The sequence below is a fragment of the Serratia sp. NGAS9 genome, assembly GCF_009905295.1.
Lineage (GTDB): Bacteria > Pseudomonadota > Gammaproteobacteria > Enterobacterales > Enterobacteriaceae > Serratia > Serratia bockelmannii.
Genome location: NZ_CP047605.1, coordinates 400,765 through 514,324, shown reverse-complemented (window position 1 = coordinate 514,324; position 113,560 = coordinate 400,765). Strand labels below are relative to the sequence as shown.

Sequence of the window (113,560 nt, the reverse complement as noted above, 5' to 3'; positions counted from 1 at the left end):
AACGCTACGGCTGCACCGGCTGGAGCTACCGGGAGGTGCTGCCCTACTTCAAACGCGCCGAGGCCAACGAAAGCCTGTCCGACGACTACCACGGCGCCGACGGGCTGCTGCCGGTCAGCGAGAACCGCTACCGCCACCCGCTGAGCATGGCGTTTATCCGCGCCGGCCAGGAGTTGAACCTGCCCTATCGCAACGACTTCAACGGCGACAGCCAGCACGGCGTCGGTTTCTACCAAACCACCACCCGCAACGGCGAGCGCGCCAGCACCGCCCGCACCTACCTGAAGGCAGTGCGCGACGAACGGCGGCTGGTGGTGAAACTGAACGCCCTGGCGCACCGGCTGACCTTCGAGGGCAACGTCGCCACCGGCGTGGTTTACAGCCAGAACGGCGGCGCGGAAGTGACCGCACTCGCCACCAAAGAGGTGATCGTCAGCGCCGGCGCGGTCGGTTCGCCGAAGCTGCTGATGCTGTCCGGCATCGGCCCGCGCGACCACCTGCAGCAGCTGGGCATCGAGGTGCGGGCGGATCTGCCGGTGGGCAAAAACTTCCACGACCATCTGCACATGTCGATCAACGTCAGCACCCGCGAGCCGATCAGCCTGTTCGGCGCCGATCGCGGCCTGCAGGCGCTGAGCCACGGCGCGCAGTGGCTGGCGTTTCGCAGCGGGGTGCTCTCATCCAACGTGCTGGAAGGCGCCGCCTTCACCGACAGCCAGGGCGACGGCCGGCCGGACGTGCAGATCCACTTCCTGCCGCTGCTGGACAGCTGGGACGACGTGCCCGGCGAGCCGCTGCCGAACATTCACGGCTTCACGCTCAAGGTCGGCTACCTGCAGCCGAAGGCGCGCGGCGAAGTGCAGCTGCGCAGCAGCAACCCGCGCGATCCGGTCAAGCTGCACGCCAACTACCTCGGCCACCCGGACGATCTGGCCGGCAGCGTGCGCGCGGTGAAGTTCGGCCTGGATTTCCTGCAAACCGCGGCGCTGAAGCCGCTGATCAAAGACCTGCTGATGCCGCAGCCGGAGTGGACACGCGACGAAGCTCAGCTGGAAGCCTTCGTGCGCAACTTCTGCAAGACGGTGTATCACCCGGTGGGCAGTTGCCGCATGGGGCCGTCGCCACAGGACGCGGTGACCGATCCGCAGCTGCGGGTGCACGGTTTTGAACGGCTGCGGGTGATCGACTGCTCGGTGATGCCGCAGCTCACCAGCGGCAACACCAATGCGCCAACCATCATGCTGGCGGAAAAGGCGGTGGATCTGTTGCTGGGCGCGCCGCAGTAAGGGCGCGCTTCAACGTCAGGCGGCGGCGGGCACGCCGCTGTGGAAACGCAGCTCGCTGTCCGGCGACAGGATCAGCTCGGCTTCGAGGCGGCCGAAATGCGCCACCCGTTCGCTGATGTCGCCGCCGGCGATCTGCTCGGCCAATGTCAGGTAGTCCTGATAATGCCGCGCTTCGGATCGCAGCAGCGAGACGTAAAAGCGGTTCAGCTCATCGTCCAGGTGTGGCGCCAGTTTGGCGAAGCGTTCGCAGGATCGCGCTTCGATGTAGGCGCCGCAGATCAGTTTGTCGATCAGCGTCGCCGGATCGTGGGTGCGGATCTCGCGTATCATGCCCTTGGCGTAGCGGCTGGCGGTGATCTTGCGATACGGGATCCCGCGCGCCTGCATGATCTCCAGCACCTGCGAGAAGTGATGCAACTCTTCCTTGATCAACAGCACCATGCGATCCGCCAGATCCTGGCCGTAGGCCGAGCCGTTTTTCGGCAGGATCTTGCGGGTGAACTGGCCCTGGCGGAACAGCGTGTCCGGCGCGCCCTGCGCCTCGTGCAGAAACGCCTCGTAGGGCCGCAGCAGCGCCAACAGCGCGTCGCCGCTCTCTTTGTCCGCCACGTAGCGGCGGATCAGCCACATGCCGGTCTGTGCGGCTTTCAGCTCGCACACCAGGTGGTCGGTCAGCAACAGCTGCAGGTTTTCCGGACGGCGCGCGGCGTCGATCCAGGCGTCGGGAGTTTCACAGTGCAGGAAGCTTAAAATCGGGGCTAACAGGGATTGGTATGTCATCGGCTTCATTGCCCTATGTATTTCAAGTCGCAGCTAGGCGGCCAGCTCACTCATCCCCAGGAGCTTACTCAGGTAAGTGACTGGGGTGAGAGAGTGCAGCCAACAACGCTGCAGCTTGAAAGACGACGGGGATATCAGGGGCCGGCGAGAACCGGCCCATGTGAATAAGCGAGGTTAATTAGTGGCGTTTGCCGTCGTCGTCTTCGTCGATGTAGTCGCCGTCTTCGTCATCCTCACCGTCTTCACCGTTCGGATCTTCGAAGTAGGTGCCCCAGCCGTCGTAGTTGACGCCGCAGCGTTCCGCCAGCGCCACCAGCTGTTCTACCTGGGCGTCGATCAGCTCGGCGTTCAGGCCGACTTCGCTGATCACGTCGCAGCACATCACCATCGAACCGTCTTCCACTTCCAGCTCTTCGGCGTCGGTCACTTCGTAGCCCAGCTTGAAGGCTTCAACGGCGGCCTGCTCCAGAACCTCAAATTTCTCGGCGGACAGATGGTGCTCGATGGTGTAGAGCGCGTCCGGATCGCTGCCGTCTTCCAGCAGTTCTTCGATGATCAGGCGGGTCTCTTCACGTTGTTCTTCCAGCAATTCGCGGTTTGCCATGCCTATATCCTCAAGTCAAATGGCCTTCATTCCTTCTATTTTCACACACCGCCGACATTGCTTCCACGATAAACGTGAAAGATTTCCTCGCTGGGGTTGAAATTGAATATTCATACATATAAAGTGAATTTTAATTCAATTACACAATCAGGGAATCGGACTATGAGCACCGGCAATGCGTTCTACCAACGTCACTTTCTGAGGTTAATGGATTTCACCCCCGCCGAGCTGCAGGCGCTGCTGCGGCTTTCGGCCGATCTGAAACAGGCCAAGAAGCAGGGGCAGGAACAGCGCCGGCTGCAGGGCAAAAACATTGCGCTCATCTTCGAAAAAGACTCGACCCGCACGCGATGCTCTTTCGAAGTTGCCGCATTCGATCAGGGTGCGCAGGTGACCTATCTCGGCCCAAGCGGCAGCCAGATCGGCCATAAAGAGTCGATGAAAGACACCGCCCGGGTGCTGGGCCGCCTGTACGACGGTATTCAATACCGCGGCTACGGCCAGGCGCTGGTGGAAACCCTGGCGGAACACGCCGGCGTGCCGGTGTGGAACGGCCTGACCGACGAGTTCCACCCCACTCAGCTGCTGGCGGATCTGCTCACCGTGCAGGAACACCTGCCGGGCAAGGCGCTGAGCGAGGTGAAGCTGGCGTACGTCGGCGACGCGCGCAACAACATGGGCAACACGCTGCTGGAAGCCGCCGCGCTGGCGGGCATGGATCTGCGGCTGGTGGCGCCGAAGGCCTGCTGGCCGCAGCCGGAGCTGGTGGCCGAATGCCAGGCGCTGGCGCAGCAAACCGGCGCGAAACTCACCCTGACCGAAGACATTGCCGAAGGGGTGCAAGACGCCGATTTCCTCTACACTGACGTCTGGGTGTCGATGGGCGAACCGAAAGAAACCTGGCAAGAGCGTATCGCGCTGCTGCGGCCGTATCAGGTCAACATGGCGATGCTGAAGCTGACCGGCAACCCGAACGTGAAGTTCCTGCACTGCCTGCCGGCGTTCCACGACGACCAAACCACGCTCGGCAAGCAGATGGCGCAGCAGTACGATCTGCACGGCGGCATGGAAGTGACCGACGAGGTGTTCGAATCGGCGCACAGCGTGGTGTTCGATCAGGCGGAAAACCGGCTGCACACCATCAAGGCGGTGCTGGTCGCCACGCTGAGCGAAACCCTCTGATTGTTCCCCCTCCGCCCTGGCACCCCCGGCCAGGGCGGCTAATATATTCCTGGAATATCAAATAGCGGATTGGCCTTTGCCCGCCGCCGGCAAAGGTTCTACCGTGACAGGCCGACGGCGCCCGCGCCGTAAAAACCAACGATAACAAACCGTTCTCAGCGCCGCCTTGCGGCGCCTTCAGGGGATACACACCGATGAAAGCCAAACTCTTGCCGCTGTTCCTGCTCGCCGCCCTGCCCACCGCCACGTTAGCCGCCACGCCGCCGAATACGCTGGTGGTGGTGCAATCGCTGGATGACATCGTCAGCCTCGATCCGGCGGAAGCCAACGAACTCTCCAGCATCCAGACAGTGCCCAGCCTGTATCAGCGTCTGGTGCAGGCGGATCGCGACGATCCGGCTAAGGTGGCGCCGGTGCTGGCGGAAAGCTGGCAGGGCGATGCGGCGGCTAAAACGCTGACGGTGAAACTGCGGCCGCAGGCGGCGTTTGCCTCCGGCAATCCGCTGACCGCTGACGACGTGATCTTCTCTTACAGCCGCGCGGTGAAAATGAACAAGTCGCCGGCGTTCATCCTCAACGTGCTCGGCTGGCAACCGGACAACATCGACGCGCAGCTGAAGAAGATCGACGACCATACCGTGCAGCTGCGCTGGACGGCGGACGTCAGCCCGGCGGTGGCGCTGAATATCCTCTCGACGCCGATCGCCTCGATCGTCGACAGCAAGGCGGCGCTGGCCAACGTCAAAGACGGCGACTTCGGCAACGCCTGGCTGAAAATGCACTCCGCCGGCAGCGGCCCGTTCAAGATGCGCGTCTATCAGCCGCATCAGGCGATCGTGCTGGACGCCAACCCCACCTCGCCGGGCGACAAGCCGCAGCTGAAAAACATCATCATTAAAAACGTACCGGATCCGGCCACCCGCCGCCTGCTGATCCAGCAGGGCGACGCTGATATCGCCCGCGAACTCGGCGCCGATCAGACCGACACGCTGAAGAACCAGCCGGGCGTCAAGGTGCTGGAGATCCCGTCCGCCGAGCAAAACTACCTGGTGTTCAACACCGGCAACGGCGCCAATCCGCTGCTGAACAACCCGGCCTTCTGGGAAGCGGCGCGCTATCTGGTGGATTATCAGGGCATCACGAAGGATCTGCTGAAGGGCCAATACTTCGTGCACCAGAGCTTCCTGCCGGTCGGGCTGCCGGGCGCGCTGGAGACCAACCCATTCAGCTACGATCCGGCTAAAGCGAAAGCCATCCTGGCCAAGGCGGGCATCACCCACGCCGCCTTTACGCTGGACGTAGAGAACAAACCGCCGTTCATCACCATCGCGCAGGCGCTGCAGGGCAGCTTCGCCGCCGCCGGTGTGAAGATCGAACTGCTGCCGGCCGCGGGCAGCCAGGTTTACTCACGCGTGCGCGCCAGGCAGCATCAGGCGGCGATCCGGCTGTGGATCCCGGATTACTTCGACGCCCACTCCAACGCCAGCGCCTTCGCCTACAACGACGGCAAAAGCAGCACGGTGGCCGGGCTGAACGGCTGGCAGATCCCGCAGTTGAATAAGCAGACGCTGGCGGCGCTGGCCGAAGCCGATCCAGCCAAGCGCCGCGCGCTGTACACCGCCATGCAGCAGGAGCTGCAGCGCAGTTCGCCGTACGTGTTTATCGATCAGGCTAAAACCGAAGTGGTGCTGCGCGACAACGTCAAAGGCTATCAACAAGGGTTGAACGCCGACATGGTCTACTACGATCGCGTCAGCAAATAGCCGGCGAGCGGCCATCGCCGGCCAATCGATTGCGGGGCGGCAAAAAACGGCGTTTTAACGCTTGCAGTGGCGAAAAGCGCGAGTATAATGCGCCACAATTTGCCAGGAGAAAGCATGAAAAACGACGTTTGTTTTGTTAGCCGCAATCGACAAAACCGACTGCCTATCGGCGGCCAGCTGCCGTTGTTTCTCCTGTTGCTAAACCGATCGTTTCAAGCCCCTCATTGAGGGGCTTTTTTTTGCCTTAAAAAGTCCCGCGCCACGGGCACGCGTCGAGGAGGAGTGAAAAATGGCCAACCCGCTGTATCACAAACACATCATCTCTATTAACGATCTCAGCCGCGAGGATCTGGAGCTGGTGCTGCGCACCGCCGCCGGTCTGAAAGCCAACCCGCAGCCGGAACTGTTGAAACACAAGGTGATCGCCAGCTGCTTCTTTGAAGCCTCGACCCGTACCCGCCTGTCGTTCGAAACCTCGATGCACCGCCTCGGCGCCTCGGTGGTCGGTTTCGCCGACGGCAGCAACACCTCGCTTGGCAAAAAAGGCGAAACCCTGGCCGACACCATCTCGGTGATCAGCACCTATGTGGACGCCATCGTGATGCGCCATCCGCAGGAAGGCGCAGCGCGCATGGCCTCGGAATTCTCCGGCAACGTGCCGGTGCTCAACGCCGGCGACGGCGCCAACCAACACCCGACCCAGACCCTGCTGGATCTGTTCACCATCCAGGAAACCCAGGGGCGCCTGAGCAACCTCAGCATCGCCATGGTCGGCGACCTGAAATACGGCCGCACCGTGCACTCGCTCACCCAGGCGCTGGCCAAATTCGAAGGCAACCGCTTCTACTTCATCGCCCCGGACGCGCTGGCGATGCCGGCCTACATCCTGAAAATGCTGGAAGAGAAAGGCATCGAGTACAGCCTGCACAGCAGCATTGAAGAAGTGGTGCCGGAGCTGGATATTCTCTACATGACCCGGGTGCAGAAAGAGCGCCTCGATCCTTCCGAGTACGCCAACGTGAAGGCGCAGTTCGTGCTGCGCGCCGCGGATCTGGCCGGCGCGCGCGCCAACCTCAAGGTGCTGCACCCGCTGCCGCGCATCGACGAGATCGCCACCGACGTGGATAAAACGCCGCACGCTTACTACTTCCAGCAGGCGGGCAACGGCATCTTCGCCCGTCAGGCGCTGCTGGCGCTGGTGCTCAACGCAGATTTGGCTCTTTAAGGGGGAACCGCCATGACTCACGACAACAAACTGCAGGTCGAAGCGATCAAATGCGGCACGGTGATCGACCACATTCCGGCGCAGATCGGTTTCAAGCTGCTGACGCTGTTCAAGCTGACCGCCACCGACCAGCGCATCACCATCGGCCTGAACCTGCCCTCCAACGAGCTGGGCCGCAAGGATCTGATCAAGATCGAGAACACCTTCCTGACCGAGCAGCAGGCTAACCAGCTGGCGATGTACGCGCCGAAGGCCACGGTAAACCGCATCGACAACTATGAAGTGGTACGCAAGCTGACCCTCAGCCTGCCGGACCACATCGACGGCGTGCTGACCTGCCCGAACGGCAACTGCATCAGCCGCAGCGAGCCGGTGGCGTCGAGCTTCAGCGTCAAATCGCGCGGCGGCGAAGTGCACCTGAAATGCCGCTACTGCGAAAAAGAGTTCGAGCATCAGGTGGTACTGCAGGCAGACTAAGCCCGGCATGGGCGCCGGGAGATGGCGCTGTCATTCTCCCGGTGACGCCCTATAATGGGTCCTCTGAAAATTACTCTACCCACGTTGCTACCCACCGAATTTTACGCTGCGGCCGACCGCGCGGCGGCGTGAAAGACAACGGGTCTATCAGGAGAAAACATGTCACGTAATATCAGCACTGAACTCGCCCCGGCAGCCATTGGTCCTTACGTGCAGGGCGTTGATCTGGGCAGCATGATCATCACTTCCGGCCAGATCCCGGTCGATCCGAAAACCGGCGCCGTCGCCGACGACGTCGCCGCACAGGCGCGCCAGTCGCTGGAAAACGTTAAAGCGATCGTCGAAGCCGCCGGCCTGATCGTTGCCGACATCGTGAAAACCACCGTATTCGTGAAAGACCTGAACGACTTCGCCACCGTCAACGCCGCGTACGAAGCCTTCTTCACCGAGCACAGCGCGCCGTTCCCGGCCCGCTCTTGCGTAGAAGTGGCGCGTCTGCCGAAAGACGTGAAGATCGAAATCGAAGCCATCGCCGTGCGTCGTTAATCGACACGCATGCGAATCACGGCCAGTGCAGACTGGCCGTTTTTATTGATAATCATTTTATTAACCCAATTAATTTATAGCGATAGCGTAATATCGTTCACATTTACAATTCCCTAATAAAAATACGCCTATAATTATTTTTCACCCGGCCGGGTCATTGCTGTTTCATTTCGTTCACTTCGTGAATAATGACAGGAGATAACCATGGCACCTAGCGTATTGGATTATTTTATCCAACAAGTTTCCCGTTATCCGGAAAAAACCGCCGTCGTCGGCGATAATAAACACCTGACCTACCGTCAATTGGATGAAGCCAGCAGCGCACTGTGCGCGCTGTTGCTACGGCGGGGCGTGGCGCCCGACAGCTATGTGCCGCTCGTCACGCTGCGCACGCCGGAAATGCTGATCGGTATGTTGGCGATCGTCAAAGCCGGCGCAGGCTATATTCCCATCGACGCCCGTTACCCGGAAAAAAGAATACAGGATATCGTCACGCAAAGCGGTTCCCCTTTAATACTCGCCAGCAACGCGACGATAGCGCTTTCGGAAAATAACTTCAGCGAGGATATTATTTATATTGATAATATATCAACTTCTTCGCAGGAGAATATAACGTTCATTTCTCCGTCCCCCGATGCCATCGTTTATCTCATTTTCACTTCAGGCACCACCGGCAAACCGAAAGGTGTGCTGATAGAACATCAGTCACTGCTGAATTTAATTCTCTGGCATAACAAGCAATTCGCCATGGATGCCGAAAGTCGTTCTACGCTGATCGCCGGCTTGAGTTTCGACGTCGCGCAATGGGAGATCTGGTCGCCTCTGACCAGCGGCGGCACATTGTATCTGCCCCCGGAAGACGCTCGCCTGCAGCCGGAAGTCCTGCTGGCCTACTTTGCCGAACAGGGCATTACCCACGCCAGCCTGCCCGCCGTACTGGTTGCCGAAGTGGTCGGCGCGCCGCAACCGGCCAATCTGGCGCTGCGGTATCTGTTCAGCTCAGGGGAGAAACTTCATCCGGTCGATCTGCGCGGCATCGATTATTCATTGATCGATTACTACGGCCCGACGGAAGCCACCATATTCGCCACCTGCAACCGGGTGGCTTGCGCCACGCAAAACCCGCCCGCCAGCATTGGGCAGCCCATCGGCGATACCGAAATCTTCATCCTCGATGACCGACTGCAGCCCGTGATCGGCGATCGCCCCGGCGAGCTGTATATCAGCGGCCGCTGTCTGGCCCGCGGCTACCTGAACAATCCGGCGTTGACCGCCGAGCGCTTCATCACCCCGCCCCACTTCGCCGGATTGCGCCTGTACCGCAGCGGCGATCGGGCTCGTTGGCTGGCGGATGGCCGCATTCAATATCTGGGCCGTATCGACGATCAGGTCAAAATCCGCGGCAATCGCATTGAACTGGGCGAAATCGAAAACGCCATGCTGCAGGTTGCGGGCGTCCGTAAAGCGGTGGCCGCCGTGGCAATGGCTGACGATCCGCTGGGCAAGAAAATCGTGGCGTTTCTGATCGCGGAGAGTGACAGCGAAAACGTGACCGCACGCGTCCGACAGAAACTGAAAGAAACGCTGCCCACCGCATTTCTGCCCGCCGATTATCGTTTACTGGAACACATGCCGCTGAACAACAACGGCAAGATCGACAAAGCGGCTCTGTTGGCGCATTACCAACCGGTCAGCGTCAGTGTCGGCGTTGCGCAGCCGCTGACCGCCGACCAGCGCGTCGTCGCCGATCTCTGGCGCTCGCTGCTGAAAGTGGAACAGCCCGCAGCCGACGATGATTTTTTCTCGCTGGGCGGCCATTCGCTGTTGGCGGCCAAACTGATGGCGGCGCTGGCCGAGGCATTTGCCGTCGAGACTTCGGTGCACGACATCTATGAATATCCCACTCTGGGCGCCCTGGCGCAGGCACTGGCACTGGCACAACGCAGAGACCGGCAACCGACACAGCGGCAAGGCGAAGCGCGTGCCTTGCAGGATGATGTTTATTTGCCGTCGGATCTCGTCATCGATCCGACGTTCGATCCGCGGCAAATCAGCGCGCCGCGCGCCATTTTGCTGACCGGCGCCACCGGCTTCGTCGGCGCGCATCTGTTGGCCGATCTGCTGCGCACCACCGACGCCGAGCTGTACTGTCTGGTGCGCGACGGCGCCAAACTGCCGCCGAGACAGCGGCTGGAGGCGGTGCTGCAGCGCTACCGGATCGCGCTGAACGCCAGCCAGCACGCGCGCATTCATATCGTGCCTGGCAACGTAGCGGAACACGACTTTTCGCTGACGCCGGCGGCCTACAGGGCGTTAAGCCGAGATATCGATCTGATTTACCATTCGGCCAGCGCGGTGAATTTTATCCAGCCTTACGCCTACATGAAGCGCGACAACGTGCAGGGCCTGCGGGAAATCATTCGCTTCGCGGCGCATAGCCGCACCAAGCCGCTGATGCTGCTGTCGACCATCTCCGTATACAGCTGGGGGCATCTGCACACCGGCAAGCGGGTGATGCGGGAAAGCGACGATATCGACCAAAACCTGCCGGCGGTCAGCCGCGATATCGGCTACGTGCGCAGCAAATGGGTGATGGAGAAAATCGCCGATTTAGCGGCGGCGCAAGGCCTGCCGCTGATGACCTTCCGCCTGGGCTACGCCACCTGCCACAGCCGTACCGGCGTCAACGCCGATTATCAATGGTGGGGACGGCTGGTGAAAACCTGCATCAGCAGCGGCACGGTGCCGGATTTACGGGATATGCGCGAAGGGTTGACCACGGTGGATTACATGACCCGGGCCATCGCCCACGTCTCTCGCAATCCGCAGGCGCTGGGGCAGAAATTCAACCTGATCCATCAAGGTGACAATAATCTGACGCTGCGTGAGTTTTTCAGCCTGCTGGAGCGCGAGTTCGGTTATCGTTTTCGTCCCTTGCCCTTCGCACAGTGGCGGGCCCAATGGGAAAACGACAGCGACGCGCCGCTGTACCCGCTGCTCAGCCTGTTCAAGGATCCTATGGTGGACGAGCTATCGACGGTGGAGCTCTATCAAGACACCTATCGGTGGGACTGCAGCAACCTGCAACGCTTCCTGCAGGGCAGCGGTATCGATGAGCCGCGCTTCACCCGCCAGCTGCTGCTGAACTACCTGCAGCACGCCATCGGGTATGCGCCGCTGTCGCTACAGGCGTAATGAAACCGGGGCTCAACTGGCCGAGCCCCGTCACCCTCACTCCGTTTTAAGCCCCCGCAGCAGCGCCTCCAGCGGGTACACCGCGGCAATCACCACTTCGTCGCGCGTCTGCGCCGCCGCATCCAGCCGGCGCTGCGCTTGTTCGGCCTCGGCCCGGCTCAGCGGTTTGTCCTGCTGATGGCGATCCAGCAGCGTTAACCCCAATACGGCCAGGGCATCGACGTCCTGCGCCACCGGCGCCAGCTCCCGCAGCGTGCGGTTGCCCGCGATCGCCGTTTGCAGCGCCGCGCCGTTCGCCTGCCAGCGCTGCAGCCGTTCGCGCAGCGCCTGTGCCGCCGCCTTATCGCGCTTATCCTTCAGCAAAGCCGCAACCTGGGCATGCATGTCACGCACCGCGCCGCTCTCCGGCGGCAGCGCATCGGCAAAGCGGTTCAGCGGTTCGAACTGATGATAGATGCCGGCCTGGAACTTCAGGTGCTGGCGGGTGTAATACTGCGCCGGTTCCACCGCCTCGGCCAGGATCTGTAGCGGCGCGATCTGCACGCTGTTGCTCAGCCGGGTGAATTCGCGCGCCGTTTCCGCATGCTGCTGCAGGCCGACCGACACCACCGACCAGGCGTCGATCGCCGCCAGCCGCCGGTACATGTTGCTTTCGTCGGTAACGTCCTGCGCCGACCACAGCCGCTCCGCCACCGCGAAGGCGCGCGGCCACAGCTTGAGATCGATCAGCGGCGCGCGCACGTTTTCCGCCCACAGCGCCGCTTCACCGCCGAGAATATTGGCCTGCCCTTTCTCGTCCGGCACCACCGGCATCTTGCCCGTCGGCGCCGCCGCCAGCTTGTCGCCGCTGGTGGGGTAACGCACGTTGCCGACCAACGTATAGCCGCTGAGCTTGTCCTGTTGCAGCGTGACCACCGGCCGCGTATCGCCCATCCAGGTATCGACGCGGAACGTCACCTGCTGCGGCGTGCGCCAGACGATGTCGTGCACCGCGCGGCGCGACTTGCCGTTGAAATCGATAAAGCCGCGCCAGCCCTGCTTGCCCTCGATCAGCGTGAAGCTGCCCTCCACCGCGCTACCCTTCAGACGCGGCATGCTGAAACGCCAGCTTTGCGCCTGCTCGCCGGGTTGCACCGCCGTCTCAACCCCCAGCGGCTGCGGCAGAATTTCATTGCGGTAGTGATAGGCAGTGCTTTGCGGCTGATCGAGGTAGAAACCGGTGGAGAGGATGCCCTGATAGCCGTCCTGCGCACTGGCGCCCAGCGAGTCTTGCCCCTGCCAGGACTGAATGACGATCGAGCGCGGCAGCGACGGATGGTAGATCTCGTCCCAACCGACCATCTGCCGCTGGTGCTTCTCGAGGATCTTTTCCAGCTTCTGGTTGAAGTAGGCCTGCAGCGCATGGGTATCCGCCAGCCCGTTCTGCTGCATAAACGCCTGAATCGACGGCGACGCCCGCCACTGGCTGGCGTCCACTTCGTCGCCGCCGATGTGCAGATAAGGATCGGGGAAGATCGCCGCCAGCTCGCCGACGATCGTATCGACAAACTGATACACCTCGTCGCGGGTCGGATCGAGCGTCGGCTTATGCACGCCCCACTCGCGCTCCATGCGATACGGCCCCGGCGCGCTCATCAGGTCGGGATAGGCCACCGCGATGCTGGAGGCGTGCCCCGGCATGTCGATCTCCGGCACCACGCGAATGCCGCGCGCCGTGGCGTAAGCCACCACCTGCCGCATCTGCTCACGGGTGTAGAACTGGCCGTCGCTGGCCTGCTGCTGCAATTTGGGGTAATGCTCGGAGGCGAAGCGCCAGCCCTGATCGTCGGTCAGGTGCCAGTGGAATACGTTGAGCTTGGCCGCCGCCATGCCATCAAGCTGGCGCAGAATGTCCGGCAGCGGCAGGAAATGGCGCGCCGAATCCAGCAGCACGCCGCGCCACGGAAAACGCGGCACGTCGCGAATATCCACCAATGGCAGGAAAGTGTTTTGCCCGTCGGTCTGCAGCAGCTGCAGCAGGGTCTCCATGCCGCGCAGCGCGCCAAAGCGAGTGTTGGCGGTCAGCGTGGCGCCCTGCGGCGTGACCGCCAGCCGGTAGCTCTCATCGCTGCCCGGCAGCGGCTGCGCCGCCACCCGGTCCTTGATCACCACTTTGATCGCCGCGCCGTTTGCTTCTTCCCTCAGCGCCAGCGTCCAGCCGGTCTGCAACTCGATGCGCTGGCGCCAGCGCGGCAGCGCGTCGCCCAAATCATCACCCTGCAGCGTCAGAGACAATCGGCGATCCAGCACCAGCTTGCCCGCCGGTTGCGTCACTTCCACCTGCTGCGGCCAGGGCATCAGCGGCAAATCACCCGCCGGCTGCGCCAGCGCGCCGCAAGAAAACCATAACGATGAAGCCAGTAGCGCATAACGGAAAGGTCTGTGCATCGGAAATTCCTCAGAGGAAAAAAACAAAATATCCCCAATGAATTTCAAACCACCGCTAGGCGGCAAGCGCCCGCATCCCCAGGCGCTTAGGTCTGCTAAGTCACTGGGGGGCGGGCGTACAGCCAACAACGCGGTGGCTTGAAAGGCGCAGGGGAAAACAGCCAACGCTGTAGATAAAGACTCAGCACAGAACAGATGTCCAACCGTTGCGGTGAAAAAGCGGACGGGATCACAGTTGCCCCCTCCCGGCCGGAGGGGGCGAACGGGTTATTGCCAGCCGTAGCGGCGCACGAACCAGCCTTTCACGCACTGGGTCAGCACCATGTAACCGGCGAGGATCAGCACCAGCCACGGGAAGTAACCGAGCGGCAGCGCCTGCAGCTGCAGGAAGCCGGCCAGCGGCGAGAACACCAGGCCGATGCCGGTGGCGATCACCGCCAGCGTCATGATGCACAGCGGCCAGGACGGGCGGCTCTGGATAAACGGAATTTTGCGCGTGCGGATCATGTGCACGATCAGCGTTTGCGACAGCAGCCCTTCCACGAACCAGCCGGACTGGAACAGCGTCTGCATTTCCGGCGTGTTGGCCTTGAATACCCACCACATCAGGCTGAAGGTCAGCACGTCGAAGATCGAACTGATCGGCCCAAAGAACACCATAAACCGCCCCAGATCGGCGGAGTTCCAGCGCTGCGGCTGGGTGATCTGATCGTCGTCGACGTTATCGAACGGGATGGCGATCTGCGAGATGTCATACATCAGGTTCTGAATCAACAGATGCAGCGGCAGCATCGGCAGGAACGGCAGGAAGGCGCTGGCGATCAGCACGCTGAACACGTTGCCGAAGTTGGAGCTGGCGGTCATCTTGATGTATTTCAGCATGTTGGCGAAGGTGCGGCGCCCTTCGATCACCCCCTGCTCCAGCACCATCAGGCTTTTTTCCAGCAGGATGATGTCCGCCGCTTCCTTGGCGATATCCACCGCCGAATCAACGGAGATGCCGATATCTGCCGCGCGCAGCGCCGGCGCGTCGTTGATACCGTCGCCCATAAAGCCCACCACGTGCCCCTGGCGGCGCAGCAGTTTGACGATGCGCTCCTTGTGCAGCGGCGTCAGCTTGGCGAACACCGTGGTGCGCGCCGCCGCCTGCGCCAGCTGCTCGTCGTCCATCTGCTCGATCTCGCTGCCGCGCAGCAGATGATCGGCCTCAAGCCCGACGTCACGGCACACTTTGGCGGCCACCAGTTCGTTGTCGCCGGTGAGGATCTTCACCGTGACGCCGTTCTGTTTCAGCGCCGCCAGCGCCGGCGCGGTGCTTTCCTTCGGCGGATCGAGGAAGGCGACGTAGCCTTCGAGGATCAGATCCGACTCGTCCGCCACGCCGTATTCATGGGTTTGCGCCGGCAGGATCTTGTTGGCCACCGCCACCACCCGCAGCCCCTGCTGGTTGAGATCGTCGGTGATGCGGCGGATCCTCGCCAGCAGCGCCTCGCTCAGCGGGATCACCTCGTCTTCGTGGCGCACGTGGCTGCAAATCGCCAGCATCTCTTCCAGCGCGCCCTTGCACACCAGCTCGTGATACTCGTTGTCTTTGGCCACCACCACCGACATGCGGCGGCGCACGAAATCGAACGGGATCTCATCCACCTTGCGGTAGTTTTGCAGCGCCTCCGGCTGCTGATTTTGCTCCGCGCAGCTCAGCACCGCCACGTCGAGCAGGTTTTTCAGCCCGGTCTGGTAGAAGCTGTTCAACCAGGCGTAGCGCAGCACCCGCTCGCTGCTGGCACCGAACACATCGGTGTGGCGCTCCAGTACGATCTTGTCCTGGGTCAGGGTGCCGGTCTTGTCGGTGCACAGAATATCCATGGCGCCGAAGTTCTGGATGGCGTCCAGCCGTTTGACGATCACCTTCTGACGCGACAGCTTCACCGCCCCTTTGGCCAGCGTCGAGGTGACGATCATCGGCAACATCTCCGGCGTCAGCCCGACCGCCACCGACAGCGCGAACAGCGCCGCCTCCCACCAGTCGCCCTTGGTGTAACCGTTGATCAGCAGCACGATCGGCGTCATCACCAGCATAAAGCGGATCAGCAGCCAGCTGACCTTGCTGATGCCGCTCTGGAAGGCGTTCGGCTGCTCATCCTGGCTGGTGACGCGCTGCGCCAGCTGGCCGAAATAGGTGCCGCCGCCGGTGCCGATCACCATCGCCAGCGCGGTGCCGCTGACCACGTTGGTGCCCATGAAGCACAGGTTCTGGCAGTCGAGCGGATCGGCCGCCAACGCCTGCGGCGCCGCGGATTTCTCCACCGGCAGCGATTCGCCGGTCAGCGCCGCCTGGCTGATGAACAGATCCTTGGCCGACAGCACGCGCAGATCCGCCGGGATCATGTCGCCGGCCGCCAGCTTGATGATGTCGCCCGGCACCAGCTGCGCGATCGGCAGCTCCACGTGCTCACTCTTGCCGGTGAGCGCATCGCTGCGGATCACCGTGGCGGTGTTGCTCACCATCGCCTTCAGCGCGTCGGCCGCCCGGTTGGATCGCGCCTCCTGGATGAAGTTCAGCAGCGTGGAGATCAGCACCATCAGCGCGATCACCAAGGCGCCGGTGAGATCCTCGGTGGCGTAAGAGATCATGCCGAGCGCGGTCAGCAGCAGGTTGAACGGGTTGCGGTAGCAGTGCCAGAGGTGTTGCCACCAGGCCTCTTTCTGCTGATCGTCGATGACGTTCTCGCCGCAGCGCTGGCGCACCTGCTCCGCCTCATGGGCGGTAATGCCTTCCGGGTGGCTGTGGAAACGCTCAAAGAGCTGCATCGTTTCTGCGGCGGCGCATGCCAGCCGCTGCTGCGCCAGGCCGGCCGGCATGTCGCGCGCAGCGCCGCCGACGCTGTCCAGCAGGCTGTCGCGGCGCACCAAACGGCGCGGGAGGCCGCGGGCGAACAGGCCCAGCAGCTGACGGGGGAGTTTTTTCAGTTTCATGGTTCGCACCTCGTCGCCCGGTGCCTCACGGCAGCGGGTAAACGGGGATCGTCATCGGCCGGGCGGATGGCGGGTGCGCCCAAAAGCCTCTGCCAACGCAGATCCTTATTCTTTTTTTCAGCAGCAGGAGCGAACGACGAAGCGCGCGCTACCGGTTACCGTGATGTACTTCACCGGTAAAACAGCAGCGCCAGGCGGAGAGGTTTTACCGGAGAACCGAGTGAGTGTCTAAAGCAGTCGGGTCGGGGTCCATATGGGGGATCACCTCCGGTAAAGAGAAAAACAGAGCGGCAGGAGCGGCCGTTCAGCGCAGTGCAACAATCCCGTTTTGCATCAAGATCCCCGTGGGAAAATGAGCTATGCTGACGGGCATTGTTTTACAGGCCGTTATGTTACGCCTGTCCACCTCAACGAAAAGTAAACCATGCAAAACCGGCTGACCATCAAGGACATCGCACGCCTGAGCGGCGTAGGTAAATCCACCGTCTCACGCGTGTTGAACAATGAAGGCAGCGTGAGCCCGCAAACCCGTGAACGGGTGGAAGCGGTGATCCGTCAGCAAGGGTTTACCCCCTCCAAGTCGGCACGCGCCATGCGCGGCCAGAGCGACAAAGTGGTGGGCATCATCGTTTCCCGTCTCGATTCGCCGTCGGAAAACCAGGCGGTGCGCACCATGCTGCCGCTGCTGTATCAGCAAGGCTTCGATCCGATCGTGATGGAGAGCCAGTTCGAAACCCGCCTGGTGCAGGAGCATCTGCACGTACTGCATCAGCGCAACGTCGACGGCGTGATCCTGTTCGGCTTCACCGGCCTGACCGCGGCGATGCTCAAGCCGTGGCAGGAAAAAATGGTGGTGATGGTGCGCGAATACGACGGCTTCTCGTCCGTCTGCTACGACGATGCCGGCGCGGTGAACCTGTTGATGGATCGCCTGTATCAACAAGGGCATCGGCATATCGGCTATCTGGGGGTGCAGCTCAGCGACGCCACCACCGGCCAGCGCCGCTATCAGGCCTATCTCAACGCCTGTGAACGCCTCACGCTCACGCCGCGCGCCACGCTGGGCGAGCTGAGTTACCAGAGCGGTTTCCAGCACGCCGCCGAAGTGATCGATGCGCACACCAGCGCACTGATTTGCGCCTCCGACAGCATCGCCCTGGGGGCGATCAAATACCTGCAGCAGCAGCCGGCGCGCGCCATCCAGGTATGCGCCATCGGCAACACCCCGCTGCTCAGCTTCCTGTTCCCCGACACCCTGTCGGTGGAGTTCGGCTACGGCAGCGCCGGCCTGCTGGCCGCGCAGCAGTTGCTGGCGCAGCTCAGCGGCGAGCAGGGGATCCGCCGCCTGGTGGTGCCCAGCAAACTTTCCTGACGACCTGATGAGAAGTTGACCATTTTTTGTCATTTTGTGATCCTCGCCCCAAACCGGGAACGTTCCCATTTCATTCAAAAAGCCGAGTGGCTAAGCTTTGATCATTACTCAGTCAACACCTCTGCAGGTATCCCATAATGAGCAAAGTAAAACAGCAGGATATTGATCGCCTGATTGTTTTGGTCGGCGGCCGCGAGAACATCGCCACCGTCAGCCATTGCATTACCCGGCTGCGTTTCGTCCTCAACGATCCCAACAAGGCGAAACCGAAAGAGATCGAAGCGCTGCCGATGGTCAAGGGTTGCTTCACCAACGCCGGGCAGTTCCAGGTGGTGATCGGCACCGACGTCGGCGACTACTATCAGGCGCTGATCGCCAGCACCGGCGTCAACGAGGCCGACAAGGAGCAGGCCAAGGTGGCCGCGCGCCAGAACATGACCTGGACTGAGCGCACCATCTCCCACTTCGCCGAGATCTTCTTCCCACTGCTGCCGGCGCTGATCAGCGGCGGTCTGATCCTCGGCTTCCGCAACGTGATCGGCGACATCCCGATGTCCGACGGCCAAACGCTGGCGCAGATGCACCCGGCGTGGAAAACCGTTTACGACTTCCTGTGGCTGCTCGGTGAAGCGATCTTCATGTTCCTGCCGGTGGCCATCTGCTGGTCGACGGTGAAAAAGATGGGCGGCACGCCGGTGCTCGGCATCGTGCTGGGCGTCACCCTGGTGTCGCCGCAGCTGATGAACTCCTACCTGCTCGGCCAGCAAACGCCGGAAGTGTGGAACTTCGGCTGGTTCGTGATCCAGAAAGTGGGCTATCAGGCGCAGGTGATCCCGTCGATCCTGGCGGGCATGGCGCTGGGCTGGATCGAAACCCGGCTGAAAAAGATCGTTCCCGACTATCTCTATCTGGTGGTGGTGCCGGTGGTCTCGCTGCTGCTGGCGGTGTTCCTGGCACACGCGCTGATCGGGCCGTTCGGCCGCATGATCGGCGACGGCGTCGCCTGGGCGGTGAAATCGGTGATGACCGGCAGCTTCGCGCCGGTGGGCGCCGCGCTGTTCGGCTTCCTGTATGCGCCGCTGGTGATCACCGGCGTGCACCAGACCACGCTGGCTATCGACATGCAGATGATCCAGAGCATGGGTGGCACCCCGGTGTGGCCGCTGATTGCGCTGTCCAACATCGCGCAGGCCTCGGCGGTGCTCGGCATCATCATCATCAGCCGCAAGGCCAACGAGCGTGAAATCTCGGTGCCGGCGGCGATCTCCGCCTACCTCGGCGTGACCGAACCGGCGATGTACGGCATCAACCTCAAATACCGCTTCCCAATGCTGTGCGCGATGATCGGCTCCGCGATCGCCGGCCTTATCTGCGGGCTGGACGGCGTGATGGCCAACGGCATCGGCGTCGGCGGCCTGCCGGGCATTCTGTCTATCAAGCCGCAGTTCTGGCTGATTTACTCGCTGGCGATTCTGGTGGCGATCGTCATCCCGCTGGTGCTGACCATCATGGTCTACAAACGCAAGGCCGCCCGCGGCGAGCTGCCGGTTTGATTGACGCAAGATGAATGTAGGGGCCTGCTCACGCGGGCCCGTTGTCACGATTCAAAGGTATTGAACTATGAGCAACCCAACCCCCTGGTGGCAGAACGGCGTCATCTACCAAATTTATCCGAAGAGTTTTCAGGACAGCACCGGCAACGGCTACGGCGATTTGGCCGGGGTGACCCGGCGGCTGGACTATCTGCAGGAACTGGGCGTCGACGCCATCTGGCTGACGCCGGTCTACGTATCGCCGCAGGTGGACAACGGCTATGACGTGGCGGACTACTGCGCCATCGATCCGGCTTACGGCACGATGGCCGACTTCGAGCAGTTGATCGCCGCCGCCCACCAGCGCGGTATCCGCATCGTGATGGACATGGTGTTCAACCACACCTCGACCGAGCACCCGTGGTTCAAAGCCGCGCAGGATCGCCACAGCCCGTATCGTCAGTTCTACGTCTGGCGCGACGGCGACGGTGAAACGCCGCCGAACAACTGGCGCTCCAAGTTCGGCGGCAACGCCTGGCAGTGGCACGCCGACAGCGGCCAGTACTACCTGCACCTGTTCGCCGCCGAGCAGGCGGATCTCAACTGGGAACACCCGCCGGTGCGCGAAGAGCTGAAGAAAGTGTGTCAGTTCTGGGCGGACAAAGGCGTCGACGGCCTGCGCCTCGACGTGATCAACCTGGTGTCCAAACAGCAGGACTTCCCGTCCGACAGCCAGGGCGACGGCCGCCGCTTCTACACCGACGGCCCGCGCATCCACGAGTTCCTGCAGGAGATGAGCCGCGACGTGTTTCAGCCGCGCGGCCTGATGACGGTGGGCGAGATGTCCTCCACCACGCTTGAGCATTGCCAGCGCTACGCGGCGCAGAGCGGCGAAGAGCTGTCGATGACCTTCAACTTCCACCACCTGAAGGTGGACTACGCCGGCGGTGAAAAATGGACGCGGGCGGCGCCGGATTACGTGGAACTGAAGCAGATCTTCCGCCACTGGCAGCAAGGGATGCATAACCGCGCCTGGAACGCGCTGTTCTGGTGCAACCACGATCAGCCGCGCATCGTGTCGCGCTTCGGCGATGAAGGCGCACTGCGGGTGCCGGCCGCCAAAATGCTGGCGATGGTGCTGCACGGCATGCAGGGCACGCCTTATATCTATCAGGGCGAAGAACTCGGCATGACCAACCCCGGCTTCCGCGCCATCGAGCAGTATCGCGACGTGGAAAGCCTGAACATGTACGCCGAACTGCGCGCCCAGGGCCGCAGCGACGCCGAGCTGCTGGCGATCCTGGCCGACAAATCGCGCGACAACGGCCGCACGCCGATGCAGTGGAGCGCCGCACCGCACGCCGGTTTCACCACCGGCACGCCATGGATCGGCTGCGCCGAGAACTACCCGCAGATCAACGCCGACGCGGCGCTGGCCGATCTCGACTCGGTGTTTTACGCCTATCGCCAGCTGATCACCCTGCGCAAGCAGTATCCGCTGCTGACCCACGGCGACTATCAGGATCTGGCGCCGGAACACCCGGCGCTGTGGTGCTATCAGCGCAGCTGGAACGGCCAGCGCCTGCTGGTCGCGGCCAACCTGAGCCGCGAACCGCTGGCCTGGGCGGCGGCAGGCGTGGAAGCCTCCGCGCAATGGCGCCCGCTAATGAGCAACTACGCCGATTCGGCGGACCAGCCGCAGGCGCTGACGCTGCGGCCGTTCGAAGCGGTGTGGTGGCTGCTCGAAGACTAACCCCGCAGGGCGCGGCGAGCGCTGCGCCCTACCATTTCCCCAGCAGCGCCACCACCCCGGCGGCCTCTTGCGCCAGGCGTTCATCGCTCATGTCGAATACGCCCTGCACCAAATGCGGCGGCAGGTAATCCATGCCGGTCAGGTTGGCCATGGCGTGGAACGGCAGCAGCAGATCCTGCACCGGATAACGGTTGTACCCTTCCGCCGTATAAGCCTGCGCGTTACCGCCGGTGCTCACCACCAGCTGCAACGGCTTGCCGTGCAGTTTAGTGCCCTCGCTGCCGTAGGCGAAACCGTAGGTTAATACCGCATCCTGCCATTCGCTGAGGATCGCCGGCGAGCTGTACCAGTAAAACGGGAACAGCATCACTACCGCATCGTGGCTCTGCAGCAACTCCTGTTCACGCGCCACGTCGATGCGGTAATCCGGGTACGCGCGGATCAGCTCATGTACGGTCACGTTAGGCAGCGTGCGTACGGCCTCGATCAGCGCTTTGTTGATGCGCGACTCGTCGGGGGTGCGGTGGGCGGTTAACACTAAAATGCGTGGCATAACGATTCCTCGGTCATAAGAAGATGAGGGCATTTTTCCATTTCCGCCGCTTCGGGTGTAGGCTGTTAGAGGTCACTTCAATTTCAACCGAAAGTATCAACCACTATGTCGCTGCCCTTTGACGTGCATCGCCTGTTGCCGGCCTTCCTCGCCGCCGCGCAGGCGCAAAATTTCTCCGCCGCCGCCCGCCAGCTGGGCGTGACGCCGGCGGCGGTCAGCAAAAACATCCGCGCGCTGGAAGAGAAGCTGGCGCTGCGGCTGTTTCAGCGCAACACCCACAACGTGTTGCTGACCGACGAGGGCAAAGCGCTGCTGGCGCAGGTAGCGCCGCTGTGGCAGGCATTGGCGGCGACGCTGGAAAGCGCCGGCGGCGAACGGCAGGCGCCGGCCGGGGTGGTGCGCGTCACGATGATCCCCGGCTTCGGCCGCCAGATGCTGATGCCGTTGATCCCGCAATTTTTGGCGCGCTATCCGCAGATCGATCTCGATCTGTCGCTGGACGCCCGGGTGGTGAATCTGGTGGGCGAAGGTTTCGACGTCGGCATCGGCAGCCGGGTCGATCCCGACAGCCGGCTGGTGGCCCGCCCGCTCTACCCGATGCACATGGTGCTGGCGGCGTCGCCCGACTATCTGGCGCGGTGCGGTGAACCGCAAACGCCGCACGATCTGCTGCGGCACGACTGCCTGCTGCACCGCAACCCGGCCAACGGCCGCCACGTCAAATGGCAGCTGCGCCATCAGGGCGAAACGCTGGCGCTGGATCTGAACGGCCGGCTGGTGGCCAGCCGTCCGGAGATGCTGCTGGATGCGGCGCTGGCCGGGCTGGGCATCGTCAACCTGGCGCGCTGGTACCTCGATAGGCACTTCGAACAGGGCACGCTGCGGCCGGTGCTGGCGGAATGCTGGCCGCGCCCGGTGCAGCTGTGGCTCTATTACGCCTCGGCGGATCTGCCGCCGCGGGTGCGCGTCTGGGTCGATTTTCTGCTGGAACATTTTCGCGATCGACCAACCGGCGATTGACGTCTGTTCAGCTTGCACACGCTCTTCCGTTTTCCTTGTTCTACATCAAAAGAATCGCGCCAATATCTATATATAGTGAATTAAGAATTGCGAACACCTATATATAGTAGTTATCCACAAAATCATCCACACGCCGCCACAGCCCTTGCGCGCTGCGGCTTTGCCCTGTGGATAAGCGAAATTTGACGGTTGCTCGCCATGCCAGGCGGGTATGAACGCTCCCTCGGGGAACAAGGAGTACAACGTGAAACCAGTAGTGATTAAGCGGGACGGTTGCCAGGTACCTTTTGACGAAGCGCGCATCGCGCAGGCCATCGAGCGCGCCGCGCTGGCGGTGGGCGTGGTCGATGCCGACTACTGCGCTACCGTCGCCCGCGTGGTCGCTCAGCGCATGGAGCTGCAGCCGCGCGTCGATATCCACGAGATCCAGCAGGCGGTGGAAAACCAGCTGATGGCCGGCGAATACAAGCAGCTGGCGCGCGCCTATATCGAATACCGCCACGATCGCGACGTGGCGCGCGAGCTGCGCGGCCGCCTGAACCAGGAGATTCGCGGCCTGGTCGAGCAGAGTAACCGCGCGCTGCTGAACGAAAACGCCAACAAGGACAGCAAGGTGATCCCCACCCAGCGCGACCTGCTGGCGGGCATCGTCGCCAAACACTACGCCAAGCAGCACATCCTGCCGCGCGACGTGGTGCTGGCCCATGAACGCGGCGAAATTCACTACCACGATCTCGACTACTCGCCGTTCTTCCCGATGTTCAACTGCATGCTGATCGATCTGAAAGGCATGCTGACCAACGGCTTCAAGATGGGCAACGCCGAAATCGAGCCGCCGAAGTCGATCTCCACCGCCACCGCCGTGACCGCGCAGATCATCGCCCAGGTCGCCAGCCATATTTATGGCGGCACCACCATCAACCGCATCGATGAAATCCTGGCGCCGTTCGTCGACGAGAGCTTCCGCAAACACCTGCAGGTGGCGGAAGAATGGCAGATCCCGGACGCCAAAGGCTATGCCATGGCGCGCACCGAGAAAGAGTGTTACGACGCCTTCCAGTCGCTGGAGTACGAGGTCAACACCCTGCACACCGCCAACGGCCAGACGCCGTTCGTCACCTTCGGCTTCGGCCTCGGCACCAGCTGGGAGTCGCGCCTGATCCAGCGCTCGATCCTGAAAAACCGCATCGCCGGGCTGGGCAAAAACCGCAAGACCGCCGTGTTCCCCAAACTGGTGTTCGCCATCCGCGACGGCCTCAACCACCAGTACGGCGATCCGAACTACGACATCAAGCAGCTGGCGCTGGAGTGCGCCAGCAAGCGCATGTACCCGGACATTCTCAACTACGATCAGGTGGTGAAGGTCACCGGCTCGTTCAAAACGCCGATGGGCTGCCGCAGCTTCCTCGGCACCTACGAGCAGGACGGCGAGCTGGTGCACGACGGCCGCAACAACATCGGCGTCATCAGCCTCAACCTGCCGCGCATCGCGCTGGAGGCGATGGGCGATGAGTCGCGCTTCTGGGCGCTGTTGGATCAGCGCCTGCAGCTGGCGAAAAAGGCGCTGATGACGCGCATCGCCCGGCTGGAAGGCATCAAGGCGCGGGTGGCACCAATCTTGTACATGGAAGGCGCCTGCGGCGTGCGGCTCAAGGCCGACGACAACATCGCGGATATCTTCAAGAATGGCCGCGCCTCGATTTCGCTGGGCTACATCGGCCTGCACGAGACCATCAACGCGCTGTTCGGCGGCAAAAACCACGTGTATGACGACGAGGCGCTGCGCGCCAAAGCGGTGGCGATCGTCACGCGGCTGCGCGCCGCCGTCGACGCCTGGAAAGACGAGACCGGCTACGGCTTCAGCCTCTACAGCACGCCGAGCGAGAACCTGTGTGATCGCTTCTGCCGACTGGACACCGCCGATTTCGGCGTAGTGCCGGGCGTCACCGACAAGGGCTATTACACCAACAGCTTCCACCTCGACGTGGAGAAGAAGGTCAATCCGTACGACAAGCTGGACTTCGAAGCGCCCTACCCGCCGTTGGCCAGCGGCGGCTTCATCTGCTACGGCGAATACCCGAACCTGCAGCACAACCTGAAGGCGCTGGAAGACGTGTGGGACTACAGCTACACCCGGGTGCCTTACTACGGCACCAACACGCCGATCGACGAGTGCTACGAATGCGGCTTCACCGGTGAATTCTCCTGCACCAGCAAAGGCTTCACCTGCCCGAAATGCGGCAATCACGACTCGGCCAAGGTCTCGGTCACCCGCCGGGTGTGCGGCTATCTCGGCAGCCCCGATGCCCGGCCGTTCAACGCCGGCAAGCAGGAAGAGGTGAAACGCCGGGTGAAACACCTCGGCAACGGGCAGCTCGGCTGAGAAACGCCGTGCAACCTAGGCAGAAGCCTGTTCATCAGGCGTGATTGTCACAGCCAGTTTGCCTTCGGCCAGCGCGCACCAACCGCAGCGTACACGCAGTACGTGAGGATTGGCAGCACTGCCCGGAGGCAAAATGGCCAGTAAAATAGCCTGATGGGCAGGCCTCACATGAATTATCACCAGTACTACCCGATCGACGTGGTCAACGGCCCCGGCACCCGCTGCACGCTGTTTGTCTCCGGCTGCGTGCACCAGTGCCCCGGCTGCTACAACAAAAGCACCTGGCGGCTCAACTCCGGCCAGCCGTTTACCCCGGCGTTGGAAGACCGCATCATCACCGATCTGAACGATACGCGCGTGCCGCGCCAGGGGCTGTCGCTCTCCGGCGGCGATCCGCTGCACCCGGCCAACGTGCCGAGCATCTTGCAGTTGGTGAAACGGGTGCGCGCCGAATCCCCCGGTAAGGATATCTGGCTGTGGACCGGCTACCGGCTGGCGGAGCTGGACGCACAGCAAATGCAGGTGGTGGACAGGATCAACGTGCTGATCGACGGCAAGTTCGTGCAGGATTTGAAAGACCCAGCGCTGATTTGGCGCGGCAGTAGCAACCAGGTGGTGCATAGGTTGCGATGAGCCAACAACACACGTTTCAATAGGTATTCATCCAAACTCGACCTGACGCATCGGCAGCATAGAGTTAATCTGACAGGCGGCTCTGTGCCAAAAGCGGATGTTAGGGGTGCAAACCTTGCTCTAATGATGCCGTAGATACTACAGAGGGTATGATTGACTGAGAGAGCGACTGATTTTTCAAACTTGTAAAATCAGTGATTTCAGCCTCATTGTGGTAATGGCATAATCAGGCTGGCGAAAGTGAGGGTGAGAATGGATAAAACATCTAAAAATCAGATAGTAGACAGCGACATTGCACGTTTATTGCTTAAACATAGGAAGGCACGCAACTGGACGGTAGCAGAGCTTGCCCAACGGTCGGGCGTCAGTCAGGCCATGATCAGCAAGGTTGAACGAGGGGCCTCCAGTCCCAGCGCCACGATCCTCGGCCGTTTAGCCAACGCGATGAATATCACGCTATCAAAACTTTTCGCAGAGCTTGAGCAACACCAGAACTCACTGGTGCTCTTTGCTCATCAGCAGCAGCATTGGACAGATGAAAAGTCGGGCATTACCCGCTGGTCTCTGTCCCCAGCGGGCGCATGTCCCGAACTTATCAAAGTTGAAATTCCTGCTCTTGGTCAACTTACGATACCCGCTTCCGCCAGTGAGCATCTTTCCGGCCAAACGCTGTGGGTGTTGAGTGGCAGCCTTGATTTTCGGGTCAATAATCAAACCCATCATTTACGCGCCGGTGACTGTTTTGCCCTGACCTTTGCCAGCGAGTACCAAATGAGCAATCCCGACAGTGAGCAGGGTTGTGCATACGTCGTTGCTTTTAGCCAAAAAAATCAATAAGGCGCCACTGCCACGACGGCTACACTCCCGCCGATCGGCTTAGGTGCAATAGGGGATAGGCCCTTCCTTGATTATCCAACTCGGAACGCCCTGAAACTTCAAAGCCCATATGTTGATAAAACCCGACGGCCTGTTGGTTTTGTTCATTCACATCGACGCTTAAATCAGGATGAAGCGCCAGCGCATGTGATATCAACTGCTTGCCGACGCCACGTCCGCGAGCTGCTGCATCGACAAAAAGCGCCTCCAGATGACCATCGTGTAAAAACATAAATCCCAGCGGATGGTCTTCCCGATCGGCGGCAACCCACACGGGGGTTTCAGAAAAAAAACCGACAACCTCTTTTTCGATCTCTTGTCGATCGTGCGCAGTGAGAAAGTCGTGCGTAGCATCTACAGAATTTTTCCAGATTTGTATAATTTCTGACGCTTCAGATGGACGTGACATTCTGATTTTTAACATTCTTCTACCTTACCGTGGTCATTACTGGGTGTATTTACACACAAAATTAGTCCACGCCAATTTACTATAGTGAATTTAAATTCACAATAGTGAACTCGATGTCATGTCATGATATCCGACAGGAGAAGCGTTAACTCCCTGACTCCATTGATCTGCTTTACCGGTTGTTAAACGTGGCCATTGCCATCTCCTCCTTGAGACAGCATCGAACCACTCATCAGCAACGGTAAGTTACACCAACCCCATCCCCACCACGCCGGTCAGTACGCCGCACAGCGCCACCAGCGCCGCCGTCAGGCACAGCGCCCGGGCGGAGAAGGCCTTGTTGAGCATCAGCAGCGAAGGCAGGCTGACCGCCGGCAGGGTCATCAGCAGCGCCAGCGCCGGGCCGGCACCCATGCCCGCCAGCATCATGGTCTGCACGATCGGGATCTCCGCCGCGGTGGGGATAACGAACAGGCAGCCGACGATCGCCAGGCCGATGATCCACAGCAGGCTATTGTCGACGGCGCCGTCGGCGTGCGGGAACAGCCAGACCCGCGCCGCGCCCAACGCCAGCACCGCCAGTACGTAGATCGGGATGGTCGACCAAAACAGCGCCCACAGCGCTTTGCCCCAGCGGGCGAGAAACGGCCGTTCGTCGCTCTGCGCCGTCATCACCGGCGGCTGCGGCGCGGCGGGCTGCGGGTCCTGGGCGGTTACGCGCTGCACCAGCCAGGCGATGCCCAGCACCATCACCACGCCCGCCACCAGACGGATGGCGGCGAATGGCCAACCGAGCACAAATCCCATAAACACCAGCGTCGCCGGATTCAATACCGGGTTGGCGAGCCAAAAGGCCAGCGCGGCGCCGCTGGATACCGACTGGCGGCGCATGCCGGCGGCAACCGGCGCGGCGCAGCAGGTGCACATCATGCCCGGCAGTGCGAGCAGCGCCCCCAGCACGGTGCCGGAAAAACGCCGGTGGCCGAGCGTACGCGCCAGCCAGTCGCGCGGGATCAGCACCTGCACCAGCGAACCTAACAACACCCCGAGCAGCGCCGCCTTCCACACCGCGGTGAAGTAGACCAGCGCGTACTGCCAGGCCGCCAGCCAGGGGCTCGCGGCGCCGTCGGCCAGGATCGATTTGCCGATCGAGTGGCTGTCCGCCGCCACGAAGGCCTTGCCATAGTAAGGCTGCCATTTGACGTAGTAGAGGCCGACGGCCACCACCAGCAGAAACAGGATCGGTTTCCACAGCGGCCAGGCGCGTGGGACGTGTTCAGGGGCATTCAGAGATTGCGGCATGGTAGCGGCCAGAGTCAGTCAACAGAGGCGCCAGCATAGCGCGCCGTCGCCGCCCGTGCACGCCCGGGCTGTCCTAAATAGTTCATCTGTTCGCCACCGACGCGTAACGCGATTGTCATCTGCACCCGGCACCATGATGCCAACTTGAAAACCACAGGGTAGACGCACGATGAAACGCACCGCTTCCGCCTTCATCGCACAGCCATCGGTATGACGAGGTTTTTATTATGATGGAGTTATCTAGACATCCGACCACTTACCCCACGCGCTATCAGCAGATCGCCGCGCAGCTGGAACAGGAGCTGCGCACGCAATACCGCTGCGGCGACTACCTGCCTTCGGAACAGCAGCTGGCCGAGCGTTATCAGGTCAATCGCCACACCCTGCGCCGCGCGGTGGATCAGCTGGTGGAGCGCGGCTGGCTGCAGCGCCGCCACGGCGTCGGCATTCTGGTGCTGATGCGGCCTTACGACTACCCGCTGCACGCCAATACCCGCTTCAGCCAGAACCTGTTCGAGCAGGGCAGCCATCCCACCAGTGAGCGCTTACTCGCTGTATTGCGCCCGTGCAATGGGCATGTCGCCAGCGCGCTCTCGCGTGAAGAAGGCGAAATGGTGATCCACCTGCGCACCCTGCGCCGGGTCAACGGCGTGCCGATGAGCGTGATCGACCACTATCTGCCCGATCTGGAGTGGTGGCCGGCGCTGCAGCAGTTCCACAGCGGTTCGCTGCACCAGTTTATCGAACAGCACCTCCAGCAGCCGCTGACCCGCCGCCAGACGCGCATCAGCGCGCGCCGCGCGCAGGCCAAAGAGAGCCGGCTGCTAGAGATCGCCACCCACGCGCCGCTGCTGTGCGTGCGCACCCTTAACGTCCGCAGCGGCGGCGAAGACGTGGCGGAATACTCCGTCAGCCTGGCCCGCGCCGACATGATTGAACTGACGATGGAGCACTGAATGCACGCCTTAGAGTCGAGACAACGCTGGATGTCGGTGCTGGCGCACAGCCGGCCCGAGCAGCTGCGCAGCCACTGGCAGGCGCTGAACCTCAGCCCGGGTTACCGCAGCATCCGCGCGCCGGAGATCGGCCTGGCCCAGCTGCAGGGGCGCATGGGCGCCACCGGCCGCCGCTTCGTGTTGGGGGACATGACGGTCACCCGCGCGGTGGTGCAGCTGGACAACGGCGGCTACGGCTACAGCTATATCGCCGGGCGCGACAAGGCGCACGCCGAGCTGTGCGCGCTGGCCGATGCGCTGCTGCAACAGCCGGAACACGGCGAACGCCTGCAACAACAGCTGATCGCGCCGCTGGCCGCGCTGCAGCACGAGCAGCGCCAGCTGCGCGCCCGGGCGATCGCCGCCAGCCGGGTGGACTTCTTTACGCTGGTGCGAGGGGATTAAGCCATGAGTTTATTGACCGGTTTTGAGCAACCGATAGACCAATCGCAGCACGCTTTCCGTTTGATTCTTAAAGCCTTGAGCGAACCGGGCCACCGGGTGACGCTGCCAAACGGCCCAGCCTGGGCGCCGCTGAACGCCGCCAGCACCGCCGCGCTGCTGACGCTGGCCGATCAGGAAACGCCGCTGCTGCTGTGCGCTGCGCTTAAAAGTGAGCAAGTGCTAACAAACATTCGTTTTCACAGCGGCGCGCCGCTGGCCGCCACGGCGCAGGAGGTCTGTTTTGCCCTGTTCGATGAACAACTGCAGGCCGCCGATCTGCAGGCCTTACCGCACGGCACTGAAATCTCGCCGGAATGCGGCGCCACGGTGGTGGTGCAGCTTGCTGAGCTGGAGAACGGCGCCGCGCTGCGCCTGACCGGCCCCGGCATCGAGAGCCAACGCCTGATTGCGCCGCGCCTGCCGCCGGCGCTGCTGGATTATCTGGTCAACCGCCCGCAGCGCTTCCCGCTGGGGCTGGATATTTTGCTGACCTGCGGCGATCGCCTGCTGGCGATCCCGCGGACCACCCACGTGGAGGTGTGCTGATGTACGTAGCGGTAAAAGGGGGCGAAAAAGCCATTGAGGCCGCCCATCAGCTGCAGGAACAGCTGCGGCGCGGCGACGAGGCGCTGCCGGCGATCGGCGCGGAACAAATCGAACAGCAGCTGGGGCTGGCGGTAGATCGGGTGATGACCGAAGGCGGCATCTACGATCGCGAGCTGGCGGCGCTGGCCATCAAACAGGCCAGCGGCGATCTGGTGGAGGCAATCTTCCTGCTGCGCGCCTATCGCACCACCCTGCCGCGCCTGGCGGTCAGCGAGCCGCTGGCCAGCGAAAACATGCGGCTGGAGCGGCGCATCTCGGCGGTTTACAAGGACTTGCCCGGCGGGCAGGTGCTGGGGCCAACCTACGACTACACCCACCGGCTGCTGGATTTCGCGCTGCTGGCGGAAGGCGAGGCGCCGCGCGCGCCGCAGGCCGACGAACCGCTGCCGGACAACTGCAGCCACGTGTTCGATCTGCTGTGCCGCCAGCAGCTGGCGCGGGAGGAACAGGACGACGGCAGTACGCCGGACGACATCACCCGCAACCCGCCGGTTTACCCCTGTTCGCGCTCGGCGCGCCTGCAGCAGCTGGTGCGCGGCGACGAAGGTTTTCTGCTGGCGCTCGGCTACGCCACCCAGCGCGGCTACGGCCGCAACCACCCGTTCGCCGGCGAGATCCGCACCGGCCACGTTTCGGTGGAGATCGTGCCTGAAGAGCTCGGTTTCGCCATCGATATCGGCGAAATCCTGCTGACCGAGTGCGAAATGGTCAACGGCTTCGTCGATCCCAAGGACCATCCGCCGCACTTCACCCGCGGTTACGGGCTGGTATTCGGCCGCGCCGAACGTAAGGCGATGGCGATGGCGTTGGTGGACCGCGCATTGCAAAGCCCCGACTACGGCGAAGACATCGCCGGCCCGGCGCAGGACGAAGAGTTCGTGCTGGCCCACGCCGACAACGTCGAGGCCGCCGGCTTCGTCTCCCATCTCAAGCTGCCGCACTACGTCGACTTCCAGGCCGAATTGGAACTGCTCAAGCGGCTGCGGCAGGAATACAGCGAGCGTCAGGAGGCCCGCGATGAGTGAAGTATTGACCGGCTATAACCTCGGCTATCTGGACGAGCAGACCAAGCGCATGATCCGCCGCGCTATCCTCAAGGCGGTGGCGATCCCCGGCTACCAGGTGCCGTTCGGCGGCCGCGAGATGCCGATGCCCTACGGCTGGGGCACCGGCGGCATTCAGCTCACCGCCAGCGTTATCGGCCGCGCCGACGTGCTGAAGGTGATCGACCAGGGCGCCGACGACACCACCAACGCGGTGTCGATCCGCCGCTTCTTCCAGCGCGTCGCCGGGGTGGCCACCACCGAACGCACGCCGGAGGCCACGCTGATCCAAACCCGTCACCGCATTCCGGAAACCGCGCTGCGCGAAGACCAGATCCTGATCTATCAGGTGCCGATCCCGGAGCCGCTGCGCTTTATCGAACCGCGCGAAACCGAGACCCGCAAGATGCACGCGCTGGAGGAGTACGGCGTGATGCAGGTGAAGCTGTATGAAGACATCGCGCGCTACGGCCATATCGCCACCACCTACGCCTACCCGGTAAAGGTCAACGATCGCTACGTGATGGATCCGTCGCCGATCCCGAAATTCGACAACCCGAAAATGCACATGATGCCAGCGCTGCAGCTGTTCGGCGCCGGGCGCGAGAAACGCATCTACGCCCTGCCGCCGTTCACCAAAGTGGAGAGCTTGGACTTCGACGACCACCCGTTCAGCGTGCAGCAGTGGGACGAACCCTGCGCGCTGTGCGGTTCGCGCCACAGCTATCTCGACGAGGTGGTGCTCGACGATCGGGGCAACCGCATGTTCGTCTGTTCGGACACCGACTACTGCCGGCAGCAGCTGGCGCAATCTTCGCAAGAGGCGCAGCACTGATGACTTCCACCCCTTTGAGCACCACCCCGCTGCTGTCGGTGAACCGGCTCACCCACCTGTACGCCCCCGGCAAGGGCTTCAGCGACGTGTCGTTCGACATCTACCCCGGTGAAGTGCTGGGCATCGTCGGCGAATCCGGCTCCGGCAAAACCACGCTGCTGAAGTCGATCTCGGCGCGGCTGGCGCCGCAGCGCGGGCAGATCCTTTACCGCCCGCAGGCGGGCCAGGAACACGATCTGTACGCCATGGCGGAGAGCGATCGCCGCCGCCTGCTGCGCACCGACTGGGGCGTGGTGCACCAGCATCCGCTCGACGGGCTGCGGCCGCAGGTCTCCGCCGGCGGCAACATCGGCGAGCGGCTGATGGCCATCGGCCAGCGCCACTATGGCGACATTCGCCGCCAGGCCGGCCAGTGGCTGGAAGACGTCGAAATCCCGCTGTCGCGCCTCGACGATCTGCCGACCACCTTCTCCGGCGGCATGCAGCAGCGGCTGCAGATCGCCCGCAATCTGGTCACCCACCCCAAGCTGGTGTTTATGGATGAGCCGACCGGCGGGCTGGACGTGTCGGTGCAGGCGCGCCTGCTCGATCTGCTGCGCAACCTGGTGGTGGAGATGCAGCTGGCGGCGGTGATCGTCACCCACGATCTCGGCGTGGCGCGGCTGCTGGCCCACCGCCTGCTGGTGATGAAACAGGGCGAAGTGGTGGAGAGCGGCCTGACCGACCGAGTACTGGACGATCCGCACCATCCTTACACCCAACTGCTGGTTTCTTCGGTGCTGTCGTAACCCAAGGCGATAACAGATGACTATGCAAATCCGAGTTGAACATCTCAGTAAAACCTTTGTGCTGCATCAGCAGTACGGCACCCGCCTGCCGGTGCTGCACGACGCCAACCTGACGGTCCACGGCGGCGAATGCGTGGTGCTGCACGGCCACTCCGGCAGCGGCAAATCCACCCTGCTGCGTTCGCTGTACGCCAACTACCTGCCGGACAGCGGCCATATCTGGATCCACCACCAGGGCGACTGGCTGGACATGGTCAGCGCCGATGCGCGCCAAATTCTGGCGGTGCGTCGCCATACGCTGGGCTGGGTCAGCCAGTTCCTGCGGGTGATCCCACGCATCAGCGCGCTGGAGGTGGTGATGCAGCCGCTGCTGGAACAGGGCGTCGAGCGCGCCGAATGCCGCGACCGCGCCGAAGCGCTGCTCGCCGCGCTCAACGTGCCGCCGCGCCTGTGGCCGCTGGCGCCGTCCACCTTCTCCGGCGGCGAGCAGCAGCGGGTAAACATCGCGCGCGGCTTTATCGTCGACTACCCGATCCTGTTGCTGGATGAACCGACCGCCTCGCTCGACAGCCGCAACAGCGCGGCGGTGGTGCAGCTTATCGAACGCGCCAAGGCGCGCGGCGCGGCGATCGTCGGCATTTTTCATGATGAAGGCGTCCGCCAACAGGTCGCCGACCGGCTTTATGATATGCAGGCGCCACAGGCGCTGGAGGCCCTCTGATGATCGTCAATAACGTTAAGCTGGTGCTGGATGACCAAGTGGTGCAAGGCTCGCTGGAGATGCAGGACGGCGTGATCCGCAGCTTCGCCGACGGCCCGAGCCGGCTGCCGCAGGCGCTGGACGGCGACGGCGGCTGGCTGCTGCCGGGGCTGATCGAGCTGCATACCGACAACCTGGACAAGTTCTTCACCCCACGCCCGAACGTCGACTGGCCGGCCCATTCGGCGATGAGCAGCCACGATGCGCTGATGGTGGCCAACGGCATCACCACGGTGCTGGACGCGGTGGCGATCGGCGACGTGCGCGACGGCGGCCACCGGCTGGAAAACCTGCAAAAGATGATCGACGCGGTGATCCACAGCCAGCGCGCCGGGGTGAACCGCGCCGAGCACCGGCTGCATCTGCGCTGCGAGCTGCCGCACGAGAGCACCCTGCCGCTGTTCGAACAGCTGATGGACAAGCCGGGCGTGTCGCTGGTGTCGCTGATGGACCATTCGCCGGGCCAGCGCCAGTTCGCCTCGCGCGAAAAGTACCGCGAATATTATCAGGGCAAATACCACCTCAACGACCAGCAGATGAGCGAGTACGAGGAGCAGCAGGTCGCCCTGTCCGCCCGCTGGGCCGCGCCGAACCGCGAGGCGATCGCCGCCCACTGCCGCGCGCGCCGCATCTCGCTGGCCAGCCATGACGACGCCACCGCCGCGCACGTTGCCGAATCCTACGCGCTGGGCAGCGCCATTGCCGAGTTCCCCACCACCGAGGCGGCCGCCCGCGCTTCGCACCAGCAGGGCCTGCAGGTGCTGATGGGCGCGCCGAACATCGTGCGCGGCGGTTCGCACTCCGGCAACGTGGCGGCGCACCACCTGGCGGCGCTGGGGGTGCTGGATATTCTCTCTTCCGATTATTACCCGGCCAGCCTGCTGGATGCGGCGTTTCGCCTCGCGGCGGACGAACGCAACGCTTACGATCTGCCCCAGGCGGTGCGCATGATCACCCGCAACCCGGCACGGGCGCTGGATCTGCAGGATCGCGGCTCCCTCGCCGAAGGGCTGCGGGCGGATCTGGTGCTGGCGCGGCCGCACGGCGAGCACGTTTATGTGCAGAACGTGTGGCGCCAGGGCAGGCAGGTGTTCTGATGGCGCGGCTCATCTATCTGATGGGGCCTTCCGGCGCAGGCAAAGACAGCCTGCTGGCCGCGCTACGGGCCGACGCCGACCGCGCGCCGCTGGTGGCGCACCGTTACATCACCCGGCCGGCAGATGCCGGCTGCGAGAATCACATCGCGCTGAGCGAACCCGAATTTCTGCGCCGCCGCGCCAAGGGGCTGTTCGCGCTCGACTGGCAGGCCCACCAGCAGCACTACGCGTTCGGGATCGAAGTGGATCTTTGGCTGCTGCAGGGGATCGACGTGGCGGTCAACGGTTCGCGCGCCCACCTGCCGCAGGCGCAGCAGCGCTACGGTGCGCAGCTGCTGCCGGTATGCCTGCAGGTCAACGCCGCGATCCTGCGCCGGCGCCTGCAGGATCGCGGACGGGAAAGCGCTGAACAGATCGAGCAGCGGCTGGCGCGGGCGGCGGAATATCAGCAGAGTCTGCCCGCCGGCTGCCGGGTGCTGCACAACGACGGCCCACTCGACGATACCTTGGCGGCGCTGCTGGCGCTGCTGCCTACCGCCACCCGAGAAGCTCAGGATGCGACGCCATGAACGACTTTGCCCAGCCGAAAATCGGCGACAACGTGACCCTTAACCGCACCCGGCTCGGCCAGTATGTGCACCTGGCCGACGATGCGATCCTGGAAGAGGTGGAGATGGGGGATTACTCCTACACCGCCGGGCACAACCAGATCTTTTACGCCACTATCGGCAAGTTCGTCTCCATCGCCTCCTATGCGCGCATCAATCCCGGCAACCACCCGACCTACCAGCGCATCGCGCAGCATCACTTCACCTACCGCGCTTCCGAATACGGGCTGGGGGAAGACGACGCGGCGTTCTTCGACTGGCGGCGCGAGCACCACGTCACCGTCGGCCACGACGTGTGGATCGGCCATAACGCCATTCTGATGCCGGGCGTCAGCGTCGGCAACGGCGCGGTGATCGGCAGCGCGGCGGTGGTTACCAAGGATGTGGAACCTTACAGCATCGTCGCCGGCGTGGCGGCCAAAAAGATCGGCATGCGCTTTGACGACGCGCTGATCGAGCGTATCGAACGCAGCCAGTGGTGGCACTGGGATCACGCCACGCTGCAGGCGCGGCTGGCGGATTTTCGCGACATCCACCGCTTTGCGCAGAAGTACCTTTAACGGAGGGGAGCGATGCAACTGACCTTTCTCGGCACCGGCGGCGCGCAGCAGGTGCCGGTGTTCGGCTGCGACTGCCTGAGCTGCCAACGGGCGCGGCGCGAGCCGGCATTTCGGCGGCGCGCGTGCAGCGCCATGCTTAACTATCAGGGAGAAACGACCTTATTGGATGCGGGATTGCCGGCTTTGGAGCGGCGATTTTCGGCGGGGCAAATTCAACGTTTTTTACTGACACATTACCACATGGATCACGTTCAGGGGTTATTTCCTTTGCGTTGGGGGTGCGGAAATTCCATTCCGGTGTATGGCCCGCCGGATGAACAGGGCTGCGACGACCTGTTCAAACACCCCGGTATTCTGGCGTTTCAGCCGCCGCTGGCGCCCTTCGCCACCGTCGAGCTGGGCGGCATGCGCATCACCCCGCTGCCGCTGCAACACTCCAAACTGACCCACGGCTATCTGATCCAGGCGGCGGGCGCTGCGCTGGCCTACCTGACCGACACCGTCGGCCTGCCGCCGGCCACCGCCGACTATCTGCAGAACGTGGCGCTGGATCTGCTGGTGCTCGACTGCAGCCTGCCGCCTCAGCCGCAGGTGCCGCGCAACCACAACGACCTAACCCGTGCGCAGGAGACGCAGCGGTTGCTGCAGCCCAAGCGCACGCTGCTGACGCACATCAGCCATCATCTCGATCGATGGCTGCTGGACAACGAACTGCCCGCCGGGCTGGAGCTGGCGTTCGATCACCTCAGCGTCAGCCTCGGTAGCAGTGCAGCCGATCCGACTCCAGCACCCTGATCCCTTCGCCCGGCGTGAACGCCTGCTGCAGCAGCGTTTGCGCCACGTCTTTGGCGGAGACGGCGCGCCATTTGCCGGGCAGCAGCCTGAACAGCGGCAGCGTGAGGCGCTCCATCAGGCGCGGCGCGGGGCGATCCCCCACCAGCATGGAAGGCCGCACCAACGTCAGGCGCGGCCAGTGCTGTTCGCGCAGCGCCTGCTCCATCTCGCCTTTGGTGCGGTTATACAGGAAGGTGGAATCCGCGTTGGCGCCCAGCGCGCTTACCACCAGACAGTGCTGCGCCCCCAACCGGCGGCCGGCCAGCGCGCTCTCCACCACCAGTTGGTAATCGACGTAGCGGAAGGCATCGGCGCTGCCCGCCGCCCGGCGGGTAGTGCCCAAGCAGCAGAACACCAGATCGACCGGCTGCTGCAGGCTACTCAGCAGCTCGAACAGCGCGTCGCCGACCGGATTGGTCAGCTTGCCGTGCGGCGGCAGCGGCGTGCGCGTCGGCGCCACGATGGCCGTTATCTGCGGATCGCTTTGCAACAACTGCAGCAACTCGCGCCCCACCAGCCCGGTTGCGCCGACTAACAGTGCTCGCGCCATGCAATCTCCCGTTGTAATCAATACGTCGACTTAAAGTATAGACCGCGCCCAATGCAGCTTCTTGCCGAAGCCGAGGGTGTTGTCGGCCATCTTCACCTCGTGCAGGTCCAGCCGCCAAACCGAAGCCTTCATCGCCCTGGCGATCGGGAAGCGCTTGCAGTAACGCGCGTGCGCCGCCTCGGCCTCTTCGCCGCTCAGCAGCACCGCCTCGGCGCGGTACTGCACGCCGCGGATCAGCGCGATGCTTTTCGGTTTCGGCGCGATGGTGCCGACCACCCGGCCGTTGTTCAGCATCAGCCCGCCGTGGCGGGTGTGCGGTTCGGTCATCAGCCACAGCGCCATCGTCGCGGCGTCGAACACGTAAAAACAGTTGGCGCACCACATGTCGAGGCCGTCGCCGGCGCACAGCGTTAAGACATGTTGCTTGCCGATGAAATCCGCAATCTGTTGCCGTTGTTCTGAGGTATTCAAGGTTACTCGCCTCCCGGTTCACTCACTTCATCTTACCCTGCGTTGTTGAGGCGAGTCACAAATAACGATAATCATCAAAAATCACACATGAATATAAACACAACAATAATGAATTTTTATTTATTTTTGCATAAAGCAGATTGATAACATAAAAAACACAAAGCGGATTTATTTGATCGTTATGCAGCCGGTTATTTGACCGCTTTTTTTATTCCTTTCCGAGCGCCATTGAAATTAAGCGCTTAAGGGCCGCGAGCATTAGCAATTCATTTACATGCCAACCTCTGGACCCGGATGATACTTATGCAATTCATTGCATAACAGGTGAATAGTTATTTATAAACACCGGCATTTATGTGACTTTCATCACGATTTTTAGCCCATCTTGCGTTAAAATAGCGCCATCTTTTCACTCAGCAAGGTGGATTAGAAAATGGAAAACAATAACCGAAAAATGGCGCACATCAGGCGCACAACCCATATTATGATGATGGCTCATCGCAGCTGCTTTAGTTTCGCATTCTTCAACTACAGATAACCCTCCCCCTCGCTCTTACGCCGTTGATAAGAGTGTCATTGCGTTTTATTTATTCTCCGCACGCCGGTGATAATATCTCTTTCTCGCTAACCGGGAAGGACACGCAATTCATTTTTAATTTCGGCCAAGCGCATCCAAGCTAAATAAAACAGCGAAAACAGTTAATGCCTTTCGGCATCACTGGGTTCTCGCACACCTTTATTTTCGTGAAGGCGTTAACGGCAAATGGAATTATTTGCCGGCGGAATGCCTTTGCCTGAAGAATGAGAAAAATGAAAAAATTAAAAATTGCCGCCAACACCCAAACCCTCGGCTGCTTTGAAACTGAACGCGACATCGTCGATGTGCACCACAGCGATTTCAATGACGTCGCCGCCATTGTGCTGTCGGTAGACGACGTCACGCAAGGCATGGTGGCGCGCATCGAAGAACACGGCCTGAACATTCCGCTGTTCGTCGCCGTCTGCTGCGAAGAAGAGCTGGATAACGCCGTCTTGCCGGCGCTGCACGGTGTGTTTGAACTGTGCGGCAAGAATACCCAGTTCTACGGCAAACAGCTGGAGGCCGCCGCCGCCAAATATGAGAGCGAACTGCTGCCGCCGTTCTTCAACACGCTGACGCAGTATGTGGAAATGGGCAACGCCACCTTCGCCTGCCCCGGCCACCAGGGCGGCGAGTTCTTCCGCAAACACCCAGCGGGCCGCCAGTTCTTCGACTTCTACGGCGAAACGCTTTTCCGCTCCGACATGTGCAACGCCGACGTCAAACTGGGCGATCTGTTGATCCACGAAGGCGCGCCTTGCGCCGCGCAGCAGCACGCCGCCAAGGTGTTCAACGCCGACAAGACCTACTTCGTGCTCAACGGCACCTCGGCCTCGAACAAGGTGGCGACCAACGCCCTGCTGACGCGCGGCGATCTGGTGCTGTTCGACCGTAACAACCATAAATCCAACCACCACGGTGCATTGATCCAGGCCGGCGCCACGCCGGTTTATCTGGAAACCGCGCGCAACCCGTTCGGCTTTATCGGCGGCATCGACGCGCACTGCTTCGACGAGCGCTACCTGCGCCAGCAGATCCGCGAAGTGGCGCCGGAACGCGCCAACGAAGCCCGCCCGTTCCGCCTGGCGATCATCCAGCTCGGTACCTATGACGGCACCATCTACAACGCCCGTCAGGTGGTCGACAAGATTGGCCACCTGTGCGATTACATCCTGTTCGACTCCGCCTGGGTGGGCTATGAGCAGTTCATTCCGATGATGAAAGACTGCTCGCCGCTGCTGCTGGAGCTGAACGAGAACGATCCCGGCATCATCGTCACCCAGTCAGTGCACAAACAGCAGGCCGGCTTCTCGCAAACCTCGCAGATCCACAAAAAAGACAAGCATATCAAGGGGCAGAGCCGCTACTGCAACCACAAGCGCTTCAACAACGCCTTTATGCTGCACGCCTCCACCAGCCCGTTCTATCCGCTGTTCGCCGCACTGGACGTCAACGCCAAGATGCACGAGGGCAAGAGCGGCCAGCGCCTGTGGCAAGAATGTGTGCGCGTGGGCATCGAAGCGCGCAAAATGCTGCTGGATACCTGCACGATGATCAAACCGTTCGTGCCGGATCAGATCGACGGCAAGCCGTGGCAGGCCTATGACACCGCGGCGATGGCCAACGATCTGCGCTTCTTCAACTTCGTGCCCGGCGAGAAGTGGCACGCCTTTGAGGGCTATGCCGAGTCGCAGTACTTCGTCGATCCGTGCAAACTGCTGCTCACTACGCCGGGTATCGATACCGCGACCGGCAGCTACAGCGAGTTCGGCATCCCGGCGACCATTCTGGCCAACTACCTGCGCGAAAACGGCATCGTGCCGGAAAAATGCGATCTCAACTCGATCCTGTTCCTGCTGACGCCGGCGGAAGACATCGCCAAGATGCAGCACCTGGTGGCCCTGATCGCCCGCTTCGAGAAGCACATCGAGCAAAACTCCCTGCTCAGCGAGGTGCTGCCTGCGGTCTATAAAAACCACCAGCAGCGCTACAAAAACTACACCATCCGCCAACTGTGCCAGGAAATGCACGACCTTTACGTCAGCTATGACGTTAAAGAGCTGCAAAAAGAGATGTTCCGCAAAAGTTATTTCCCGCGCGTGGTAATGAATCCGCAGGATGCCAATACCGAGTTCGTGCGCGGCAATGTGGAATTGGTGTCGCTGGCCAAGGCCGAGGGCCGCATCGCCGCCGAAGGCGCCCTGCCTTACCCACCAGGCGTGCTGTGCGTGGTGCCCGGTGAAATTTGGGGCGGCGCCGCGCAGCGTTATTTCCTGGCACTGGAAGAAGGCATCAATTTATTGCCAGGATTCGCGCCGGAATTACAGGGCGTTTATATCCAACAGGATGAGGACGGCTGGAACCGTGCTTACGGCTACGTCATGAAAAATTAATCACCTTACGGGGCGGCGATGATTCCCGCCGCCCGGATCGCATCCTAAAAGAGAAAATGATCATGAGTAAGTCCAATAATAAAATGGGGGTCGTGCAATTAACGATCCTGACCGCCGTGAATATGATGGGTTCCGGCATAATTATGCTGCCGACCAAGCTGGCCGAAGTGGGCACGATTTCGATCGTTTCCTGGCTGGTGACCGCTGTCGGCTCGATGGCGCTGGCCTACGCCTTCGCCAAATGCGGCATGTTCAGCCGTAAATCCGGCGGCATGGGCGGCTACGCCGAATACGCCTTCGGTAAATCAGGCAACTTCATGGCGAACTACACCTACGGCGTTTCGCTGCTGATCGCCAACATCGCCATCGCCATTTCCGCCGTCGGCTACGGCACCGAGCTGTTCGACACCACGCTCAGCCCGCTCGGGATCTGTATCGCCACCATCGGCGTGCTGTGGCTGGCGACCGTCGCTAACTTCGGCGGCGCGCGCATCACCGGCAAAATCAGCGGCATCACCGTCTGGGGCGTGATCATTCCGGTGGTGGGCATCTCGGTCATCGGCTGGTACTGGTTCAGCGGCAGCGCCTACGTCGCCGCCTGGAACCCGCATCAGGTGCCGACCTTCGAAGCCATCGGCGCCTCGATCTCAATGACCCTGTGGGCGTTCCTGGGGCTGGAATCCGCCTGCGCCAACACCGACGTGGTGGAAAACCCGGAGCGCAACGTGCCGATCGCCGTACTGGGCGGCACCCTCAGCGCGGCGGTGATCTATATCATTTCGACCAACGTGATCGCCGGCATCGTGCCGAACATGGATCTGGCCAACTCCACCGCCCCGTTCGGGCTGGCGTTCTCCCACATGTTCAACCCGACGGTCGGCAAGATCATCATGGCGTTGATGGTCATGTCCTGCGTCGGCTCGCTGCTCGGCTGGCAGTTCACCATCGCTCAGGTGTTCAAATCCTCCGCCGACAGCGGCTTCTTCCCGAAAATTTTCTCCAAGCTGAGCAAGGCCGACGCGCCGGTTAAAGGCATGCTGACCATCGTCGTCATCCAGAGCGGTTTGTCGCTGATGACCATCAGCCCGTCGCTGAACAAGCAGTTCAACGTGCTGGTGAACCTGGCGGTGGTGACCAACATCATCCCTTACATCCTGTCGATGGCGGCGCTGGTCATTATTCAGAAAGTGGCGAAGGTGCCGGACAACAAGGCGCGCATCGCCAATATCATCGCCGGCATCGGCGCGCTGTACAGCTTCTATGCGCTCTACAGCTCCGGTGAAGAAGCGATGATGTGGGGCGCCATCGCCACCTTCCTCGGCTGGACGCTGTACGGCATCGTCTCGCCGCGCTTCGAGCTGGCGGGAAAAAAGGGGTAAAGCGGTAAGGCTCCGGCGGCCGGGGATGGGATTGTGATGGCGAACATGCCATCATACGCCGACCCTGGCCACCGAAACGGCGTACGATGACCGACACTACCCCCACTCCCTGGCACCTCTATATGCTGCGTTTACCGAGCGGCATGCTGTATACCGGCATCACTACCGACGTGGCGCGCCGCCTGGCACAGCACCAAGCCGGCAAAGGCGCCAAGGCGCTGCGCGGTAAAGGGGAACTGACATTGGCGTTTCACTGCCAGGTGGGGGATCGCTCAACGGCGCTGAAGCTGGAATACCGCGTCAAACAGCTGAGCAAAATACAAAAAGAGCGGCTGGTGAATCACCCGCCGCTGTCGTTGGCGTATCTATTGCCGGTCGTTAAAAGCGATTAAACGGCGCCGAAAAAGCCACTTCGCCGCTGACGCCATTCAGGGCGTCTTCCGCCAGCGGATACACCTGGAACGCGCTTTCCGTGTCCGGCCAGCGGCAGTTCAGGCCATAGGTGGCGGCCGGTTTAAAGCCGAAGCGGCCGTAGTAGGCCGGATCGCCCAGCACCACCACCGCGGCGTAGCTGAATTCGTTCAGCGAATCCAGGCCTTCGTACACCAGCTTTTCAGCCAGCCCCTGGCGGCGCAGGCTTTCGTCTACCGCCAGCGGCGCCAGCGCCACCCATTGGCGGTCTTCGCCGGCCACGTCTACCGGGCTGAACGCGGCGTAACCCACTACCCCGCCTTCGTCGTCAGTGGCGACCACGCCCAGCGTCAGCAGGCCGTCTTCGCGCAGCTGCTGCACCAGATCGGCTTCGTCGTCGCGGCCAAAGGCGCGGCGCAGCAAGGTGTCGATGCCCGCCGCGTCTACCGGGATCTCTACGCGGATCAGCATGATACCGCCACACGGGAAGCCGACGCCGTGCCCTCCTGCAACCCTGCTTCGACAAAATCAGCCAACTGCAACAGCCCCATGCGCAGCGGCGCAGGCATGCTTTCCAGCTCGATGGCGTCCATCAAATTTTTCACATACAGGCCCAATTCGGTATCCCCTTCAATCTGCAGCCGACGCTGAAAGAACAGCGTATCCGGATCTTGCTTGCGCGCCGCGATCAGGATCAGATCGTTGGCGTCGCCGCTGAAGCTGACGTCCGCTTCGGCGTGCTGGCTGACCACCAGTTTGTCGTTTTCTACCGTCATAAACCATTGTAGCGCCAGATCGCGAACTTCGATCTTCAGCCAACGCGATTCGAGAAACTCCAGATCCCCATCCGCCAATGCCTGGCGGAACTGCCAGCTCAGCACCTGTTGCAGCAGCTGACGCTGCAGAGCGAACGGCGTGAATTTCAGCGGGATGCGCAGCAGCGACGGCCCCTGGCGCACAAGGCGTGCTCGTAGTTGTTCCAACACGGTCATCCACTCCTTTCAATACGGACTACCGCTATTTTGCCACACTGACGCGCGGCTTCAGCGGTCTATATCAACAAATAGTGCATTTCACCGCCATGTTTATCAATACGCCATAAGCTGCCTCAAATCAAAACCTGTGTGTGCCCCATTGCCTAAAATGACCTCCCCGATTCGCATTTGCCGGCGGAACACCGCCGCCGGCAACCTTTAAAGACAGCGTGCGCCCGGCCGGGCGCACGGCTAAGCCAGGATAAATCTATGGAGCTGCTTTGTCCCGCCGGCAACCTGCCGGCCCTGAAGGCCGCGGTGGATAACGGCGCCGATGCCGTTTACATCGGTCTGAAAGACGATACCAACGCGCGCCACTTCGCCGGCCTTAACTTCACCGAGAAAAAGCTGCAGGAAGCGGTCGATTACGTGCATCGCCACGGCCGCAAACTGCATATCGCCATCAACACCTTCGCCCATCCCGACGGCTACGCCCGCTGGCAGCGCGCGGTGGATATGGCCGCCCAACTGGGCGCCGACGCGTTGATTCTGGCGGATCTGGCGATGCTGGAATACGCCGCCCAGCGCTACCCGCAGCTGGAACGCCACGTTTCGGTGCAGGCTTCCGCCACCAATGAGGAGGCGATCCGTTTCTACCAGCGCAACTTCGAGGTCGGCCGGGTGGTGCTGCCGCGGGTGCTGTCGATGCACCAGGTGAAACAGCTGGCGCGCACCAGCCCGGTGCCGCTGGAAGTGTTCGCCTTCGGCAGCCTGTGCATCATGGCCGAAGGGCGCTGCTACCTCTCCTCCTACCTGACCGGCGAGTCGCCGAACACCGTCGGCGCCTGTTCGCCGGCGCGTTTCGTGCGCTGGCAGCAAACCGCACAGGGCATGGAGTCGCGCCTGAACGACGTGCTGATCGACCGCTACCAGGACCATGAAAACGCCGGTTACCCGACGCTGTGCAAGGGCCGCTATCTGGTGGACGACGTGCGCTACCACGCGCTGGAAGAGCCCACCAGCCTCAATACGTTGGAGCTGCTGCCGGAGCTGCTGGCCGCCAACATTGCCTCGGTGAAGATCGAAGGCCGCCAGCGCAGCCCGGCTTACGTCAGCCAGGTGGCACGCGTCTGGCGCCAGGCGATCGACCGTTGCCAGGCCGATCCGGCCGCCTACCGCGCCGACGCCGCCTGGATGGAGACGCTGGGCGCGATGTCCGAGGGCACCCAGACCACGCTGGGCGCCTATCACCGCAAATGGCAGTAGCCGGAGGAAACATGAAATACGCACTGGGGCCGGTACTCTACTACTGGCCGAAAAACGACATCGCGGCGTTCTATCAGCAGGCGGCGGAGAGTAACGCCGACATCATTTACCTCGGCGAGAGCGTCTGCACCAAGCGGCGCGAGATGAAGGTCGGCGATTGGCTGGCGCTGGCGCGCGACATCGCCCGCAGCGGCAAGCAGGTGGTGATCTCCACGCTGGCGCTGCTGCAGGCGCCGTCCGAACTGAATGAGCTGAAACGCTATGTGGAGAACGGCGAGTTCCTGTTTGAAGCTAACGATCTGGGCGCAGTGAACATGGCGGCGGAACGCGGTCTGCCGTTCGTCGCCGGCCATGCGCTGAACTGCTACAACGCCTATACTCTGCGCCTGCTGCGCCGCCAGGGCATGATGCGCTGGTGCATGCCGGTCGAGCTGTCACGCGATTGGCTGGCCAATCTGCTGACGCAGTGCGACGAGCTGGGCTTCCGCCACGACTTCGAGGTGGAGGTGCTGAGCTACGGCCATCTGCCGCTGGCCTATTCGGCGCGCTGCTTCACCGCCCGCTCGGAAAACCGCGGCAAGGACGAGTGCGAAACCTGCTGCATCAAGTATCCGCAGGGTCGCATGATGCGCTCCCAGGAACAGCAGCAGGTGTTCGTACTCAACGGCATCCAGACCATGAGCGGTTACTGCTACAACCTCGGCAACGAGCTGCCAAGCATGCAGGGGCTGGTGGACATCGTGCGACTGTCGCCGCAGGGCGCCGAGACGCTGGCACAGATCGACGCCTTCCGCGCCAACGAGCGCGGCGAGCAGCCGCTGGCCTTGACCAACCACGTCGACTGCAACGGCTACTGGCGCCGCGTGGCGGGGTTGGAGTTGGTGGGGTGATCCTCGCTCCCCTCCTCACCGAGGGGAGTTTTCAATCAACTCGCCCGCCGTTTCCTGAACATCCCGCGCAGCGCCACGCTGTTGCGCAAGAAGCCGACGCCGAAGCCCAGTAGGGTGTAGACCACGCCGAGTATCAGCATCATCACCACGTCGCCCCACACTTCATTCAGCGACAGCCCCATCTGGTTGACGCCGGCGATCGCCTTGGTGCCCCAGGTGGAGGGAATGCTGTACGAGATGGCGCGCACCCAGGCCGGCATCGACTGCAGCGGCCAGATGGTGCCGGACAGGTAGAAGACCGGCGTCGTGATGAACGCCAGCGTCAGGTAGATCATCTCGACGCTGCGCAGGCACTCGGTCACCAGCTTGCCCAGCCCCAGTACCGCCAGCAGGAACGGGAAGGTCAGCAGCAGCAGTTCGGCGATGTTCGCCGTCTGCCGATAGCCCAATACCCACGGCCACAGCACGAACAGCACGATCGACAGGAACAGCCAGATCGGCAGCAGCGCCGTCAGCCCGCCGAGGTGCGCCGCCAGCGGCGCTTTGCCGCCGGGCATGCTCTTCATGGCGATATTGACGCGGATACAGGCGATCAGCAGCGAGTGCTGCAACAGCATCACCAACAGGCCGGGGAAGATGATCGCCGCGAAGCTGATGCCGGGGTTGAACACGTCCAGCGTTTGCCCCAGTATCGGCGTCAGCAGTATCTGCGCCTGCCGTTCGCTGAAACCGCTGCGCAGCAGCAGCCCGTTGTTGTACTCCGTCAGCAGCTGCTGGTAGGCCGCCACCACGTCCTGTTGGATCTGGCCGTTGGCCAGGCGGTTGGTGGCGTCGCCGTAGACCGGCACCACGATGTTCTGCCCGCTGAGGATCTTCTTCTCCAGATCCACCGGCATGATGATCACCGCAAACAGCTTGCGCCAGCTGAGATCTCGCTGTGCCTGTTCCAGGCTGTCGTAGGTTTCAATCGCTATCTTGGAGGTGGCGTCCAGTTGGCGGATCAGCTGGCGGCTGGCGGTGCTGTGGTCCTGATCGACCACCCCCACCGGCAGATCCCACACCGTGCGGTTGGCGTACACCAGGCTCATGATGCACAGCGACAGGATCAGCATCAGCCACACCGGCCGCTCCAGCATGCCGAGCAGCACCTTAACGAAGGTTTGCCAATAGAGCTTCATCCGGCGTTCCCCTCTTTTGCCAGCCGCGCCGGCAGGCGATTGCGCACCAGCAGCGCGGCCACCAGCGGATAGACCGCCAGCAGCGCGCACACGCTGAAGATGGCGCTGGCGTGCACCTGCCGCAGGAACACGTCGAACATCGCGTACAGCGCGTGGGTCAGCGGTTCGATGTTGGAAATGATGCGCGCCGGCAGCGGCATCGACAGCTCAGGCACCGCCATGCCGGAGAAGGTCATCGCGATACTGACCAAAATACCAATCAGGCTGTAGGCGGTGATGGTGCTGCCGGTAAAGGTGTACAGCAGCAGGCCGATGCTCTGCGCCGCCATCACGTAGAACAGGCCGATCATCAGCATAAACAGCGGATTGCCGCTGACGCGGGCGTCAAAGATACCCACCAGCGCCGCGATCTCCACCATCAGCAGGGTGGTGAAACACAGCGTGTACGGTGCCAGCTTGCCGAGCAGCGCCAGGCTGAACGGCTTGGCCTGCAGCAGCGACTTGCTGCGCGCCAGCACGTAGATCATGCAGGTCACCGCGAACAGCTGCAGCAGGTGGATGGTGGCGGCGAATTGCTGGTAATAGATATAGCTGCCGCTGGCGTTGAACAGGCTGCCGTAGGAGAGCGTCACGTCCGCCAACGGCGGCAGCGTTTTACCCATCTCGGTGGCGATGATGCTGCGGGTGCTGGCGTTGATTTCGTTCATCAGGCCGCCAAAGTCCTGGGTGGAGTACAGCCCGGCGCCGTAGAACAACGCATTGTAGTACATCACTACGCTAGGCTGTTTGCCCGACAGCGCGTTGGCCTCAAAGTCCGGCGGGATATACAGCAACGCGTAATCCTGCGCGCTGCGCAGGCGGCTCAGCGACTCCGGCAGCCCGCCGCCATATGCCTCGACGTGGGCATGCGAACCGGCGTCCAGCCGCCGCGTCAGCGATTTGGACAGCGGGCTGTGATCGCTGTCCACCACCGAGACCGGCAGATCGAGCAGCGTGCCTTCGGAGAAGTTGCTGCTGATCAGCGCAAACAGGATCAGTGGAAAGATCCAGCTCAGCCAGTGCACCACCGGGCTGCGAAAGGCGACGCGACACTCTTTGTCGAACGCGTGACTGAAGCAGCGCCAGCCGGCCCTTACTCTTTCCATTGCCATAAGGTGCTCATCCCCGGACGCAGGCCGTCCACCGGCTGTGACGGATACAGGCGCACTTCGAAGGTTTTCAGGTCGAAGTCGCCGGTGGCGCGGGTGGCGCGTTTGGTGGCGTAATCCCCCAGCGGCGCGATGTAGCGCACCTCGGTGTCGATCATTTTGTCCTTCAGCGCCGGCACCCGCAGCGTGACCTTGTCGCCTTTGCGCACGTGGGCCAGGATGTCTTCACGCAGGTTAAACACGAAGTAGGCGTCCGGCACCCGGATCAACGTCACCAGCGGGCTGCCGGCGTTCAGCAATTCGCCCACTTCGGCCGGGATCGGCCCCACTTCGCCGTCCACCGGCGCTTTCACCTGCAGATCGTCGCTCTGCGCCTGGATCTGCAGCAGATTCTCTTCCGCCGCCCGCAGCGCCGCCGCATATTGCTGCCGCTGCTCGACGCGGTCGCCGTTAATGCCTTCATCCAGATTGGCCTTGGCGGCCTGTACCTGCTGGAAGGCGGTGTCGCGCGACCGGCGCGAAGCGTCCAGCTCGGACTTCGAGATATAGCCCTTGCCGGCCACGCTCAGGTTGCGGTTGTAGTCATTTTGCGCATTGCGGTACTGCGCCTCGGCCTGCGCCAGGTTGGCGCGCAGGTTGCGGATGCTCTCTTCACGGGTGCCGTGCAGCGACAGCTCGAGCTGCGCCTTGGCCTCGTCGCGCGTCGCCTGCGCGGAACGCAGCTGCGCCATCAGTTCGGGGCTATCGAGCTGAATGATCAGCTGACCGCTTTTCACGTCGTCGCCGCGTTCGATCAGGCGTTCAACGACCCGGCCTTTCGCCTTGGATGCGACGATCACTTCGGGGGCATCCACTTCACCCTGCAGCAACAGATCCTGATTGTGCGCGCGGAACAGGATCGCCAATGCGATCGCCGCCAACATCAGCAACAGGGTAAACAGCGTCTTTTTTTTCATTATGTCAGCTCCCGGAACGGTAAGCGGCGGGCGGGGATCATCATTTCCATGTCTCAAATTGCTCCAAAAAACACCATTGCTCTCATGAGGATATCACAAGCACATATCTCCTCTTTTATAACTATAAATTGGATTATGCTTTTAACACTAAAAAGCATCTTTTTTCGGCTTTTTGGTATGCAGACTCCTGCAATCGCCCTTTAAGCGATCCACTCTCTGATGGACGATGTCATGACTGAACACACTGCGGTACCGCTGTCGGTACTGGATTTATCGCCAATCCCGCAAGGGGCCAAAGCGCGCGACGCTTTCCACTGTTCGCTGGACTTAGCGCAGCACGCCGAACGCTGGGGCTACCGGCGCTACTGGCTGGCCGAGCACCACAACATGACCGGCATCGGCAGCGCCGCCACCTCGGTGCTGCTGGGCTATCTGGCCGCCGGCACCCAGAGCATTCGCCTCGGCTCCGGCGGTGTGATGCTGCCGAACCATGCGCCGCTGGTGATTGCCGAGCAGTTCGGCACGCTGGAGTCGCTCTACCCAGGGCGCATCGATTTGGGGTTGGGCCGCGCGCCCGGCACCGATCAGCGCACCATGATGGCGCTGCGTCGCCACCTGTCCGGCGATGTGGATACCTTCCCGCGCGACGTGCAGGAACTGCAAAACTATTTCTGCGATGCGCAGCCCGGCCAGCCGGTGCAGGCGGTGCCGGGCCAGGGGCTGCATGTGCCGCTCTGGCTGCTCGGTTCCAGCCTCTATAGCGCGCAGCTGGCGGCGCAGCTCGGCCTGCCGTTCGCCTTCGCTTCGCACTTCGCCCCGGATATGCTGTTCCAGGCGCTGCAGCTGTACCGCGAGAACTTCAAACCGTCCAAACAGCTGGCGCAGCCGCACGCCATGGTGTGCGTCAACGTGATCGCCGCCGACAGCGACCGCGATGCGCGCTTCCTGTTCAGCTCGATGCAGCAGCAATTCATCAATCTGCGTCGCGGTTCGCCCGGCCCGCTGCCGCCGCCGGTGGATAACATTCACGCGTTGTGGACCGCCGGCGAGCAATACGGCGTCGAGCAGGCGCTGCGGATGTCGATCGTCGGCGATGAAAAAACGGTGCGCCACGGGCTGCAAACGCTGCTGCGTGAAACCGATGCCGACGAGATCATGGTCAACGGCCAGATTTTCGATCACCAGGCGCGGCTGCGTTCGTTCGAGATTGTTGCCGGCGTGAAGGGCGACATCGTGAAGAGATAAAAAGCGAAAAGGCGGTGGGGAACCCCACCGCCTCGGCGTTAACGCTGGATCAGGTAGCGGATGGTCGGCCCGTCCTGCTGGATATCCAGCACCTTATAGCCATGGTTGCGCGCATCGAGCGGGATGTTGTTGATCGACTGCGGGCAATCGCTGATCACTTCCAGGATCTCCCCCGGTTTCAGCTGCGGCATCGCCTCCAGCGTCGCCACTGCCGGGTACGGGCAAGGCTCACCCAGCATGTCCAGCCGGTAGTCCGGCACTATCGTCGTCGCTTTCATGGCATGCTCCTCAAATTCACCACCTGCGCCTCAGGCCGGGCGCGGAAAAAGCGTTTCTCCCACCACAGCATGGCGGCGAAGGCCAGCGCCAGCAGCAGATAGGTCACCAGCAGGCCACCGACCGGGCCGAAGGTGTCGAGCAGGTTGATTTTGTCGTAGTCGGTCGCCAGCGCCGGCGCCAGATCGTCCCAGTAATAGGCCAGCAGCGTAGCGCCGATGATGTTGCCCAGCCCCACCCACCAGTAGTGCACCTGCCCTTCCACCGCGCGGTACATCCAGCCGGTTTCGCAACCGCCGGCCAGCACGATGCCGAAGCCGAACAGCAAGCCGCCCAGCACCGCATTCGGGCCGGCCCACATGATCTTCGGCGCCACGCCGAGCTGCACGTAGCTGAAGATGCCGATGGCGCTCACCGCCATGCCGATGATGATGGCTTTCGCCATGTGAGTGCGGCCGGTGATCCACAGATCGCGGAACGCCGAGGTGAAGCAGATCTGCGCGCGTTCGATCAGCAAACCGAAGCCGATACCGAACAGCATGGCGATACCGAGCTTCGGCGCATCGAACAGCGTCCACAGCGACCAGGCCACCGCTAGGCCGAAGACCGCCATGCCCAGCCGGAAGCGGCAGCGCGCCTGTTCAGGCTTCTGCGTCAACGGCGCGGCGGACTTCACCTTTTGCAATTTGACCGGGATGCGGAACATCGGCAGCAGCGTGAATTTGGCGCCGAAGTAGGAGCCGGCGGCGGTCGCCAGCGCGAAGAACCAGGCATGCAGCGAGAACTGCGGGATGCCGGTGAAAAACGCTGCCAGGTTACAGCCCATCGCCAGGCGTGCGCCGAAGCCGGCGATGATGCCGCCCAGCAGCGCCTGCACGATGCGAATGCGGTGCTGCGGCTGACGCAGTTTGATGTTGTTGGCCCACAGCGCGGCGGCGATGCAGCCGGCGAACATGCCGATGATCATGCGCCCGTCGATGCGCTCCAGCGGCGTGCCCTGCAGGCCGATGACCTTGAAATAGCCCCACTGCTCGGGGTGCAGGCCGAACCACTGCAGCACATGGCCGCCCCAGCGAGTGAATTCGCCGGTCACCGCCCAGAAGGTGCCGGTCATGCCGAAGTAGTAGGTAGAAAGGATCCCGGCAGCGATCACCGCCGGCAGCGGCGCCCAAAAGCGCACCAGGTATTGAGATTTGAACTGCTGCCAACTCATGGCATCTCCCGTGCATATCATCCATAAGAAAAAACCTTATGAATGATACGCCATTCAGGGGCGTTTGACGGCAATTTTCAGGCATAAAAAAACCAGCCCGCAGGCTGGTTTTTCAGAGTGCTTCACCGCGAACGGTGAATCAGCGATTACGCGTCGCCGAAACGACGACGTGGTGCTGCCGGTGCGCTGTCATCACGGCGTGGCGCCGGCTTGCCGTCACGGTTGTAGTTACCGCCACGACGCTCGCCGCCGTTACCGCCTTCGCGACGTTCTCCGAAGGAACGACGTGGGCCGCCTTCGCGACGTTCACCGTTGAACGGACGGCCGTTACCGTTGCCACGACGCTCGCCACCGTTGCCACCGTCACGACGCTCGCGACGTTCGAACGGCTGTGCATCGCCCAACAGCTGCATGTTCATCGGCTTGTTCAGGATGCGAGTGCGAGTGAAGTGATTCAGGATCTCGCCCGGCATGCCTTTTGGCAGCTCGATGGTGGAGTGGGAAGCAAACAGCTTGATGTTACCGATGTAACGGCTGCTGATGTCGCCTTCGTTAGCGATAGCACCAACGATATGACGGACTTCAACGCCATCGTCACGGCCCACTTCGATACGGTACAGCTGCATTTCGCCAACGTCACGACGTTCACGACGCGGACGGTCGCCGTCACGGCTATCGCGGCTGTCGCGACGGTCGCCGCGGCGATCGTCACGGTCGTTGAACTCGCGGCGCTGGCGCGGTTTGAAGACCGGATCCGGCGGCAGGATCAGCGGACGTTCGCCCTGAGCCATTTTCAGCAGCGCTGCGGCCAGGGTTTCCATATCCAGCTCTTCTTCCGGCTGCAGTTTGGTCAGCAGTGCGCGGTACAGATCCAGATCGCTGCTTTCCAGCTGCTGCTGAACTTTCGCGGCGAACTTGGCCAGACGACGCTCGCCCAGCAGTTCTGCGTTTGGCAGCTCCACTTCAGGGATGGTCAGCTTCATGGTGCGTTCGATGTTGCGCAGCAGGCGGCGTTCGCGGTTTTCCACGAACAGCAGCGCACGGCCGGCGCGACCCGCACGGCCGGTACGGCCGATACGGTGAACGTAAGACTCGGAGTCCATCGGGATGTCATAGTTGACAACCAGGCTGATGCGCTCAACGTCCAGGCCACGGGCCGCAACGTCGGTCGCGATCAGGATATCCAGACGACCGTCTTTCAGGCGCTCCAGGGTCTGCTCACGCAGCGCCTGATTCATGTCGCCGTTCAGCGCGGCGCTGCTATAACCGCTGCGCTCCAGCGCTTCGGCCACTTCCAGGGTCGCGTTCTTGGTACGGACGAAGATGATCGCCGCGTCAAAGTCTTCGGCTTCCAGGAAACGCACCAGCGCTTCGTTTTTACGCATGCCGTAGACCGACCAGTAGCTCTGGCTGATGTCCGGACGGGTAGTCACGCTGGACTGGATGCGCACTTCCTGCGGCTCTTTCATGAAGCGGCGGGTAATGCGACGGATCGCTTCCGGCATGGTGGCGGAGAACAGCGCGGTCTGATGTTCTGCCGGGATCTCAGCCATGATGGTTTCTACGTCTTCGATAAAGCCCATGCGCAGCATTTCGTCGGCTTCATCCAGCACCAGACCGCTCAGGTTAGAGAGGTTCAGGGTGCCGCGCTTCAGGTGGTCCAGCAGACGACCTGGGGTACCCACAACGATTTGCGGGCCCTGGCGCAGAGCGCGCAGCTGTACGTCGTAACGCTGGCCGCCGTACAGGGCTACCACGTTGACGCCGTTCATGTGTTTGGAGAAATCGGTCATCGCTTCGGCAACCTGAACCGCCAGTTCGCGGGTCGGTGCCAGCACCAGGATCTGAGGTGCTTTCAGGTCTGCCTGCAGGTTGTGCAGCAGCGGCAGCGAGAACGCTGCGGTTTTACCACTACCGGTCTGTGCCATGCCCAGCACGTCGCGGCCGTTCAACAGGTGAGGAATACACTCAGCCTGGATCGGAGATGGTTTTTCATAGCCCAGATCGTTCAGGGCGGAAATGATTGGAGCAGACAGCCCCAGATCAGCAAAAGAGGTTTCAAACTCAGTCGTCATGTACACGTGCCTCATTAATAATGGCAGCCAGTCTACATAACTCGTCGAGAAAATTTTCAGTCATTTTCATTGAAAAGTGTGAACCGGCTCAAATTAGATTATAAAACGAACAAAAAAGCCCTCGCCCGTTAAGGCGATAACTTTGGTTAAAAACCAATGTTCATCAGGCTGATAGGTGTTCGTCAGCTATTGCTGGTCCGATTCCGATAGGTCGTCTTGCTCTTGGCCCAAAAGCGCCAATTCCAACAATGCATAGCGGTGCTCAACGAAGTTGTGAACGTTGTTAGACACCGTCAGTTTGAACAGCGCCGAAGCGGTGTCCTTGTCCCCCAGACTCAGGTAGTGTTTACCCAAATAGAAGTCAGTTTCACTGAGATGCTCAGCGAGCGAAGTGTTATCCGTTGCATCTGCCTTGAGGCGTTCCATCAGCGTTTTTTCGCTGATCTTGCCCAGGTAGAATTCGACAATATTCCATCCCCATTGCCCTCTGTCCGATTTGTCATAGCGCTGCTGAAGCGCTACTTCGGCCTTCTTGGGATCGATTTCTCGCTCCACCAGATACAGCCATAACGAACGGAAGGGATCGTTTGGGTCGTCTTGATAAAACGCCTGCAGATCATCCTGCGCCAACGGGAAGCGGCCGCCATAATACAGTGCGATGCCCCGGTTTAAACGCGCGTAATTGTAAGTTGGATCAAGCTCTAGTACAGAATCAAACGCTTCATAGGCAGCATCAAAATTGCCTGCCTGCGTTAAGTAAATGCCCAGGTAGTTGAAAACTTCCGGCATGTCGGGACGTATCGCCAGCGCCTGCGAGAAATCATTGCGCGCTAATGCACGTAACCCGAGGCTATCATACAGCACACCGCGCTCATATAAAAGCTGTGCGCGTTCGTCATCCGTCAGTGCCCGGCTGGCAAGAATTTGTTCCATGCGCGCCAGGATCACTTCCTGCTGCAACGTAGGCTGCAACGGGATTGCCAAAACTTCGTCTTTACGCCAATCATGGTTGCTGCATCCTGCCAGCATGAGTGCTGTCGCAACGTAACACCAGCGCAAGAAAGGCTTCATTTCCCACTCCCGAAGACAAACATTGGATGAACGTCCTGTCCTCCGTTTGCTAAAACGCGGGTATCCTACCCGCGCGATACGAACAGCTCCCAACCCCATGGCGGGGAGCTGTAAAACTATCTATACAGTTATTCTGCTTCAGGCGCAGGTGAACCTGCTTCCGGCGCCATCGCTTCTTTGATGCTCAGACGCACGCGGCCCTGACGGTCAACTTCCAGTACCTTAACCGGCACTTCCTGACCCATCTGCAGATAGTCGGTCACTTTCTCAACGCGCTTGTCGGCGATCTGAGAAATGTGCACCAGACCTTCTTTACCACCGCCGATAGCGACGAATGCGCCGAAATCAACGATACGGGTCACTTTACCCTGGTAGATACGGCCCACTTCGATCTCTGCCGTGATCTCTTCGATACGACGGATAGCGAATTTCGCCTTCTCACCGTCGGTCGCAGCGATTTTAACTGTACCATCATCTTCAATTTCGATGGTAGTGCCAGTCTCTTCGGTCAGTGCGCGAATAACGGAACCGCCCTTACCGATCACGTCTTTGATTTTATCCGGGTTGATGCGGATAGTATGAATACGCGGTGCGAATTCGGAGATATCGCCGCGTGGAGAGCTGATAGCCTGTTCCATCACGCCCAGGATGTGCAGACGCGCGCCCTTGGCCTGGTTCAGAGCCACCTGCATGATCTCGCGGGTGATGCCTTCGATTTTGATGTCCATCTGCAGCGCGGTGATACCGTCGCGGCTACCGGCCACTTTGAAGTCCATGTCGCCCAGGTGATCTTCGTCACCCAGAATGTCGGACAGAACCACAAAGTTATCGGCTTCTTTCACCAGGCCCATCGCGATACCCGCAACGGCAGCCTTGATTGGCACACCGGCGTCCATCAGCGCCAGAGATGCGCCGCACACGGAAGCCATGGAAGAAGAACCGTTGGATTCGGTGATTTCAGACACGACGCGAACCGTGTACGGGAAATCTTCCGGTTTAGGCATCATAGCCAATACGCCGCGTTTCGCCAGGCGACCGTGACCGATTTCACGACGCTTAGGAGAACCGACCATGCCGGTTTCGCCTACGGAGTACGGAGGGAAGTTGTAGTGGAACAGGAAGCTGTCGGTCTTCTCGCCCATCAGCTCGTCCAGGTTCTGTGCGTCGCGCGCGGTACCCAGGGTCGCGGTAACCAGCGCCTGAGTTTCGCCACGGGTGAACAGCGCGGAACCGTGGGTGCGCGGCAGTACGCCGGTGCGCACGTCCAGGCCACGGATCATGTCTTTTTCACGGCCGTCGATACGCGGCTCGCCACGCAGTACGCGGCTACGCACCACGTTCTTCTCGACGTTGCCCAGGATGTCCTGGATTTCGCCGGCGTCCAGCGTTTCGTCCTGCGCCAGCAGGGTTTCAACCACGCTGTCTTTGATCGCGTCAACCTGAGCGTAACGCTCTTGTTTTTCGGTGATGTGGTAAGCGTCGCCCAGGCGAGCTTCGGCCAGTTCAGCCACGCGCGCGTGCAGCGCTTCGTTGACCGCAGGGGCCTGCCAATCCCACTTCGGCTTGCCGGCTTCGGCAACCAGGGAGTTGATGTTTTCGATAACCACTTGCTGCTGGTCGTGGCCGAACACCACGGCGCCCAGCATCTGATCTTCGCTCAGCACTTCCGCTTCGGATTCAACCATCAGCACCGCGCCTGCAGTACCGGCAACCACCAAATCCAGACGGCTTTCTTTCAGCTCGTCAGTTGTCGGGTTCAGCACATACTGATCGTTGATGTAACCTACGCGCGCTGCGCCGATTGGGCCGTTGAACGGAATACCGGACAGGCTCAGGGCGGCAGAGGCGCCGATCATCGCGACGATGTCCGGGTTCACCTGCGGGTTAACGGAAACCACGGTCGCGATCACCTGAACTTCGTTCAGGAAGCTGTCCGGGAACAGTGGACGGATCGGACGGTCGATCAGACGGGAAGTCAGGGTCTCGCCTTCGCTCGGACGGCCTTCGCGACGGAAGAAGCTGCCCGGGATGCGGCCGGCGGCGTAAGTACGCTCTTGGTAGTTAACGGTCAGCGGGAAGAAGCTCTGGCCCGGCTTGGCTTTTTTCTGGCCAACGACGGTAACGAATACGGCGGTGTCATCCATGCTCACCATAACGGCGGCGGTGGCCTGACGAGCCATCATACCGGTTTCGATGGTGACGGTATGCTGGCCATACTGGAATTTGCGAATGATCGGTGTCAGCAAAATTATATCCTTGATTAGCGGCGCGCAATCGCATTGACGACTCGACACGCCTGTGACTCGATTTGCCTTCTCACTACATCCTCGCGACTAATGACAATCCTTATCTCAGGCAGGAGATAAAGCCTCTCATTAGCCGCGCGAACCTCTGTAACGGAAGAACCTGTTTGGAAACATCAGTAATACATTAACCTGATTTGCTTATGCTTCCTAGAAGAAAGGGGCCAAAATAGGCCCCTTTCCACTGAAACTTGCTAGATTAGCGACGCAGACCCAGACGCTCGATCAGGCTGGTGTAACGTGCTACATCTTTACGCTTCAGGTAGTCCAGCAGCTTACGACGCTGAGAAACCATACGCAGCAGACCACGACGGCTGTGGTGATCTTTTTTGTGCTCGGAGAAGTGGCCTTGCAGATGGTTGATCTGCGCAGTCAGCAGGGCAACCTGAACTTCGGTAGAACCGCTGTCGTTAGTACCACGACCGAAATCAGCTACGATTTGAGCTTTAGCTTCAACACTTAGAGACATTGTAATACTCCAGATTATAGATAATAAAAACAGGCGCCGATCTCTAATTCAGCAACCCAATGCATAAGCTGCGCCATTCTACTCTTAGCGCAGTGCGATCGCAAGGTGACGCAGTGCCCCGCCGTCAGTCGAAATGCTCGACCACCAGGCGGCGCGGCGCCACGCGACCATCCTCGGCGATGTCGCCAACGCCGATGAATTTTCGCTCTTCACCCTCGGTGATACGCACCAGGCCGGAAGCCGGCGCGCCGGCGACTTGCACCGGTTGCCCCTGCTTGACGTAACCCGCAACCACCGGCAGCAAATTCACTTCCGGATAGTTCTCAACCGGGCTATCCATCGGCATCAGCAGCGGATCGAGTAGCTCGCCGGGCGCGATTTCTTGTTCCTGCGCCTGCGCCAGCAAAGCGTTCAGCTGTTCCAGCGTCACCATGCGCGCAATCGGATAAGTCGCCACCTGCAGGCGGCGCAGATAGATCACGTGCGCGCCGCAGCCCAGCAGCTCGCCGAGATCGTCGGTGATGGTGCGGATGTAGGTGCCTTTCGAGCAGTGGATCTCCAGCTCCAGCTCATCCCCTTCCCAGCGGATAAACTGCAGCTCGTACACCGTGATGCTGCGCGCTTCGCGCGGCACTTCAATCCCCTGGCGCGCATACTCGTAGAGTTTCTTGCCCTGGTATTTCAACGCCGAATACATCGACGGCACCTGCTGGATGTCGCCACGGAAGGTGTCCAGCGCCGCGTCGAGCTGCGCCTGGGTGAAATTCACCGGGCGCTCCTGCACGATCTGGCCGTCGGCGTCGGAGGTATCGGTACGCTGCCCCAGCTTGGCGATCACCCGATAGCGCTTGTCGGAATCGAGCAGGTATTGCGAAAACTTGGTCGCTTCGCCCAGGCAAATAGGCAGCATGCCGGTCGCCAACGGATCGAGCGCGCCGGTATGGCCCGCTCGGTTGGCGTTGTACAGACGTTTTACTTTTTGCAGCGCATCGTTGGACGACAACCCCTGCGGCTTGTCCAGCAACAGCACGCCGTGGATGTCACGGCCGCGGCGACGAGGGCGACTCATTAATCCTCCTTGTCATCGCCTGAGGCGGAACGGCGCTCGGCGTCGTTCTTCACCACGTTGGTCACCAGGTTGGACATGCGCATGCCTTCCACCAGGGAGTTGTCGTAAGCGAAGGTCAGCTCCGGCACCACGCGCAGGCGCATCGCTTTGCCCAGCAGGGTACGGATATAGCCGGAAGCGTCCTGCAACGCTTTGATGCCGTTGGTGACCAGATCCGGATCGTGGTTCTCGGTCAGCACGTTCAGGAAGGTGACGTAAACCTTGGCATACGCCAGATCGCGGGACACTTCCACGCCGGAAACGGTCGCCATGCCGACGCGCGGATCTTTAACTTCACGCTGCAGAATGATCGCAATCTCTTTCTGCATCTCTTGCGCCACGCGTTGACCGCGGCTGAATTCTTTTGCCATTTTGGATTCTCCAGACAAATCGGGGGGCACAAAGGCCCCCCGTAAACAGATATAAGCAGATGTGCAATCGTTAAGCGATGGTGCGTTGGATCTCAATGATTTCGAACACTTCGATCATGTCGCCGACGCGCACGTCGTTATAGTTCTTAACGCCGATACCACATTCCATGCCGTTACGGACTTCGTTAACGTCATCTTTGAAGCGGCGCAGGGATTCCAGCTCGCCTTCATAGATAACCACGTTGTCGCGCAGTACGCGGATTGGGTTGTGACGCTTGATGGTCCCTTCGGTAACCATACAGCCGGCGATAGCGCCGAACTTAGGCGATTTGAACACGTCGCGCACTTCGGCCAGGCCGATGATCTGCTGCTTGTATTCCGGCGCCAGCATACCGCTCATCGCCTGCTTCACTTCGTCGATCAGGTTATAGATCACGGAGTAGTAACGCAGATCCAGGCTTTCCGCTTCGATCACGCGGCGCGCAGAAGCGTCGGCACGCACGTTGAAGCCCAGGATGATGGCGTTGGAAGCCGCAGCCAGCGTCGCGTCGGTTTCGGTGATCCCACCTACGCCGGAGCCGACAATCTTCACCTTCACTTCGTCGGTAGAGAGTTTCAGCAGCGAGTCGCTGATCGCTTCGCAAGAACCCTGCACATCGGACTTCAGTACGATGTTCAGCTCGGACACTTCACCGTCGGTCATGTTGGCGAACATGTTTTCCAGCTTGGACTTCTGCTGACGCGCCAGTTTGACTTCGCGGAACTTGCCCTGACGATACAGCGCCACTTCACGCGCTTTCTTCTCGTCGCGCACCACGGTCGCTTCGTCACCCGCTGCAGGCACGCTGGACAGACCCAGGATTTCCACAGGGATAGACGGACCGGCAGAGGTCACTTCACGGCCCAGCTCGTCACGCATCGCACGCACACGGCCGTATTCGAAGCCGCACAGGACGATGTCGCCCTTGTTCAGCGTACCTTCCTGAACCAGTACGGTAGCCACCGGGCCACGGCCTTTATCCAGGAAGGACTCGATCACTACGCCGCTCGCCATGCCGCTGCGTACCGCTTTCAGTTCCAGAACTTCGGCCTGCAGCAGGATAGCCTGCAGCAGCTCGTCGATACCGGTACCGGCTTTCGCGGACACGTGAACGAACTGCGCTTCGCCGCCCCACTCTTCCGGCATAACGCCGTACTGAGACAGTTCCTGCTTAACGCGGTCCGGATCGGCTTCCGGCTTGTCGATTTTGTTCACCGCAACCACCAACGGCACCTGCGCCGCTTTCGCGTGCTGGATAGCTTCGATGGTCTGTGGCATCACGCCGTCGTCGGCCGCCACCACCAGAACCACGATGTCAGTCGCCTGAGCACCACGAGCACGCATCGAGGTAAACGCGGCGTGGCCCGGGGTGTCCAGGAAGGTGATCATGCCGTTCTCGGTTTCTACATGGTAGGCACCGATGTGCTGGGTAATGCCGCCGGCTTCGCCCGCCGCCACTTTGGTGGAGCGGATGTAGTCCAGCAGAGAGGTTTTACCGTGGTCAACGTGGCCCATGATGGTCACGACCGGCGCGCGCGGCTCAGCCGCAGCGCCCGTATCACGGTCGCTCATCAGCGCTTCTTCCAGCTCGTTTTCACGACGCAGAATAACTTTGTGGCCCATCTCTTCGGCAACCAGCTGTGCGGTTTCCTGGTCGATAACCTGGTTGATGGTGGCCATCGCGCCCAGCTTCATCATCACTTTGATGACCTGAGAACCTTTTACCGCCATCTTGTTGGCCAGCTCGGCCACGGTGATGGTTTCACCGATCACCACGTCACGGTTAACCACCTGCGCCGGCTTGTTGAAGCCCTGCTGCAGAGCGCTAGGCTTGCGTTTGCCTTTACCGCCACGGGTAACGGCACGCGCTTCTTCGCGATCCGCTTTGGATTCGGACAGCTTGTTGCCTTTCTTCTGCTTGGTCGCTTTGCCGCCGCGGGTGCGGCTACGACGATCGCCTTCAACTTTGGCGTCGTTTTCGTCTTCTGCGGCACGCGCATGCTGAGAGGTGGTCACGTGATAGTCGGCACTTTCAACCGCAGCGCTTGCCGCGTCGGCCTGGGCCCACTTCTCGCCGTTCTCTTCGGCCATGCGACGGGCTTCTTCCGCCACGCGCTTGGCTTCCTCTTCAACCTTGCGGCGCACTTCCTCTTCCGCTTTACGTTTCAGTTCAGCGGCTTCGGCTTCACGGCGTGCTTTTTCCGCCTGAGCTGGCTTGGTCATTTCGTCGGTATGTTGATTGGTCACTTTTTCTTTTTCCGCTGAATTACGCTTAGCAATCTCCGCGGCCTCACGTTTGGCTTGCTCTTCGGCTGCGCGCTTCGCTTCCGCTTCGCGTTTTGCGAGCTCTTCCGCTTCGCGCCGTGCCTGCTCTTCCGCTTCACGCTGTGCCTGCTCTGCCGCTTCAGCCAACTGGGCTTCCTGCGTATCGCGATTTACATAAGTGCGTTTCTTGCGGACCTCAATTTGCACCGATTTACTTTTACCGCCGGTGCTCGGGATATTCAAGGTGCTGCGCGTTTTGCGCTGCAAAGTGAGTTTACCTGGCGCGCTGCCGTGTTCACGGTTCAGGTGCGCCAGCAATGTTTCTTTTTCTTGCTGGGTAACAGAGTCCGACTCGGACTTGTTGATCCCTGCATCAGCAAACTGCTGTACCAGGCGATCAACCGGAGTCTGAATCTCTGCTGCCAGCGATTTTACGGTTACATCTGTCGTCATGCTGTTCCTTCCTGCTACAGTTATTACGCGTTGTCGCCAAACCAACAGATATTGCGTGCAGCCATGATCAGCTCACCGGCTTGCTCATCGCTAAGCCCTTCAATATCAGCCAGATCGTCAACACCCTGCTCGGCAAGATCTTCCAGCGTACAAACCCCACGCGCGGCCAGTTTAAAGGCCATGCTGCGCTCAAGACCCGGCAGGTTGAGCAAATCGTCGGCCGGTTTGTTGTCGCCCAGGCTTTCTTCTTGTGCCAGGGCCAGCGTGGTCAATGCAGCTTTGGCGCGTTCGCGCAATGCTTCAACCGTATCTTCATCCAGACCGTCGATTTCCAACAGCTCTTTGATCGGCACGTAGGCCAGCTCTTCCAGCGTGGAGAAGCCTTCTTCAACCAGTACGGTGGCGAAATCTTCGTCGATATCAAGATACTTGGTGAAGGTATCAATAGCGGCATGAGCCTCGGCCTGGTGCTTGGCCTGCAGGTCGTCCGCCGTCATCACGTTCAGTTCCCAACGATCGTCGCCGCGGTGTTGTTTCAGCAGCTGGGAAGCCAAACGCACGTTTTGGCCGTTACGGCCGATCGCCTGTGCCAGGTTGCTGGCTTCAACGGCGATATCCATGGTGCAGTTATCTTCGTCTACCACGATCGACGCGACGTCGGCCGGCGCCATGGCGTTGATGACGAATTGCGCGGGGTTATCATCCCACAGGATGATGTCGATGCGTTCGCCGCCGAGCTCGCTCGACACGGCCTGAACGCGCGCACCGCGCATACCTACGCAGGCGCCGACCGGGTCGATGCGCTTGTCGTTGGTTTTCACTGCAATTTTCGCGCGAGAGCCTGGATCGCGGGCTGCCGCTTTAATTTCGATCACTTCTTCGCCGATTTCCGGCACTTCGATGCGGAACAGTTCTTTCAGCATTTCCGAGCTGGAACGGCTGACGAACAGCTGCGCGCCGCGAGCTTCAGGACGCACGGCGTACAGTACGCCGCGAATGCGATCGCCCGGACGGAAGTTTTCGCGCGGCAGCATGTCTTCACGGCCAATCACCGCTTCGGCGTTGTTGCCCAGATCCAGCGCGATGCTGTCACGGTTCACTTTCTTCACCACGCCGGTGACGATCTCACCTTCGTGTTCACGGAAAGCGTCGACCACCATCGCACGCTCGGCTTCACGTACTTTCTGCACGATAACCTGCTTGGCGGTTTGGGTGGTGATACGGTCAAAGGTCACAGATTCGATCTGATCTTCGACGTAGCCGCCGAGCTCGATGCTCGGATCTTCAAACTGAGCGGCTTCCAGCGTGATTTCACGCGTCGGCTGAGTCACTTCGTCTACGGCGACCCAACGGCGGAAGGTGTCGAAATCGCCGGTTCTACGGTCAATGCTGACGCGCACGTCGATTTCCTGCTCGTATTTTTTCTTGGTTGCGGTGGCTAATGCAGTTTCCAGCGCTTCGAAAATCTTCTCGCGCGGAAGGGATTTTTCATTGGAAACTGCTTCAACAACAGCCAGAATCTCTTTGTTCATCCTAGTTGCCTCTTCCAAACTTTAAAAGTGGGGTACCAGGTTCGCTTTCTGGATGTTGCTCAGCGCGAACACTTCATCTTTCCCTTCCACAGTAACCGTGATCATCTCGCCTTCGACAGACTTGATAATACCCTGCCACTTGCGACGGTTCTGTACCGCCATGCGCAGGACCAGGCTGACTTCTTCACCGAGGTAACGCGTATAGTGTTCTGCGGTGAACATCGGGCGATCAAGGCCAGGAGAGGAGACTTCCAAGTTGTAAGCGACCGTGATTGGATCTTCGACGTCCAATACAGCGCTGACCTGGTGGCTGACATCAGCGCAATCATCAACATTGATGCCGTTATCACTATCAATATAGATGCGGAGCGTCGATTGGCGCGCACGAATGAATTCGATGCCTACAAGCTCAAAGCCCAACGCTTCTACGGGTGCCGAAAGCATCTCTGTTAACTGTTGCTCTAATGTGGACAAGCCCACCCCCAAGACATAAAAAAAGGGCTAAATAGCCCAGTGATTCTGTTGCCAAATAACAAAAAACCCCGAAAAATCGGGGCTTTATGCAACTGGACCCTGTTTGCCGCTAGGCGGCCTCGGTACAACTTTCGAGCAAGTGTCATTTTCAAATGTTGATCGAGAAAAGCGGGTTTCAATCGAAAAGTGTATTTGAAAATAAACACTTAAAGGAAAGTGGTTGCGGGGGCCGGATTTGAACCGACGACCTTCGGGTTATGAGCCCGACGAGCTACCAGGCTGCTCCACCCCGCGTCCGAAAACGTGGCAAATACTACGCCGATAATCGCAAAATTGCAAGTTATCTCTGGGATTTGGTACCGAGGATGGGACTCGAACCCACAAGCCCGTTAGGGCACTACCACCTCAAGGTAGCGTGTCTACCAATTCCACCACCTCGGTACTGATTCTTACTGCTAACGGCCGTTGTTCCTTCGAGTTCACAACCACCGTTTACAAACTTTTTGCGGCTTACTGCGGGATGTCGCTGCTCGGCTTAGCTGGTGCTGCCGGCGCGGTCGTCTGCTCAGTTTTCACTGGCTGACCCAGGTTTTCCCACTCACTGCCTTTCTTGCTTTGGTTGCTGCTGAGGTTGCCCAGAATCAGGCTGATGACGAAGAACAGCGTCGCCAGCACAGCAGTCATGCGGGTCATAAAGTTACCGGAACCACTCGAACCGAACAATGTGCCTGATGCACCTGCTCCGAAAGAGGCTCCCATATCAGCGCCTTTACCTTGCTGTAGCATAATCAGAGCAACCAGCCCGATTGAGATCAGCAGGAAAATTACTAGAAGAGCTTCGTACATAGTAGTACCCGTATCCTTGCGGCCTCACCGCATGCCAAATGCTTCACACTCATCAAGCAGGCGTTTTTACAAACTGCCTACTGAAGCGGGTGTGAATACTAACCAAAGCCGCCAACCCGCGCAAGGGCAATTTGCTGCCGCCGGCGCGTTTGCGGAAAAAAACGCCAACAATCATCTATTCGGGCTCAGCGATGCCAAGCCCGATGGCTAACTGTCTGTTTTAACCTGCGGATTTCACCGCATCGGCGATGCGATGCGCCAGCGCGGTCACCTGCTGCTCGTCCTCGCCTTCCACCATCACGCGGATCAGCGGCTCGGTGCCCGATTTACGCAGCAGCACCCGGCCACGGCCGGCCAACTCGGTTTCCACCTGCTCGGTGACCTTACGCACCGCTTCAGACTCCAGCGGATTATGCTCGCCGGCGAAGCGGACGTTGACCAGGATCTGCGGCAGCAGCTTCATGCCGCTGCACAGGTCATGCAGGCTCATGTGGTTGCGCACCATGGCAGTCAGCACCTGCAGCCCGGCCACGATGCCGTCGCCGGTGGTGGTTTTGTCCAGCAGGATCACATGGCCGGAGTTTTCCGCACCGATGCGCCAGCCCAGTTCCTGCAGTTTCTCCAGCACGTAACGGTCGCCCACTTTGGCGCGAGCGAACGGAATACCCAGCTGTTTCAGCGCCAACTCCAGCCCCATATTACTCATCAGGGTACCGACCGCGCCGCCGCGCAGCTGCCCCTGACGCAGGCCTTCGCGGGCGATGATGTACAGGATCTGATCGCCATCCACCTTGTTGCCGAGGTGATCCACCATCATCACGCGGTCGCCGTCGCCGTCAAACGCCAGGCCAACGTGCGCTTTTTCCTGCAGCACGCGCTCCTGCAGCTGACGCACGTCGGTAGCACCGCATTTTTCGTTGATATTCATACCGTCCGGCTCAACACCGATGGCGATCACCGTGGCGCCCAGTTCGCGCAGCACGCTCGGCGCAATGTGGTAAGTCGCCCCGTTGGCGCAGTCGACCACGATTTTCAGCCCCTTCAGGCTCAGCTCGCTCGGGAAGGTACCTTTGCAGAATTCGATGTAACGGCCGGCGGCGTCGATGATACGGCTGGCTTTACCCAGCTCGGCGGACTCCACGCAGGTCAGCGGTTTTTCCATCTCGGCTTCAATTGCCTCTTCGACGTTGTCCGGCAGTTTGGCGCCGTCGATTGAGAAGAACTTGATACCGTTGTCATAGAACGGGTTATGCGAAGCGGAAATGACAATGCCAGCTTCGGCGCGGAAGGTACGCGTCAGGTAGGCCACCGCCGGCGTGGGCATCGGCCCGGTGAAGGAGGCGGACAATCCAGCGGCCGCCAGACCGGCTTCCAGAGCGGACTCCAGCATATAGCCGGAGATGCGCGTATCCTTACCGATGATGATCTTGCGGGAACCGTGACGCGCCAGCACTTTACCGGCCGCCCAGCCCAGCTTCAGCACGAAGTCCGGCGTGATGGGGCTGTCCCCGACCTTGCCACGGATGCCGTCGGTGCCAAAATATTTGCGCTCGCTCATGTTTCTACTGTCCCTTAGCTGAAAGTGTTGCCTCGACGACACGCATCGCCTCGACGGTTTCTTTAACGTCATGCACTCTGACAATCTGCGCACCCTGCATCGCCGCGATTACCGCGCAGGCCACGCTGCCGATAACCCGTTGATCCGGCGGCACGTTCAGCAGTTGCCCAATCATCGATTTACGCGACATGCCGACCAATAGCGGCAAACCGAAACGATGAAACTCCGACAACCGTGCCAGAAGCTGATAGTTGTGCGCCAAATTTTTACCGAAACCGAAGCCTGGGTCGAGCAGCAATTTCTGATTTGTTATCCCCGCCTCGTTACAGCGCTGAATATGATGCTCGAAAAACGCCTGAACATCGGTAATCAGGTCATCGTAATGCGGCGCCTGCTGCATGGTGCGCGGCTGCCCTTGCATATGCATCAGACAGACCGGCAGACCGCTTTCCGCCGCCGCCGCCAGGGCACCCGGCTCCTGCAGCGAACGAATGTCGTTAATCAGATGTGCGCCTGCATGCGCCGATTCGCGGATCACGCCCGCTTTCGAGGTATCGACCGAGATGAAGACTTCGAAGCGCTGCGCCAGCGCTTCCACCACCGGCACGACCCGTTCCAATTCTTCCTCTTCACTCACCTCAGCTGCCCCCGGCCTTGTCGATTCGCCGCCGATATCGATCATCGTGGCACCGGCCGAAATCAGCGCATGCGCGTGGAGCAGCGCCTGGTTCAGGGTGTTGTGACGGCCGCCGTCGGAAAACGAATCCGGCGTCACATTGAGGATACCCATCACCTGCGGATAGGAGAGGTTGAGCGTCATGTCGCGCACGGTTAACTGCATGGTTGGTCCACCTTACTGTTGCCTGGTTCACTGCCCGCCGGGCAAAAAAAAACCCCGGCGTACCGGGGTTTGATGTTATTACACAGCCGCTGTTACTTGTCGAGCTGTTCGGACATGGTGTTGCCCGGCGTTGGGGTGCGCGGCTCATCTACCGGCGTCGGGGCTTTCGGAGTGCCACCGTTGTCGGAGCTGTTGCCTTTGTTCGCATCGTCCCAGCCCGCCGGCGGACGCACGTCTTTGCGGTTCATCAGATCGTCGATCTGCGGCGCATCGATAGTTTCATACTTCATCAGCGCATCCTTCATCGAATGCAGGATGTCCATATTTTCCATCAACAGCGAACGAGCACGCGTGTAGTTACGTTCGATCAGCGACTTCACTTCCTGGTCGATGATACGCGCGGTTTCATCCGACATGTGCTTCGCCTTGGCCACGGAACGGCCCAGGAACACTTCACCCTCTTCTTCCGCATACAGCAGCGGCCCCAGCTTCTCGGAGAAGCCCCATTGGGTCACCATGTTGCGGGCAATGGAGGTCGCCACTTTAATGTCGTTCGACGCACCGGTAGAGACTTTTTCCGGCCCGTAGATGATCTCTTCCGCCAGACGACCGCCGTACAGGGTGGAGATTTGGCTCTCCAGCTTCTGACGGCTGGCGCTGATCGCATCCCCTTCCGGCAGGAAGAAGGTCACACCGAGCGCCCGACCACGAGGAATGATGGTGACCTTGTGTACCGGATCGTGTTCAGGAACCAGGCGGCCAATGATGGCGTGGCCCGCTTCGTGATACGCGGTCGACTCTTTCTGCGCTTCGGTCATCACCATGGAGCGACGTTCCGCACCCATCATGATCTTGTCTTTGGCTTTTTCGAACTCCACCATCGACACCACGCGCTTGTTGCCGCGGGCGGCGAACAGCGCCGCTTCGTTGACCAGGTTGGCCAGGTCGGCACCGGAGAAGCCCGGCGTACCACGCGCAATGACGGAGGCGTCGATGTCGGCAGCCAACGGCACGCGGCGCATGTGCACCTTCAGGATCTGCTCACGGCCACGCACATCCGGCAGCCCGACCACGACCTGACGGTCGAAACGGCCCGGGCGCAGCAGCGCAGGGTCAAGCACGTCTGGACGGTTGGTCGCCGCGATGACGATGATGCCCTCGTTGCCTTCGAAACCGTCCATCTCAACCAGCATCTGGTTCAGGGTCTGCTCACGCTCATCGTGACCGCCACCCAGGCCGGCGCCACGCTGGCGACCGACGGCGTCGATTTCATCGATGAAGATGATGCACGGCGCGGCTTTCTTCGCTTGTTCGAACATGTCGCGCACGCGGGATGCACCCACGCCGACGAACATTTCGACGAAGTCGGAACCGGAAATGGTGAAGAACGGTACCTTCGCTTCGCCGGCGATCGCTTTCGCCAACAACGTTTTACCGGTCCCCGGCGGGCCAACCATCAGCACGCCTTTCGGGATCTTGCCGCCCAGCTTCTGGAAACGGCTCGGTTCGCGCAGGTATTCCACCAGTTCGCTCACCTCTTCTTTCGCTTCGTCACAACCGGCGACATCGGCGAAAGTGGTCTTGATCTGGTCTTCCGTCAGCATGCGGGCCTTGCTCTTGCCGAAGGACATCGCGCCCTTGCCGCCGCCGCCCTGCATTTGCCGCATAAAGAAGATCCAGACCCCGATCAGCAACAGCATCGGGAACCAAGAGATAAAGATAGAAGCCAGCAGGCTCGGCTCTTCAGGCGGCTCGCCGACAACTTTCACATTCTTCGTTAACAACGTATCCAGCAACTTAGGATCGTTGACAGGGATGTAGGTCGTGTATTTGTTACTGTCTTTCTTGGTAACGTTAATTTCACGTCCGTTGATTCGCGCTTCGCGAACCTGGTCCTGGGTCAGTTCGGACATGAAGGTAGAGTAATCCACCCTACGGCCATTCGACTCGCTGGGCCCAAAGCTCTGGAATACAGACATCAACACTACCGCGATGACTAACCAGAGAATTAGGTTTTTCGCCATGTCACTCAAGGGATTAACCTCATCTTACAACTGTGTTAACAAACAGCGTTAGGGTACTACAGTTTGCGCCCTGTCGCTACAATGTACACTTCGCGCGAACGGGCGCGGGAAGCGTCTGGCTTACGAATCTTAACCTTCGTAAACAGGGAGCGAATTTCCCGTAGGTACTCGTCAAAGCCATCTCCCTGGAACACCTTCACCAGGAAACTTCCGCCTGGTGCGAGGACATCACGACACATATCCAGCGCCAACTCCACCAGATACATCGACCTTGGAATATCGACCGCCGGGGTGCCACTCATATTCGGGGCCATATCGGACATGACCACCTGAACCTTACTCTCGCCTACTCGTTCCAACAGCGCCTTCAGCACCAGTTCATCACGAAAATCGCCCTGAAGGAAATCGACGCCAACGATAGGATCCATTGGCAAAATATCACAGGCGATGATGCGCCCGGTACCGCCGATTTGGGTGACCACATACTGCGACCAGCCGCCCGGTGCGGCGCCCAGATCAACCACGGTCATTCCCGGTTTGAACAGTTTGTCGCTCTGCTGTATTTCATCAAGTTTAAACCAGGCACGGGAACGCAGTCCCTTTTTCTGCGCCTGCTGCACATATTTATCGCTAAAGTGTTCTTGTAACCAGCGACTGGAGCTAGCCGAACGCTTTTTATTAGCCATCTCGTTTTCCAACTATCATAAAAAGAGTCTTATGTCAGGGTCGCTGCTCACGTAGACTCACACCGGTGAAGACCGATTTGGTGATATACATGAGATGGCGGTAGAATGTACCGTTTTCAATCCCAACTTAAGCAAAAAAGACAATGAATCTGAATAATAAACAAAAACAGCACCTGAAAGGCCTGGCGCATCCGTTAAAACCGGTGGTAATGCTGGGCAATAACGGTCTTACCGAAGGGGTGCTGGCTGAAATTGAACAGGCTCTGGAGCATCATGAGCTGATCAAGGTAAAAATCGCCGCTGAAGATCGCGAAACCAAAACCCTGATCGCCGACGCTATCGTGCGTGAAACGGGCGCCTGCAATGTGCAAGTTATCGGCAGTACGCTTATTCTTTACCGCCCGTCGAAAGAGCGCAAGATCAGTCTACCGCGTTAATAACCATCAGGTTAACGAAAAGGTGCCATGCGCCTGACGAAGATAAAAGGCCGCTTGCGGCCTTTTTCCTATCTTTACAAAACGTTGGCGCATTAATGACCAACGGCCTCGATCAGAGATACTCGACCTTCAGGATCTCGTATTCCACGTCGCCGCCGGGGGTTTTGATCACCACCACGTCGTCTTGCTCTTTGCCGATCAGGCCGCGCGCCATCGGCGAGTTTACCGAAATCAGATTTTTCTTGAAATCGGCCTCATCGTCGCCAACGATGCGGTAAGTCACTTCTTCTTCACTGTCCAGATTCATCACCGATACGGTGGCACCGAAGATCACCCGGCCGGTGTTCGGCATCTTGGTGATATCGATCACCTGAGCATTGGACAGCTTGGCTTCGATTTCCTGAATGCGGCCTTCGCAGAAACCCTGCTGTTCACGGGCGGCATGGTACTCGGCATTCTCTTTCAAATCGCCGTGCTCACGGGCGTCAGCGATATCCGCAATGATTTTCGGGCGGCGCACGCTTTTCAGATATTCGAGCTCTTCGCGCAGTTTTTCAGCGCCAAACAAGGTCATCGGAATTTGGTTCATCGTATAAATACCTCTAAATCTTTCCTGTTCAAATAACCGTCATCCTGACGTATTCGTATGAAAACACGGTTGGCATACCGCCACCCGCCTCCAGGCGACAAACAAAAGAAACCTGACTCGGAACGAGGCCCAAGCCAAGATTGGTTTTGCATTTTGATACGCATTTTAGCCTAGAGTTCCTTGAGGGTCATCGTTTACTTTTTCCCTGATTGCACCGTAGTATGACGGCACGTTATCCAGCTGTTATCCCGAGATTATGCGTTTTTCACGAATTGTCAGTGCATTGGCTTGCGCATTTGTTCTGAATGCGAATGCGGCCCCGGTTGAAGAGTACACACAATATCTGCCTGATGGGGCCAACCTTGCCCTGGTCGTTCAGAAAATCGGTGCCGGCGCGCCGACGATCGATTATCACTCTCAGCAGATGGCGCTGCCGGCCAGTACCCAAAAAGTGCTGACCGCGCTGGCGGCCTTGCTGCAACTCGGGCCCGATTACCGTTTCACCACCACGCTGGAGAGCCAGGGCGATATCCGCGATGGCGTGCTGCGCGGCAACCTGATCGCCCGCTTCAGCGGCGATCCGACCTTCAAGCGCCAGAGCCTGCGCAATATGGTGGCCGTCCTGAAGAAACAGGGCGTGCGCCAAATCAGCGGCGACGTGCTGGTCGATACCTCGGTCTTCGCCAGCCATGACAAGGCGCCCGGCTGGCCGTGGAACGATCTGACGCAGTGCTTCAGCGCGCCGCCGGCCGCCGCCATCGTCGATCGCAACTGTTTCTCGGTCTCGCTGTACAGCGCGCCGAATCCGGGCGACATGGCGTTTATCCGCGTCGCCTCCTATTATCCGGTCAATATGTTTAGCCAGGTGCGCACCCTGGCGCGCGGTTCAGCAGACGCGCAGTACTGCGAGCTGGACGTGGTGCCGGGCGAGCTGAACCGCTTTACCCTGACCGGCTGCCTGACGCAGCGCAGCGAACCGCTGCCGTTGGCCTTCGCCATCCAGGACGGTGCCAGCTACGCGGGTGCCATCCTGAAAGACGAACTGACCCAGGCCGGTATCCAGATCGACGGGCACTTGAAGCGCCAGACGCGCCCTGGCATCACCGGCACGGTGATCGCGCAAACCCAGTCGGCGCCGCTGCACGATCTGTTGAAGATCATGCTGAAGAAATCGGACAACATGATCGCCGACACCGTCTTCCGCACCATCGGCCACGAACGCTTCGGCGTGCCGGGCACCTGGCGAGCGGGTTCCGATGCGGTGCGGCAGGTGCTGCGCCAGAAGGCCGGCATCGATCTGGGTAATACCATCATCGCCGACGGCTCCGGTCTGTCGCGCCACAACCTGCTGGCGCCGGCGACCATGATGCAGGCGCTGCAGTACATCGCTCAGCACGATAACGAGCTGAACTTCATCTCGATGCTGCCGCTGTCCGGCTATGACGGTACCCTGCGTTACCGCGGCGGCCTGCACGAAGCCGGCGTCGACGGCAAAGTGTCGGCCAAGACCGGCGCGCTGCAGGGCGTCTACAACCTGGCGGGCTTCATCACCACCGCCAGCGGCCAGCGCATGGCCTTCGTGCAGTATCTCTCCGGCTACGCCGTGCCGCCGGAAGATCAGAAACAGCGCCGCGCCCCGCTGGTGCGCTTCGAAAGCCGCCTGTATCGGGATATTTACCAAAACAACTGAGGATCGTCATGAAGCTGCTGGTCGTTGAGGATGATGAACTGTTGCAACAGGGGCTGGCACTGGCGCTGACCGGCGAAGGTTACGTCTGCGACTGCGCCGCCACGGCGGCGGAGGCCAACAGCCTACTCATCACCAGCCAATACAGCATGGTGATCCTGGATCTCGGTCTGCCGGACATGGACGGCGCCGCACTGCTGCGGCAGTGGCGCCGCCAGCAGATCGATCTGCCGGTGCTGATCCTGACCGCCCGTGATGCCCTGGAAGATCGCGTCGACGGGCTGGATGCCGGCGCCGATGACTACCTGGTCAAACCCTTCGCGCTGGTTGAGCTGCAGGCGCGCGTGCGGGCCCTTCTGCGGCGCTACCAGGGCCACAGCGACAATCTGATGCAGGTGGATGACCTGCAGTTGAACCTCTCCAGCCAGCAGGTCTACCTGCAGCAACAGCCGGTGGAAGTTACGCCGAAAGAGTTTGCCATTCTGGCGCGTCTTATCATGCGTGCCGGGCAGACGGTCAATCGTGAACTCCTGCAGCAGGATCTCTACACCTGGCAGGACGACCTGGGTTCCAACACGCTGGAGGTGCACATCCACAACCTGCGCCGCAAACTGGGCAAGGATCGCATCCGCACCGTGCGCGGCATCGGCTACCGCCTGGAACCCTCGTCATGATCAGCATGCGCCGCCGCCTGCTGCTGATGCTGGCGCTGATCCTGCTGGTCACACAACTCATCAGCGCCTTCTGGCTGTGGCACGAAAGCCAGGAGCAGATCAGTTTCCTGGTGGATGAAACCCTGTCCGCCAAAGTGCGTACCGAGCGCGTCGATACCGAGATCGCCGAGGCCATCGCGTCGCTGCTGGCGCCTTCGCTGATCATGATGGTCGTCACGCTGCTGGCGTCGTTTTGGGCCATCAGCTGGATCATCCGCCCGCTAAACCAATTGCAGCAGCGGCTGGAAAAGCGCTCTGCCGATAACCTGACGCCGCTGCCAATCACCAGCGACAGCCAGGAAATGGTAGCGGTCACCAATGCACTCAATCAGTTGTTCTCACGGCTGGATAACACCATTCAACAGGAACGCCTGTTCACTGCCGACGCCGCCCACGAGCTGCGCACGCCGCTGGCCGGCATCCGCCTGCACCTAGAACTGATGGAAAAGCAGGGCGTCAAGGGCAGCCAGGCGCTGATCGCCCGCATCGATCAACTGATGCACACCGTCGAGCAGTTGCTGATGCTGTCGCGCGCCGGGCAAGACTTCGCCAGCGGCCATTATCAGCATTTCGATTGGGTGGCCGATGTGATCCAACCGCTGCGCGAAGAACTCGACGAAATGACCGCCCAACGCGGGCAGACGCTGGATTGGCAATTGCCGGCCGTCGCCGCGGTGAACGGCGATCCGGTGCTGCTGCGGTTGCTGCTGCGCAACCTGGTCGAAAATGCCCACCGTTACGGCCCGGAAGGCGGCGCGATACAGGTGCGATTAACGCCGCAAGACAGCGGCTATCTGCTGCAGGTCATCGACGATGGCCCGGGTATCAAGGAAGAGATGGTTGGGGAGCTGACGCAGGCGTTTCGCCGCATGGATCAACGCTACGGCGGCAGCGGACTGGGCCTGAATATCGTGATCCGCATCGCGCAACTGCACCAGGGGCGATTGACGCTGGAAAACCGCCGCGATGCGCGCGGCCTGAACGCCCAGTGCTGGTTGCCGGAAAAGGCGCTCAAATAACAAGGGCCCAGCGTTGCTGAGCCCTTTATCACCGAATTACTTCTGGTAAATGATTTCGACGCCTTCGTCGTCGTCTTCGTCCCAGTCGTCATCCCAGTCATCTTCCGCTTCGGCTTCCACCTCCGCGATTTGCTCGCGGTGGTAGTCATCCCACATGAATTCGACTTTTTCCGGCGCGCTTTCTTCGATCGCCATCGCTTTCGGCTGAGTGTTGATGAAGTTCATCACGTCCCAGCACAGCGCGTTGACGCCTTCGCGGTTGGCGGCGGAGATCATGTAGTACTTCCCTTCCCAACCCATGCCTTCCACAATCGCTTTGGCGCGTTCGGCAGCTTCTTCCTCACCAATCACATCAATTTTGTTGAACACCAGCCAGCGTGGCTTCTGCGCCAGATTTTCGCTGTATTGGTTCAACTCGTTGATGATCACTTTGGCGTTTTCCACCGGATCGGTTTCGTCGATCGGTGCGATGTCCACCAGGTGCAACAGCACGCGGCAACGCTCCAGGTGTTTCAGGAAGCGAATCCCCAGGCCCGCCCCTTCGGAGGCCCCCTCGATCAACCCCGGAATGTCGGCAACCACAAAGCTCTGCTCGTGGTCCATGCGCACCACGCCCAGGCTCGGTACCAGCGTGGTAAACGGATAATCGGCCACCTTAGGTTTGGCAGCAGACACCGCGCGGATGAAGGTCGATTTACCGGCGTTCGGCAGCCCCAGCATGCCCACATCGGCCAGCAGCAACAGCTCCAGCAACAGGTCACGCGCTTCGCCCGCGGTACCCAGCGTCTTCTGACGCGGCGCGCGGTTGACCGAAGATTTGAAACGGGTGTTGCCCAGACCGTGCCAGCCGCCTTTGGCGACCATCAGCTTCTGCTCGTGACGCGTCATGTCGCCGAGGATCTCGCCGGTGCCCTGATCCTTCACGCGCGTGCCGACCGGCACCTTGATGATGACGTCTTTACCGCGTTTGCCGGTACAATCGCGGCTCTGGCCATTCTGGCCGCGCTCGGCGCGGAAAGACTTCTCAAAGCGGTAGTCGATCAGGGTGTTGAGGTTCTCATCCGCCAGCAGGTAAACGTCGCCGCCGTCACCGCCGTCACCGCCGTCAGGCCCACCGTTCGGGATATATTTTTCGCGGCGGAAGCTGACGCACCCGTTGCCGCCGTCGCCTGCAACGACCAGAATCGCTGCTTCATCTACAAACTTCATTTACCGTCTCCGTAAATCATTCACCGGGCTGCTTCAAAGGAGCAACCAGGGGGGGTTCTGCCCGTCGCGGCCACCACCGGTGACCAATTGCGGAAAACATGGCGCCCGCCACAACCACAAACGCACCCACATAGCCGACGATGTTCAGCGTCGGCGCAGCGAATGCCTGGGGCCAGGCCAGCGCCAATAAATCTGAAAACAGCAGGGTAAACAGCGGGGTCAGCGTCACCAACGCGCTCACCTGCGCCGCCTGCCAGCGTGCCATCGCCTCTGCCAACGCGCCGTAACCGATCAGCGTGTTGGCGCCACAAAATAGCAGACACGCCAATTGCCAGCCGCTCAGCTGGAAAATCACCTCGGGTTTGGCCAGAGGGAACAACGCTATCGCACATAAAGTGTACAACATAACCAGGATCTGCGGCGAAGCCAGTCGGCGCAGCAACACCTTCTGCGCCACGCCGTAGCTCACCCAAACCATCGCCGCGCACACGCCCAGCATAACGCCCAGCGTGTAGTCCGTCAGCCGGGTGAAGATCTCTATCAAACTGACGTTGAAAAACAGCATCAGTCCGCAAATCAGCATCAGGGCGCCAATAACCTGGGTGATGCGCATACGTTCTTTTAAAATCAGCACGCTGGCGAACATCATGCCCACCGGCGACAGCTGGCCAATCACCTGCGACGCCGTCGGGCTCAGGTATTGCAGCGAAGAGCTGAAGAACACAAAGTTGCCTAGCAGCCCCGCCGTCGCGATCGCCAACAGCAGCAGCCAACGCGGCTGGCGGAACATCGTCAGCCGCGGCAGCTTGCCGCGTACCGCGAGGATCACGCCCAAACCGATGGCGGCCATGGTAAAGCGATACCAGACAACGGTAAACGGCTCCATCACGACCAACACTTCTTTCATCGCGATCGGCAACGCGCCCCAGCAAACCGCCGTGGTTAACGCCAGAGAAATGCCAACGCCGACCTGCTGCTTCGTATCCATATCACCTTCGCCAACGCTGACGGGCCTGCCCTCAGGCAACCCATAAATGTAAAAAGCCCCGCAACGAATTGCGGGGCTTACATCTATTTCGTAAGGCTCGAAAAATTATTCAGCTTCGATGCTGATGAATTTACGATTGCTCGGGCCTTTAACTTCGAATTTGACTTTACCGTCTTTCAAAGCAAACAGAGTGTGGTCTTTGCCGCAACCCACGTTGGTACCAGCGTGGAATTTGGTGCCGCGCTGACGAACGATGATGCTGCCTGCCAGTACTGCTTCGCCGCCAAAGCGTTTTACGCCCAGACGTTTAGCTTCTGAATCGCGACCGTTACGAGTCGAGCCGCCAGCCTTTTTGTGTGCCATTAATCCGCTCTCCTAACTTAAGCGCTGATGCCGGTGATTTTAACGTCAGTGAACCACTGACGGTGGCCCTGCTGCTTACGGTGGTGTTTACGACGACGAAACTTAACAATTTTAATTTTCTCGCCACGACCGTGAGCAACAACTTCAGCTTTGATCTTGCCGCCATCGACGAAAGGAACGCCGATTTTGATATCTTCGCCATTAGCGATCATCAGAATCTGGTCAAACTCAACCGCTTCACCAGTTGCGATGTCCAGCTTTTCCAAGCGAACGGTCTGACCTTCGCTTACTCGGTGTTGTTTACCACCACTTTGGAAAACCGCGTACATATAAAACTCCGCTTTCCGCGTGCCCGACTGTGTTAGTTCAGAGCGCGCTATAAATATTCACAATAGGGCGCGAATTCTACGCAAAAAAGCAGCGTATGACAAGAGCAGAATAAGACCAGAACAAGAAAAAAGAAGAAAAAAAGCGCAGTTTCTTTCGTGGCGTTTATCTGAACCGTTTTTCAAGTACAATCATAGGGACAGTTACCGCCATGTACCGATGTGAGCAGCGATCTCAACGCGGTGAAGAGAAACACAGCTGAAAAAAACACAATGAACCTAGAGCAAATTACCGAGTTAACCGCGCAAGATATGGCGGCCGTGAACGCAACAATTCTCGAACAGCTGAATTCCGATGTCACGCTCATCAATCAGCTTGGCTATTACATTATCAGCGGTGGCGGTAAGCGCATCCGGCCGATGATCGCCGTCCTGGCGGCGCGGGCGTTGGGCTATGAAGGCAACAAGCACGTCACCGTCGCCGCCCTGATCGAATTCATTCATACCGCCACGCTGCTGCATGACGACGTCGTCGACGAATCGGACATGCGCCGCGGCAAAGCCACCGCCAACGCGGCGTTCGGCAACGCCGCCAGCGTGCTGGTCGGCGACTTTATCTATACCCGCGCCTTCCAGATGATGACCAGCCTGGAATCCCTGCGCGTGCTGGCGCTGATGTCGGAGGCGGTCAACGTCATCGCCGAAGGCGAAGTGCTGCAGTTGATGAATGTGCACGATCCCGACATCAGCGAAGAAAGCTATATGCGGGTGATCTACAGCAAAACCGCCCGTCTGTTTGAGGCGGCGGCGCAATCGTCGGCGATCCTGTCCGGCGCCAGCGCCGAACAAGAGAAGGCGCTGCAAGATTATGGCCGCTACCTCGGCACCGCTTTCCAGCTGATCGACGATCTGCTCGACTACAGCGCCGACGGCAGCACCCTGGGCAAAAACACCGGCGACGATCTGAACGAAGGGAAGCCGACCCTGCCGCTGCTGCACGCGATGCACAACGGCGACGACGCCCAGCGTGACATGATCCGTGGCGCAATTGAGCAAGGCAACGGCCGTCATTTGTTGGAGCCGGTACTGCAGGCGATGCAGCAATGCGGTTCGCTGGAATACACCCGCCAACGCGCCGAGGAAGAGGCCGACAAGGCGATCGCCGCGCTGCAGGTGTTGCCGGCATCGGAGCACCGCACGGCGCTGGAAGGCCTGGCCCATTTAGCGGTGCAACGCGATTTTTAAGAAATCGTGATTTCGCAATACACTCATCAGGCCCGCGTACGCGGGCCTGCTTAGGTATTGCTCTCTTCGTCGATACGCGCCAGCAGGCCGCCAATCCCTTCCCGCATCAGGAAAGCCACCATTTTCTCGCGCTCGCTCTCCGTCAAATGGTAGTAATACTCGATCCAGACCGCCAACGGATCCTGGCGTTCTACGTCATAGGCCGCCCCGTCTTCCTTCAGCACCAGCAGGTTACGCACACCTGAAGGCAGGCTATCGATATGGTATTCCAACGCTTTTCCCTGCACGCCTTTACGCCTGCGGCTGATCCAGCCTTCGCGCCGGGCCATCAAATTGATTCCCTGTGGTGAGGAGGGTAATCCTGCGATGCCTGTCAGTTCCTTGGCGGCAAACCACTCGTTTTTCATGGCCATCATCTCTGGGCAATAGTGGGCAACGTCATTTTTGGAAATTACCTGGGTATTTTTTAGGAAATTTAATGGTATTCTGGTTTCCGAATAAACGTTTCACGTTGTTCAAACGCTTAACTTTGACTCGTTAGTTATACCACTAACGCAACTTTGGCTAATCAGAAAAGGAATGTAAACATGAATTCAAGGAACCCAGATTGGCACCCAGCAGATATCATCGCGGCGCTACGCAAGCAGGGCACCACGCTGGCGGCGGTATCGCGCAAGGCCGGATTGAGCTCATCGACGCTGGCCAATGCGCTGTCGCGCCCGTGGCCGAAGGGGGAATGGCTGATCGCCGAAGCGATAGGCATTCACCCATCGGAGATCTGGCCAAGCCGTTATTACGATCCGCACAGCGATTGCCTGCTGGATCGCAAAGCACGCATCAAGTCGTGAACGCGGAACAAAAAAAAACCGCCGGAACAGCGTCCGGCGGCGTTTATCGGCTGACTCTCGGTATCGATCAGTTATTGATGAACTTCTCGCCCAGTTCGATATCTTTGTGCAGCACGTCCAGCATCTCGTTCAGCGCTTTCTGCTCGAAGGCGCTCAGGGTGCCGATATCTTTACGCTCTTCAACGCCGTTCTTGCCCAGCACCAGCGGCTGCGCGAAGAAGCGAGCGTATTTGCCGTCGCCTTCAACGTAAGCGCATTCCACAACGCCTTTTTCGCCCTGCAGCGCACGCACCAGAGACAGACCGAAACGTGCGGCCGCCTGGCCCATGGACAGCGTTGCAGACCCGCCGCCGGCTTTGGCTTCTACCACTTCGGTACCGGCGTTCTGAATGCGTTTGGTCAGATCCGCCACTTCCTGATCGGTGAAGCTCACACCAGGGATCTGCGACAGCAGAGGCAGAATGGTCACGCCAGAGTGGCCGCCGATAACCGGCACGTTCAGCTCTTCCGGCTGCTTGCCTTTCAGCTCGGCCACGAAGGTGTTGGAACGGATGATATCCAGCGAAGTCACGCCGAACAGTTTGTTCTTGTCGTAAACGCCGGCTTTTTTCAGCACTTCCGCCGCGATGGCGACCGTGGTGTTAACCGGGTTGGTGATGATGCCGATGCAGGCTTTCGGGCAGGTTTTCGCCACTTGCTCAATCAGGTTACGCACGATACCGGCGTTAACGTTGAACAGATCAGAGCGATCCATGCCTGGCTTACGGGCCACACCGGCGGAAATCAGCACCACGTCCGCACCGTGCAGAGCCGGGGTCGCGTCTTCGCCGCTGAAGCCTTTGATTTTAACTGCGGTTGGGATGTGGCTTAAGTCGACGGCAACGCCTGGGGTAACGGGGGCAATGTCGTAGAGAGAGAGTTCAGAACCTGAAGGAAGCTGGGTTTTGAGTAGAAGGGCGAGGGCCTGGCCGATACCGCCAGCAGCACCGAGAACTGCAACTTTCATCCTATACTCCTTTATTATCTTAAATATATAAAGCGCCGTGAATGTGTTGGTTACGAACCTTGAGTCATTACACCTTTCAAAACAATAAATTAGTCAATTCTTGCCTGCAGGTGTAATAAAACGGCCGCTGTCGCGCCCATTTTAGATTAAATCGCTTGCGCATGAAGGGCATAGCGCACACTAATCAAAAATAGTGCGAGGTTATTCACGAGCAAGTTAACCGGCCGTTACATTACACCCTTACGCAACATCAGAACAACATCATTTTAATAACATTTTATTTACCACCGTAGGCCGATTTTCCGTCGTCAAAAGGGCATATTCATCGCGGCCGGATTTTGTTAAAATGCCGCCCTTTCCTCGCCGCCCGGTCTTTTTTATTTTCTTTGGGGCTGCCTTTGTTGCATAAAAATTCATCTATATGCATAATCATGACTTCCACTATCAACATTCCACGGTGCAAAATGCGTAATCCCGCAAAACAGGAAGATCTGATCAAGACGTTCAAAGCGTTATTGAAAGAAGAAAAATTCAGTTCTCAAGGCGAGATCGTTTTGGCGCTGCAAGAAGAAGGCTTCGAAAACATTAACCAATCCAAAGTATCGCGCATGCTGACCAAGTTCGGCGCGGTACGTACGCGCAATGCCAAAATGGAAATGGTGTATTGCCTTCCTGCCGAACTCGGCGTGCCGACCACCACCAGCCCGTTGAAGAATCTGGTGCTGGACGTCGACCATAACGACGCCGTCGTGGTGATCCATACAAGCCCGGGCGCCGCGCAGCTGATAGCCCGCCTGCTCGACTCACTGGGTAAATCCCAGGGCATCCTCGGCACGATTGCCGGCGACGATACCATTTTCGTCACCCCGTCCAGCGGCTTTACCGCTCAGAAGCTGCATGAAGCGATCCTGGGCGTGTTTGAGCAAGAGCTGTGAAACCTGGCGCTAACAAAGTGCGGCTACCTTCCGCATTTTGTTAGCGCTTCTTTAACCCTCGCGTTACCTCCCCGGCCTTTAACCGCGTTTAACACTGCTTTTTTATCCTGCAACAACACATTTCCATGACATCGCCATGTAACCAGCAGTACCCACTGTGATCTTCCGCACTTTTGGTTAAAAGCACTTACCTTATTGAAATTACATAAATTTAACATCAAAAGATCGTTTTATGAGCGTTTTTTATTCCTTGCAGTTATAAAAAATAAGGATCATAAGGTTAAAGTTTCACTAGAAACTGTTAGCGAACTATTAATTTTTCGCGTTACTAGCTGTATACTCATTTTCGTGAACTGAATCACAGTTCGTTGGAACTGATAAAAGAATACGATGAGGTGAGATGATGAAAATTAAAGCTACCGTTGCAACCCTGAGCGTTCTGTCCATGCTTTCATTTGGTGCATTCGCAGCACAATCTGTTGATGCAACCCGGGCCGCACAACTGCAACCCGCCGGTGTGATCACCGTGAGTGGCGTCGCCGCTGCGCCTTCCGACATTCGCCAGGCACTGTCTGACAAAGCTGACGCCAAAGGGGCGACCGCTTACCGCGTGATCGAAGCGCGCAACGACGGCAACTTCCACGCGACCGCTGAAATCTACAAATAAGTAACGACATTACCCGGTAACGGGCAATACATCTCTGGAATCAAACGCTGTCATAACGGCCTTCAAGAATAAAAATCGCTGCCAAGCCCTTCCAGGCGGTTATGACCAAGGATCGCTATCATGAACATGAAAACTACTCTTGCTGCACTCGGTCTGCTGTCCGTCATCTCCTTCGGCGCATCTGCCGCCCAGTTGGTGACTAACGATCAGACCGCCAATCTGCAATCTATCGGCACCATTACCGTCAGCGGTATCGACGGCGCACCGACCGACATTCGCCAGGCGCTGTCGGAGAAAGCCGACGCTAAAGGCGCGACCGCCTACCGCGTGATCGAAGCGCGTAACGAAGGCAACTACCACGCCACCGCCGAGATTTACAAATAACAACTCTGGGAACGGCTTTGCAGAGCTGATTACCCTCGTCACTGCCACTGCCGAGTTCTGACGCAAACGCCGATTTCCCAGAGACCCTCTCGTCGTCCTATCCGACGAACCCCGTTGCCCTCGCTCGCGAGGGCTTTTTTATGGGCGTAAAAAAGGCCGCAAATGCGGCCCTTAGAGTGGCTTATGCTACTGAACAATCAGTAGGTCACCTTCGGTTCCTGCTTTTTCGCCAGCGCGTCCAGCAGGCGATCGTGAATGCCGCCAAAACCGCCGTTGCTCATCACCAGAATGTGGTCGCCCGGCTGTGCGGTTTTCACCACCATGTCCACCAGCGTGTCGAGATCCGCGCTCCAGTGCGCCGGCTGCACACAGGCATCAGCCACTTCCGCTACCTGCCATGGAATGTGATGCGGCTGGAACAGGAACACTTCGTCGGCGCGGCCGAGCGAAGGCGCCAGATCGTTTTTGCTGATGCCCATTTTCATGGTGTTGGATCGCGGTTCCAGCACCGCCAGAATGCGCGCCGTGCCGCCGACCTTGCCGCGCAACGCGGCCAGGGTGGCCAGGATCGCGGTCGGGTGGTGCGCGAAGTCGTCGTAAACCGTGACGCCGTTGGCTTCGCCACGCAGCTCCAGGCGGCGGCGGGCGTTGATGAAATCGCCCAACGCGCGGCAGGCGTCTGCCGGCTGCACGCCAACGTGGCGAGTCGCGGCGATGGCCATCAGGCCGTTATGCATGTTGTGCTCGCCCACCAGCGCCCAGTTCACTTCGCCGACCTGCTCGCCGTCGAGGAACACCGCGTAATGACTGGCGTCCGGCGTCAGCTTCTGCGCACGCCAGGTACCCTCTTCGCCCACCAGCTCCTGTTCGCTCCAGCAGCCCATCGCCATCACCTGCTTCAGGTGGCTGTCGTTGTCCGGCAGGATGATCTTGCCTTTGCCCGGCACCAGGCGCACCAAGTGGTGGAACTGTTTCTGGATGGCTTTCAGATCGTCGAAGATATCGGCGTGGTCGAACTCCAGGTTGTTCATGATCAGCGTGCGCGGGCTGTAGTGCACGAACTTGGAGCGCTTGTCGAAGAACGCGCAGTCATACTCGTCGGCCTCGATCACGAAGAACGGGCTGCCGCCGAGGCGCGCCGAGACGTCGAAGTTGCCCGGCACGCCGCCGATGACGAAGCCGGGCTGGTAACCGCAGGCCTCGAGGATCCAGGTCGCCATGCCGGCGGTGGTAGTTTTACCGTGGGTGCCGGCGACCGCCAGTACCCAGCGATCGCGCAACACGGCGTCGTGCAGCCACTGCGGGCCGGAAACGTAAGGGATGCCACGCTCCAGCACCGCCTCCACGCACGGGTTGCCGCGCGTCATGGCGTTGCCGATGATCACCAGATCCGGCGCCGGATCCAACTGGGCTGGATCATAACCCTGAATAAGATCGATCCCCTGGTTCTCCAGCAGCGTGCTCATCGGCGGATAGACGTTGGCGTCCGAACCGGTGACGTCATGCCCCAGTGAACGCGCCAGCATCGCCAGCCCGCCCATAAAGGTGCCACAGATCCCAAGAATGTGAATGCGCATAGGTTTCTCATGTGAGTGCATCGAATGTCGGCATATTCTAACGCTCAGAATCGTCCAGAAGAAATGGATTTGCCTATGAATGGCGCGCATCTTTGGGCTACACTGCTCGCGAAAACGTTGGCGGTTTGTTAACAGGCCGCTATCCATCCGTAGATTCAGGGATTGTGTCATGAAAACGTTAGGCGAATTTATCGTCGAGAAACAGCACGACTTCTCGCACGCCACCGGCGAGCTGACCGCGTTACTTTCTGCCATTAAACTGGGCGCCAAAATCATCCACCGCGACATCAACAAGGCTGGCCTGGTTGATATTCTGGGGACCAGCGGGGTGTCCAACGTACAGGGCGAAGTTCAGATGAAACTGGACCTGTACGCGAACGAAAAACTGAAAGCGGCGTTGAAAGCGCGTGGTGAAGTTGCGGGTATCGCTTCCGAAGAAGAAGATGAAATCGTGATATTCGACGGCGAGCGAGCTGAAAATGCCAAGTATGTCGTATTGATGGATCCGTTGGACGGTTCGTCCAACATCGATGTCAACGTCTCGGTCGGTACGATTTTCTCTATCTACCGTCGCATCACGCCGGTCGGCACGCCGGTGACCGAAGAAGACTTCCTGCAGCCGGGCAGCGCCCAGGTCGCAGCGGGTTATGTGGTTTACGGTTCGTCCACCATGCTGGTGTACACCACTGGTTACGGTGTCCACGCCTTTACTTACGACCCGTCTCTGGGCGTGTTCTGCCTCTCCCACGAGAAAGTACGCTTCCCGGCGAGCGGCAACATGTATTCCATCAACGAAGGCAACTACATCAAGTTCCCTCTCGGCGTGAAGAAATACATCAAGTACTGCCAGGAGCAGGACGAAGCGACGCAGCGCCCTTACACCTCGCGCTACATCGGTTCTCTGGTGGCGGACTTCCACCGCAACCTGCTGAAAGGCGGCATCTACATCTACCCAAGCACCGCCAGCCATCCGCAAGGCAAGCTGCGCCTGCTGTACGAATGCAACCCGATGGCGTTCCTGGCCGAACAGGCCGGCGGTAAAGCCAGCGACGGCAAAAACCGCATTCTGGACATCACGCCGGTGAAACTGCACCAGCGCGCGCCATTCTTCGTCGGCACCAAGTCGATGGTAGAAGACGCAGAACGCTTCATCGCCGAAAACCCGGACGAGTAACGCGTTTCTGGCAAGGGTTCGGCACCGCGCCGAACCCTTATCGCCTTACAGCTTGAACGCCGCCATGCTCTGCGCCAGCAGCTGAGCCTGATCTTCCAGCGAGCGCGTTGCCGCCGCCGACTCTTCCACCAGCGCCGCATTCTGCTGCGCCACCTGATCCATCTGCGCCACCGCCAGGTTTACCTGTTCGATACCGCTGCTTTGTTCGCGCGTCGCCGCCGAGATCTCACGCATCAACGCCGTCACCCGGCCCACTTCACCGGTGATGCCGCTCATGGTCTGCGCGGCCGACTCCACCATCTGTTCGCCTTCCTGCACCCGGTTCTGCGACGCTTCAATCAGCCCTTTAATCTCTTTCGCCGACTGGGCGCTACGCTGCGCCAGACTGCGCACTTCACCGGCCACCACCGCGAAACCGCGGCCTTGCTCACCGGCGCGCGCCGCTTCCACCGCCGCATTCAGCGCCAGGATATTGGTCTGGAAGGCGATGCCGTCCATCACGCTGATGATGTCGGCGATGCGGCGCGAACTGTCGGTGATCGCCTGCATCTTGCTCATCACCTGGCTGACCACGTCGCTGCCCTGGTTGGCGATATCGGACACGCTCAGCGCCAGTTGGTTGGCCTGCTCGCAGTTCTCGGCGTTCATTTTCACCGTCGAAGTCAGCTGTTCCATGCTGGCGGCGGTCTCTTCCAGCGAAGCGGCCGACTCTTCGGTACGCTGCGCCAGATGCAGGTTACCGGCCGCCAGTTCGCGTGAACCGGTGTCGATCTGGCTGCTGGCATCGCGCACTTTGCTGACCGAACTGGCCAACGCCTGCTGCATACGCTGCATCGCCCGCACCAGGCGGCCCATCTCGGTATCACCCTCACCGCGGATCTCATGGGTCAGATCGCCGCCGGCGATGTGTTCCAACTGCGCGATGGACTCGTCCAACGGGCGCAAAATGATCACGCGCAGCGCGAACCAGGCCAGCACCGCCAGCAGCACGCTGAGCAGGCCCGCCACCACGATCAACGAGATCTTGGTGCTGGCGTTGTTTTCCGCGTCATACACCTGCTTTTCGCCGAGCTTCATGGCAAAGCTGCGGAAATCGCTGAGATCCTTTTCAAACGCGATGCTCAGCGCAGAGATGCGGGTCTCCTGAATATGGTAATACTCATCGATTTTGCCGGCCTTGATGGCGGCAGCCATCGGCTTCACGCCCTGCTCGAGGTAGGCGCGATAGCTGTTTTGCAGACGATTGGAGAGTTCGCGGCCGCGATCGGTCACGGTGCCAACGCCGACAAAACGCGCCATTTCCTTGTTTGACTGATCGAGGTAACCGTAGATGCGGCCCACGGTGGCGTCGGACACATCGATCTGGCCGATCTCCCGTTGGCGCACCGCCAACGAAGCGGCGGTTCGGGCGCGCAGCGTCAGGTTGGAGCTGTTGGCCAGCGAGCCCAGCTCTTCACCGAGGATCTGGTTCAAGGTATGGATCGAGCGCGATCCTTCGTTAATCGCGTTGACGCCAATAACGCTGACCATGATCAGCAACATGGTCATCAGGCTCAGCAAGGCGATCAGCCCAGCCTTCACCGTAATCTTTTTTAGCATGAGTTCTTCCCGGCTTCAGAAATTGTGAGATCAGACGTAGTAGGGGTGGCAAAACGCGGAGCCAGCTTTGCTGGCTCATTATTGTTTGTTGAAGTTATCGGCAGGCGAAGGCAAAACTTCATGCCGCGGCGGGATTAATCTGGAAATTATCCCTGCGCCGGCACACTGGGTTTTCGACGATGAAAAGGGCAGGAAATCGCAAAAGAGTCCGCTATAATAGCCGCCACTCCATTTCTGGTTTGATGATTAAAGGAAACCGACATGAGCTTGAATCTGGTCCCTGCTGGCAAAGACCTGCCGGAAGACATCTACGTAGTAATCGAAATCCCGGCCAACGCCGATCCAATCAAATACGAAATCGACAAAGAAACCGGCGCGCTGTTCGTTGACCGTTTCATGTCCACCGCGATGTTCTACCCGTGCAACTACGGCTACATCAACCACACCCTGTCTCTGGACGGTGACCCGGTTGACGTACTGGTCCCAACCCCATACCCGCTGCAGCCGGGCTCCGTGATCCGCTGCCGTCCGGTTGGCGTACTGAAGATGACCGACGAAGCCGGTGAAGACGCCAAGCTGGTTGCGGTACCACACAGCAAGCTGACCAAAGAGTACGATCACGTGAAAGACGTGAACGACCTGCCGGAACTGCTGAAAGCCCAGATCGCTCACTTCTTCGAGCACTACAAAGATCTGGAAAAAGGCAAATGGGTGAAAGTGGAAGGCTGGGCAGACGCTGCCGCGGCTAAAGCGGAAATCATCGCCTCCTTCGAACGCGCTGCCAAGAAGTAATTCCAGCCGCCGTCCGATGAAAAAACACCGCTCATTGAGCGGTGTTTTTTTTCTTACTGTTCTTCGAGACGCTTCAGCCAGTCACCGCTGGTAATTCGCGGGTAACCGTCCACGCTGTGTTTGTACAGGTAGATCCACGCACTCCCATAAGGCGTCTGAATCAGCTCGCGCTTATAGTCCTTGGTGTTGCTTTTCAGTTCGTCCAGCTCTGCCAGAATCGATGAGTTAATACGATACACCTCGCAATGTATCGTGCCCTCTCCAGGGATCGCCGCCGGGTAATGGCCCAGATTATAAATCTGATAGCCTTCGAGCTCGTGCTCGCCGAGCCATTGGGCGTTGGTCATCCAATGGCTGTTTCCCTGTTTGCGCCGTAAACTGCCGTAGACAATTATTCGCATCGCTAAAACTCAAACTGATAGAGCAAATCTAATGCCTGGTCGAGACCAGACACCGCTTCAAGATACAACTTAGGCATCAGGCGATAACGCAACGTCAGCGTGGCCAGCGAGTCGAAAATGCCCACCCCATATTTTACTTGTAAGCCTGGGAGGACATAGCCGCTCACGACAACCTGGGAATTGTCGCCAACCCCTTGAGTGTCCAGAGCCAAATTACTCACGCCGAATGCCTCGCCGATTTTACCCACAAGTTGACCACTTTGTGCAACCCCCATGCCGATTAACATCGACGTCATGGCATTGCCGTCGGCGCCGGAGCTGCTCAAGCCCTGGCCGCGCAGCAGATAAGACAAGGCTTCCTGTTGCGATTTGGCCGGATCGGAGAACACTTCCAGCTTCGGTGCATCCGCCAGGCCGGTCACGCGCACGCCAGCAGTCACGTCGTCCTCGGTGGATTCCGGGTTGCGGATCGCTTCGATATTGAGCAGCGGCTGATCCGGCGGGCCGGAGAACATCAGCTGCCCTTTACGCACGATCAAATCCTGACCATAAGCATGGAAGCGACCGGAAGGGATGTCAATCTGGCCGTTGAGGCCCAGCCCTTTCTTGTCCTGTACCACTTTCAAATCGCCCTTCAAGCGGGCTTTCAGGCCGAAGGCGTCCAGCCGCACGTCATTGCCGACGTGGATCATCAGGTTGCTGTTGATCGGGATCGAAGCGGTCTTCGGTTGAATCGGCTTCAGCTGATCGTCCAGCATCACCTCGTCGGAAGAGACGCCCACCGCGCTTTCCGGCAGCTCCTGCACCGTAATGCGCGCCCAGGGAATGTCGACCTTGCCGTTGAGCGAGAACAGCTGCGGCGTGGCTTCGAACACCAGATCCGGCGACACGTCGATGCGGATCATCGGCGGCACCGTCACCCGCAGCTTGTCGCCCTTGGCGGCAATGCGCGCACGCCAGGCGTTGATGTCACGCCAGTCTGCATCGCCCGCCAGATTCAGCTGGCCGCGGGTGGTGCTGAGCAGCCCCTCCAGCGTCGAGGTCATGCCGTTGAAATTCACCGCCAGCCGCGCGTCGGTCATATCGAACGGCATCCAGTGCCCCTGCACCTTCGCCCGATCCAACGCCAGACGCCCGAACACCAGCGGCTTCTGCGCGCTGCCGCCCAGACGCAGGTTGGCGTTCAGCATGCCCGCTGCACTTTCGCCCTTCATCAGCGCCGGGTTGATCAGCGCCAGCGAGATGTTGGTGATATTGACGTTGCCGCTGATGGTGCGCCGCACCTGCGGATCCACCACCTGGATATTGCCGTCAAACTGGCCGTTGTTGGTCAGTTTGATCCGCCAGTCGGCCTGCGCGCGACCGTTGTTCAGGCCGGCGTTGAGGGTCAGCGTATCGAAAGCGATAGGCAGCGCGTTGCCCTGCACCTGCTGTACCACCTTGACGCCGTTGCCGGCCAGCGTGACTTTCGCCTCCGGCAGCGCGCCGCCTGGTTTCCAGCTGACGTCGGCCCGGCCGGTGAACACGCCGCTCAGGGCGGTTTCCGGGCCGAGAAACGGCTTGATCATCGCCAGGTCGAACCGATTGAGCACCACGCTAGCCTGGCCGCTCTGGCCGGCTTCAATGGTCTTCGGCACGCACAGCTCGGCGTTCGGGTTCTGCCAACAGTGCGGCCCGATGCTGATTTTCTGCGCGGTGTTCAGGTAATCCAGCGCGATGGCGCGCGTCAGGCGCCACTCCCCTACCGGCGTATCGAAGCGGGTATTGTTCAGATTGCCGCGCCAGCGCTGCTGCTGACGATCGAAGCTGCCCTGCAGCGCCAGCTGGCCGGAGACCGGTTTGCCGTCGATCTTCAACTGCAGCTGATGCTGCTTCTCGCTGCCTTTGGCGTCGAGGGTCAGCAGGCTGACTTCCAGCGCATCCTGCTTCAGCTGCTCGACGCGTACCGCCAACTGCCCCTGGATCTGATCCGTGGAGCGCACGTCGCCGTCTATTTTCACGCGGTTGATGCGCAGCGCCTGCCACTGCAAGCCGGAGGCGGTCAAATCCGCCAGCAGTTGCGGCGCCTGCAGATTGCCGCGCAGTTTCAACAGCCCTTTGGCGGTGCCGCCCAGGCCCGGCAGCGCGCCGTCCAGACGCGGCGCGTCGATGTTGGCGTCCAGGTTCCAGCTTTTCTCATCCAGCTGCCCTTTGACGTTCAGCTGGTTGCGCCCCAGCGTCAGATCGATGCCGGGGATTTTCCACTGCCCGGCGGCGTTGCCGCTCAGCGTACCGCGCGCCGTGACCTTGTTCTGCTTCACGTTGCCGTCCAGCTGCAGCACCGGCACCTGCAGCTGCCAGCTGCCGCCGTGCAGGCTGCCGCGCGTAGTGATCTTGCCATCCAGCTTCGCCGGCCATTCCGGCCACTGCTTGGCGGTATTGATGCCGCTCAGCGTCAATTGCGAGTTCCAGCTGATGGCCTTGCTCCAGTCCACCAGCGCAGTGAGATCGGTATTGCCCTGCAGCGCCGCCAGCCGCAGGCGCTCCAGCTTGAACTGCTCAACGTTGCCTTTGCCGTCCAGCGTCAGCACCGCCGGCGGCAGATCCTGGCCTTTCAGATTGGCGCGTGTCGACAGCGCATAGTCGGTCGCCTTGCCGTTAAAGCGCAGGCGAAAATCGTTGACCTGGTACTGCGCCTCGCCGCTCAGCGGCCATTTCAGCTGTTTGCTCTGCAACGTCAGCGCCAGCGGCAGGCCGGCTTCGGCCAGCCGGGTTTGCACATCGAGCTGGGCGCCGACCGGGCCGGACAGGTTCAGCGCGACCTTCAGCTCATCACGCAACCCGCCCCCGATGTTCAGCTTCACCTTCTCGCCCTTCAGCGGTTCGATGTTCAGCGCGCTGTTGGCGGTCAGGGCCACCGGCCAGTCGCCGGTCAGGGTCGCCTGCCCCTGCACCGACAGCGTGCCCTGCGGCGACTTCACGTCGAAGTTGTCCAGTTGGATATGCTGATCCTGCGTGCTGGCCTGCAGCAACAGACTCGTGATCAGCACGTCGGTATCGCCGGTCAAGCGCAGCTGTTCGCCGCTGATCTCTTTGACGGTGATATCCAGCGGCAGGCGGATGTCCGGCAGATCCGGCAACAGCGGTTTGGCGAACAGTTCCTTCAGCGTTTCGCCGAGCGGCTTCTCTTCCGGCTGCGGCGCCGGTTTCGCCGCGTCGGTAACCTGCTCACCGACCTTTTTCGCTACCTCAACCGCCGGTTGCACCGCTTCCGGCAACGGATTTTGCGGCGTTTTCGGCAAGGCGATCAGCAACGAGCCGATCTTGGTTGGCATCAGCGTCAGCGCGTGCTCTTGCCACTGTGCGCCGGTGCGAAACTCGGCCAGAGAAATGGCGGTGTCGTCGACGGTGACCTTGACGTTGTTCAGCGCCAACAGGCGCAGGGTGATCGGATAAGGGGTGCTGAGATTGGAGGTCGGCTCACTGCTCTCCTCCACCGGCGTGGAGGGCGCCATCTCTTTGGTGTTCACCGCCACGTCCACGTCCTGAGCGGTCAAGGCGTTGACGCACAGCGAGCTGCGTTTAAAGCAGGAGAGATCGAGGGACAGATGGAATTGCCCAGCGTTGACCGTCACGCCCGGCATCTGATACTTCACGCCCTTCAGCGTCAGATCGCGCCAGCCGCCGCTGACGCCGGCGATCTCCAGCCCCGGCACCCAGCGCGCCGCGCCGTTGATGACCATATGCAAACCGGTGGTAGTGCCCACCAGAAAGGCCAGCCCGCCGATCAGCAACAGCAGGACGACCAGAAATCCGAGACAAATCTTTTTAACCAGGCTCATAGTTCAGGCCCCAAACCGATGTAGAACTGCATCCCGTGAGTGTCCTTATCTCCCACGGGCGCGGCGATATCCAACTTCACCGGCCCCACCGGCGACTGCCAGCGCACGCCGACACCGGCGCCGGTCTTGAAGTTGCTTTTCTTGATATCGTTCACCGCTTCACCGGAATCGACGAACATCGCCCCCCACCATTTGCCGGTCACGTTGTATTGATACTCCAGCGAGCCGGTCAGCATTTTGGAGGCGCCGGTCAGCTTGCCATCGTCGCCGCGCGGCGAAATGTCTTTGTACTTGTAGCCGCGAATGCTGCGGTCACCGCCGGCGAAGAAGCGCAAATCCGGCGGCACCTTGTCGAAGTCGTTGGTTTCTATCCATCCCACCTGCCCGCGCGCCACGAAACGATGCTTGTCGGCGAGCGTGCGGATCCAGACGTTCTGCGCCTGCATCAGCGCGAAGTCCACGCCCGAGCCCCAGGTGGTGTCGGATACGTCGATGGAGTAGCGCTGGCTGTCGCCCCAGGTCGGCATCAGGCCGCCGCGCGAGCGGGTGCGGTTGAAGCTGACGCCGGGGTACAGCAGCATGGTGGTGTTGCTGACGTTGCCCTGGGTAAAGTTATCCCAGCGCCAGGTCAGGTTGATCGCCCGCTGCCAGCCGCTGGAGAGATCCCAGTTGCGCGAGGCCACCACTTTGGAGGTCACGGATTTGGTGTCGTTAAGATCGACGTTCTTGAGCCCGCCCTGCAGCAGGTAATACTGCTCCAGCGGATTCTTCAGCAGCGGGATCTTATAGGTCAGATCCAGCTGCTGCTCCGGCGCCGACACGCTGGCGCTGGTTTCCAGGCTGTGGCCGCGATCGTTGAGCCAGGGCTTTTTCCAGGTGCCTTTCACCCGCGGGCCGACGTCGGTGGAGTAACCGATACCGGTTTCGATGGTATTGCGCGTACGCGGCGTTACCAGCGCGTCCAACGGCAAAATCTTGTTCTCTTTGGCATCGTTGAAATCAGGGGACACCACCACCGAGTTGAACCAGTTGGTGGCGGACAAACGGCGGTTCAGCTCGGCCAAATCCTCCGAACTGTAGTAATCCCCCTGATGAAAGGGCACCAGATTTTGCAGATAGTCTTCGCGGATTTGCGAACCGGTGAATTTCACCTTGCCGAAGCGGTAACGTTCGCCGCTGTTGAAATCGATATCCCAAAACGCCTTGTGCAGATCTTCTGCCACGCCAAGTTGGCTTTTGGTCATGTCGGCGTCGAAGTAGCCTTTGCGCAGCGCCAGGCCGGTCAGCGAGCCTTTGAAACTGTCATACTTACCGTGGTTGAGGATCTCGCCGATGGTCGGCCGATCCTTCTTTACCAGCGCCAGATAGTCCTCATCGGTCTTCGCGCCGCCTTCCAGCACGATGTTGGCGCCGGCGATGCGCACCGGTTCGCCCGGATTGACCTTGGCATGCAGCACCGGACGCGACATCCCCGGCCGATCGTCCAGCGTAAACTCGATGGTCGGCTGGTAATAGCCGAGCGCGCGCAGCCCCTGGCGCACCGCCTCATCCACCCGAGCGCGGAAGCGACCGTCGGTGCCGACCTCTTCAGGCGTGATCGACGACAGCCGCACCCGGACGTTTTTTTCCAACTCTCCGCTTAACCCCTCCACCTGCAGCCGCACGTTGGCCGCATAGGCTGCAGGTGCCGCAAGCAACACAGATATCAAGCACATGACCGGGTACTTTGGCACGTGTTCTCCTTATTGATTTTACTTTCCTGTTATGGTGTTCGCTCCGGGGCCAGGGCAGACTCCGCGCTATCATGACGGCAGCCCTCTTCAACCTTCTTCCGGACGCCGCCCGCTGCGCTTTGCCGCCGCGCAACAGGCGAATTCTTCACTTTTGGCGCTCAAAATACTGCGTTAAGCTTATACAAAATCCCACTTGCCGCTTATTGTGGGCAAAGACGCGGTGAGATACAACCGAACCGCCGCCATGTAGGGTCAATTCTTATTGTGACAACAGGAGTCAACCGTGGTGCCATTTTTTGATAAATCACAAACCGTCGATAAGGCAAGCGCGCTGCCTGGCCGCGCCACGCCAATGCCTGTCGCAACGCTCAACGTCGTCACCGAACACTCGATGACTCAGGTGCCGGCCGGCATGGAAGTGGCGATCTTCGCCATGGGCTGTTTCTGGGGCGTTGAGCGTCTGTTCTGGCAGCAGCCGGGCGTCTACAGCACCGCCGCCGGCTACAGCGGCGGCTATACGCCGAACCCGACCTACCGCGAAGTGTGCAGCGGCCAGACCGGCCACGCCGAAGTGGTGCGCGTGGTGTTCGATCCGCAGGTCGTCAGCTACAAACAGCTGCTGCAGGTATTCTGGGAAAATCACGATCCGGCGCAGGGCATGCGCCAGGGCGGGGACGTCGGCACTCAGTACCGCTCGGCGATTTATACGCTGAGCCCAGAGCAGCAGGCCGAGGCGGAAAGCAGCCTGCAACGCTTCCAGCAGGCGATGGACGCGGCGGGCGACAAGCGCGTCATCACCACCGAGATCGCGCCGGCGCTGCCGTTCTATTATGCGGAAGACGATCATCAGCAGTACCTGTTCAAAAACCCGGAAGGTTACTGCGGGCTGGGCGGCATCGGCGTTTGCCTGCCGCCGCAGGGCTGATTTGATGCCGGCCGGCGGCACTTTTTTAACCGCTGGCGGCCCCTGTGGGGCAACTGCTATACTATGCGGGCCACTTCTGCGGCCCGATAGCTTCCCTTCTGGTTGTTATCGCTGCTTTTTTTACTATGTACTACCCTTCCTCAAGAGCGCCGTCATCCCGTCGGCACGTATGGATAGATTATGTTAAACAGTATTTTACTGATTCTTTTTCTGATCGCGGTGAGTGCGTTCTTCTCACTGTCGGAAATCTCTCTGGCCGCCTCGCGCAAGATCAAACTGAAGCTGATGGCCGACGAAGGTAACGTCAACGCCGCCAGAGTGCTCAAGCTGCAAGAAACCCCAGGCATCTTCTTCACCGTGGTGCAGATCGGCCTGAACGCCGTGGCCATCCTCGGCGGTATCGTCGGCGACGCGGCTTTCTCTCCCACCTTCAAGGTGTTGTTCGATCGCTTCCTGTCGCCTGAACTGGCAGAACAGGTCAGCTTCATCTGCTCCTTCGTGCTGGTGACCAGCCTGTTTATCCTGTTCGCCGATTTGACCCCGAAGCGCATCGGTATGATTGCACCAGAGACGGTCGCCGTCCGGATCATCAACCCGATGCGTTTCTCCATCATGATCTTCCGCCCGCTGGTGTGGTTCTTCAACGGCATGGCCAACCTGATCTTCCGCATGTTCAAGCTGCCGATGGTGCGTAAGGACGATATCACCTCCGATGACATCTACGCGGTGGTGGAAGCCGGCGCCCTGGCGGGCGTGCTGCGCAAGCAGGAGCACGAGCTGATTGAAAACGTGTTCGAACTGGAATCGCGCACCGTGCCGTCTTCGATGACCTCGCGCGAAAGCGTGGTGTACTTCGATCTGCGCGAAAGCGAAGAGAGCATCAAGGAGAAGGTCTCGACCCATCCGCACTCCAAGTTCCTGGTGTGCGACGGCCATATCGATCAGGTGGTGGGTTACGTCGATTCCAAAGACCTGCTGAACCGCGTGCTGGGTAACCAGAGCCTGGTGCTGAGCAGCGGCGTGCAGATCCGCTCGGCGCTGATCGTGCCGGATACGCTGACGCTGTCCGAAGCGCTGGAAAGCTTCAAAACCGCCGGCGAAGACTTCGCGGTGATCCTCAATGAATATGCGTTGGTGGTGGGCATCATCACCCTTAACGACGTGATGACCACGCTGATGGGCGATCTGGTCGGCCAGGGCCAGGAAGAACAGATCGTGGCGCGCGACGAAAGCTCATGGTTGATTGAAGGCGGCACGCCGATCGACGACGTGATGCGCGTGCTGGACATCGACGAATTCCCGCAGGCGGGCAACTACGAGACCATCGGCGGCTTTATGATGTATATGCTGCGCAAGATCCCGAAACGCACCGACTTCGTCAAATACGCCGGCTACAAGTTCGAGGTGGTGGATATCGACAGCTACAAGATAGACCAGCTGCTGGTCACCCGGCTGAGCGACAAACCGGCGGCGGTGCTGCCGAAAGCGCCAGACGACACCCCGGCGGCCTGACGGCGCGAAGGACAGAAACATCAGCGGCCCCATCGGGGCCGCATTTTTTTACCGCTGTCAGCGAGGTGTTCACCCCATCTCGGTCTGCAACAGCAGCACCTGACGGTTCACTTCAGACATCACGCTGAAATGGCGCTTGTCGCGAATCTTCGGCGGCAGGATTTTCCCTTCGTCGAATTCAAATGCGCCTACGTCCTTGATATACAGCCTTCCACGAAACAGGGTCTTAACGTACTTCGCCACTTTCAAAGGGTTATAACGCTGGAAGATTCTCATTCTTTTACGCTCCTCCCGTTGATCCATGCGCTCAGCGAGCCGCCAAAGGTGGCAGCCTCGAAATTCAGAACGCAACTTGATTGCATGTAGTAGACCCAGTAAAGACCAGAACGTTCACTTCTGCCTGGTTATCTACGCTGGATTTACACTTTTTGACAGAATTGTATATGATAATTTATAACGTTTTCAGGATATCCCTTCAAAATCTGATGATTAGCGAACCAAGGGAAAATCTGCGATCCGGTTAACAGGACAGACCTCTTATCACATCCTATGCTTTAGGCTGTCGAAGTGCTGTCGCACAAATTCCCCCCATTACAAGGAGAAAGCATGAAAACAAGTCGCATGCTGATGGTATCCCTGCTGCTCGCCCCACTTTTCGCTTCCGCGCACAACTTCCAGCTCCAGCAGCGCGTAGCGCCGGTTGGCGTCAGCGACAAAGGAGAGCTCAACTACGCTGACGGTAATTTTAGCTACCAAAACTGGAACAGCGCGCAGCTCAGTGGAAAAGTGCGAGTGATACAACATATTGCCGGCCGCAGCTCCGCCAAAGACATGAACGACCCACTGATTGAAGCGATCAAGAAAGCGAAGCTACCACACGATCGTTACCAAACGACGACAATCGTCAACACCGACGATGCCCTGATGGGCACCGCGATGTTCGTGCGCAGCAGCATTGAAGACAGCAAGAAGGAGTTCCCGTGGTCGCAGTTTATCGTCGACAGCGACGGTAACGTGCGCAAGGCCTGGGATTTGCAGCCGAAAGGCTCAGCCATCGTGGTGCTGGATAAGCAAGGGCGCATTCAGTTTGCTAAAGACGGCGCGCTGACGCCGGAAGAGGTGCAGCAGGTGATATCCAAACTGCACCAGCTGTTGGCGAACTAACTCAGAACAGCGACACCCGGAAGCCGGGGTTGAGGAAAGATTCACGCGGGGTATAGAGCAACGGCTTGCCCTGCCAATCGTGAATTTGCGCCCCGGCAGCCACCGCCACCGCATGCCCTGCGGCGGTATCCCAAATGTTGGTCGGCCCAAAGCGCGGATAAAGCTGCGCCTTGCCTTCCGCCACCAGGCAAAACTTCAGCGAGGAACCGACGGACACGGTCTGGTGCTCGCCCAGTTGCTGAAGGTAATCTTTCAGCTCGTCGTCGATATGCGAGCGGCTCACCACCACCAGCGGCGGATGCGCGTTGCTGACGCCGATCGCCTGCCGCACGCCCTTCTCTTCTTTCCAGGCCTTGCCGCGCTCCGCCAGATACAACACGTCGATCGCCGGGGCATACACCACGCCCATCACCGCCTGCCCGTCTTCAATCAGGGCGATATTGACCGTGAACTCGCCGTTGCGGTGCAAAAACTCTTTGGTGCCGTCCAACGGATCGACCAACCAGTAGCGCGTCCAGTTGCGGCGCTCTTCCCACGCCGGCGGATCCTCTTCCGACAGCAGCGGCACCTCCGGCGTCAGGGCCGCCAGGCCGCGCTTGATGATGTGATGCGCCGCCAGATCGGCCGCCGTCACCGGTGAGTCATCTTTTTTCTGTGCGACATCAAGCGGTTGTTCACCGTCGTACACCGCCATGATCGCCGCCCCCGCCTCGCGGGACAGTTGGCAAATTCGCTCTAACATCATGCACCTCAACTCTGCATCTCCGTGGGAAATTTCCCTCTGTCTCTGCTAGCAGACTAGTTTTTTTTACGCCGAATATCCATCTCAACCGGCTAAGCCACGGGAAATCCTCAGATCTTGTTGGGCACAACTGTGAACTTCCCCGCGTTACCTGCTCCCGTTTTCTGCCACACTTCACAGTTTACTGTGGCAAGCAGTGTTAATTACATTTCCCTCTGTGATAACACTCGAATAATGGAATGGAGAGAACCCCAAATGATGAAGCATCCACTGACGCTGTCCGCGCTTGCGCTGCTGGTGTGCGCCTCGGCGCAGGCGGCGACCGTCGATCTGCGCGTGCTGGAAACCACCGATCTGCACAGCAACATGATGGACTTCGATTACTACAAGGACACGCCGACCGACAAATTCGGCCTGGTGCGCACCGCCAGCCTGATCCAACAGGCGCGCCAGCAGGCCGCCAACGCGGTGTTGGTGGACAACGGCGACATCATTCAGGGCAGCCCGCTCGGCGACTACATGGCAGCCAAGGGGCTGAAACCGGGTGACGTGCACCCGGTCTATAAGGCGATGAACACGCTGGACTACGTCGTCGGCAACATCGGCAACCATGAGTTCAACTACGGGCTGGACTATCTGAAGAACGCCATCGCCGGCGCCAAATTCCCGTATATCAACGCCAACGTCATCGACGCCAAAACGCAAAAACCGCTGTTCACGCCGTACATCATCGTCGATACGCCGGTGAAAGACCGTGACGGCAAGGCGCATACGCTGCGCATCGGCTATATCGGCTTCGTGCCGCCGCAGATCCTGGTGTGGGACAAAGCCAACCTGCAGGGCAAGGTGACGGTGGACGACATCACCGCCACCGCCAAGCGCTACGTGCCGCAAATGCGTAAACAGGGCGCCGATCTGGTGGTGGCGATCCCGCATTCCGGGCTGTCCAGCGAGCCTTACAAGGCAATGGCGGAGAACTCAGTCTACTACCTCAGCCAGGTGCCGGGCATCGACGCCATCATGTTCGGTCACGCCCATGCGGTGTTCCCGAGCAAAGACTTCGCCAACATCAAAGGCGCGGATATCGACAAAGGCCTGCTGAACGGCGTACCGGCGGTGATGCCGGGCCAATGGGGCGATCATCTCGGCGTGGTCGATCTGCAGCTCAACAACGATAACGGCAGTTGGAAAGTGACCGCCGCCAAAGCGGAAGCACGGCCGATCTATGACAAAGAGAACAAGACATCGCTGGCGGCGGAAGATGCCGCGCTGGTGAAAGTGTTGGCGGACGATCACAAAGGCACGCGCGAGTTCGTCAGCCAGCCGATCGGTAAATCCGACGGCAACATGTACAGCTACCTGGCGCTGGTGCAGGACGATCCGACGGTGCAGATCGTCAACAATGCGCAGAAGGCCTACGTCGAACATTACATTCAGGGCGACCCGGACCTGGCCGATCTGCCGGTGCTGTCGGCGGCGGCGCCGTTCAAGGTCGGCGGCCGCAAGAACGATCCCGCCAGCTTCGTCGAAGTGGAAAAAGGCCAGCTCACCTTCCGCAACGCCGCCGATCTCTATCTCTATCCCAATACGCTGGTGGTGGTGAAGGCCAGCGGCAAAGAGGTGAAAGAGTGGCTGGAGTGCTCCGCCGGCCAGTTCAACCAGATCGACGTCAACAGCGCCAAGCCGCAGGGCTTGATCAACTGGGACGGCTTCCGCACCTATAACTTCGACGTGATCGACGGCGTCAACTACCAGATCGACGTCAGCCAGCCGGCGCGTTACGACGGCGAATGCCAGCTGATCAACGAGAAGGCGGAGCGTATCAAACAGCTGACCTTTAACGGCAAGCCTATCGATCCGAACGCCACCTTCCTGGTTGCCACCAACAACTATCGCGCCTACGGCGGCAAGTTTGCCGGCACCGGCGACAAACATATCGCCTTCGCTTCGCCGGATGAAAACCGCTCGGTGCTGGCGACCTACATCAGCGCCGAAACCCAGCGGCATGGCGCGGTGCGCCCGCAGGCGGACAACAATTGGCGTTTGGCTAACTTCAGCAGCAAGCAGCCGCTGGATATTCGCTTCGAGACCTCGCCTTCGGACAAAGCGACGGCGTTTATCAAAGAGCACGCCCAATACCCGATGACCGCCGAAGGCAATGACCGTATCGGTTTCGCGGTCTATCGCATCGATTTAAGCGCGAAATAATCACCAGGCCGGGGCACTCCCCCGGCCATCACCTCTATTTTCCCGCTGGCGCGCCCTTTAAATTGCATTTAAAATGCATGTTATAAAATCCCTTCGTTTAAAGAGGCACTACCATGGATTACCGCAATCAATCCCTTGGCGCGCTCGCTATCGCCATTCCCCGGGCATCCCGCCTGTTTCGCCAGCATCAGCTGGATTTCTGCTGCGGAGGCCGGCAATCGCTGGCACGCGCCGCCGAGCGCAAAGGGCTGGATATCGACACACTGGAAAACGAACTGGCCGCCCTGGCCGCCACACCGGAGCAGAGTCGGGACTGGCGCACGGCGCCGCTCGGTGAAGTAATTGATTACATTCTGCCGCGCTTTCATCAGCGGCACCGCGAGCAGCTGGCCGAACTGGTGCTGATGGCGGAAAAAGTCGAACGTGTGCACGGTGACAAACCCACCTGCCCGCGCGGACTGGCGAAGCAGCTGAACCTGATCCGCCTGGATCTGGAGAATCACATGATGAAAGAGGAACAGATCCTGTTCCCGCTGATCAAACAAGGCATGGGGCCGCAGGCCGCCGGACCGATCTCAGTGATGGAACATGAGCATGACGAGGCGGGTGAACAACTGGAGGTGGTGAAGTTCCTCACCGATAACGTGACGCCACCGGAGGGCGCCTGCACCACCTGGCGGGCGCTGTACAACGGCCTCGACGAGTTCATCGGCGATCTGATGGAGCACATCAGCCTGGAAAACAATCTGCTGTTCCCGCGCGCGCTGAGCGGCGCATAAAACAAGGGCGCCATAAAGGCGCCCAGAGCAATCTTCGGTAGGATTACAGGATTTCCAGCAGCTCGACGTCGAACACCAGCGCGCTGAACGGCGGGATGGACGCGCCTGCGCCACGTTCGCCGTAGGCCAGGTTGTGCGGGATATACAGCTGCCATTTGGAACCGACCGGCATCAGGGTCAGCGCTTCAATCCAGCCTGGGATCACGCCGCTGACCGGGAATTCTGCCGGCTGGCCACGCTCGACCGAGCTGTCGAACACGTCGCCGTTGATCAGACGACCGGTGTAGTGCACACGCACGCGATCCTGACGGGACGGGATTGGGCCGTTGCCCTGCTCCAGTACGGAGAACTGCAGGCCAGACTCGGTCAGCGTCACGTCGTCGCGCTTGGCGTTGTCGTCCAGGAATTTCTGGCCTTCAACGGCCATCGCCTGCTGGCGCTCACGGCGCACCGCATCCGCACGCTCGTGGATTTCACGCAGCGCACGGTGCACCACGTCTACCGGAACCGCCGGGGCATTCCCTTCCAGCGCGTCGCGCAGACCCGCCAGCAAAGCTTCCGGTTGCAAACCTTCCAGCCCGGACTCTTGCAGCTGCTGGCCGACCTGTAAACCAATCCCGTAACTTGCTTGCGCTTCAACGCTGTCAAAAGAAGGGGTTGTCATGGGGTTTTCCTTAAGTCTGTAAAAAGTCGAAAGCGCAGCATAACAGCGCGTCAATGCCGGGTAAAATCTTGTGTGGAGAATGATGACTTTTGTCGTAGAAAAAGAAACAATAACCTTCTGTTAACGCCCGCAGCCGCAAACGCCGGCCCTGCCGCTCAGCCGCCTTTCACTTCAATCAGTTAGCGGACTATACTGAAAGCAGGATATCGGGCAGGCAACGCGCTTGCCGCGCCGCGCTCATTATTACGCCGTCGAAGAGAGGTCACCATGGGCAGAATCGCGCCCAGGAGAAGGAAAACCACCCGCATCTACCAGCCGCTGCTGCGCACCTGGCTGAACGTCAGCCAGCGCCTGAAACCGGGCGCCGCACCCACGTCTGAAGGCGCGGAACCGCCATCGGAGCCACCGTCGGCCAACGATAAAATGCAGCAGCTCAAAGCGCTGCTGGCCAAAGTCTGGCATCTGCCGGACCGTTTCCATTGGATGGAGCCGCTGCCCTACTTTCACCGCCGCTGGGTGCTGATCTTTGGCATCATTCTGCTGTTGGCGTTGCTGTGGCCCTATTCGCCCGAAAGACAGCCGTTCCCGGTCTCCCACCAAGAAACCAGCGTGCCACTGCAGGCCGATCTGCAAAACGACGGCGGTACCACTTCAGCCAACGAACCGACGCCGGCGGGCAACTGGCAGCGTTACCAAATCCAGCCAGGCCAGACCCTGGCCCAGCTGTTTCGCGATAACAATCTGCCGGTAAATGAAGTGTTTGCCATGGCGCAGGTGGAAGGCGGCGACAAGCCGCTGAGCAACATGAAAGCCGGCCAGGAAGTGCGTATCGAACGCGACGCTAACGGCGTGATTAACGCGCTGTCAGTCACCACCGTGGACAACAGCCAGGCGCTGTTCCGCCGCCAGGCCGACGGCAGCTACCGCCGGGAACGCTAATCCCTACAGCTGCGCCAGCAAAAACTCGCGCAGCACCACGCCCTGATTGTGCTCGGTGTCCTTGCTGCCATACAGCAGCGTCAGCGTTTTCCCCTGCCGTAAGAGCGCCACCAGCGGCTGCCAGGCGTCGTTGGTAGCCAGCTGTTGGCGGTAACGCTCTTCGAAGACTGTCCACTGGTCGGTATGCTGATGGAACCACTTGCGCAGTTCGTCATCCGGCGCCACCTGTTTCAGCCACTGCACGCCCGTCAGCCGCTCCTTGCTGATACCGCGCGGCCATAGCCGGTCTATCAGATAGCAGTGTTCCGGCGCCGGCGCGCTGAAGTCATAAACCCGCTGCAGCATAATCTTTGCCATCGCTCGCTCTCCTTTTTATCCCGTCTTCAAGCGTAGCGCGTTTTGCCGGGCGCAGAAAAGCAAAACGCCAGCGCGAGGCTGGCGTTTTAACCGGGTTAACAGCAGCGTAAATTACGCTTCTGCAACCACAACTACATTCAGCTGTGCGAACACGTCACTGTGTACCTGGAAGTGCACTTCGTGCTCACCAGTGGTACGCAGAACGCCGTTCGGCAGACGAACTTCGCTCTTGGCAACTTCAACGCCTGCCGCAGTCACTGCGTCAGCGATGTCGCGGGTGCCGATAGAGCCGAACAGTTTACCTTCGTCGCCAGATTTGGAAGCGATGGTCACTGAACCCAGTTCGTTGATCTTGGTTGCGCGAGCTTCAGCAGCAGCCAGAACGTCAGCCAGTTTGGCTTCCAGTTCAGCACGGCGTGCTTCGAAGAACTCAACGTTTTTCTTGGTAGCAGGAACAGCTTTGCCCTGTGGTACCAGGAAGTTACGAGCGTAGCCCGCTTTAACGTTAACTTGATCACCCAGGCTGCCCAGGTTTGCTACTTTATCAAGCAGAATAACTTGCATTACCTTATCCTCTCAAAGTCGTTAATGGACAGTGGCCGATTACTGATGACGATCAGTGTACGGCAACAAAGACAGGTAGCGCGCGCGCTTGATAGCACGGGCCAGCTGGCGCTGATATTTTGCACGAGTACCGGTGATACGGCTCGGTACAATTTTACCACTTTCGGTGATGTAGTTTTTCAGCGTAGCGATGTCTTTATAGTCAATCTCTTGAACGCCTTCCGCGGTGAAACGGCAGAACTTGCGACGACGGAAATAACGTGCCATTTGGCTAGTCTCCAGAATCTATCAATTCAATCTGCTCGGCATGCAGAACCAATTTGCTCAGCCCATTGCGCCCTTGATGGCAGCTTACAAAGCCTTGCACGGTAATCTGACTGCCGACCGTTAATCTTTGAGTTAGTGCTTGTGACTGTTGTCCGCTGACAACCACGGGCATTCGGCACCATGCTTGTCTGCTGAATCCGGCTTCCATCTGCTGCGAACGGTGCTCTAGCACAAATTGGCAGTGCGGTATCCCGGAAGGACTCACTTTTCGAACCGGCGCCTTGCACACAGTGCCCGACAAGACCAGACGATTAGCCGTCACGACGGCAATTACTCTTCAGAATCCCCAGCATCTGCATCATCTGCGGTTTCGTTAGCGAAGTCTTCGCGGCGATCGCCACGACGTTCGTCTTTCGCTTTAACCATCGGAGATGCTTCAGTTACCGCGTGCTTAACGCGCATAACCATGCTGCGGATAACGGCGTCGTTGAAGCGGAAGTTAGTTTCCAGCTCATCGATCGCTTCCTGCGGCGCTTCAACGTTCAGCAGAACGTAGTGAGCTTTGTGCAGTTTGTTGATCGGATAAGCCAGCTGACGGCGGCCCCAGTCTTCCAGACGGTGAATCTGACCTTGCGCGTTAGTGATGGTAGCACTGTAACGCTCGATCATGCCCGGAACCTGTTCGCTTTGGTCAGGATGGACCATAAAAACGATTTCGTAATGACGCATCGAATTGCTCCTTACGGATTATTCAGCCTCCTGTCAGGGTCAACCGCGGCCCATGGAAGCAAGGAACGTGTTTAGTGTGCGGCTGAAAAATGACGCGTAATCATACTGACGCAGGGCGGGAAACTCAAGGACTGCGTGGGTTTTATTCGCGTTAATGCGAGGCGCTATGGGAAATAGCACGATTTGCTCGTGGGTGAACCTATGTACGCCGATCCATGGGTTTCAAAAATCTTTCAATGAAATCAGCGCTGAGTCACAAATCTATTTCATTTTTTTTGAAAGAGGTCATCAAAACACCCCACTTTTTAATCCGCAGTAACGGACTAAAATTAACCATATCCGCCGCAGACAGCGCGACGAAAAAGATTTCAGGTTATTCAATGCAGATAAATGACTTTTTGCCGCAGCGACACTCGCTGTCAGGCCGTAACGGCAAAGGGTTAAGAGAGGCACTATGAAACGCATTATTCTCGCGACGGCGCTGGCCGCCCTATTCTCCGCCAACGTGATGGCCGCGACGGAGATTAGCTCGCACCAGGCCGATCAACGCCAGAGCGTTGGCTTCGTCACCCTGAACCAGAACGTGGTTTCGCCGGATGACGCCAGCAGCCAGGTCAGTAAAATCGCCGATCAACGCGGCGCGACCTCTTATCGCATCATCGCCCTGCACGAACCGGGCGACAACAGCACGATGCACGTCAGCGCCGAGCTGTACCGCTAAAAAGACGCGCCACGCCAGGGAAATCCCCAGGGCTTCATCAGAAAGCCCGCTCAATCCTCGCCGGAGCGCCGCTTGTCGGGCGCTCCACTTTCTCACCTGTCACAGCTTGAGCAACGCCGGCGCGCTGAACGCTTTGCCCGGATTGTGCAATTGCAGCGCCATCCGCAGATAGTTTGTCCGCGTTTGCAACAGCTCGGCGCTTTGCGTCAGCGTCACCCGCTGCTCGAAGGAGAGCGTACCGGCCGCCGCGGTGTGAGTGGCCGCCGCTTTCGGCGCGAAGGCAAACAGCGCCGTCAGGTTTTGCACCGTCTGCGCGGTGATGCGCGACAGCGGATCCGCCTTGTTTTGCCGCACCTTGCCGTCGGCTGCCCCCAACATCTCGCTGAAGGCCGCTGAGTTAAGATCGGCGCGCACTTTCATCGTTCCCACCAGCCCGCGCGCTGTCTCGGCCGTATTGCTGATACCTTTTATCATGCTCTCCGCTCCTTGCTGCCCTGAAAGAATTCACGCTGACATTCTCCTCCGCCATGCGTCAAACAATGACCGAAACAGCCCGCAGAGAGCGGCGCAATTCCACGCATCGCGCCCGGATGCGTATTACAGCTCGCGGAGGAAGAAATCGGTGGTAGCGGACAGCGCCAGCGGCGTGATGCGGTGCTTCACGCCCGGCTCGACGAACGACGTCAAGCGGCCATCTGCGCCTTGCTGCCGCAGTTCAGCCGCCAAACGCAGGCTATCCGCCGCCGGCACCACGTCGTCCGTCTCGCCGTGCCACAGCAGCAGCGGCCGCCCGGCAATCGTCTCCAAACGCCCTTCCAGCTCATACTCCGCCAATACGGCGGTGCGCGCCGCAAACGCCGCCGGCGAGAGCGCCTCGCCCTCTTCGCCCAACGGCGGATACAGCGTTTGCGCCAGCGAACGGTAATAGCCGGAACCCATCAGGCTGGCGGCCGCCCGGATCCACGGGAAACGCGCGAAGGCGCCCAGCGCGGTCATGCCGCCCATAGAGGCGCCGGCGACGCCGATACGCCCGTCGGCAATCAGGCCGAGCCGCTCGAAATGCGCCTTGATCTGCGGCAGCTCGTCGATATTGCTGCGCAGGAGCTCCCAGAATGACGCCAGGCGCTGCGCCTCATCGCCGTCGAATCGCTCGCCGTGCCGATCGGCATCCGGCAACACCGCCCGAAAACCGGCACGCGCCAGCGCATAGGCGAAGTAGGCGTACACCTCTTTCGACGAGGTATAACCATGGCAGAAGAACACCGTCGGCAGCGGCCGATGATACTGCCCCGCCGGCACCGCATGGATCACCGCGATATCGCCCACTCGCTCGTCATGAATTTCGATCATCCGTTCATCCTCACTCCACCTGTTGGCCTTAATCATGACAAACTTGCGCGAAACAGCGTTAGCTCAATCTGTTACAGCTTATATTGCGTTACACTGAAGCCATCGCACCGGCTCTTTCGAGGTCACCATGACGCTAGTCCGCACACTCATCGCCCTGACGCTGGCCGCACAGCTTTCCGCCTGCGGCATCATGACCACCACGCCGAAACCGCCGCCGCCCCCCACCGCACAGGCGCAGGAGATCGTCCGCGCGCAGACCGCCGAGCTGGTGAAAATCGGTACCATCACCGCCGTGGTGCGCGGCAGTCCGATGGACGTGGAAGCGGAGATCCAACGCAAGGCCACCGCCGCCGGCGCCCGTTATTACGTGATCATCATGAACAGCGAAACCGTCGTGCCGGGCCAATGGTATTCCCAGGCGATCCTGTATCGTTAAGGCGGGGATTTTTTAAGCAGATTTACACTGGCTTTGCACTGGCTGAAGAAGGGTGTTGCACACTGAGGGACAGCATGCCGCATGTTGCGGGTGTCGATTCAGGATCTGACGAAGGGGAACGCCATGAAACGCTCCACCGCACTCACCTCCCTCTTGCTTTCCATGGGATTGCTCAGCACCGGCGCACAGTCCGCCGAGCTGGCGCCCGCCGATCGCGTGACGCCGCTCAGTGAAATCGCCGAGATCACTTTCAACGATCTGCCCGGTTCGCCGCAGGAAGCGGAACTGGCCATTGCCCGCACCGCCGACCAACACGGCGCCAGCTATTACCGCATCCTGCGGATGGAAGAACAGGCGCACCCGCTTGGCTGGCGCGCCTCCGCCATCTTATACCTTTAATAGCTCATGCAAGCCGCATTCAACACGCCGCCGCTAACGGAGACGCCCCCCAGGAAAATCCCGGCGGCCAGGTGATTCGCTTCGATCTTGTCGCTGATACGCGGCATGTAGATCTTCACGGCCGCGAACAGCAAGAGTTGCACCACCAGCGCCACTACGCCCCACAGCAGGTAATCCAGCAGGCTGATCGAGTTGATCGCCGCGCTGGCCAACGGGATCACATACCCCAGGCAGGCGCCGATGAAAGCAAAGGCGGCGGATTGATTATCGGCCTTGATCAGCGCCCATTCATCGTGCGGGGTGATACGGGTATAGACGAACAGAAACACCAAAATCATGGCGAAGCCGCTGAAGAAGTAAGAGGCAAACGCCGCCAACGCGCTGAGAATATCCATGTGCATTTTCCTGTCAGAGTGAGGCTGAATTAAAAAGGTTTTCGCCGCCGGGCGCCACCCTTTTCCCTAACCGCCGATGGCGCGGTTCAGCAGCAGTTCGCACACCTCGGCCGACAGCAGGCTCTCGCCACGGTGATCCAGCGTCAGATGACACCAGGCGTCGGCGATCTGCGGGCTGGCGTGCTGCAGCAGCTGCGCGGCGCAGCACAGGTCGAACAGCTGCTGGGTCAGCAGCCGCCCCATCTCTTCACGCGGTTGCCGGGCACGCTGCTGCCACTGCCGCCAGGCGCGATCGAACAACCGATTCTGGCCGCGCACCGGCTGCAGCTCGAACTGCAACATCTCGAGCGCGCCCGGCAGTTTGTGCAGGCTGCGCAACACGTCCAGACACATGATGTTGCCAGAGCCCTCCCAGATGCTGTTCACCGGCATTTCACGGTACAGGCGCGGCAGTTCACTCTCCTCGCAGTAACCGATGCCGCCCAGCACCTCCATCGCCTCGGCGATGAACGGCATGCCCTGGCGGCAAATGCTGTATTTGGCCGCCGGCGTCAGCAGACGGCTGTAGATCAGTTCGCCTTCATTGCTGCGGCTTTCCCAGGCGCGAGCCAGCCGGAACAGCAACGCGGTATGCCCTTCCAGCCGCAGCGCCATGCGCGCCAAGACCTGGCGCATCAGCGGTTGTTCTATCAACAGCTTGCCGAACGCCTGCCGCTGCAGCGCATGATACAGCGCCACCGACAGCCCGCGGCGCATCAGGCCGTGGCTGCCCAACGAACAGTCGAAACGGGTCAGGCCGCCCATCTTCAGGATATGCCGCACGCCGTCGCCCTCATCGCCCAGCAGCCAGGCCGTGGCATCCTGAAACTCCACCTCGCTGCTGGCGTTGGAGCGGTTGCCCAGCTTGTCTTTCAACCGCTCAAGGCGAATGGCGTTGCGGCTGCCGTCCGGCAAAATGCGCGGCAGGAAGAAGCAGGACAGCCCGCCTTCGGCCTGCGCCAGCACCAGGTGCGCATCGCTCTGCGGCACTGAGAAGAACCACTTGTGCCCCACCAGCCGGTAGGCTTCGCCCGGCCCGCGCGCGCCGAGCGGCGTGGCGGTGGTGGTATTGCTCAAGACATCGGAGCCGCCCTGTTTCTCCGTCATGCCCATGCCGATCAGCAGGCCGCGCTTTTGCCCGCCCGGCAGCAGGTGAGCGTCATAACGGTCCGACAGCAGCGGCGTCAGCCAGGAGCGAAACTCGGCCGGTAACGCCTGCAGCAACAGCGGCGTGGCGCCGAAGGTCATGGTCACCGGGCACAGCGTGCCGGCCTCGACCTGCGCATGCAGCATAAAGCGCGCGGCGCGCGCCACGAAGGAACCGATGCGCGCATCCTCCTGCCAGGGCAGGTTGTGCACCCGATTGGCGATCAGGCCCTGCATCAGAATATGCCAGGCGGGGTGAAAGCGAACGTCGTCCAGCCGCTGGCCAGTGGCGTCGTAGCGCAACAGTTCCGGCGGGTTGGCGTTAGCCAGCCGCCCCAGCTCCAGCGACTCCTGGGTACCGAGCTGCTGGCCCAGCGAGGCCAATACCTCGGCGTCCCAACCGCCTTGTTCACGCTGCAACGCTTCGCGCAGCGGCGTATCGGAGAGAAACAGGTTGCTGTTGCCCAGCGGCTTGGGTTGGTTAAAAACGGTGTGCGTAGTCCAGACCATGAGAGTGCTCCCTGAAAAAAGCGTCAGGAATAAGTATGGTCGGCGCAGAGATTTCTGCCGCAGGCGGGATCACAAGAGGGGGAATTAACGGGGGCACGGGGCCCCCGTCAGAAGAATCAGCCGCGCTGACGCACCGCTTCGAACAGGCAGATGCCGGTGGCGACCGACACGTTCAGCGAAGAGACGGTGCCGGCCATCGGGATGCTGATCAGCTCGTCGCAGTGTTCGCGAGTCAGGCGACGCATGCCTTCGCCTTCCGCGCCCATCACCAGCGCCATCGGGCCGGTCATTTTGCTCTGATACAGCGTATGGTCGGCTTCGCCGGCGGTGCCCACCACCCAGACATTCATCTCTTGCAGCAGACGCAGCGTACGCGCCAGGTTGGTCACGCGGATCAACGGCACGTTTTCGGCGGCACCACAGGCCACTTTCTTGGCGGTGGCGTTCAGCTGGGCGGAACGGTCGCGCGGCACGATCACCGCGTGCACGCCGGCTGCGTCGGCGCTGCGCAGGCAGGCACCGAGATTGTGCGGGTCGGTCACGCCGTCCAGCACCAGCAGGAACGGGGTCGCCACGCTTTCCAGCAGGCCCGGCAGATCGTTCTCCTGATACTGACGCCCTTCGCGCACCCGGGCGATGATCCCCTGGTGCACCGCGCCTTCAACCTTGTCATCCAGCCATTGGCGGTTCGCCACCTGGATCACGATGCCGGTCGCTTCCAGCTCGGCGATCAGCGGTTGCAGACGGCGATCTTCGCGGCCTTTCAGGATAAACACTTCCAGGAAGCGTTGCGGATCGCGCTCTAACAGGGCTTTGACGGCGTGGATGCCGTAAATAATTTCGCTCATGATGCTCTTTTAAATTCGTGCGGCCGGCGATAACCGGCCGATGATAACGATGTGCGGCAGGTTAAGCCTGCTCGGCACCTTTCTTCTTGGCTGCGCGTTTGGCTTTGGTCGCCGCCGCGATTTTCCGCGTTTTGTCGGACGCTTTCTTGGCTTTCTTTTTCGCCTTCTTCACGTTGTCCGCAGGCTTGGTGTCATCCTGCTTGCGAAAGGCGCTGTCCGGTTCGAAGTTGGCTGGCGGTTTGCCGCCACGGCGCTTGCCGCGCCCCGCGCTACCGTTGTCGCGCAGCGTGCGTTGGCCGCCCTTCTTGGCGCGATCACGCTCGGTTTTGCCTTCACCGCGCGCTTTGCGGGTGCTGGATACCAGCGCGAAGTCGATCTTGCGCTCGTCCATATGCACCGCATCCACGCGGATCTCCACCGTATCTCCCAGGCGATAGACCGTGCCGGAAGATTCGCCGATCAGGCGCTGGCCGATATTATCGTAGCGATAGTAATCATTATCCAGCGTTGATACGTGCACCAGCCCGTCGATAAACAGATCGTTCAGGCGTACGAAGAAGCCGAAGCCGGTCACGCTGGAGATGATGCCGCTGAACACTTCACCGACGTGATCCTGCATGAAGTCGCACTTCAGCCAGTCGGCGACGTTGCGCGTCGCTTCATCCGCGCGGCGCTCGGTCATCGAACAGTGCTCGCCCAGCTGCAGCATCTCTTCGAATTCGCTGTGCCAGCCGCCGGTCGGCGTCCAGCGCTCTTTCGGCTCGCCGTGTTCTTTGGCCAGCTGGTATTTGATCGCGCGGTGCAGCGCCAGATCCGGATAACGGCGGATCGGCGAGGTGAAGTGGCCGTAAGACGCCAGCGCCAGACCGAAGTGGCCGCGGTTTTCCGGATCGTAAATCGCCTGCTTCATCGAGCGCAGCAACATGGTTTGCAGCATTTCGTGGTCAGGGCGCTCGGACACTTCATCCATCAGCACCGCATAGTCCTTCGGCTGCGGTTTGTTGCCGCCGCCCAGCGTCAGGCCCAGTTCGCTCAGCACGCTGCGCAGCGCGGAGATGTGGTCATCGCTCGGACGATCGTGCACGCGGTACAGCGCCGGCTCGTTGCGTTTCTCGACAAAGCGCGCGGCCGCCACGTTGGCCATGATCATGCACTCTTCGATCAGCTTGTGGGCGTCGTTGCGCACCGTCGGCTCCACGCGTTCGATACGGCGTTCGGCGTTGAAGATGAACTTGGCTTCTTCGGTTTCAAACGCGATGCCGCCGCGCTCGGCGCGCGCCTTATCCAGCACCTTATACATCGTGTGCAGCTCTTCCAGGTGCTTGACCAGCGGGTGGTAATGCTCGCGCAGCTCCTGATCGCCCTGCAGAATGTGCCACACCTTGTTGTAGGTCAGGCGGGCGTGCGAGCTCATCACCGCCTCGTAGAATTTGGCCGTGGACAGGCGCCCCTGGGCAGAGATGGTCATCTCGCATACCATGCACAGGCGATCGACCTGTGGGTTCAGGGAGCACAGTCCGTTGGACAGCACTTCCGGCAGCATCGGGATCACCTGCGACGGGAAGTAGACCGAGTTGCCACGGCTGCGCGCTTCGTCATCCAGCGCGGTGCGTGGACGCACATAGTAGCTGACGTCGGCGATCGCGACCCACAGACGCCAGCCGCCGCCGCGTTTTTTCTCGCAGTACACGGCGTCGTCGAAGTCGCGCGCATCTTCACCGTCGATGGTGACCAACGGCAGTTTGCGCAGATCGACGCGGCCCTTCTTGGCCGCTTCCGGCACCTGCTCGCTGAGATCGGCCACCTGCTTTTCCACCTGCGGCGGCCAGGTATGCGGGATCTCATGGGTGCGCAGCGCGATGTCCACCGCCATGCTGGTGCCCATTTTGTCGCCGAGGATCTCGACGATCTTGCCGACCGCCTTGGTACGGCGGGTCGGGCGCTGAGTCAGCTCCACCACCACCATAAAGCCCATGCGCGCGCCGCTGACGCTGTCGGCTGGGATCAGAATATCGAAGCTCAGACGGCTGTCGTCCGGCACCACGAAGCCGGTACCGGCGTCCATGAAGAAGCGGCCGACAATCTGGCTGGTTTTCGGCACCAGCACGCGCACGATGCGCGCTTCGCGGCGCCCTTTACGGTCCGCACCCAGCGCCTGCGCCAGCACCACATCACCGTGGATCGCCATTTTCATCTGTTCGGCAGACAGGTACAGATCGTCTTTGCTGCCTTCAACGCGCAGGAAGCCGTAGCCGTCGCGGTGGCCGATCACCGTGCCGCGCAGCAGATCCAAACGCTCCGGCAGCGCATAGCACTGGCGGCGGGTAAACACTAACTGGCCATCGCGCTCCATGGCGCGCAGGCGGCGACGCAGCGCTTCCAGCTGCTCTTCACCGCTGAGGCCCAATTCGTTGCCCAGTTCTTCGCGACTGGCCGGCGTTTCTCGTTTCGCCAAATGGGCCAGGATATATTCACGGCTGGGGATAGGGGATTCGTATTTTTCTGCTTCTCGTTCCAGGAATGGATCTTGTGACATTGCGGTTCCTCCGTTGTCATCAGCAGGATGACGTTGAGCCTTGTCTTCTCAACGTCGTTTTATTCGACAAGCAATAGCTTGTAGAGCGGCGGATTGTCTTCGACCATGTCGGCCAACGTATGTTTATCCAGCTCTTCAAGGAAATTCTGTACGCCCTGTTGGAGCACCTGCTTCAATCGGCAGGCAGGGGTGATGTGGCAAAAATCACTGCTGCAGTTAACCAGCGCAAGCGGCTCCAGCGCCCGCACGACGTCACCGAGGCGAATGCTCTCGGCCGGTTTACCCAAACGAATGCCGCCATGCTTGCCGCGCACCGCCGTGACAAAACCGACCCGGCTCAACTGATTGATGATCTTCACCATATGGTTGCGGGACACGCCATAAACCTCAGTCACTTCCGAGATGTTGGTCATCTTGTCCTGCGGCAACGAGGCCATGTAGATCAACGCCCGCAGGCCATAATCAGTAAAACTTGTTAACTGCACATCTTACCTCTGGGTATCACTTTACCCGTCTGATACGCCGCTTTTCGGCGCTATTCAAAAGATTACTCATTGGATAATAAACCAGCCGGAGAGTTCGTCGCTAATTATTTAGCGGATCCCGCGCCCTAAGGCGAGTTTATGAAAGGATTTTTTGACGTGAAACCGCAATCGGAGGGAGTCAGGATAAAAACAAACCGGGACGCGCCCGGTTTGTTTAATGCCGCAAAGCCTGATTATGCGTCGAACGGGTCGCGCAGGATCATGGTTTCGCTGCGGTCCGGGCCAGTAGAGATGATGTCTACCGGTACGCCGGTCACTTCTTCGATGCGCTTGATGTAGTTCAGCGCAGCCTGAGGCAGCTTGCTGTGCTCTTTCACGCCAAAGGTCGTTTCGCTCCAGCCCGGCATGATTTCGTAGATAGG

At 60.1% G+C, this 113,560-nt stretch carries 111 protein-coding genes and 2 tRNA genes (2 of these 113 running past the window's edge); 52 read left to right on the top strand and 61 right to left on the bottom strand.

Annotated features, from left to right (window positions below; genetic code table 11):
- Positions 1-1,286, top strand: partial view of a GMC family oxidoreductase gene (locus GUC32_RS02365; protein WP_369435532.1) — the 3' portion only. 322 nt of this gene lie to the left of the window's left edge; only the last 1,286 of its 1,608 coding nucleotides appear in the window; its start codon lies off the left edge, out of view; the stop codon is at positions 1,284-1,286.
- Positions 1,287-1,301: 15 nt separating this feature from the next.
- Here GUC32_RS02365 and miaE read toward each other — a convergent pair whose 3' ends face one another.
- Together miaE and rraB are read right to left on the bottom strand one after the other, a co-directional pair.
- Positions 1,302-2,066 carry a tRNA isopentenyl-2-thiomethyl-A-37 hydroxylase MiaE gene (gene miaE, locus GUC32_RS02360; RefSeq protein ID WP_015376459.1) on the bottom strand — a complete coding sequence of 255 codons (765 nt, stop codon included), beginning with the start codon at positions 2,064-2,066 and terminating at the stop codon, positions 1,302-1,304.
- A gap of 178 nt (positions 2,067-2,244) precedes the next feature.
- The gene (rraB, locus tag GUC32_RS02355; protein ID WP_025305115.1) at positions 2,245-2,670 is read right to left on the bottom strand and encodes a ribonuclease E inhibitor RraB; all 426 of its coding nucleotides are present in this window, start codon (positions 2,668-2,670) and stop codon (positions 2,245-2,247) included.
- Positions 2,671-2,832: 162 nt separating this feature from the next.
- Between rraB and argF the strand changes: the two genes are divergently transcribed.
- The 6 genes from argF to GUC32_RS02325 all read left to right on the top strand — a co-directional run bounded on the left by argF (position 2,833) and on the right by GUC32_RS02325 (position 11,058).
- The gene (gene argF, locus GUC32_RS02350; protein WP_049294756.1) at positions 2,833-3,852 is read left to right on the top strand and encodes an ornithine carbamoyltransferase; all 1,020 of its coding nucleotides are present in this window, start codon (positions 2,833-2,835) and stop codon (positions 3,850-3,852) included.
- Between the two features lie 194 nt (positions 3,853-4,046).
- The gene (locus GUC32_RS02345) at positions 4,047-5,615 is read left to right on the top strand and encodes an ABC transporter substrate-binding protein (protein ID WP_049208821.1); all 1,569 of its coding nucleotides are present in this window, start codon (positions 4,047-4,049) and stop codon (positions 5,613-5,615) included.
- 289 nt (positions 5,616-5,904) lie between these two features.
- Positions 5,905-6,840: an aspartate carbamoyltransferase gene (pyrB, locus tag GUC32_RS02340; protein ID WP_049204480.1), complete on the top strand. Its 936-nt coding sequence runs from the start codon at positions 5,905-5,907 to the stop codon at positions 6,838-6,840.
- A 12-nt stretch (positions 6,841-6,852) separates the two neighbouring features.
- The gene (gene pyrI, locus GUC32_RS02335) at positions 6,853-7,317 is read left to right on the top strand and encodes an aspartate carbamoyltransferase regulatory subunit (RefSeq protein WP_004933377.1); all 465 of its coding nucleotides are present in this window, start codon (positions 6,853-6,855) and stop codon (positions 7,315-7,317) included.
- Between the two features lie 159 nt (positions 7,318-7,476).
- Entirely contained in the window at positions 7,477-7,863 is a 387-nt protein-coding gene (ridA, locus tag GUC32_RS02330) for a 2-iminobutanoate/2-iminopropanoate deaminase (RefSeq protein WP_004933379.1), read from the top strand.
- Positions 7,864-8,067: 204 nt separating this feature from the next.
- A complete protein-coding gene (locus tag GUC32_RS02325) occupies positions 8,068-11,058 on the top strand; it encodes an amino acid adenylation domain-containing protein (RefSeq protein WP_369435531.1) in 2,991 nt (996 codons plus the stop codon).
- 36 nt (positions 11,059-11,094) lie between these two features.
- On the opposite strand, the gene GUC32_RS02320 is transcribed toward GUC32_RS02325, so the two are convergent.
- Together GUC32_RS02320 and mgtA are read right to left on the bottom strand one after the other, a co-directional pair.
- Positions 11,095-13,485: a beta-N-acetylhexosaminidase gene (locus tag GUC32_RS02320; RefSeq protein WP_369435530.1), complete on the bottom strand. Its 2,391-nt coding sequence runs from the start codon at positions 13,483-13,485 to the stop codon at positions 11,095-11,097.
- 267 nt (positions 13,486-13,752) lie between these two features.
- Positions 13,753-16,461, bottom strand: a complete 2,709-nt coding sequence (mgtA, locus tag GUC32_RS02315) for a magnesium-translocating P-type ATPase (RefSeq protein WP_265527288.1) — start codon at positions 16,459-16,461, stop codon at positions 13,753-13,755.
- A 424-nt stretch (positions 16,462-16,885) separates the two neighbouring features.
- On the opposite strand from mgtA, the gene treR reads away from it, so the two are divergent.
- The 3 genes from treR to treC all read left to right on the top strand — a co-directional run bounded on the left by treR (position 16,886) and on the right by treC (position 21,118).
- Positions 16,886-17,833, top strand: a complete 948-nt coding sequence (gene treR / locus GUC32_RS02310; RefSeq protein ID WP_025305108.1) for a trehalose operon repressor TreR — start codon at positions 16,886-16,888, stop codon at positions 17,831-17,833.
- A gap of 137 nt (positions 17,834-17,970) precedes the next feature.
- Entirely contained in the window at positions 17,971-19,386 is a 1,416-nt protein-coding gene (gene treB, locus GUC32_RS02305) for a PTS trehalose transporter subunit IIBC (protein WP_043139193.1), read from the top strand.
- 67 nt (positions 19,387-19,453) lie between these two features.
- Positions 19,454-21,118: an alpha,alpha-phosphotrehalase gene (gene treC / locus GUC32_RS02300; RefSeq protein ID WP_369435529.1), complete on the top strand. Its 1,665-nt coding sequence runs from the start codon at positions 19,454-19,456 to the stop codon at positions 21,116-21,118.
- A gap of 28 nt (positions 21,119-21,146) precedes the next feature.
- Here the strand turns inward: treC and GUC32_RS02295 are convergent, their stop codons facing one another.
- On the bottom strand, positions 21,147-21,671 hold the full coding sequence (locus GUC32_RS02295; RefSeq protein ID WP_089181587.1) for an NAD(P)H-dependent oxidoreductase: 525 nt from the start codon (positions 21,669-21,671) through the stop codon (positions 21,147-21,149).
- Between the two features lie 105 nt (positions 21,672-21,776).
- On the opposite strand from GUC32_RS02295, the gene GUC32_RS02290 reads away from it, so the two are divergent.
- From GUC32_RS02290 to GUC32_RS02275, 4 genes are all read left to right on the top strand, one after another.
- Complete coding sequence (locus GUC32_RS02290) at positions 21,777-22,691, top strand: LysR substrate-binding domain-containing protein (protein WP_369435528.1); 915 nt, start codon at positions 21,777-21,779, stop codon at positions 22,689-22,691.
- A gap of 244 nt (positions 22,692-22,935) precedes the next feature.
- Positions 22,936-25,074: an anaerobic ribonucleoside-triphosphate reductase gene (nrdD, locus tag GUC32_RS02285; RefSeq protein WP_369435527.1), complete on the top strand. Its 2,139-nt coding sequence runs from the start codon at positions 22,936-22,938 to the stop codon at positions 25,072-25,074.
- Positions 25,075-25,242: 168 nt separating this feature from the next.
- Positions 25,243-25,707: an anaerobic ribonucleoside-triphosphate reductase-activating protein gene (nrdG, locus tag GUC32_RS02280; RefSeq protein WP_369435526.1), complete on the top strand. Its 465-nt coding sequence runs from the start codon at positions 25,243-25,245 to the stop codon at positions 25,705-25,707.
- 252 nt (positions 25,708-25,959) lie between these two features.
- Positions 25,960-26,544 (top strand): helix-turn-helix domain-containing protein, encoded by a 585-nt coding sequence (locus GUC32_RS02275; protein ID WP_025305101.1) that lies wholly within the window; start codon positions 25,960-25,962, stop codon positions 26,542-26,544.
- A 19-nt stretch (positions 26,545-26,563) separates the two neighbouring features.
- Here GUC32_RS02275 and GUC32_RS02270 read toward each other — a convergent pair whose 3' ends face one another.
- Together GUC32_RS02270 and GUC32_RS02265 are read right to left on the bottom strand one after the other, a co-directional pair.
- Positions 26,564-27,007: an acetyltransferase gene (locus tag GUC32_RS02270; protein WP_060448237.1), complete on the bottom strand. Its 444-nt coding sequence runs from the start codon at positions 27,005-27,007 to the stop codon at positions 26,564-26,566.
- Between the two features lie 231 nt (positions 27,008-27,238).
- Positions 27,239-28,294, bottom strand: coding sequence for a permease (locus tag GUC32_RS02265; protein WP_369435525.1), 1,056 nt, complete (start codon positions 28,292-28,294; stop codon positions 27,239-27,241).
- Positions 28,295-28,521: 227 nt separating this feature from the next.
- On the opposite strand from GUC32_RS02265, the gene phnF reads away from it, so the two are divergent.
- Genes phnF through phnP form a run of 11 tightly spaced genes read left to right on the top strand, consistent with a single transcriptional unit; the run spans position 28,522 to position 36,825 of the window.
- Positions 28,522-29,250 (top strand): phosphonate metabolism transcriptional regulator PhnF, encoded by a 729-nt coding sequence (phnF, locus tag GUC32_RS02260; RefSeq protein ID WP_047025109.1) that lies wholly within the window; start codon positions 28,522-28,524, stop codon positions 29,248-29,250.
- A complete protein-coding gene (phnG, locus tag GUC32_RS02255) occupies positions 29,251-29,694 on the top strand; it encodes a phosphonate C-P lyase system protein PhnG (RefSeq protein ID WP_016929298.1) in 444 nt (147 codons plus the stop codon).
- A gap of 3 nt (positions 29,695-29,697) precedes the next feature.
- Positions 29,698-30,279 carry a phosphonate C-P lyase system protein PhnH gene (phnH, locus tag GUC32_RS02250; RefSeq protein WP_049204455.1) on the top strand — a complete coding sequence of 194 codons (582 nt, stop codon included), beginning with the start codon at positions 29,698-29,700 and terminating at the stop codon, positions 30,277-30,279.
- Entirely contained in the window at positions 30,279-31,364 is a 1,086-nt protein-coding gene (locus GUC32_RS02245) for a carbon-phosphorus lyase complex subunit PhnI (RefSeq protein ID WP_369435524.1), read from the top strand. Before phnH ends, GUC32_RS02245 begins: the two co-directional genes overlap by 1 nt.
- A complete protein-coding gene (locus GUC32_RS02240) occupies positions 31,357-32,217 on the top strand; it encodes an alpha-D-ribose 1-methylphosphonate 5-phosphate C-P-lyase PhnJ (RefSeq protein ID WP_016929301.1) in 861 nt (286 codons plus the stop codon). The genes GUC32_RS02245 and GUC32_RS02240 overlap by 8 nt, the downstream gene beginning before the upstream one ends.
- Positions 32,217-33,005: a phosphonate C-P lyase system protein PhnK gene (gene phnK / locus GUC32_RS02235; RefSeq protein ID WP_033636845.1), complete on the top strand. Its 789-nt coding sequence runs from the start codon at positions 32,217-32,219 to the stop codon at positions 33,003-33,005. The genes GUC32_RS02240 and phnK overlap by 1 nt, the downstream gene beginning before the upstream one ends.
- Before the next feature lie 16 nt (positions 33,006-33,021).
- Entirely contained in the window at positions 33,022-33,726 is a 705-nt protein-coding gene (gene phnL, locus GUC32_RS02230; RefSeq protein WP_049208804.1) for a phosphonate C-P lyase system protein PhnL, read from the top strand.
- Positions 33,726-34,862, top strand: coding sequence for an alpha-D-ribose 1-methylphosphonate 5-triphosphate diphosphatase (gene phnM / locus GUC32_RS02225; RefSeq protein ID WP_193403101.1), 1,137 nt, complete (start codon positions 33,726-33,728; stop codon positions 34,860-34,862). Before phnL ends, phnM begins: the two co-directional genes overlap by 1 nt.
- Positions 34,862-35,431, top strand: coding sequence for a ribose 1,5-bisphosphokinase (gene phnN / locus GUC32_RS02220; RefSeq protein ID WP_141997104.1), 570 nt, complete (start codon positions 34,862-34,864; stop codon positions 35,429-35,431). Before phnM ends, phnN begins: the two co-directional genes overlap by 1 nt.
- Complete coding sequence (locus GUC32_RS02215; RefSeq protein WP_049294737.1) at positions 35,428-36,030, top strand: DapH/DapD/GlmU-related protein; 603 nt, start codon at positions 35,428-35,430, stop codon at positions 36,028-36,030. The genes phnN and GUC32_RS02215 overlap by 4 nt, the downstream gene beginning before the upstream one ends.
- A 12-nt stretch (positions 36,031-36,042) precedes the next feature.
- Positions 36,043-36,825 (top strand): phosphonate metabolism protein PhnP, encoded by a 783-nt coding sequence (gene phnP / locus GUC32_RS02210; protein ID WP_193403100.1) that lies wholly within the window; start codon positions 36,043-36,045, stop codon positions 36,823-36,825.
- Here the strand turns inward: phnP and GUC32_RS02205 are convergent.
- Positions 36,782-37,414 carry an NAD(P)H-binding protein gene (locus tag GUC32_RS02205; RefSeq protein ID WP_369435523.1) on the bottom strand — a complete coding sequence of 211 codons (633 nt, stop codon included), beginning with the start codon at positions 37,412-37,414 and terminating at the stop codon, positions 36,782-36,784. The genes phnP and GUC32_RS02205 overlap by 44 nt on opposite strands.
- A 30-nt stretch (positions 37,415-37,444) precedes the next feature.
- Entirely contained in the window at positions 37,445-37,885 is a 441-nt protein-coding gene (locus tag GUC32_RS02200; protein WP_141997100.1) for a YhbP family protein, read from the bottom strand.
- A gap of 433 nt (positions 37,886-38,318) precedes the next feature.
- Between GUC32_RS02200 and speFL the strand changes: the two genes are divergently transcribed.
- The 4 genes from speFL (at position 38,319) to GUC32_RS02180 (ending at position 42,629) form a co-directional block, all read left to right on the top strand.
- The gene (gene speFL, locus GUC32_RS02195) at positions 38,319-38,423 is read left to right on the top strand and encodes a leader peptide SpeFL (RefSeq protein WP_004933443.1); all 105 of its coding nucleotides are present in this window, start codon (positions 38,319-38,321) and stop codon (positions 38,421-38,423) included.
- A gap of 272 nt (positions 38,424-38,695) precedes the next feature.
- Positions 38,696-40,858: an ornithine decarboxylase SpeF gene (speF, locus tag GUC32_RS02190; protein WP_060448244.1), complete on the top strand. Its 2,163-nt coding sequence runs from the start codon at positions 38,696-38,698 to the stop codon at positions 40,856-40,858.
- 62 nt (positions 40,859-40,920) lie between these two features.
- Positions 40,921-42,237, top strand: a complete 1,317-nt coding sequence (gene potE, locus GUC32_RS02185) for a putrescine-ornithine antiporter (protein WP_025305085.1) — start codon at positions 40,921-40,923, stop codon at positions 42,235-42,237.
- A gap of 86 nt (positions 42,238-42,323) precedes the next feature.
- Complete coding sequence (locus GUC32_RS02180; RefSeq protein WP_025305084.1) at positions 42,324-42,629, top strand: GIY-YIG nuclease family protein; 306 nt, start codon at positions 42,324-42,326, stop codon at positions 42,627-42,629.
- Here the strand turns inward: GUC32_RS02180 and GUC32_RS02175 are convergent.
- Together GUC32_RS02175 and GUC32_RS02170 are read right to left on the bottom strand one after the other, a co-directional pair.
- Positions 42,616-43,119, bottom strand: coding sequence for a GNAT family N-acetyltransferase (locus GUC32_RS02175; protein ID WP_043139248.1), 504 nt, complete (start codon positions 43,117-43,119; stop codon positions 42,616-42,618). The genes GUC32_RS02180 and GUC32_RS02175 overlap by 14 nt on opposite strands.
- Entirely contained in the window at positions 43,113-43,640 is a 528-nt protein-coding gene (locus tag GUC32_RS02170) for an SCP2 domain-containing protein (protein WP_170311425.1), read from the bottom strand. Before GUC32_RS02170 ends, GUC32_RS02175 begins: the two co-directional genes overlap by 7 nt.
- Positions 43,641-43,892: 252 nt before the next feature.
- Here GUC32_RS02170 and GUC32_RS02165 point away from each other — a divergent pair, with 252 nt between their 5' ends.
- Both GUC32_RS02165 and GUC32_RS02160 read left to right on the top strand, forming a co-directional pair.
- Positions 43,893-44,888, top strand: coding sequence for a peptidase U32 family protein (locus GUC32_RS02165; protein WP_033641666.1), 996 nt, complete (start codon positions 43,893-43,895; stop codon positions 44,886-44,888).
- Positions 44,889-44,899: 11 nt separating this feature from the next.
- The gene (locus tag GUC32_RS02160) at positions 44,900-45,778 is read left to right on the top strand and encodes a U32 family peptidase (RefSeq protein ID WP_099817053.1); all 879 of its coding nucleotides are present in this window, start codon (positions 44,900-44,902) and stop codon (positions 45,776-45,778) included.
- Positions 45,779-45,813: 35 nt separating this feature from the next.
- On the opposite strand, the gene GUC32_RS02155 is transcribed toward GUC32_RS02160, so the two are convergent.
- From GUC32_RS02155 to GUC32_RS02145, 3 genes are read right to left on the bottom strand one after another with little or no spacing between them, the layout of a single operon-like run.
- Positions 45,814-46,956: an ABC transporter permease gene (locus GUC32_RS02155; RefSeq protein ID WP_043139253.1), complete on the bottom strand. Its 1,143-nt coding sequence runs from the start codon at positions 46,954-46,956 to the stop codon at positions 45,814-45,816.
- Positions 46,953-48,107 carry an ABC transporter permease gene (locus GUC32_RS02150; protein WP_044029869.1) on the bottom strand — a complete coding sequence of 385 codons (1,155 nt, stop codon included), beginning with the start codon at positions 48,105-48,107 and terminating at the stop codon, positions 46,953-46,955. The genes GUC32_RS02155 and GUC32_RS02150 overlap by 4 nt, the downstream gene beginning before the upstream one ends.
- Positions 48,089-49,060, bottom strand: coding sequence for an HlyD family secretion protein (locus tag GUC32_RS02145; protein ID WP_025305060.1), 972 nt, complete (start codon positions 49,058-49,060; stop codon positions 48,089-48,091). The genes GUC32_RS02150 and GUC32_RS02145 overlap by 19 nt, the downstream gene beginning before the upstream one ends.
- 231 nt (positions 49,061-49,291) lie before the next feature.
- On the opposite strand from GUC32_RS02145, the gene GUC32_RS02140 reads away from it, so the two are divergent.
- On the top strand, positions 49,292-50,305 hold the full coding sequence (locus GUC32_RS02140; RefSeq protein ID WP_369435522.1) for a luciferase-like monooxygenase: 1,014 nt from the start codon (positions 49,292-49,294) through the stop codon (positions 50,303-50,305).
- Between the two features lie 38 nt (positions 50,306-50,343).
- Here GUC32_RS02140 and yedF read toward each other — a convergent pair whose 3' ends face one another.
- From yedF to rlmE, 19 genes are all read right to left on the bottom strand, one after another.
- Positions 50,344-50,583, bottom strand: a complete 240-nt coding sequence (yedF, locus tag GUC32_RS02135; protein WP_033641662.1) for a sulfurtransferase-like selenium metabolism protein YedF — start codon at positions 50,581-50,583, stop codon at positions 50,344-50,346.
- Entirely contained in the window at positions 50,580-51,794 is a 1,215-nt protein-coding gene (gene yedE, locus GUC32_RS02130; RefSeq protein ID WP_025305058.1) for a selenium metabolism membrane protein YedE/FdhT, read from the bottom strand. Before yedE ends, yedF begins: the two co-directional genes overlap by 4 nt.
- 146 nt (positions 51,795-51,940) lie before the next feature.
- Complete coding sequence (locus GUC32_RS02125) at positions 51,941-53,869, bottom strand: DEAD/DEAH family ATP-dependent RNA helicase (protein ID WP_049203330.1); 1,929 nt, start codon at positions 53,867-53,869, stop codon at positions 51,941-51,943.
- Positions 53,859-53,933 (bottom strand): protein YrbN, encoded by a 75-nt coding sequence (gene yrbN / locus GUC32_RS02120; RefSeq protein ID WP_223182019.1) that lies wholly within the window; start codon positions 53,931-53,933, stop codon positions 53,859-53,861. Before yrbN ends, GUC32_RS02125 begins: the two co-directional genes overlap by 11 nt.
- A 122-nt stretch (positions 53,934-54,055) precedes the next feature.
- Complete coding sequence (nlpI, locus tag GUC32_RS02115) at positions 54,056-54,940, bottom strand: lipoprotein NlpI (RefSeq protein WP_025305056.1); 885 nt, start codon at positions 54,938-54,940, stop codon at positions 54,056-54,058.
- A 128-nt stretch (positions 54,941-55,068) separates the two neighbouring features.
- Positions 55,069-57,186 (bottom strand): polyribonucleotide nucleotidyltransferase, encoded by a 2,118-nt coding sequence (gene pnp / locus GUC32_RS02110; protein ID WP_025305055.1) that lies wholly within the window; start codon positions 57,184-57,186, stop codon positions 55,069-55,071.
- Positions 57,187-57,442: 256 nt separating this feature from the next.
- Positions 57,443-57,712 (bottom strand): 30S ribosomal protein S15, encoded by a 270-nt coding sequence (gene rpsO / locus GUC32_RS02105; RefSeq protein ID WP_004933502.1) that lies wholly within the window; start codon positions 57,710-57,712, stop codon positions 57,443-57,445.
- Positions 57,713-57,836: 124 nt separating this feature from the next.
- Entirely contained in the window at positions 57,837-58,781 is a 945-nt protein-coding gene (gene truB / locus GUC32_RS02100) for a tRNA pseudouridine(55) synthase TruB (RefSeq protein WP_025305054.1), read from the bottom strand.
- Positions 58,781-59,191 carry a 30S ribosome-binding factor RbfA gene (gene rbfA, locus GUC32_RS02095; protein WP_004933508.1) on the bottom strand — a complete coding sequence of 137 codons (411 nt, stop codon included), beginning with the start codon at positions 59,189-59,191 and terminating at the stop codon, positions 58,781-58,783. Before rbfA ends, truB begins: the two co-directional genes overlap by 1 nt.
- A 70-nt stretch (positions 59,192-59,261) precedes the next feature.
- Positions 59,262-61,949 carry a translation initiation factor IF-2 gene (gene infB / locus GUC32_RS02090; protein ID WP_004933511.1) on the bottom strand — a complete coding sequence of 896 codons (2,688 nt, stop codon included), beginning with the start codon at positions 61,947-61,949 and terminating at the stop codon, positions 59,262-59,264.
- Between the two features lie 23 nt (positions 61,950-61,972).
- On the bottom strand, positions 61,973-63,481 hold the full coding sequence (gene nusA, locus GUC32_RS02085) for a transcription termination factor NusA (protein WP_019453340.1): 1,509 nt from the start codon (positions 63,479-63,481) through the stop codon (positions 61,973-61,975).
- Between the two features lie 21 nt (positions 63,482-63,502).
- Positions 63,503-63,955, bottom strand: a complete 453-nt coding sequence (gene rimP, locus GUC32_RS02080; RefSeq protein WP_004933515.1) for a ribosome maturation factor RimP — start codon at positions 63,953-63,955, stop codon at positions 63,503-63,505.
- A 217-nt stretch (positions 63,956-64,172) separates the two neighbouring features.
- Positions 64,173-64,249, bottom strand: a tRNA-Met gene (locus tag GUC32_RS02075).
- 60 nt (positions 64,250-64,309) lie between these two features.
- Positions 64,310-64,396: transfer RNA gene (locus GUC32_RS02070), tRNA-Leu, on the bottom strand.
- Between the two features lie 69 nt (positions 64,397-64,465).
- Complete coding sequence (gene secG, locus GUC32_RS02065; RefSeq protein WP_004933519.1) at positions 64,466-64,801, bottom strand: preprotein translocase subunit SecG; 336 nt, start codon at positions 64,799-64,801, stop codon at positions 64,466-64,468.
- Positions 64,802-65,021: 220 nt separating this feature from the next.
- Complete coding sequence (gene glmM / locus GUC32_RS02060) at positions 65,022-66,359, bottom strand: phosphoglucosamine mutase (protein ID WP_025305053.1); 1,338 nt, start codon at positions 66,357-66,359, stop codon at positions 65,022-65,024.
- A gap of 4 nt (positions 66,360-66,363) precedes the next feature.
- Positions 66,364-67,200, bottom strand: coding sequence for a dihydropteroate synthase (gene folP, locus GUC32_RS02055; RefSeq protein WP_025305052.1), 837 nt, complete (start codon positions 67,198-67,200; stop codon positions 66,364-66,366).
- A 92-nt stretch (positions 67,201-67,292) separates the two neighbouring features.
- Positions 67,293-69,224 (bottom strand): ATP-dependent zinc metalloprotease FtsH, encoded by a 1,932-nt coding sequence (gene ftsH / locus GUC32_RS02050; protein WP_004933529.1) that lies wholly within the window; start codon positions 69,222-69,224, stop codon positions 67,293-67,295.
- Between the two features lie 56 nt (positions 69,225-69,280).
- Positions 69,281-69,910: a 23S rRNA (uridine(2552)-2'-O)-methyltransferase RlmE gene (rlmE, locus tag GUC32_RS02045; protein WP_004933533.1), complete on the bottom strand. Its 630-nt coding sequence runs from the start codon at positions 69,908-69,910 to the stop codon at positions 69,281-69,283.
- 143 nt (positions 69,911-70,053) lie between these two features.
- Here rlmE and yhbY point away from each other — a divergent pair, with 143 nt between their 5' ends.
- Positions 70,054-70,347, top strand: a complete 294-nt coding sequence (gene yhbY / locus GUC32_RS02040; protein WP_004933536.1) for a ribosome assembly RNA-binding protein YhbY — start codon at positions 70,054-70,056, stop codon at positions 70,345-70,347.
- A 112-nt stretch (positions 70,348-70,459) separates the two neighbouring features.
- Here the strand turns inward: yhbY and greA are convergent, their stop codons facing one another.
- A complete protein-coding gene (greA, locus tag GUC32_RS02035) occupies positions 70,460-70,936 on the bottom strand; it encodes a transcription elongation factor GreA (protein WP_025305051.1) in 477 nt (158 codons plus the stop codon).
- 256 nt (positions 70,937-71,192) lie between these two features.
- Here greA and dacB point away from each other — a divergent pair, with 256 nt between their 5' ends.
- Genes dacB through pmrB form a run of 3 tightly spaced genes read left to right on the top strand, consistent with a single transcriptional unit; the run spans position 71,193 to position 74,355 of the window.
- Entirely contained in the window at positions 71,193-72,626 is a 1,434-nt protein-coding gene (gene dacB, locus GUC32_RS02030) for a serine-type D-Ala-D-Ala carboxypeptidase (RefSeq protein ID WP_025305050.1), read from the top strand.
- An 8-nt stretch (positions 72,627-72,634) separates the two neighbouring features.
- Positions 72,635-73,297 carry a two-component system response regulator PmrA gene (gene pmrA / locus GUC32_RS02025; RefSeq protein WP_019453348.1) on the top strand — a complete coding sequence of 221 codons (663 nt, stop codon included), beginning with the start codon at positions 72,635-72,637 and terminating at the stop codon, positions 73,295-73,297.
- Positions 73,294-74,355, top strand: coding sequence for a two-component system sensor histidine kinase PmrB (gene pmrB, locus GUC32_RS02020; RefSeq protein WP_025305048.1), 1,062 nt, complete (start codon positions 73,294-73,296; stop codon positions 74,353-74,355). The genes pmrA and pmrB overlap by 4 nt, the downstream gene beginning before the upstream one ends.
- Positions 74,356-74,391: 36 nt before the next feature.
- On the opposite strand, the gene cgtA is transcribed toward pmrB, so the two are convergent.
- The 4 genes from cgtA to rplU all read right to left on the bottom strand — a co-directional run bounded on the left by cgtA (position 74,392) and on the right by rplU (position 77,244).
- Positions 74,392-75,564, bottom strand: coding sequence for an Obg family GTPase CgtA (cgtA, locus tag GUC32_RS02015; protein WP_025305047.1), 1,173 nt, complete (start codon positions 75,562-75,564; stop codon positions 74,392-74,394).
- A 16-nt stretch (positions 75,565-75,580) separates the two neighbouring features.
- A complete protein-coding gene (locus tag GUC32_RS02010) occupies positions 75,581-76,552 on the bottom strand; it encodes a DMT family transporter (RefSeq protein ID WP_043139276.1) in 972 nt (323 codons plus the stop codon).
- 105 nt (positions 76,553-76,657) lie between these two features.
- Positions 76,658-76,915 carry a 50S ribosomal protein L27 gene (gene rpmA, locus GUC32_RS02005; protein ID WP_004933559.1) on the bottom strand — a complete coding sequence of 86 codons (258 nt, stop codon included), beginning with the start codon at positions 76,913-76,915 and terminating at the stop codon, positions 76,658-76,660.
- Between the two features lie 17 nt (positions 76,916-76,932).
- A complete protein-coding gene (rplU, locus tag GUC32_RS02000; RefSeq protein ID WP_004933561.1) occupies positions 76,933-77,244 on the bottom strand; it encodes a 50S ribosomal protein L21 in 312 nt (103 codons plus the stop codon).
- 270 nt (positions 77,245-77,514) lie between these two features.
- On the opposite strand from rplU, the gene ispB reads away from it, so the two are divergent.
- Complete coding sequence (ispB, locus tag GUC32_RS01995; RefSeq protein ID WP_025305045.1) at positions 77,515-78,486, top strand: octaprenyl diphosphate synthase; 972 nt, start codon at positions 77,515-77,517, stop codon at positions 78,484-78,486.
- A 50-nt stretch (positions 78,487-78,536) separates the two neighbouring features.
- Here the strand turns inward: ispB and GUC32_RS01990 are convergent, their stop codons facing one another.
- Entirely contained in the window at positions 78,537-78,893 is a 357-nt protein-coding gene (locus GUC32_RS01990; protein WP_025305044.1) for a DNA-binding protein, read from the bottom strand.
- Positions 78,894-79,073: 180 nt separating this feature from the next.
- On the opposite strand from GUC32_RS01990, the gene GUC32_RS01985 reads away from it, so the two are divergent.
- A complete protein-coding gene (locus GUC32_RS01985) occupies positions 79,074-79,334 on the top strand; it encodes a helix-turn-helix transcriptional regulator (RefSeq protein ID WP_004933567.1) in 261 nt (86 codons plus the stop codon).
- 67 nt (positions 79,335-79,401) lie between these two features.
- On the opposite strand, the gene mdh is transcribed toward GUC32_RS01985, so the two are convergent.
- Positions 79,402-80,340: a malate dehydrogenase gene (gene mdh, locus GUC32_RS01980; protein WP_004933569.1), complete on the bottom strand. Its 939-nt coding sequence runs from the start codon at positions 80,338-80,340 to the stop codon at positions 79,402-79,404.
- Positions 80,341-80,804: 464 nt separating this feature from the next.
- On the opposite strand from mdh, the gene argR reads away from it, so the two are divergent.
- From argR to yhcN (GUC32_RS01965), 3 genes are all read left to right on the top strand, one after another.
- A complete protein-coding gene (argR, locus tag GUC32_RS01975) occupies positions 80,805-81,275 on the top strand; it encodes a transcriptional regulator ArgR (protein ID WP_016929335.1) in 471 nt (156 codons plus the stop codon).
- Positions 81,276-81,678: 403 nt separating this feature from the next.
- On the top strand, positions 81,679-81,942 hold the full coding sequence (gene yhcN / locus GUC32_RS01970) for a peroxide/acid stress response protein YhcN (protein WP_369435770.1): 264 nt from the start codon (positions 81,679-81,681) through the stop codon (positions 81,940-81,942).
- 120 nt (positions 81,943-82,062) lie between these two features.
- Positions 82,063-82,326 (top strand): peroxide/acid stress response protein YhcN, encoded by a 264-nt coding sequence (gene yhcN / locus GUC32_RS01965; protein WP_025305042.1) that lies wholly within the window; start codon positions 82,063-82,065, stop codon positions 82,324-82,326.
- A 197-nt stretch (positions 82,327-82,523) separates the two neighbouring features.
- Here yhcN (GUC32_RS01965) and mpl read toward each other — a convergent pair whose 3' ends face one another.
- Positions 82,524-83,903 carry a UDP-N-acetylmuramate:L-alanyl-gamma-D-glutamyl-meso-diaminopimelate ligase gene (gene mpl, locus GUC32_RS01960; RefSeq protein WP_033636810.1) on the bottom strand — a complete coding sequence of 460 codons (1,380 nt, stop codon included), beginning with the start codon at positions 83,901-83,903 and terminating at the stop codon, positions 82,524-82,526.
- Positions 83,904-84,072: 169 nt separating this feature from the next.
- Between mpl and fbp the strand changes: the two genes are divergently transcribed.
- Positions 84,073-85,077 (top strand): class 1 fructose-bisphosphatase, encoded by a 1,005-nt coding sequence (gene fbp / locus GUC32_RS01955; protein WP_004933587.1) that lies wholly within the window; start codon positions 84,073-84,075, stop codon positions 85,075-85,077.
- Between the two features lie 45 nt (positions 85,078-85,122).
- On the opposite strand, the gene GUC32_RS01950 is transcribed toward fbp, so the two are convergent.
- Complete coding sequence (locus GUC32_RS01950) at positions 85,123-86,676, bottom strand: methyl-accepting chemotaxis protein (RefSeq protein ID WP_025305040.1); 1,554 nt, start codon at positions 86,674-86,676, stop codon at positions 85,123-85,125.
- A 261-nt stretch (positions 86,677-86,937) separates the two neighbouring features.
- On the opposite strand from GUC32_RS01950, the gene ppa reads away from it, so the two are divergent.
- On the top strand, positions 86,938-87,468 hold the full coding sequence (gene ppa, locus GUC32_RS01945; protein WP_004933594.1) for an inorganic diphosphatase: 531 nt from the start codon (positions 86,938-86,940) through the stop codon (positions 87,466-87,468).
- A gap of 53 nt (positions 87,469-87,521) precedes the next feature.
- On the opposite strand, the gene GUC32_RS01940 is transcribed toward ppa, so the two are convergent.
- Genes GUC32_RS01940 through GUC32_RS01930 form a run of 3 tightly spaced genes read right to left on the bottom strand, consistent with a single transcriptional unit; the run spans position 87,522 to position 93,423 of the window.
- A complete protein-coding gene (locus GUC32_RS01940; RefSeq protein ID WP_025159589.1) occupies positions 87,522-87,869 on the bottom strand; it encodes a gamma-glutamylcyclotransferase in 348 nt (115 codons plus the stop codon).
- 2 nt (positions 87,870-87,871) lie between these two features.
- A complete protein-coding gene (locus GUC32_RS01935) occupies positions 87,872-91,690 on the bottom strand; it encodes a translocation/assembly module TamB domain-containing protein (RefSeq protein WP_369435521.1) in 3,819 nt (1,272 codons plus the stop codon).
- Positions 91,687-93,423, bottom strand: a complete 1,737-nt coding sequence (locus GUC32_RS01930) for an autotransporter assembly complex family protein (RefSeq protein ID WP_369435520.1) — start codon at positions 93,421-93,423, stop codon at positions 91,687-91,689. Before GUC32_RS01930 ends, GUC32_RS01935 begins: the two co-directional genes overlap by 4 nt.
- A gap of 286 nt (positions 93,424-93,709) precedes the next feature.
- Here GUC32_RS01930 and msrA point away from each other — a divergent pair, with 286 nt between their 5' ends.
- Both msrA and GUC32_RS01920 read left to right on the top strand, forming a co-directional pair.
- Complete coding sequence (gene msrA, locus GUC32_RS01925) at positions 93,710-94,348, top strand: peptide-methionine (S)-S-oxide reductase MsrA (RefSeq protein ID WP_369435769.1); 639 nt, start codon at positions 93,710-93,712, stop codon at positions 94,346-94,348.
- 180 nt (positions 94,349-94,528) lie between these two features.
- Positions 94,529-95,860, top strand: a complete 1,332-nt coding sequence (locus GUC32_RS01920; protein ID WP_004933603.1) for a hemolysin family protein — start codon at positions 94,529-94,531, stop codon at positions 95,858-95,860.
- 69 nt (positions 95,861-95,929) lie between these two features.
- Here the strand turns inward: GUC32_RS01920 and GUC32_RS01915 are convergent, their stop codons facing one another.
- Positions 95,930-96,136 carry a DUF1107 domain-containing protein gene (locus GUC32_RS01915; RefSeq protein WP_004933604.1) on the bottom strand — a complete coding sequence of 69 codons (207 nt, stop codon included), beginning with the start codon at positions 96,134-96,136 and terminating at the stop codon, positions 95,930-95,932.
- Between the two features lie 330 nt (positions 96,137-96,466).
- On the opposite strand from GUC32_RS01915, the gene GUC32_RS01910 reads away from it, so the two are divergent.
- Positions 96,467-97,024, top strand: a complete 558-nt coding sequence (locus GUC32_RS01910) for a YtfJ family protein (RefSeq protein WP_025305036.1) — start codon at positions 96,467-96,469, stop codon at positions 97,022-97,024.
- Between the two features lies 1 nt (position 97,025).
- Here the strand turns inward: GUC32_RS01910 and cysQ are convergent, their stop codons facing one another.
- Entirely contained in the window at positions 97,026-97,766 is a 741-nt protein-coding gene (gene cysQ, locus GUC32_RS01905; RefSeq protein WP_033644177.1) for a 3'(2'),5'-bisphosphate nucleotidase CysQ, read from the bottom strand.
- A gap of 255 nt (positions 97,767-98,021) precedes the next feature.
- On the opposite strand from cysQ, the gene GUC32_RS01900 reads away from it, so the two are divergent.
- Positions 98,022-99,974, top strand: coding sequence for a bifunctional 2',3'-cyclic-nucleotide 2'-phosphodiesterase/3'-nucleotidase (locus GUC32_RS01900; protein ID WP_043139292.1), 1,953 nt, complete (start codon positions 98,022-98,024; stop codon positions 99,972-99,974).
- A gap of 113 nt (positions 99,975-100,087) precedes the next feature.
- The gene (ytfE, locus tag GUC32_RS01895; RefSeq protein ID WP_025305034.1) at positions 100,088-100,753 is read left to right on the top strand and encodes an iron-sulfur cluster repair protein YtfE; all 666 of its coding nucleotides are present in this window, start codon (positions 100,088-100,090) and stop codon (positions 100,751-100,753) included.
- A 43-nt stretch (positions 100,754-100,796) separates the two neighbouring features.
- Here ytfE and fklB read toward each other — a convergent pair whose 3' ends face one another.
- Positions 100,797-101,417 (bottom strand): FKBP-type peptidyl-prolyl cis-trans isomerase, encoded by a 621-nt coding sequence (gene fklB / locus GUC32_RS01890; protein ID WP_004933618.1) that lies wholly within the window; start codon positions 101,415-101,417, stop codon positions 100,797-100,799.
- 267 nt (positions 101,418-101,684) lie between these two features.
- Between fklB and GUC32_RS01885 the strand changes: the two genes are divergently transcribed.
- Positions 101,685-102,356, top strand: a complete 672-nt coding sequence (locus GUC32_RS01885; protein ID WP_049208601.1) for an OapA family protein — start codon at positions 101,685-101,687, stop codon at positions 102,354-102,356.
- Between the two features lie 3 nt (positions 102,357-102,359).
- Here GUC32_RS01885 and GUC32_RS01880 read toward each other — a convergent pair whose 3' ends face one another.
- From GUC32_RS01880 to rpsF, 5 genes are all read right to left on the bottom strand, one after another.
- Positions 102,360-102,713 (bottom strand): DUF488 domain-containing protein, encoded by a 354-nt coding sequence (locus GUC32_RS01880; RefSeq protein WP_025305032.1) that lies wholly within the window; start codon positions 102,711-102,713, stop codon positions 102,360-102,362.
- 111 nt (positions 102,714-102,824) lie between these two features.
- Positions 102,825-103,277 carry a 50S ribosomal protein L9 gene (gene rplI / locus GUC32_RS01875; protein WP_004933629.1) on the bottom strand — a complete coding sequence of 151 codons (453 nt, stop codon included), beginning with the start codon at positions 103,275-103,277 and terminating at the stop codon, positions 102,825-102,827.
- Positions 103,278-103,316: 39 nt separating this feature from the next.
- On the bottom strand, positions 103,317-103,544 hold the full coding sequence (rpsR, locus tag GUC32_RS01870; RefSeq protein WP_000135199.1) for a 30S ribosomal protein S18: 228 nt from the start codon (positions 103,542-103,544) through the stop codon (positions 103,317-103,319).
- 4 nt (positions 103,545-103,548) lie between these two features.
- Entirely contained in the window at positions 103,549-103,866 is a 318-nt protein-coding gene (gene priB, locus GUC32_RS01865) for a primosomal replication protein N (protein WP_049233092.1), read from the bottom strand.
- Between the two features lie 8 nt (positions 103,867-103,874).
- Complete coding sequence (rpsF, locus tag GUC32_RS01860) at positions 103,875-104,273, bottom strand: 30S ribosomal protein S6 (RefSeq protein WP_004933634.1); 399 nt, start codon at positions 104,271-104,273, stop codon at positions 103,875-103,877.
- A 454-nt stretch (positions 104,274-104,727) separates the two neighbouring features.
- Here rpsF and GUC32_RS01855 point away from each other — a divergent pair, with 454 nt between their 5' ends.
- Positions 104,728-104,994: a DUF1471 domain-containing protein gene (locus GUC32_RS01855; RefSeq protein WP_043139300.1), complete on the top strand. Its 267-nt coding sequence runs from the start codon at positions 104,728-104,730 to the stop codon at positions 104,992-104,994.
- A gap of 99 nt (positions 104,995-105,093) precedes the next feature.
- Here GUC32_RS01855 and GUC32_RS01850 read toward each other — a convergent pair whose 3' ends face one another.
- Positions 105,094-105,468 carry a hypothetical protein gene (locus tag GUC32_RS01850; RefSeq protein WP_025305030.1) on the bottom strand — a complete coding sequence of 125 codons (375 nt, stop codon included), beginning with the start codon at positions 105,466-105,468 and terminating at the stop codon, positions 105,094-105,096.
- Between the two features lie 123 nt (positions 105,469-105,591).
- Complete coding sequence (yjfP, locus tag GUC32_RS01845) at positions 105,592-106,344, bottom strand: esterase (RefSeq protein WP_369435519.1); 753 nt, start codon at positions 106,342-106,344, stop codon at positions 105,592-105,594.
- A 127-nt stretch (positions 106,345-106,471) separates the two neighbouring features.
- On the opposite strand from yjfP, the gene bsmA reads away from it, so the two are divergent.
- Together bsmA and GUC32_RS01835 are read left to right on the top strand one after the other, a co-directional pair.
- Complete coding sequence (gene bsmA, locus GUC32_RS01840) at positions 106,472-106,780, top strand: biofilm peroxide resistance protein BsmA (RefSeq protein ID WP_164068210.1); 309 nt, start codon at positions 106,472-106,474, stop codon at positions 106,778-106,780.
- A 123-nt stretch (positions 106,781-106,903) separates the two neighbouring features.
- Positions 106,904-107,179 (top strand): DUF1471 domain-containing protein, encoded by a 276-nt coding sequence (locus GUC32_RS01835; protein ID WP_025305027.1) that lies wholly within the window; start codon positions 106,904-106,906, stop codon positions 107,177-107,179.
- On the opposite strand, the gene GUC32_RS01830 is transcribed toward GUC32_RS01835, so the two are convergent.
- The 6 genes from GUC32_RS01830 to GUC32_RS01805 form a co-directional block, all read right to left on the bottom strand.
- A complete protein-coding gene (locus GUC32_RS01830) occupies positions 107,176-107,574 on the bottom strand; it encodes a DUF350 domain-containing protein (RefSeq protein WP_015376394.1) in 399 nt (132 codons plus the stop codon). The genes GUC32_RS01835 and GUC32_RS01830 overlap by 4 nt on opposite strands.
- 66 nt (positions 107,575-107,640) lie before the next feature.
- Positions 107,641-109,269: an isovaleryl-CoA dehydrogenase gene (locus GUC32_RS01825; RefSeq protein ID WP_025305026.1), complete on the bottom strand. Its 1,629-nt coding sequence runs from the start codon at positions 109,267-109,269 to the stop codon at positions 107,641-107,643.
- A 116-nt stretch (positions 109,270-109,385) separates the two neighbouring features.
- On the bottom strand, positions 109,386-110,117 hold the full coding sequence (rlmB, locus tag GUC32_RS01820) for a 23S rRNA (guanosine(2251)-2'-O)-methyltransferase RlmB (RefSeq protein ID WP_025305025.1): 732 nt from the start codon (positions 110,115-110,117) through the stop codon (positions 109,386-109,388).
- A gap of 61 nt (positions 110,118-110,178) precedes the next feature.
- On the bottom strand, positions 110,179-112,653 hold the full coding sequence (rnr, locus tag GUC32_RS01815) for a ribonuclease R (RefSeq protein ID WP_141997083.1): 2,475 nt from the start codon (positions 112,651-112,653) through the stop codon (positions 110,179-110,181).
- A gap of 59 nt (positions 112,654-112,712) precedes the next feature.
- Positions 112,713-113,138, bottom strand: coding sequence for a nitric oxide-sensing transcriptional repressor NsrR (gene nsrR, locus GUC32_RS01810; RefSeq protein WP_025305023.1), 426 nt, complete (start codon positions 113,136-113,138; stop codon positions 112,713-112,715).
- A gap of 233 nt (positions 113,139-113,371) precedes the next feature.
- Positions 113,372-113,560, bottom strand: the 3' portion of a protein-coding gene (locus tag GUC32_RS01805; RefSeq protein ID WP_025305022.1) for an adenylosuccinate synthase. Its footprint extends 1,110 nt past the window's final position; 189 of the gene's 1,299 nt are visible here — the last part of the coding sequence; its start codon lies off the right edge, out of view; its stop codon occupies positions 113,372-113,374.

Coding starts and splice junctions, on each gene's coding strand:
- yjfP (WP_369435519.1), bottom strand. CDS start 106,344: ATGATCGAAATTCATGACGAGCGAGTGGGCGATATCGCGGTGATCCAT.
- greA (WP_025305051.1), bottom strand. CDS start 70,936: ATGAACCAAATTCCGATGACCTTGTTTGGCGCTGAAAAACTGCGCGAA.
- GUC32_RS01900 (WP_043139292.1), top strand. CDS start 98,022: ATGATGAAGCATCCACTGACGCTGTCCGCGCTTGCGCTGCTGGTGTGC.
- GUC32_RS02010 (WP_043139276.1), bottom strand. CDS start 76,552: ATGGATACGAAGCAGCAGGTCGGCGTTGGCATTTCTCTGGCGTTAACC.
- pyrI (WP_004933377.1), top strand. CDS start 6,853: ATGACTCACGACAACAAACTGCAGGTCGAAGCGATCAAATGCGGCACG.
- miaE (WP_015376459.1), bottom strand. CDS start 2,066: ATGACATACCAATCCCTGTTAGCCCCGATTTTAAGCTTCCTGCACTGT.
- argR (WP_016929335.1), top strand. CDS start 80,805: ATGCGTAATCCCGCAAAACAGGAAGATCTGATCAAGACGTTCAAAGCG.
- rpsF (WP_004933634.1), bottom strand. CDS start 104,273: ATGCGTCATTACGAAATCGTTTTTATGGTCCATCCTGACCAAAGCGAA.
- phnP (WP_193403100.1), top strand. CDS start 36,043: ATGCAACTGACCTTTCTCGGCACCGGCGGCGCGCAGCAGGTGCCGGTG.
- GUC32_RS02140 (WP_369435522.1), top strand. CDS start 49,292: ATGACTGAACACACTGCGGTACCGCTGTCGGTACTGGATTTATCGCCA.
- GUC32_RS01835 (WP_025305027.1), top strand. CDS start 106,904: ATGAAACGCTCCACCGCACTCACCTCCCTCTTGCTTTCCATGGGATTG.
- pmrB (WP_025305048.1), top strand. CDS start 73,294: ATGATCAGCATGCGCCGCCGCCTGCTGCTGATGCTGGCGCTGATCCTG.
- GUC32_RS01850 (WP_025305030.1), bottom strand. CDS start 105,468: ATGATAAAAGGTATCAGCAATACGGCCGAGACAGCGCGCGGGCTGGTG.
- rlmB (WP_025305025.1), bottom strand. CDS start 110,117: ATGAGCGAAATTATTTACGGCATCCACGCCGTCAAAGCCCTGTTAGAG.
- rpmA (WP_004933559.1), bottom strand. CDS start 76,915: ATGGCACACAAAAAGGCTGGCGGCTCGACTCGTAACGGTCGCGATTCA.
- yhcN (WP_369435770.1), top strand. CDS start 81,679: ATGAAAATTAAAGCTACCGTTGCAACCCTGAGCGTTCTGTCCATGCTT.
- phnH (WP_049204455.1), top strand. CDS start 29,698: ATGAGTTTATTGACCGGTTTTGAGCAACCGATAGACCAATCGCAGCAC.
- mpl (WP_033636810.1), bottom strand. CDS start 83,903: ATGCGCATTCACATTCTTGGGATCTGTGGCACCTTTATGGGCGGGCTG.
- GUC32_RS02345 (WP_049208821.1), top strand. CDS start 4,047: ATGAAAGCCAAACTCTTGCCGCTGTTCCTGCTCGCCGCCCTGCCCACC.
- rnr (WP_141997083.1), bottom strand. CDS start 112,653: ATGTCACAAGATCCATTCCTGGAACGAGAAGCAGAAAAATACGAATCC.
- nrdG (WP_369435526.1), top strand. CDS start 25,243: ATGAATTATCACCAGTACTACCCGATCGACGTGGTCAACGGCCCCGGC.
- ridA (WP_004933379.1), top strand. CDS start 7,477: ATGTCACGTAATATCAGCACTGAACTCGCCCCGGCAGCCATTGGTCCT.
- GUC32_RS02145 (WP_025305060.1), bottom strand. CDS start 49,060: ATGAAAAAAAAGACGCTGTTTACCCTGTTGCTGATGTTGGCGGCGATC.
- GUC32_RS01880 (WP_025305032.1), bottom strand. CDS start 102,713: ATGGCAAAGATTATGCTGCAGCGGGTTTATGACTTCAGCGCGCCGGCG.
- treB (WP_043139193.1), top strand. CDS start 17,971: ATGAGCAAAGTAAAACAGCAGGATATTGATCGCCTGATTGTTTTGGTC.
- GUC32_RS02150 (WP_044029869.1), bottom strand. CDS start 48,107: ATGGCAATGGAAAGAGTAAGGGCCGGCTGGCGCTGCTTCAGTCACGCG.
- rpsR (WP_000135199.1), bottom strand. CDS start 103,544: ATGGCACGTTATTTCCGTCGTCGCAAGTTCTGCCGTTTCACCGCGGAA.
- GUC32_RS01825 (WP_025305026.1), bottom strand. CDS start 109,269: ATGGTCTGGACTACGCACACCGTTTTTAACCAACCCAAGCCGCTGGGC.
- GUC32_RS01920 (WP_004933603.1), top strand. CDS start 94,529: ATGTTAAACAGTATTTTACTGATTCTTTTTCTGATCGCGGTGAGTGCG.
- yedE (WP_025305058.1), bottom strand. CDS start 51,794: ATGAGTTGGCAGCAGTTCAAATCTCAATACCTGGTGCGCTTTTGGGCG.
- GUC32_RS01950 (WP_025305040.1), bottom strand. CDS start 86,676: ATGCTAAAAAAGATTACGGTGAAGGCTGGGCTGATCGCCTTGCTGAGC.
- GUC32_RS02175 (WP_043139248.1), bottom strand. CDS start 43,119: ATGCTGATCCGCGTAGAGATCCCGGTAGACGCGGCGGGCATCGACACC.
- GUC32_RS02240 (WP_016929301.1), top strand. CDS start 31,357: ATGAGTGAAGTATTGACCGGCTATAACCTCGGCTATCTGGACGAGCAG.
- GUC32_RS02215 (WP_049294737.1), top strand. CDS start 35,428: ATGAACGACTTTGCCCAGCCGAAAATCGGCGACAACGTGACCCTTAAC.
- cgtA (WP_025305047.1), bottom strand. CDS start 75,564: ATGAAGTTTGTAGATGAAGCAGCGATTCTGGTCGTTGCAGGCGACGGC.
- mgtA (WP_265527288.1), bottom strand. CDS start 16,461: ATGAAACTGAAAAAACTCCCCCGTCAGCTGCTGGGCCTGTTCGCCCGC.
- GUC32_RS01915 (WP_004933604.1), bottom strand. CDS start 96,136: ATGAGAATCTTCCAGCGTTATAACCCTTTGAAAGTGGCGAAGTACGTT.
- ppa (WP_004933594.1), top strand. CDS start 86,938: ATGAGCTTGAATCTGGTCCCTGCTGGCAAAGACCTGCCGGAAGACATC.
- argF (WP_049294756.1), top strand. CDS start 2,833: ATGAGCACCGGCAATGCGTTCTACCAACGTCACTTTCTGAGGTTAATG.
- GUC32_RS01935 (WP_369435521.1), bottom strand. CDS start 91,690: ATGAGCCTGGTTAAAAAGATTTGTCTCGGATTTCTGGTCGTCCTGCTG.
- GUC32_RS02325 (WP_369435531.1), top strand. CDS start 8,068: ATGGCACCTAGCGTATTGGATTATTTTATCCAACAAGTTTCCCGTTAT.
- nusA (WP_019453340.1), bottom strand. CDS start 63,481: ATGAACAAAGAGATTCTGGCTGTTGTTGAAGCAGTTTCCAATGAAAAA.
- ytfE (WP_025305034.1), top strand. CDS start 100,088: ATGGATTACCGCAATCAATCCCTTGGCGCGCTCGCTATCGCCATTCCC.
- folP (WP_025305052.1), bottom strand. CDS start 67,200: ATGCAGTTAACCGTGCGCGACATGACGCTCAACCTCTCCTATCCGCAG.
- nlpI (WP_025305056.1), bottom strand. CDS start 54,940: ATGAAGCCTTTCTTGCGCTGGTGTTACGTTGCGACAGCACTCATGCTG.
- cysQ (WP_033644177.1), bottom strand. CDS start 97,766: ATGTTAGAGCGAATTTGCCAACTGTCCCGCGAGGCGGGGGCGGCGATC.
- rplI (WP_004933629.1), bottom strand. CDS start 103,277: ATGCAAGTTATTCTGCTTGATAAAGTAGCAAACCTGGGCAGCCTGGGT.
- rraB (WP_025305115.1), bottom strand. CDS start 2,670: ATGGCAAACCGCGAATTGCTGGAAGAACAACGTGAAGAGACCCGCCTG.
- GUC32_RS02170 (WP_170311425.1), bottom strand. CDS start 43,640: ATGACCGTGTTGGAACAACTACGAGCACGCCTTGTGCGCCAGGGGCCG.
- ftsH (WP_004933529.1), bottom strand. CDS start 69,224: ATGGCGAAAAACCTAATTCTCTGGTTAGTCATCGCGGTAGTGTTGATG.
- GUC32_RS02290 (WP_369435528.1), top strand. CDS start 21,777: ATGTCGCTGCCCTTTGACGTGCATCGCCTGTTGCCGGCCTTCCTCGCC.
- rpsO (WP_004933502.1), bottom strand. CDS start 57,712: ATGTCTCTAAGTGTTGAAGCTAAAGCTCAAATCGTAGCTGATTTCGGT.
- treR (WP_025305108.1), top strand. CDS start 16,886: ATGCAAAACCGGCTGACCATCAAGGACATCGCACGCCTGAGCGGCGTA.
- yedF (WP_033641662.1), bottom strand. CDS start 50,583: ATGAAAGCGACGACGATAGTGCCGGACTACCGGCTGGACATGCTGGGT.
- GUC32_RS02295 (WP_089181587.1), bottom strand. CDS start 21,671: ATGCCACGCATTTTAGTGTTAACCGCCCACCGCACCCCCGACGAGTCG.
- GUC32_RS01885 (WP_049208601.1), top strand. CDS start 101,685: ATGGGCAGAATCGCGCCCAGGAGAAGGAAAACCACCCGCATCTACCAG.
- phnL (WP_049208804.1), top strand. CDS start 33,022: ATGACTATGCAAATCCGAGTTGAACATCTCAGTAAAACCTTTGTGCTG.
- speFL (WP_004933443.1), top strand. CDS start 38,319: ATGGAAAACAATAACCGAAAAATGGCGCACATCAGGCGCACAACCCAT.
- fklB (WP_004933618.1), bottom strand. CDS start 101,417: ATGACAACCCCTTCTTTTGACAGCGTTGAAGCGCAAGCAAGTTACGGG.
- rplU (WP_004933561.1), bottom strand. CDS start 77,244: ATGTACGCGGTTTTCCAAAGTGGTGGTAAACAACACCGAGTAAGCGAA.
- truB (WP_025305054.1), bottom strand. CDS start 58,781: ATGAGTCGCCCTCGTCGCCGCGGCCGTGACATCCACGGCGTGCTGTTG.
- treC (WP_369435529.1), top strand. CDS start 19,454: ATGAGCAACCCAACCCCCTGGTGGCAGAACGGCGTCATCTACCAAATT.
- GUC32_RS01985 (WP_004933567.1), top strand. CDS start 79,074: ATGAATTCAAGGAACCCAGATTGGCACCCAGCAGATATCATCGCGGCG.
- GUC32_RS02155 (WP_043139253.1), bottom strand. CDS start 46,956: ATGAAGCTCTATTGGCAAACCTTCGTTAAGGTGCTGCTCGGCATGCTG.
- phnN (WP_141997104.1), top strand. CDS start 34,862: ATGGCGCGGCTCATCTATCTGATGGGGCCTTCCGGCGCAGGCAAAGAC.
- phnM (WP_193403101.1), top strand. CDS start 33,726: ATGATCGTCAATAACGTTAAGCTGGTGCTGGATGACCAAGTGGTGCAA.
- rlmE (WP_004933533.1), bottom strand. CDS start 69,910: ATGGCTAATAAAAAGCGTTCGGCTAGCTCCAGTCGCTGGTTACAAGAA.
- GUC32_RS01855 (WP_043139300.1), top strand. CDS start 104,728: ATGAAACGCATTATTCTCGCGACGGCGCTGGCCGCCCTATTCTCCGCC.
- GUC32_RS02320 (WP_369435530.1), bottom strand. CDS start 13,485: ATGCACAGACCTTTCCGTTATGCGCTACTGGCTTCATCGTTATGGTTT.
- pyrB (WP_049204480.1), top strand. CDS start 5,905: ATGGCCAACCCGCTGTATCACAAACACATCATCTCTATTAACGATCTC.
- ispB (WP_025305045.1), top strand. CDS start 77,515: ATGAACCTAGAGCAAATTACCGAGTTAACCGCGCAAGATATGGCGGCC.
- GUC32_RS01830 (WP_015376394.1), bottom strand. CDS start 107,574: ATGGATATTCTCAGCGCGTTGGCGGCGTTTGCCTCTTACTTCTTCAGC.
- GUC32_RS02160 (WP_099817053.1), top strand. CDS start 44,900: ATGAAATACGCACTGGGGCCGGTACTCTACTACTGGCCGAAAAACGAC.
- dacB (WP_025305050.1), top strand. CDS start 71,193: ATGCGTTTTTCACGAATTGTCAGTGCATTGGCTTGCGCATTTGTTCTG.
- rbfA (WP_004933508.1), bottom strand. CDS start 59,191: ATGGCAAAAGAATTCAGCCGCGGTCAACGCGTGGCGCAAGAGATGCAG.
- GUC32_RS02180 (WP_025305084.1), top strand. CDS start 42,324: ATGACCGACACTACCCCCACTCCCTGGCACCTCTATATGCTGCGTTTA.
- GUC32_RS02275 (WP_025305101.1), top strand. CDS start 25,960: ATGGATAAAACATCTAAAAATCAGATAGTAGACAGCGACATTGCACGT.
- secG (WP_004933519.1), bottom strand. CDS start 64,801: ATGTACGAAGCTCTTCTAGTAATTTTCCTGCTGATCTCAATCGGGCTG.
- GUC32_RS02165 (WP_033641666.1), top strand. CDS start 43,893: ATGGAGCTGCTTTGTCCCGCCGGCAACCTGCCGGCCCTGAAGGCCGCG.
- phnF (WP_047025109.1), top strand. CDS start 28,522: ATGATGGAGTTATCTAGACATCCGACCACTTACCCCACGCGCTATCAG.
- pmrA (WP_019453348.1), top strand. CDS start 72,635: ATGAAGCTGCTGGTCGTTGAGGATGATGAACTGTTGCAACAGGGGCTG.
- fbp (WP_004933587.1), top strand. CDS start 84,073: ATGAAAACGTTAGGCGAATTTATCGTCGAGAAACAGCACGACTTCTCG.
- potE (WP_025305085.1), top strand. CDS start 40,921: ATGAGTAAGTCCAATAATAAAATGGGGGTCGTGCAATTAACGATCCTG.
- phnG (WP_016929298.1), top strand. CDS start 29,251: ATGCACGCCTTAGAGTCGAGACAACGCTGGATGTCGGTGCTGGCGCAC.
- GUC32_RS01940 (WP_025159589.1), bottom strand. CDS start 87,869: ATGCGAATAATTGTCTACGGCAGTTTACGGCGCAAACAGGGAAACAGC.
- GUC32_RS02270 (WP_060448237.1), bottom strand. CDS start 27,007: ATGTTAAAAATCAGAATGTCACGTCCATCTGAAGCGTCAGAAATTATA.
- GUC32_RS02245 (WP_369435524.1), top strand. CDS start 30,279: ATGTACGTAGCGGTAAAAGGGGGCGAAAAAGCCATTGAGGCCGCCCAT.
- GUC32_RS01990 (WP_025305044.1), bottom strand. CDS start 78,893: ATGAAAAACGAGTGGTTTGCCGCCAAGGAACTGACAGGCATCGCAGGA.
- yhcN (WP_025305042.1), top strand. CDS start 82,063: ATGAACATGAAAACTACTCTTGCTGCACTCGGTCTGCTGTCCGTCATC.
- mdh (WP_004933569.1), bottom strand. CDS start 80,340: ATGAAAGTTGCAGTTCTCGGTGCTGCTGGCGGTATCGGCCAGGCCCTC.
- bsmA (WP_164068210.1), top strand. CDS start 106,472: ATGACGCTAGTCCGCACACTCATCGCCCTGACGCTGGCCGCACAGCTT.
- phnK (WP_033636845.1), top strand. CDS start 32,217: ATGACTTCCACCCCTTTGAGCACCACCCCGCTGCTGTCGGTGAACCGG.
- infB (WP_004933511.1), bottom strand. CDS start 61,949: ATGACGACAGATGTAACCGTAAAATCGCTGGCAGCAGAGATTCAGACT.
- glmM (WP_025305053.1), bottom strand. CDS start 66,359: ATGAGCGAGCGCAAATATTTTGGCACCGACGGCATCCGTGGCAAGGTC.
- GUC32_RS02125 (WP_049203330.1), bottom strand. CDS start 53,869: ATGACGACTGAGTTTGAAACCTCTTTTGCTGATCTGGGGCTGTCTGCT.
- GUC32_RS02265 (WP_369435525.1), bottom strand. CDS start 28,294: ATGCCGCAATCTCTGAATGCCCCTGAACACGTCCCACGCGCCTGGCCG.
- yhbY (WP_004933536.1), top strand. CDS start 70,054: ATGAATCTGAATAATAAACAAAAACAGCACCTGAAAGGCCTGGCGCAT.
- GUC32_RS01910 (WP_025305036.1), top strand. CDS start 96,467: ATGAAAACAAGTCGCATGCTGATGGTATCCCTGCTGCTCGCCCCACTT.
- speF (WP_060448244.1), top strand. CDS start 38,696: ATGAAAAAATTAAAAATTGCCGCCAACACCCAAACCCTCGGCTGCTTT.
- GUC32_RS02205 (WP_369435523.1), bottom strand. CDS start 37,414: ATGGCGCGAGCACTGTTAGTCGGCGCAACCGGGCTGGTGGGGCGCGAG.